We start from the raw sequence: 87,999 nt of genomic DNA, 5'->3' as shown, positions 1-87,999 counted from the left end.
CCTCCCTAGGCAAGGCCGCATAGGCCCCCCAAAGACACAACCCCAAGAGCCCGAAAGGGCAGCCCGCCCCGGCGGACAACGGGCCCCTGCGCCCAGGCGCGCCCGGTGGCCGGTGTCCCCGCACGGGCGCCGGGCGCGACCCGGCAGCGCCGGGGCACCACCCCTGCCCTCCGGTATGCCTGGTACGCGCCGCCAGAACCACCCCCTCAGCGATGATCTCGACGAAAGTGCTGCCGAATCCGCCGGAATGACAGCACCTCTGTCGAGATCATCGCCGAGGGGGCACCGGCCCGGCGGCCGCCACGAACGCGGACGACCACCCGCCCTCCTAGCCGCGCCGCCCTCCCGGACCGCCAGGGGCCTGCCGCCCGGCAGGCGGGGCCGGGGAACCGCCCCGCTTGCTCCGTCGCTGCCCTTCACGGTGACCATGCACGCGCCGGACGGCCGACGACGCTGCCGCAAGGGCCGCTGACCTGTCCTCGTCGCCGCCCTCCTACCTGACACTCCGACCACCCGCCGCCCGGCCCAGGCCCTGAAGCGGGGGACCTGCAGATCCGCCCGGCTGAATACGGCCGAACACGTCGAGGCAGGCGCCCTCGCGCTTCATCTCATGTGGATCAGGTCGATGTACGGCCGGTCGTAGGCCGGGGGCTCGAACATGGCCAGCGCGTGGTCGAGCGCTTCGAGGGTGCTGGCCGCCAGTTCGATATCGGGCTCCACCCTGTTGGTCGCGCGGTACGGCGTGGAAGCCCCTTCGGTGTACGTCAGCCGCCAGTGGTTGCAATGCGTCTGGTGCACGCGCAGGAAGGCGTCGTAGTCCGGAGGCACGTGCGCCTTCCTAGAGGCACGTCGCACCGCCGCCTTAGCGGGCGCGAGCGACGCGTCCTCTGGTGGTGGTGCGGGCGAGGCCGGACGTGCATGCCGGGGTACGTGGTCCGTAGGCGCCGGGAGCACCATAAGGACGGGGCAGCAGAGCAGAAGCAGAATGGAAAGGAGATTGAGCAGCCCGGAAAAGCGCTGAGAGTCTCGGTGGTGCATTCCCTGAGACACGGAGCCACCTCACCTATGAAACCCGCCTTCCAACGGTGGCGGGTGATGAAAACAACTGACTCCACCATCTAGGGCTCCGGCCAACATGGCCAGCGATGACACATGGCCGGGGAAAACTTGGAAAGCCTGTGGAATCCGTGTCGCGCTTGTGTCATTCTCAAGACATGCCGCAGAAGCCAGACCCCCTCTGGGCGCGATGGGGTGCCGAGCTGGCGCTTCTACGCTCACGAGCAGGGATGACGCAGACCGACCTCGGCAGAAGGGCCCTGCTCTCCAAGTCCGCGATCAGCTCCTTCGAGCTAGGCACAAGAACACCAAAGGTGCATCACGCGGAGAAATTGGACAACGCGCTTTCCACAGACGGGACGCTGGTGCGTCTCTGGCGCAACCTGCACAAGCAACGCCAGGTGCCCGACTGGTTCCTGGACGCCTTGATGCTGGAGCGGAGCAGCCGCGAGATCCGCCAATACCAGTCCATACTCGTTCCCGGACTCCTTCAGACCCCCGACTATGCACGGACTCTGATCAGGTTGCGCGAGCCCCAGGCGACCGACGAGCACGTCGCACAGCTCGTCAAAGGCCGAATCGGGCGCCTTCCGGAGATCACACCGAGGAAGCCGCTGTTGTGGTTCGTGGTCGACGAGATCGTCATCAAACGCGTGGTCGGCACCCCTAAGACCATGGCGGAACAGGCCCGACATATCGCGTCTCTCGTCGATGACGGTACGATCCGTTTCCAGGTCCTCCGTGAGACCGGCCTCCACCCGGGCATCTGCGCGCCGTTCAGGATCATGACCCTTCACGAGTCCAAGGCGGTGCTCTGCCAGGAGAAGGCCATCGGTGATGAGGTCGTCGATGACCCGGTGAAGGTAAACAAGATCGCCACGCTCTTCGGCGCCATGCAGGCCGAGGCACTGTCGGTCGGTGAGTCCTTGGCGCTCCTCCGGGAACAGCAGAAGGAATTCGAGCAATGACCAGATGGCACAAGTCCACCTACAGCGACGGCCAAGGCGGCGACTGCGTCGAGGTCGCCGAAGGCCCTCTCACCGCTGTTCGGGACACCAAGCACCGCGACCTCGGCTCGCTCGCCTTCCCCTCACGTGAGTGGGCCGCGTTCCTCAGAGGGATCGCGCGGCAGCCCCTCGAGGGTTAGCTTTCGGCGGCTACCTGTTCCACCGTGGAACCGGGCGGGAGGTGGTCCAGGATCTCCGCCCGCAACGTCTCCAGGTCCGCCCACCGCGCGGATACCAGGGCCGCGTTCGTCCGGCCCGCGTCGGACTCGTCCGCCGCCTCTGCGGGGACGACGGCGTCCAGGTCGGGGAAGGGCGGCCTGGCGGGCTCGGCCACGTCGAAGGTGCCGAAGCGGCCCACGCGCGCGTTCTCGCCCGGGAACGCCTCCTCCGACCCCGGCGCCGGGACGAGGGCCCCCTCCCCCAGGTCGCCCCACGCCCCCTGGGCGCGCTCCTCCCCGAACACGCGCTGGAACCCGGCCAGCTCGTCCGGGTCGGCGGCCAGGACGCGGACCCGCTCCCGCCCTGCGGACACGTCGCGCACCTCGGCCACCACGATCTCCTCGATGTCCGGGTGCCCGACCATGAACCCCTTCGCCCCGCCGGGCAGCCGGTCCGGCGCCACCACGACCAGGTCCGCCCATGGTTCGCCGAAAGTTCGCTCGGCGCCCGGCTCCGCTGTTGCGGGTGGGGCGATTGTGACGGCGACGGCCAAGGCGGTGACCGTGGCGGCGGCGGTGGTCCCGGCCCTGGCGGCGAGAGCGAGGACCCTGGTCTGTCGGCTGCGCATGGGCCGATTGGAACACGAGATCCCGCCCGCCGGGAGGAAGGACACGGACGCACCGCCCCAGCGCACCGGTCCCACCGCATCAGTACCGCACGCCGGCGCGCCGGCTCAGCACTCCACCCCGCGCTCCCGGAACGCCGCCCGGTACTCCGTCGGGGTCACCCCCAGCGTCCTGCCGAACGACCGGCGCATCGCCGCCGACGACCCGAACCCCGCCTTGTGCGCGATCGCCTCCACCGGGTGGTCGGTGCCCTCCAGCAGCCGCTGGGCCACCTGCACCCGCTGGTCGTGCAGCCACCGCAGCGGGGTCGCCCCCGTCGCCTGGACGAACCGGCGGGCCAGCGTCCGCTCCGACATGCCCGCGCGCGCCGCCAGCTGCCGCACCGTCAGCGGCACGTGCAGGTTCTCCCTGGCCCAGGCCAGCGTCTCGGCGAAGGGGTCGCTCCCCGACACCGGCGCCTCGATGTACTGCCGCTGCGCCCCCGACCGGTGCGGCGGGGTCACCATCCGGCGCCCGATCTCCGCCGCCGCGTCCGCCCCGTGCGCGCCGCGCACCAGGTGCAGGCACAGGTCGATCCCGGCCGCGGTCCCCGCCGAGGTCCACAGGCTGCCGTCGTTGACGAACAGCGCCTCCTCCTCGACCACCGCGTCCGGGAAGGTCTTGCGCAGCTCCTCGATCCACATCCAGTGGGTGGTGGCCCGCCGCCCGTGCAGCAGCCCCGCCCGCCCCAGTGCGAACGCCGCCCCGCACAGCGCCGCGACCGGGGTCCCCTCCCGGTCCGCCCTGCGCAGGGCCGCCAGCAGCTCGGGCGGGTAGTCGAGCAGCGGGTCCGGCCCACCCGGCACCACCACCAGGTCGGACCCGGCCACCGCGTCCATGCCGTGGGTGGCGCGCACGCCCGCCCCGGGGTGGGCCGCGGCCGTCGCGCCCGCGACCCCGCAGCGCCGCAGCTCGAACCGGGGGACCCCGGCTCCGGTGCGGTCGATCCCCCACACCTCTGCCGACACTGCGTAGTCGAAGACACTCATACCGTTATAGATCAGTACGGATACGACACGCATGGCATGAATTGAAGCATGCCCGCCGTTTTTCCACTTTCCCGGCGCGCCCGCAAAAGCGGAGCATCGATTCGGCCCCCGCCCGAACACCACCCCGTTCGTCCCGCCCCTGACCCTGGCTCGAGGAGCGACATTCCCATCATGAGTGGCTCCATGTCGGCCCCCGTCCCACCGAGAGCGCCCGGCGACTGGAAACGCCGCGCCGAGGAGCTGTTCACCGAACGGCTGCTCGACGAGCGCTCCCCCTTCCCGTGCGTCTTCGGAGTGGACGCCCTCCGGCGCGGGACGCTGCGCTTCGCCTTCGTGGACGACACCGCCGACGACCCGGACGGCGCCGACGACGGACTGGACGCCGCGGCCCGCGGCACCGCCCGCGCCCTGGGCGAATACACCGCCGAGGCCCCGGAGATCGGCCGCCGCACCTCCCTGGTGGTCGTCTACCGCGGTGCTCTGGGCCCCCACCCCGGGGCGGGCCCCGACGCGGTGAAGGCCTACCGGGACCGGTTCTGGGACCTGCTCCAACGGGTGCACGCGCTCGACACGCACCCCTGGCCGGACGGGATCCCCCACGACCCCGAGTCCCCGACCTGGGAGTTCTGCTTCGCCGGGACGCCCATGTTCGTGGTCGTCAACACCCCCGCCCACGAGCGCCGCCGCAGCCGCGGCTTCCCCTACTTCTGCATCACCTTCCAGCCCCGGTTCGTGTTCGAGGGACTGGAGGGCACCAGCCCCCGGGGCCGGAACGCGCGCCGCATCATCCGCGGCCGGCTGGACGCCTACGACGAGGTCCCTCCCGCCCCCGTGCTCGGCGACTACGGAACCGCGGGCAACCGCGAGTGGACCCAGTACTTCCTCGAAGAGGAGGAGGGGGCCGCCGTGCCCCCGCGTTGCCCCTTCTCCGTCCGTGCACCCCGGGCGCCCGGCGCCCAGAGAGCAGGTGAAGGATGAGCGTCCGTTTCTCCGACCGCGTTCCCCCGACCATCCCCGGCGAGATTTCCGACCTCCTTCCCATGCAAGGCAGCATCGAACTCCAGAACGACGGCCCCGGAAAAGTCCACTCCTGGCATTTCCACAGTTTGAAAGAGGAACTGTTCGTCGTCTCCGGAAAGGTTCTCCTGTTCTGGATCGACGGCGAGGGCTACCACCAGCGGGCCTGCCGGTCCGGCACGCACATCGCGCTGCCCGCCGAGACCGTGCACGGCTCGGTGGCCGGGGCCGACGGCGCCGTGTACATCATCAGCCCCGAGGGCGGCCGGACCGCCGTGACCACCTTCCTCGACAGCTCCGACCACCCCCGGCCGGTTCCCGAGTTCGAATAGCCGGGCCCACACAGCCGGGCCTTCACGACCCGGCCCTCACGGACCGGCGGGTCCGCGCGGAACACCCCGGCCCGGCGCACGGCGGGCGGCCCCCGTGCCCGCTGTGCGCCGCCCGCGCGGACCCGCCTCTTCTCCTTCCACGGACGCCCCACGGAAAGGACCCACGTGAGCAGCACCCAGGACCCGCCGGCCGAGGCCGGCCGGCTCCGCGGCCACCTCCGCCTGCCCGGTGCGGTGGCGCTGGCCATCACCGTCGTGGTCGGCAGCGGCGCCCTGGTGCTGCCCGGCATCGTCTACGGCCGGGTGGGCGAGGCGGCGCTGTACACCTGGATCGCGGCCTCGGCCGCCGCCGTCCCGCTGCTCATCGTCTTCGCCCGGCTCGGCGCCGCCCACCCGGGCGCCGGCGGGGTGGCCGGGTTCGCCCAGGCCGCGTTCGGGCGGCACGCGGCGGCCGGGATGGAGGTGCTGGCGCTGGGCACCTTCGGGCTGGGCATCCCGGCGATCGCGCTGACCGGGGCGAACTACCTGACGGCGCTGCCCGGCCTGCAGGCGGTCCCGGCGACGGCCGCGGCGGCGGCGCTGCTGGCCGGCGCGGCCGGGGTGGTGGCCGCCGGGGTGAGCCTGTCCACCCGGGTGCAGGTGGTCCTGGCCCTGGTGCTGACGGTGATGCTGCTGGTCATCGGGGTGCTGGCGGTCGGCTCCGGGGAGCCGGTGCGGCACCTGCCGCCGCTGGAGCCGGGGGCGGTGGTCACCGGGGTCCTGGTGATCGGCGCCGTCTTCTTCGCCTTCACCGGCTGGGAGATGCTCTCCTTCACCACCGAGGAGTACGCCGACCCCGAGCGCGACTTCCCGCGCGTGGTGGTGATCAGCTTCGTCATCGTCGTCGTGATGTACCTGCTGCTCGCGCTGGGCGTGCAGACCCTGCTGGCGCGGGACGACGCCGACGCGCTGGCGGCGCCGGTGGGCGCCCTGGTCGCCGAGGCGGTCTCGCCCGGCGCGGCCGGGGTGGTGGCGGTGCTGGGCGTGGTGATCATCGCGGCCAACCTGATCGGCGCGGTGTGGGGCGCCTCCCGCCTGGTCATGTCGAGCGCCCGGGAGGGGCTGCTGCCGCGCCCGCTCGCGCACCTGGGCGGCTCGGCCCAGCCGCGCCGCGCGGTGGCCGCCGCGCTGGCCGGGTTCCTGGCCGTGCTGGCCGCGAACGGGACGGGCCTGCTGTCTCTGGCCGAGCTGCTCACCATCGCCGGGCAGAACTTCTTCCTGATGTACCTGGTGTGCGCCGCGGCCTACGCCCGCCTGTTCCGGGGCGGGCACCGGGTGTTCGGGATCGCGGTCACGGCGGTGCTGGGCGGGGTGGCGGTGTTCTCCTTCGGCCCCTGGCAGCTGGCCTACTGCGCCGCGCTGCTGTCCGCCGGGGCGGGGGTGTGGGCGCTGCGCTCGCGCCGGGTCAGCCGCACCCCACGAACTGGGGGACGCTCGTGACCAGGTCCAGTCCGGTCTCGCCGAACCAGCGGTCGAGCAGCTCCTCGGCGGTGCCGTCCTGGTACATCAGGGTGAGCGCCCGGTTGACCTCCTCGCACCCGGCGACGTCCTCCAGGGCGATGCCCACCCCGTACTGCTCGTCGGTGAAGGGGGCGTTCACCAGGCGCAGCCCCTCGGGCTCCTGGGCCAGGTACCCGGCGAGGATGAGGTCGTCGGTGGTGACGGCGTCCACCTCCCCGTCCAGCAGCGGGGCGATGCAGTCGCCGTAGGCGGGCTCCTCGTGCAGCCGCGCGTCGATCCCCTTCTCCTCGATGACCCGGTCGGCCGAGTTCGACCCCTCGCCCTGGCACAGGGTGCGCCCTTCGAGGTCGCGCACGCCCTCCACGTCCTCCTCGTCCGCGCGCACCAGGATGTCCTGGTGGGCGACGTAGTAGGGCCCACCGAACCCGACAACGCTCTTGCGCTCCTCGGTGATGGAGTAGGTGGCGAACACCAGGTCCACGTCCCCGGACTCGAGCACGTCCTCGCGCTGGGCCGAGGTGACGGCCTTGAACTCCACGTCCTCCTCGGCCACGCCCAGGTGCTCGGCGACGTACAGCGCCACGTCCACGTCGAAGCCCTCGAACCGGCCCTCGCCGGTGCGCAGCCCCAGGCCGGGCTGGTCCGGTTTGACCCCGATCACCAGGGTGTCGGCGCCGGTGACCGACTCCGGAGCGCCCAGGGCCGCCGAGCACCCGGCGGCGGCGGGCGCGGTCGCGAGGGCGAGCAGCAGCGCGGCCGTCCTCTTCATCGGTGCCTCCTCATCGGTACTCCGCCAGGCGGGGGTAGATCCCGACGACGACCAGCACCGCCAGGGCCAGGGCCGCCGCGGGAAGGCCCCGGTCCCATCCGGTGAGCCCGCGGTCCCCGGCCCGGACGGCCTCTTCGTAGTTGCGCCCGTGGGTGTCCTTGAGCTCCACGACGGCCGCGTCGAACTCCTCATAGGCGCTCTGCACCTCGCCCACGCGCACCTCGACGGCGTCGCCCGGCCCCTCTTCGGCGGCGGTGCGGCGCAGCTCCCAGTCGGCCCGGGTGAACGCGCGGTAGGCCCGCAGCACCTCGTCGACCTCGCCGGAGCGCCCCTGTTCGGCGAGTTCGCCGGCCTCCCGGCCGAGGATGCCGAGCATGCCGTCGCCCTTGGGGTACTCGCCGACCGCCCGGTCCACGCCGTCGTAGTAGTCCCCCAGGTCGTCGCCCTCCACGTACAGCAGGGAGCGCGCGTTCTGCAGGTACACCTGCTCGTAGGTGTCGGCGCCCTCGCGGTCCAGCAGGAAGCGGCTCTGGTCGCCGTTCATGCCGGTGCACACGGCCCTCACCCGCGACAGGGCGAGCAGCGGGTCCAGGCCCTCCTCCTTGGCCTGGCGCATGCGCTCGGCCTGGAGGACCAGCATCCCCGCGGCGGCGGCGGTGAGCACCAGCGCGCCGACCACCGCGGCGGCGACGGCGGGGTTGAGGATGCGTCTGAAGCGCGCGGCCGCCTCGTGGTGGGTCCACAGCAGTGCGGCGACGGCGAGCAGGCCGGCGCCGCCGGTGAGCCCGGCCCACAGCAGCACCGACGCGCGCTTGTCCTCGTAGGTGGCGCGCACGGTGGCCCCGCTGTCCAGGGTGAGGTTGTAGGCCTTGGGGAGCAGCTCCAGCCGCATGAGGTCGGTGGCCTCGCGGTAGAGCTCCACGGCCTCCTCGGGCGGGTCGGGGTCGTCGTCCTGCTCGGCCAGCACCCGGGCCTCGGTGACGAGGCGCTGGTAGGCCACCAGGCCGCGGACGACCTCGCGGACGTTGCGCTCCTCGGCGCGGTCGCCCTCGGCGAGCTGGGCGGCCTGGACGACGGCGCGCCCGGCGTCGTCGCGCCGCGCGTCGTAGGCCCGCTGGGCGCGGTCGGCGTCCTCCTCGCTGCGCTGCCAGACCAGCAGCATGTTGGCGGTCTGGGCGTCCATGTCGCTGAGCGCGTAGTACAGGTCGCCGGAGGCCGCGACCTTGGCCCCGGCGCCGTGCCCGATGACGGCGAAGCCCTCGCGGGCGTGCGCCGTGCCGACCGCCGCCGCGGCGAACAGCAGCCCGACGGCGGCCAGGGAGGCGGCCGCCGACCGGCGCAGCCGCCCCGGGGTGGTGGCGGGCCGGAGCCGCCGGAGGCCGGGCAGGCGCATTCCCGATCACCCTTTCTGGAGCGTGATGACGGTCCACGCGCCCACGTAGACCCGGTCCCCGTCCCGGACCTCGTACTCGTGGTGCGGGGTGATGGGGTCGTCGGTGCCGTTGATGGTCGTGCCGTTGGTGGCCCCGAGGTCGACGATGACCCAGGCGCCCCCGGGACGGGCCAGCAGGACGGCGTGCCGGTGCGAGACCGCCACGTCCTCCGGCGGCCCGCCCAGGTCGATCTCGGGCAGGATGCCCCGGCGCTGGCTCCGCCGCCCGATGTGCACCTCGGGCTTGTTGAGCGGCACCCGCCGCACCTGGGTGCGCGCGGGGAAGGGGAAGGCGAGCTCCTCGGGGTCGAGCATCCCCCGGTCGGCCATGGCCTGGTAGACGGCCGGGTCTGCGGTGACGACGGCCCGCCACAGCCCCGGCATGGAGGTGGGCGCCGAGGGCGCGGACGCGGGGCCGGTGCGGCGCCCGCGCGGGGGTACGGACGTGCGCAGGCTCCCGGGCTGGGTGGTGTCGCCGAGGGCGAAGTCGTGGCCGCACTCCTCGCAGAAGCGGCCGGTGCGCGGCGTGGCGCAGTTCGGGCAGGGCTGGGGGACCCGCCCGGGTCCGCGCGCGTCCATGCGGACGCCGCACACGTCGCAGTAGTCCTGCGCCGCCGAGTCGTGCCCGGCGGGGCATCTGGCCATGGGGCGGTCCTTCCTCGGTCAGTCGCCGCCGGTGCCGGGGGCGGCGCCGCCCCCGCGCCCGCGGGTCCGGACGGTCCTGGTCGAGTAGGTGTCCAGGGTCATCTCGTCGGCCTTGTCCACGGCCGGTCGGAGGTGGACGGTGCCGGTCGCCGGGTCGACGACGTCGACGACCCGGCGCAGCAGCTCGGCGGTGACCTCGTTGCCGCCCTCGTGGGCGAGGGCCACCGCCCGGCCCAGGCGCGCGGTGGCGGTCTCGGTGTCGCCGTCGCGGCGCGCCCGCAGCCCGTCCTGGATGGCGCGGGACAGCTCGGCCTGGCCGGTGTAGTGGGCCACCCGCGCGTTGATCTCGGTGGCGCGCGCCTCGTCCTCGGTCCATTCGGCGAGGACGTTGCCGGCGGCCAGCACCTCCGTGTCCGCGGCGGGGGCGACGAGTTTGACCCAGCCCGCGCGCATCTGCCGCCCGGGCTCGCCGGCGGGGACGCGCACGCACAGGTGGTACTCACGACTCTCCTGTCCCCACGAGCCGAGGGGGTAGTCGCGGCTCTGCGGCCCGCTCTCGGTGCCGCGCGCGGTCAGGTCCTCCACCGAGGGGGCGACCTGCTTGAGGAAGCGCACCTCGGCCGCCTTGGGCGTCCACAGCCGCAGCGCCACGTCGGCCGTGGACTTGCCCATGGCGCGCGCGGTCATGCGGCGGAAGTCCTCGGCCATCCTGTCGGGGCTGCGGATGATGCCGACGTCGCCCAGGAGGGCCGAGGACAGCCGCCGCATCTCCTCGACCTGCCAGTCGGTGCCCACCCCGCGGCAGTCGCACACGAACCTGCCGGCGCACCGCTGGAGCACGGCCTCGAAGTGCTCGGGGGTCTCGTTGTTCTGCCCGTCGGTGAGGAGGATGGCGTGCCTGAGGGCGCCCTCCTCGAAGGGGTCGAACAGCTCCGAGGCCAGGGCGAGCCAGGTGCCCATGCGGGTGCCGCCGTCGGCGTCCAGGCCCCCGATGGCGGCGCGCGCCTCGGCGCGCGTGCGGTCGTCGGCGGGCACGAGCGCCTTGCCGGGCGGGTAGACCATGCGCGCGATCCCGGTCCCGCTCACGATGCCGAAGTACACCCCGTCCCGGAGGGTGTCCACGGCGGCGCGGGCCGCGCGCTTGGCCGCGACGATCTTCTCCCCGTACATGGACCCCGAGGTGTCGACGATGACGACCTCCGCCGCGGCGGGGGCGGAGGCGGGGGCCACGGACGCGGCACCGGCCTTCGAGGCGATCGTGATCACGGCGTGGACCTCCGTCCCGCCCAGCGGCAGGTAGGGGTTCTGGTCCACGTCGACCCGGAATCCTGTGCTCATACGGCCATCACCACCACCGTCACGTTGTCGCGCCCGCCCGCCTCCAGTGCCGCCTCCACCGCCGTCCGCGCCGCCGCGGCCGGGTCCCGCTCGGCGCCCGGCAGGAGCGCGGCGAGGTCCTCGGCGGCGGAGGCGTAGTTCCACAGCCCGTCGGTGCACAGCACGACGGCCCCGGGGCCCTGGAGGGCGACGGTGGCCACGTGCCCCTCCACCTCGCCCGAGTCGGCGCCCAGCCAGGCGGTGATGGCGTGCGCGTACAGGGAGTTCTCGGCCTCCTCCTCGCTGAGCACCCCGCCCTCGACCATGGCCGCGCTCCAGGAGTCGTCCCGGGTGAGCAGCCGTGCCGGCCCGGGCGCCCCGGCGCCGGGGATCCAGTAGGCGCGGCTGTCGCCGATCCAGGCGACGGTGACCGGCCCACCGCCTTCGGGCATGCACGCCGCCACGTAGGTGCAGGCCGGGGCCCCGGCGGCGTCGGCGAGCGCGGCCACCGCGCCGGCGGCCCGCGTCATCCCGGTGGCCGCCGCCTCGTTGGCGGGGGCGCCCTCGCGCAGCGCGCGGGCGGTCTCGGCGGCGCCGGTCTCCGCGGCGACGAGGGCGGCGTCGTCGGAGCGCGGTGCGGAGGACACCCCGTCGCACACCACGCCGACCAGGGCGGGCGAGCGGGCGCCGGGGGTCAGCAGCGCCATGGCGTCCTCGTTGCGGTGGTGGCGCAGGCCGATGTCGCTGATCCCGGCGAGCGGGCCGAGATCGGCCTCGACCCGGTCGCGCCCGCCGCCGGTGTCCTCGCTGGGCACCGGTGTCAGGCGCAGCCCGCAGTTCTCGCAGTAGTCGTCGCCCCCGCCGATCGGATCGGCGCAGGCCGGACAGGTCGTCAGCACCGCCCACCCCCCGTCATGTCCACGTCCTCACCCGGCGCGCGTTGGCCCGGTCGACGAAGGCGCGCCGCCGGTCCGGGTCGAGCGCGGTGCGGGCCAGCGCCCGGTAGGTGCGCTCGAGGTTGCCGCGCAGCCCCTGCTCGTCCATGGGGGCGCCCAGCAGCTCGGTGCCGGGCTCGGGCGCGCCGCCGTCCAGCAGCCGTTCGAGGGCGGCCTCCAGCACCCGGGCGCGCAGCCGGTGGGTGGCCGCCCCCTGCCCGGCGGCCCGTTCCAGCCGCGCCCCGGCCGCGACCAGCTCTGCGGCGGACAGGTCGGCGGGGCGGCCGCCGATCTGGGCGCCGACGGCCGCGGTCTGCGCGGCGACGTGCAGGCTGGACAGCTCGGGGACGCTGTCGAGGACGTCCACCGCGGCGCCGCGCTCACCGCGCCCCAGGCGGATGCGGGCCAGCGCGAAGGCGGCGCTGACGTAGGTGCGGTCGGTCCTCCACACGGCCTCCAGGCGCTCCTCGGCCTCCCCGGGGCGGCCGGCGGCCTCCAGGGCGGCGGCCAGGCCGAGCTTGGGGGCGGCCTCGCCGGGCAGGTGGGAGTAGAGCTCGTCGAAGCGCTCCCGGGCGCCGTCGACGTCCCCGGCGCCCAGCGCCCTGAGGGCGAGGTACCAGTAGGTGCGCCAGTCCCCCGGCATCTGGGACTCGAACTCCTCCAGAACGGTCCCGGCCTCCTCGCCGCGCCCGGCGAGGATGAGGGCGCGGGCGAGCATCAGGCGGGTCTCCGGGCTGGGGGACGGCGCCGCCCGCAGGGTCGCGGCGAGCTCCTCGGGGCGGACCGCGGACAGGCCGCCGAGCAGGCCGGCCGCCGGGTCGGCGGGGTCGACCAGGGGCGTGGGCAGGACGGCGACGGTCTCGGCCGGCTCGGGGCGGCGCAGCAGCAGGTCGGGGTCGGCGGAGGCGGCGGCGCCCGCGGCGCGGGCGAGGAACCGCTCGGGGCCGAAGAGCGCGGAGGGGCCGGGGTGGGGCCCGCCCTCGTCCTTGGACAGCACCTCCCGCAGCACGCCGGTGAGCTGCTCGGACATGTCGGCGGCGTCGTGGAAGCGCGCGTCGGGCTCGATGTGGGTGGCCCGCTCCAGGAACCGGCGGTAGGACTCGTACTCGGCCAGGACCGGCGCCTCGGCGGGGTCGGGCAGGGTGTGCGGGTGCCGCTTGCCGAAGCTGAACCGGCAGCTGAGCACCGCCATGGTCCGGCCCACCGTGTACAGGTCGGAGCTGACGGTGGGGCCCAGCTCGCGCAGCTCCCGCTCGGGCACCCGGTAGCCGGGGGTGGTGTAGACGGGGGTGAGGGCGTCCTCGGCGCGGCGCACCCCGCCCAGGTCGATGAGCTTGATCTGCTCCTCGCTCTGGATGACGTTGTCGGGTTTGAAGTCGCAGTAGAGCAGGCCCTTGCCGTGCAGGTAGCCCAGCGCCCGCAGCACCTCCAGGGCGTAGGCGATGACCTGGGACACGGGCAGGCCGGAGGCCTCGCCGTCGCGCCGCCGCCGCTCGGCGATCAGGTCGCGCAGGGACTTGCCGCCGACGTACTCCATGACGATGTGCCCGGCGGGGACGCCCGTGCCCGGGTCGGGGTGCTGCACGAAGTTGTAGATCTTGACGATGTTGGGGTGCTCGACCTCGGCGAGGAAGGAGCGCTCGGCGGCGGCGGTCTTGTGCGCCTCGGCGTCGCCGCTGTTGAGCAGGCCCTTGAGCACCACCCAGCGGTCGCTGACGTTGTGGTCGCGGGCCAGGTAGATCCACCCCAGCCCGCCGTGGGCCAGGCAGCCCAGCACCTCGTACTGCCCGGCCACCAGGTCGCCCTTGCGGAGCTTGGGGACGAAGGAGTACTCGGTGCCGCAGGAGGGGCAGTAGCCCTCGGTGCGGCCGGGGCGGCCGTTGCGGGAGCGCCCCACCTTCTCCCCGCAGCCGCCGCAGAACCGGTTCTTCTCCGCGACGGCGGGGTCGGCCATGACGGCGGTGGCGGGGTCGCGGTAGGGCACCGGCGGCACCTGGACCATGCCCAGGCCGAGCATGCCGCGGCGGCTGGATCCGGAGCGGCGGCTCACCCGGCCGGAGGGGGCCGAGACGCCGCGCGGGGAGGGGTGCGAGGGCGAGGGGGTGGGCGAGGGCGTCGGCGACCGGGCGGGCTCGGGCGTCGGCGCGGGCGCGAGGCCGCACACCGAGCAGAACCCGTCCTCGACGGCTCCGCCGCACGCGGGGTCGGTGCACTGGTTCATGGTCCCGTTCCGCCGCTCCTCTCGTGTTCGGCCAGGGCCGCGCGGTAGCGGTCCAGGGCCGCGGTCGCGGTGCGCAGGTCGCAGGGCGCGGTCCACAGCTCCTCGCGGGCGGCGCGCCGCAGCCGGGCCAGGCGCGGGTCCTCGCCGCCGCCGAGCCGGGCCGCCTTCATCCGGTAGGCCTCCAGGCGGCCGCGCAGCTCGGCGCGGCGCTCCAGGAGGTCCTCGGCGCCGCGCGCGGCGGCGTGCGCGCGCCGCCGGGACTCGGCGGCGCGGGCGCGCAGGTCGGCGGCGGCCTCGGCGGCCCCGGTCCAGGCGCCCCGGGCGCACCGCTCGTCGAAGCGGCGCAGCAGCTCCCGCAGGGCGCCGGGATCGGGGACGGTGCCCAGGGGCGGGCCGCCGACCTTGGCCCTGGCGTCGTCGCAGGCCCGCCGCGCGTCGGCGGCCGCCTCCTCGGCGCGCACCACCTCCGCCTCCAGGCCGGCGCGGGCGGCTTCGGCGCCGCGGCTGAGCGGTTCGGCCTCGCGCAGGGCCGCCAGCAGCCGTTCGGCCTCGGCGCGCAGCCGGGCGAGGCGGCCGGGGTCGGCGCCGAGCGGGTCGGTGCGCACCGCGTCGGCGGCGGCGGTGGCCTCGGCGTCGAGGCGGTTCCAGGCCCCGCGGGCGCCCAGGCGCTCGGCGGCCTCGGCCGCCGCGCCGCGGGCGGCCTCCAGGGCGCGCAGTTCGGGCAGCAGGCGGGACCAGGCGGCGTCGGCCTCCTTGACGGTGGCGGCGGCGCGGTCGAAGCCGTCGGACATGCGGCGCACCGCCGCGTCGACGGTGATCCGCTCGGGGGCGGGCCCCAGGAGGCCGCCCGCGCCGGTCCCGGTGCGGACGGGTTCGACCTCCACGGAGGGGCCGTTGAGCAGGGGGGCGAGGGCGGCGGCGTCGCCGCGTGCGGCCTCGGCGCGGTCGAGGGTCCTGCGGTAGGCGTCGAAGACCCGCCACACGTCGGCGAGGTCCTCGCGGGCGCGCTCCCAGCGCGCGCGGGTGGTCCCGGTCAGGCGGGCGCCTTGGAGGATGCGGTGGGCGACGCTCTGGTCGAGTTCGATGAGCGCTGCCGAGACGCGTTCGCGCACGCGGAGGACGGCGTCCAGACCGCGGGTGTCCGCCACCGTATGCCCCACCCCCTAGGGTGCGCCGCGTCCCCCGTTTCCGAGTCTCGGGCAGCCGTGCGCGGCGGGACAAGGGAGATCGGGACCTTCGGCCGTGTCCGGCCAGGAAGGGTTCAGGCGAGCCAGCCGGGGCGCACCACGCCCGCCTCGTAGGCGATCACCACGAGCTGGGCGCGGTCGCGCGCGCCGAGCTTGGCCAGCACCCGGCTCACGTGGGTCTTGGCGGTGGCGGGGCTGACCACCAGGCGCGCGGCCAGCTCCTCGTTGGTCAGCCCGGCGGCGACGGCGGCCAGCACCTCGCGCTCGCGCTCGGTGAGCCCGTTGAGCCGGGGCTCGGGCGGGGGCTCCTTGATGCGCCCGGCGAACTCGGAGATGAGCCGCCGGGTCACCGAGGGGGCGAGCAGGGCGTCGCCGCGGGCGGCCACCCGCACGCCGTGGATGAGCTCCATCGGCTCGGTGTCCTTGACCAGGAACCCCGACGCGCCCGCCTTGAGCGCGCCGTAGACGTACTCGTCGAGGTCGAAGGTGGTGAGGATGACGACCCTGGTGCCGCCCAGCCGCTCATCGGCGGCGATCCGGCGGGTGGCCTCCAGGCCGTCGGTGCCGGGCATGCGGATGTCCATGAGGACGACGTCGGGCCGCTCGCGCACCGCCACGGCGTGGGCCTCGGCGCCGTCCCCGGCCTCGGCCACCACCTCGATGTCGTCCTCGCCCTCGAGCATGGACCGGAACCCGGCGCGCACCAGGGTCTGGTCGTCGGCGATCGCGACCCGGATCATGGGCGCCCCCTCGTCGTCGTCGGTCCCATTATGGTGCGGCCGGGCCGTGCGGGACGCGCGCCCTGACCGCGAATCCGCCGCCGGGGCGGGGGCCGGCCGTGAAGGACCCGCCGAGCGCGGCGGCGCGCTCGCGCATGCCGCGCAGGCCGTTGCCCTCGTGCGGGTCCTCCCCGCCGCCGCTGCCGTCGTCGTCGACCTCCACCTCGAGGGCGTCGCCGTCGTCGGACACGCGCACGCGCACCTTCTGCGCCCCGGAGTGCCGCAGGGTGTTGGTGAGCGCCTCCTGGACGATCCTGTAGACGGCCAGGGCGGTGGGGGCGGGCACGTCCGCGGTGCCGCGGGCCGCGAGCCCGGCGGTGTCCAGCTCGACGTCGAGGCCGGAGGCGCGGGTGTGCCCGACCAGCTCGGGGAGGCGGTCGAGGGTGGGCGCGGGGGCGGCCGGGGCCCCGCCGGGCCCGGTGTGCTCCTCGTCGACCTGCCGGAGGGCGCCCAGCGTCGCCCGCAGCTCGCGCAGGGTCTCCTTGCTGGCGCCGCGGATGGCCTCCAGCGCGCGGAAGGCCTCCTCGGGGTCGCGGCGGTGCGCGGCGGCCCCGGCCTGCACGTTGATCAGCGAGATGTTGTGCGCGACGACGTCGTGCAGCTCGCGGGCGATGCGCAGGCGCTCCTCGGTGGCCCGGCGCCGCGCCTCCTCCTCGCGGCCGCGCTCGGCCTCGGCGGCGCGCTCCTCGACCTCGCGCAGGTAGGCGTTGCGGTTGCGGACGCTCTCGCCCACGGCGAAGATCACGATCAGCCAGGCGATGACGGCGAGCGCCCGCCACAGGTCGAACGACAGGCCCTCTCCGATGAGGACCGCGCCCAGGGCCACCAGGACCGCGGTGGCCACCCCGGCGCGGTTGCCCACCGCCGCCAGCCGGACGACGGTGACCAGCAGCAGCATCCAGGCCATCCAGCCGTCGGAGGCGCTGACCATGTAGTACAGCACCATGGCGGCCGGGGCGACGGTGGCGGCGAGGTAGGGCAGGCGGCTGACGGCGGCCAGGGACGCCGCGCCGACCGCCAGCAGCACCAGAGCGGGCGCCGAGACGGCGACGCCGCGCTCGGCGGCGAACAGCGGCTCGGAGGCGAGCAGCACGGCCCCGGTGAACAGGGCGAGCGCGGCGTCCAGCCGCCACCCCTCGAGCCGGGGCAGGTGGATCCTCATGGGTGCATCCTGCCCGCTCGGAGGCGGTCCGGTCATGCCCCCGGGGTCGACACCCGGCGTACGACTCCGGGAGGACGCGTCCTCACGCCGGCGTCTGCGAGCGCAGCCGCAGCGACAGCACGATGAACACGATGCCGAACAGGATCGCGTAGACGCCGATGATCAGGGCGATGGCGACGGCGCCCTGCAGCGGCCAGAACCAGATGAGCAGGCCGAAGCAGACCGAGAGCGCGCCGCCGAGGATGTACAGCCACTCGCCGGAGACCTCCTTGCGCAGGCGCACGGCGGTGGCGATCTCGACGATGCCGGTGAACACCGCCCAGGCGCCGATCAGGACGGTGAGCACGATGACCGTGGCCAGCGGCCAGACCAGCGCCACCACGCCGAGCAGCACCCCCAGGACGGCCTCCACCACCAGCGGGGTGCGGTCGCTCCCGGTGGTGCGGAAGGCGAGCACCCCGGCGACGACCCCGTCCACCAGCGCGTAGGCGCCGAACAGGATGGCCAGCGCCACCGCGGTGATGCCGGGCCAGAACACCGCGAGCACGCCGAACAGGACGGCCAGCGCGCCGCGCACGGTCAGCACCCACCAGTGCCGGGTCATGTAGTCGAGCATGCCCTCGGCATTCCCCGCCGCACCGGGGGACATCACCGAACGCAGGGCAATTTTCACGCAAAGTGACCACACTGGGGACGAAAGAGGCGGGCCCGGCGGTCCCGGGCCCGCCGCGGGGAGCGGACGCCTCACCCCTGCGCCGGGTAGGGGCGCTCCGCGGGGCCGACGTAGAGCTGCCGCGGCCGCGCGATGCGCGTGGCCGGGTCCTTGCGCTGCTCCCGCCAGTGCGCGATCCAGCCGGGGAGCCGGCCGATGGCGAACAGGACGGTGAACATGTTGGTCGGGAAGCCCATCGCCCGGTAGATGACGCCGCTGTAGAAGTCGACGTTGGGGTAGAGCTTGCGCTCGGTGAAGTAGGGGTCGGCCAGCGCCTTCTGCTCCAGCTCCAGGGCGAGCTGGAAGAGCTCGTCGGGGCGCTCCTGGCGGGCCAGGATGTCGGCGGCCAGGCCCTTGATCTCCCGGCTGCGCGGGTCGAAGTTCTTGTAGACCCGGTGCCCGAAGCCCATGAGCCGGGTCTCCTTGGCCTTGACCTTCTCCAGGAAGGCGTCGACGTCGCCGCCCATGCCCCGGATCTCCTCCAGCATCTCCAGGACGGCCTGGTTGGCGCCGCCGTGCAGCGGGCCGAACAGGGCGTTGACGCCGGCCGAGACCGAGCCGTAGATGTCGGCGTCGGAGGAGCCCACCACGCGCACGGTGGCGGTGGAGCAGTTGAGCTCGTGGTCGGCGTGCAGGAGAAGGAGGAGGTCGAGCGCCTTGGTGTACAGGGCGTCCAGCTCGGCGTCCCCGGTGCCCTCGCCGAAGAGCATGGCCAGGAAGTTCTCGACGTAGTCGCGCGCCGGGTCCGGGGCGATGGGCTCGGAGCCGGAGGTACGCCGGTGGATGTGCGCCGCGATCGTCGGCAGCTTGGCCAACAGCCGGATCGTGGCGGTCTCGACCTGCTCGTCGTCGGTGGGGTCGGCGCTGTCGTCGTAGTAGGCCGCCAGCGTGTTGACCGCCGCCGCGAGCAGGGTCATGGGGTGCCCGTTGCGCGGCAGCGCGTCGAGCAGTGTGCGCATCTCATCGGGGATCTGGGCGTTCGTCCGCAGCAGGTCGGCGAAGTCCTTCAGCTCCCCGGCGGAGGGCAGCGCGCCGCGGATCACCAGGTAGGCGACCTCCAGGAACGAGCTGTGCTTGGCCAGGTCCTGGATGGGGTAGCCGCGGTAGCGGAGGATGCCCGCGGCGCCGTCGATGTAGGTGATCTCCGAGCGGCAGGAGGCGGTGTTGCCGAAACCGGGGTCGAGCGTGGTCATCCCGGTGCCCGAGAGCAGCGCCTTGACATCGATGGCCTGTTCGCCCTCGGTGCCGGTCAGCAGCGGGAAGGTCTGGTCCCCGCCGTCGTACCGCAGCTCCACCGTGCGCCCTTTGCCGTCTTCACTCATGCCCGAGCCAACCTTTCAAGCCTTCCAGGCGGGGTGCGGGGGCGTGTGCCGGGGTGCCGGCCCACGCGTGTGGGGTACTGACTTTGTTCGGTTTTATTAAACTCCAGTGAAGTAAAATCATACAATTCTCACGCATTAACGAACAGGTGACCTGGGACACACGAGAAGAGGTCCGCAACTTCGCCCGAGCGTCAAAAAACGCGCTTTTTCACGAGCGCAGAGCCTCGACCCCGTCACCGCCCGGGAACAGGGATGTTCCCCGAACGGCGCCGCACCCGACCCGGCCGCCCCTGTGAAACTTCCCACGACCGGCCTATTCGACGATGGCCGTTCGGAATCGTGATGATTCCGTACGCCATTCGTCTCCGTTCACACCGGCGTCATTCGCCGGTGTCGACGCCTCCCGCCAGCAGCGGCTCCATCACCAGGCCCGGGTGCTCGCGCTCGATCACCCGCAGCCGCCACTTGTTGTGCACCAGCACCAGCAGCTCGCCGTCCGAGCGCCGACGCAGCACCTCGCAGCCCGACAGGGCGTGCAGCCTCTCACCGTCCTCGGCCGTGGTGCGCCGCGCCAGCGTGTAGTCCAGGTTGGCCAGCTCGATCGGGGCCTTGAACTCCTCGGCCATGCGGTGCTGCACCACCTCGAACTGCAGCGGCCCCACCGCCGCCAGCACCGGCGCCTGCTCACCGCGCACGTCCGAGGACAGCACCTGCACCACGCCCTCGGCGTCCAGCTGGGCGATGCCGCGCTGGAACTGCTTGTACCGCCCGGCGTCCTTGGCCCTGGCCACCGCGAAGTGCTCGGGCGCGAAGCTGGGAATCGGCGGGAACACCACCTTGGGCCCCTCGTACAGCGTGTCGCCCACGCTCAGCGCGGCGGCGTTGACCAGCGCGATCACATCACCCGGGTAGGCGGTCTCCACGGTGGTGCGCTCGGAGCCGAACACCTGCTGGGTGTACTTGGTGGCGAAGGGGCGCCCGGTGGCCGCGTGGGTGAGCACCATGCCGCGCTCGAACCGGCCCGAGGAGACCCGCACGAACGCCATCCGGTCCCGGTGCGCCTTGTCCATCCCGGCCTGCATCTTGAACACCTGGCCGGAGAACGGCGCCTCCACCGGCCGCTCCCCGCCCTTCTCGTCGGCCTTGGGCCCAGGGGACGGGGCCAGGTCGACCAGCGTGCCCAGCAGCTCGCCGACGCCGAAGTTGGGCAGCGCCGCCCCGAACAGCACCGGCGAGGACTCCCCCGCCAGGAAGGACTCCTCGTCGTACTGCGCGCCGATCTCGCCCAGCAGCTCGATCTCCTCAAGCGCCTGGTCCCAGGCCCCGCCCTCGGTCTTGGCCGCGGCCTCGGCGTCCATGCGCTCCTCCTCGGCCTTGGTCGCGCCGCCGGGCGTGCGGTGGTACTTGACGTACTCCCGGCCCTCACCGCCCGTGCCCAGCTCCACCACGCCGCGGAAGTCCCCGGCGATGCCCACCGGCCAGTTCACCGGGGTGGGGCGCAGCCCGATCCGCTGCTCGATCTCGTCCAGCAGCTCCAGGGGCTCGCGCCCGGGCCGGTCCCACTTGTTCACGAACGTGATCACCGGGACCTTGCGCGCCCGGCACACGTCGAACAGCTTGAGGGTCTGGGCCTCCAGGCCCTTGGCCGAGTCCAGCAGCATGATCGCCGCGTCCACCGCGGAGAGCACCCGGTAGGTGTCCTCGGAGAAGTCGGCGTGGCCGGGGGTGTCCAGCAGGTTCAGCACCCGGCCCGAATAGTCGATGCGCAGCGCGGCCGAGGTGATCGAGATCCCCCGGGCCTGCTCCATGTCCATCCAGTCCGAGGTGACCCCGCGCCGGTCGCCCTTGCCGTGCACCGCCCCGGCCGACGTGATGGCCGCCGCGTGCAGCGCCAGGGCCTCGGTCAGGGTCGACTTGCCGGCGTCCGGGTGCGAGATCACCGCGAAGGTCCTCCGACGCCCCGCCTCGGCCAGAACCTCTGTCGCCGTCACCGCGTCCGCCTCTCCTCCGCTGGTCAGGTGGGCCCACGCGAATCTACCGCAGGGGTAGGGTTCCCCGGCTCAAGCGCCCTGCGGACCCGGCGGGCGACCTCCTCCGGGTCGGTCCCGGGCGGGTAGACCGCGACCACGACCCCGCCGCCCGCACCACCGCCGGAACCGCCTCCGCCGGACGTGCCGCGCAGCACGTCGCCCAGGCCCTCGGTGACGAACGCCATGGCGCGGTCGAACCGGTCCCAGGGCACCGGCCGGTCCGGTTCGCGCAGCCACGACCGCAGCACGTGGTTGTGCGCGGCGATGACCGAGGCCGCCACCGCCTCGGCCGCCAGCGCGCGCTCGGTGTCGCGCTCCCCGCCCGCCAGGTAGCGGCGGAACGCCGACTGGTAGCGCGCGGTCATCGCGATCTCCCGGTCCCGCAGGCGGGGCACCGCCCGCACGAGGCGGAACCGGCGCACGGAGGTGTCCGGCTCGCCCGCGTAGCCCTGGAAGACCATGCGGGCGGCGGCGGTGACCGTCGCGACCGGGTCGTCGCCGGGGGCGGCGTCCAGGAAGCGCCGCACCGTCTCGTACAGGTCCTCATGCTCGGCGAAGAGGATGTCCTCCTTGGTGCCGAAGCGCCGGAAGAGGCTGCGGCGGCTCAGCCCCGCCTCCTCGGCGACGTCCCCCATGGTGGTGGCGTCGTAGCCGCGGCGCTCGAAGAGCCGCACCGCGGCCGCGACCACCGCGTGCCTCTCGTCCGCTCTACCGGTCATGCCCCTCCTTGACCCGTCCCCGATAACGTACGCTGTCACGTGATGCCAGTATCGGGCACTCAGTGCCAGACATGCCGCGCGCGCCGCCAGGAGGGCCGATGAGCTTCGATCTGTTCACCACCACCGAGGAGCACGAGGAGCTGCGCGCCGCCGTGCGCGCGGTGGCCGAGGACAAGATCGCCCCGCACGCGGCGGCGGTCGACGAGAAGAGCGCGTTCCCGCAGGAGGCCTACGACGCGCTGCGGGCGACCGACTTCCACGCCCCGCACATCGGCGAGGACTACGAGGGCGTCGGCGCCGACGCGCTGGCCACCTGCATCGTGATCGAGGAGGTGGCGCGGGCCTGCGGCTCGTCCTCGCTGATCCCGGCGGTGAACAAGCTCGGCACGATGCCGCTGGTCCTGGGCGCCTCGGAGGAGGTCAAGCAGCGCTACCTGCCGCCGGTGGCGCGCGGCGAGGCGATGTTCTCCTACGGCCTGTCCGAGCGCGAGGCGGGGTCGGACACCGCGAGCATGCGCACCCAGGCGGTCCGCGACGGCGACGGCTGGGTGGTCAACGGCCAGAAGTCGTGGATCACCAACGCCGGGGTGAGCTCGTACTACACGGTCATGGCGGTGACCGACCCGGACGGCAAGCGCGGCGGCAACGTGACCGCGTTCGTGCTGCACGCCGACGACCCCGGGTTCACCCTGGGCGAGCCGGAGCGCAAGCTCGGCATCAAGGGCTCGCCCACGCGCGAGCTGTTCTTCGACGACGTGCGCATCGGGGACGACCGCCGGGTGGGCGGGGTCGGCGAGGGCCTGAAGATCGCGCTGCGCACCCTGGACCACACCCGGGTGACCATCGGCGCCCAGGCGGTGGGCATCGCCCAGGGGGCGCTGGACGCGGCCGTGGAGTACGTCAAGGAGCGCAAGCAGTTCGGCAAGGCGGTGGCCGACTTCCAGGGCGTGCAGTTCATGCTGGCCGACATGGCGATGAAGCTGGAGACGGCCCGCCAGATGGTCTACACGGCGGCGGCCAAGTCCGAGCGGGGCGACGCCGACCTGTCCTTCTTCGGGGCGGCGGCCAAGTGCTACGCCTCCGACGCGGCCATGGAGATCACCACCGACGCCGTCCAGCTCCTGGGAGGCGCCGGCTACGTGAAGGACTTCCCGGTCGAGCGCATGATGCGCGATGCGAAGATCACTCAAATCTACGAGGGCACCAACCAGATCCAGCGCATGGTGATGGCCCGCCAGCTCCTCAAGTAGGCACTGAGACACGAAAAAGCCCTGGTCGCACCGGGAACCCCGGGTGGGGCTCCTAGGGCGACCAGGGCTTGCTTGGCGCTCGCTCTGATGAGTGCCACGAGGCGTGTTCCGTCTATGTTCCGTCAGGAACGAGCCCCGACCCTTCGAAGCGGTTGTCGATCGCGCTGCGGGAGCGCTCGTCCGCGCTCGGGAGCATGTGGCCGTAGATGGAGAGAGTCACCTTCGGATCGTGCCCAAGGTACGACGCCAACGCGACGACGGAGACCATCGCGTCGAGCTGAACCGAGGCATACCAGTGACGCAGCTGATGCATGCCCTCCCTCCTGGTCGTCTCGTACCGCTTCCGTCCACGGCTGTCGGCCGCGGGCGGCGGAATGATGCCCGCAGCAGTGATGGCCGGCTTCCAGACGGTCTCGCTGTAGTTACGCGCGCGAACATGCTGGTCGTCTGTGGGCCACCGGAAGAGCAGCCGCACCGTGTGCGACTCACCGTCGGTCTTCTCCCACGGCAGCGTGTAGTCACGCGGCGGGGACTCCTCAATGTGCTGCCTGAGGACTATCGCGACATTGGCCGGCATCGGCACCGTCCGGGTCTTGTCGTTCTTGGGCAGCGCGAAGACGTAGTTCTCCCCCAGCTTCTTGATCTGGCGATTCACCCGGATGACCGATTCCCGGAAGTCCAGATCCTCGAGGGCGAGGCCGAAGATCTCTGCCTGCCGCATGCCGCAGCCCGCGGCGATCACCGGCAGCGGCAGGAGCGGCGCCGGGTGGGCGCCGATGATGTCCGAGATCTGAGCATCGCTCCACACCTTGACGTCACGGCCTTGCCACTTCGGCTGCCGGACGATCTTCGACTTGACCGGGTTCTTCTTGATCGCCTCATCGGCTTCCGCGAGCTCCAAGACCCCGCGGATCACCAGCAGCGCCGTAGCAGCCAGTGAGGCACTGAAGGCTTCCTCGAGCTCTTTGAGGCATGCCTGAATCTCGGAGGGCCGGATCGCCTTGACCTTCCGCTTGTCGAAGCGTGGCCCCACGTGCAACCGGTAGACGCTCTCGTATCGGATCTCGCTCGCCGGGTCCACGGTGACCGTGTTGAACCAGCTCTTCGCGAAGTCCCCGAAGAGCTTGTCTCCGGCCTTCGGGTCGATGTACTCGCCCCGCGCCACGTCCGTCTCCATGGCGTTGGCGTGCTTGCTGGCCGGGTCCTTCGTCTTGAAGGCCTTGCTCTTCTCGCTCCCGTACTGGTCGTGCCATACAGCCAGCCATCGCTTCCCCTTGCCGAAGCGGGCGGTCTTCACCTGAGTTGGTTCGCCGTCCGGCCCCTTGACCGTCTTCCACCACAGGTCCTTGACGTGTGCCATCAGCCCTGTGCCTCCACCCAGCTGCGAACCTCTTCGGGGAAGTAGCGGACGTGCTTGCCCACCCTGTGGGAACGCGGGCCATAGCCCTTGTGCCGCCACTGGTAGAGCGTCTTCTTCGGAAGCCCGAGGAAGGCGGACACCTGCTCGATGGTCCAAAGCGCCTCGAAGTCGCCTGCCTTGGAGAGCTGCTTGTGCCGGGTAGCCGTGCTCATTCGGGGCTGACCTCCAGGTACACGCGGACGGTGGCCGGGTCGCGGCGATTTGGGTAGGGCTTGGAAGGCTCGTCCGCTGGGAGAAGCGAACGGCTCAGGCCGACGACCCTGTCGACGTCCTCCTGGGCGCCCGACGGGCGGATCTTGACCAGCCGCAGACGGCGTGGCGCAGAGTGCTCCATAGTGGGAGGTGCCTCCTCCATCTCGGGGGTGGTTCGGTGGCCTCGGGCTGGGCTTTGGCGAGTTGGGCCCGGGGCCGCTTCATTGCGGTGTTCATGCTGTTCAGGCAGAGCTCTCCTCCTTCTGTCGGAGCTTTGGATGGACCAGGTAGGTCTTGCTGGGGCGGCCGCGCTTCTTCTCGGCAGGTGGCGGGGCCAGTCGAAGCCATCCCAGGTCGATGAGCATGCCGACCGGCGCATCCAGGTCGGAGGACTTGGGGATGTCGCGGCAGCGCACGCCGTTGTAGAGGTCGCGGTGAGTGACCTGGCGGCGCGGGTGCGCTTCGAGCCAGTCCAGGACCTTGCGGGCCGCGTTGTGCACGGGATCGGCGCCCATCAGTCCGAAGACCGCCAAGGCGTGCTCGGTGTAGTACTCGCCGAGCTTCTCGGCCGCGGTGAGGGTCTCCAGAGTGATCGGGGCTCCCCACCCGTCGGCGAGGTGCTCGGCAACATGGAGCAGGGCGGCGATCCGGACGACGGCTCCGACGAGCTTGCCGCCCCAGTCGCGCATCTGCCCCATGCGCCCGTCGCTGCGGAGCTGCGGCTCGACGACCTCGTCCATGAGCACCATCAGCCGCTCGCGTGCCTGATCGGTGAAGGTCAACGTCATCGGTTCGGGCAGGTTGCGCAGGCTGAAGAGCATCGCCTTCAGCTGGTGCCGGTACTCCTCTTCGACTTCGGCCGGGATAGGGGCCGCGTTCTTGGAGGAGCGGTGGCCAATGTTGTCGGGCGGTAGCGAGTAGAGGATCCGTGCGAACACCCCGCGGCCGCGGCCGCCTGGCGTGGAGAAGATCTCGTTGAGTGCCTCGGGCTGCAGCGCGATACCGATCGTGAGCGCGGGAGCGTCGATGTAGTCGGGCTCGCGTCCCTGCCTGTCGACACGGATCTGCTCTCCGGCATGGGCGTTGAGGAAGGTGTCCAGGTTCGGCATGCCGGAGTAGCGGCCGGCCAGGTTGCCGAAGAACCCGCCCTCGGGCGCCAGCAGTGCAAGACGACCGTCCTGCTCGGCCAAGCGGTGCGCGAGGTTCTCCGGTGTGATGTCGGAGGCGATCAGCTTGGGGACCGCGGGCACCTCGAGTTCGGCTGCACGGTCGGCCGCATCGCGGGCTTCGGCCATGGACTGTGGGCTGCCTCCTTCCTTCTCGGCCTTCTGCGCGGCGTCCTCGGCCTGGGCTTGCGCCACGCGCCGCTGCAGTAGCGCGTCGCGGATCTCGGGCTCGGCCTGTTCCACGAGCTTCTGCTCGGCATGGAACAGCGGGCTGTTGATGTGGGCGAACACCGCCGACTTCCGGGATGCCGGTGGCAGGGCGGTCACGGTGTACACGCAGGCCGGTTCGGTCCATGTGCCGGTGTCCACGTGGATCCGGCCCGAGGCGGCCGTGGACAGCGCCGCAAGGGACAGGCACCCGGCCAGGTCCGGCGGCGTCTGAGTCAGGTCCGAGACCGCCGCCGCGTACAGCCCCACCCAGGACGGAAGCGCCTCGACGGGGAACTCGGGAAGCTGGCCGGAGACCGCGTCCAGCGGAGTCGGCTCACTCCAGGCTCCTCCGGCCTCGCGCGCTTGGCGCAGTGCCTCATCGGCTTGGGCCGCCACCTCGCCCGCATCGCCTTCGGCGGCGTAGCCGAGCTGGGCGATGTGGGTGCCGGCCTCCACGAGGCGCCGGTAGACGGCGGCCTCAGCGACGATGCGCGCGTAGTAGCCCGCATTGGCCGCAGCCGGGATGGCCTCGGTAAGGGTGTGCAGGTAGGCCGCACCGCCGACCTGCTTGGCCTGCCCGCGCTTGGCCAGCTCCTTGTTGACCGCGATCGCGTCCGTCGGGGCACCGTCGCCATGAAGTTTGACCACGGCGTCGAAGACCACCTGGTGAGCTGGCCGATAGAAGTCGCCGGAGCCGGTGATCTCGACGACTTCGGCGATCGCGTCCTTGGAGAGCATCATCCCGCCGAGCGTGTTCTGCTCGGCGCGGATGTCGTGCGGGGGTTCCTGGGCGGCCCCGCTCTGGGGATGCTGCTCTTCAGGCTCGGGGACGAGCGCGAGAGACACGGGTTGGTCCTTCCTATCCGCGGGGCGGGCCGCGGGTGTGGTGGTCACCGCCAGGCGGATCGGCGGGTGGGCATTCGAGCGGCCGCCCCGGTTGTCGGGGCGGCCGTCTCGGGTGCCGTTGGGTGCCATCGCAAGAAGAAAGCCCTTCCGAGGGGAAGGGCGTGACAACGGGCCTGGCAGTGATTTGTCGGCGGGTCAGGTGCTGGTGGCCGGGATGATCGGCCACGCGCGTTCGACGACCTCGCGCGGGTTCTTGCGCCGCAGGTATTCCTCCAGCGAGGCGGCCTGCTGGGCCCTCCAGGTCCGCTGGGCATCGTGGAGCTCTTCGATGCCCATGGCCGCCAGGCGGGACTGGGTGGAGCCGAGCCGCCAGGCCAGCCGCGCGGCGGCCAAAGCGTCGGCCTCGCACCCGTGCGCGGCATCCTGTGCGAGCGGGATGTTGTAGTGGGCGCACACGTCCACCAGCCGCCGCGATCCGCGGCGGTAGCGGTCGACCTCCTTGTCCAGGACATGGGGGTCGACCACTCGGAGCTTGCCGCCGAAGTCCACCCCGATCCGGTACCGCGCCAGCTCCCTGTCGAGCAACGTGCAGTCGTAGGCCGCGTTGAACGCGACCAGAGGCACCCCGTCGGCGACCGCCGCGCCGATCTGCTGGGCGACCTCGTCGACGACCTCGCGGGCCGGGCGGCCGTGCTGGCGGGCGAACTCGGTGGTGATGCCGTGGACGTCGGTGGCGCCCTGGGGGATCTCGATCCCCGGATCGGCCAGCCACGTCTGCGGCTCGGCCGTGCCGGCCGCAGGATCGATGCGGATCAGGGCACAGGAGACGATGCGGTCGGTGTCGAAGTCCACGCCCGTGCTCTCGATATCGAAGGCGAGCATGGGATTCAGGTGCCAGTCGGACACGCGGGTTCCTCTTCGTTTCGGGGGGCGGTTCAGGCCGTCTGCGCGGCGTCGGCGCAGAGCTGGCATTTTCCCGCAGCCGGAGCCAGGACCACGGCCGTGGCGTCATCGCGGTAGCCGTCCTCGTCGGGCCGCGCCGCGTCGACGAGCGCCTGGGCCAGGTCCTGCGGGGAGTCCTGGAGGGCGGCCGCCATCTCCTCCAGCTCCTCGTGGGCGACGTAGTCGTGGACGCCGTCGCTCGTGAGCACCACCAGCTCACCGACGGGGACCTCCACGTCGTAGACCGTGGCCACGGCCGCCTCCGACAGCGGGGTTTGCACCCAGTTGTCGTGGTCAGCCGCTAGCTCCCATGGCGCCCCATTGCGCCTGAGCTGCTCGCCCACGGTGTGGTCGGAGGTGAAGCGGCGCAGCCGCTGGCGCTGGTGGTCAAAGCCGTGGCCACGGCAGTCCCCGGACCACCAGACCCATGTCGGCGAGCCGGGAGAGGCCAGGGCCGCCACGCCGACCGCGTCACCCGCCTGGTCCACCTGCAGCAGTTGGGTTCCGGACAGCAGCCCGGCCAGGCCGCCGCGGTGGGCGGTCACGCGGGCCACGGTCTCGGCCAGCAGGCGGGCGGTGGTGGCGGTGGCCTCGTCGTTACCGATGCCGTCGATCAGCGCAGCAGCGGTCGCACTATCGCGGGTGTGAATGGAGGCGGCGTCGCAGTTGAAGGCGCGCGAGCCGCGGCGGGTCGCGAGTGCGGTGGTGATCACTGAACCTCCTGGTTGTAGTCGTGGTCCGGGGCGGACCAGCGCTGGTCCGCCCCGGACCACCAGGGCACGTCGGAGTTGTGGGCTAGAACGGTGGGTCGGAGGGCTCGTGCAAGGTCGCGGTGACCGTTGCGGCCTCGGGGGCGGGAACCTCGGCGGGCATCAGCAGGGCGTGGAACCAGGTGCCGAGGGTCACCACCACGGGCCTCTTCGGGGCGTCGGGGGCGAACCAGGCCAGGGTGTGCTCCGGCGCCATCTGCGTGGCGGGCTGCAGGCGTGCCAGGAACTCCGGCCTGATCGCCAGCGCGGGGCACCCCTGGCCGGTGGGCATGCACTCGGTCAGCGCCTTGCGCCAGAGCGGCGGCTTGACCGAACCGGTCGCTCCCGCCGAGACCGAGAGGAGGCCCTGGTCGGTGAGCAGGGCCAGCTCCGGGTCCTCGTGGAACTGGGTGGCGGACGTGAAGTCGACGTCGGAGCCGGGGTGGGCCATCAGGGTGCGGCGCAGCTGGGAGACCTCGTCCGGGTCCAGGGAGACGGGGGCGAAGCGGACCCTGTCGATGCGGTCGCGGGCCACGCCCAGGGTGTAGCGGTCCGTCGCGTACGCGGTCACCCGGTGGCCGTCGGCCTCGATGTGAACCGCGTCCAAGCGGAGGTCGGCCGGACCGGTGAAGGGCGCGACGGCGGTGATCAGCCTCATCAGTCGCTCGCCGGTGATGGTCGCGGTGGTGGCGGTGATCGTTGTGGTCATGGGCTGGCCCTTTCTGCTCGTTGGAACGGAGAGCGGCCGGTCAGAGGCGCATGCCGATGACGGTCTCGCCGGGGCCCACCTCGTCGATCTTCTGGTGGACGTTCACCGTCCGGCCGTCGCGGGCGCGGTGGACGGTCTCGGTGCTACCGCGGGCCGTGCTGGTCGTGGTGGTGGAGCCGTCGTGGTGGGTGACCGTCCCCGCTCGGGCCGCGGCAGCGATGTCCTCCAGGTCGGCGGGGTCGGTACGGAGCCAGCCCAGTCCGTTCAACAGGACCACCCACACGGGCTCGAGCCCGGGGTCGGCCTGCCATTCCTCCTCGGGCACGAGGCCGACGGCGTAGTTCGCGGTGCGCTCGGCGAGCTGCATCACCTGGTCGCGGTCATACCAGTCGGCGCCCTTGGTCTCGCGCTCGTCCGGCGTGAGGACTCCCGTGGTGGCCGCGGTGTACACGGTCCAGGCGTGGCCTGGCTCGGCGGCACCGGCGGGGAGGCGCCGCCTGCACCAGGTCGGCACCCACAGGTCGCGGATGCCGGTGTCGTGCAGGGCGGTGACCTCGAGGCCGACCTCCTCGCGCACCTCAGCGCGCGCGACGTCCTCCGGGGTGCGCAGTGTGCCGTGGTCGGCGCCCTGGTCGAGGTCCCAGTGGCCGGCCACGGGGGCCCTTCCGACCGGGGCGGTGCCGCGCTCGATCATGAGCAGGCGGCCGCGGGTGTCGCCGATGAGCACGCCTACGGTGCGCTGGTCGCAGACCTTCACCATGACGGTTCTCCTTCGCAGGTCGGGGGCGGACCGCTCTGGTCCCCCCGCCCCACCGACCGGGCGGCGGGGCAGAGGCACCGGGCGGGCTCAGACCGCCGAGGCGGCCTGGTTCCGGAACTGCTCGGCGCGGCGCGCCCGCCAGGAGGCGATGTCGCAGACCGCCAGCACGGCGGCCGCGGCGATCGCCAGGGCGAGGGCGAGCGGGACGGGGGAGGCCGCGACCAGCGCGGCGGGCACGATCCAGACCTTGTGCCAGGCCTGATCGACCCGTTCCGCCCCTCCGCCGTCGAAGAAACCGATCTTCGAGGACCGCCGCTCGTCCGCCAGGACCAGGCCGCGCAGCGTGGCGCGGCGGTCGGCCCAGTAGTGGGACACGGCGTTGACGCCCAGGCCCAGGGCCACGGCGACGGGATCCATCGCGGTGCCGGTCACCACGGCCACCAGGGCGAGCATCACGAGCTGGGCCAGGGTGAGCGAGGCGACGTGCCCCGCGCAGGCCTTCCGGCCCTCATGGGTGCAGGCGCCCTTGCCCCTGGCCTGCTCGTCGGTCTGGAGTCCGTAGTCCCCCAGGTAGTGCCCGGGGACCAGCGCGGCGGCGGTGAGGAGGAAGACGATGGGGTCGGCGTGCATCACGGGCGTGATCCCTTCGAGCGCAGGTTCGACTGGGGCCAGGGGCCGCCCGGCGCGGACAGGTATGGCGGCCCCCGTTCGCGAGCGGTCAGGTCAGACGGACGACGAGAGCACCCACGGCGACCAGGGACGAGAGCGCGAGCAGGGCCCCGAGCGCCTGGAGGCCGGCCTCGCGCAGCGCCCGGCGCAGGGGGACCGGCTTGCGGCGGGGCACGGTGGTGGCGGCCAGGAAGGCGGCGGTAAGTTCAGCGGCGACCTCGTGGGGCTCGGCCGGGCGTACGCGGTAGCGGCGGCGGTGCGGCATGGGTCCTCTTTCAGTCGAGTAGGGCGATCAGGGCCATGGCGGCGGCGATCCCGGCCAGCCCGCCCACCAATGGGGCGGGTCCGGAGTAGGCGTCGGTCTCGGGGTCTGTGGCTCGGTAGTCGGCCGCGGCGGCCGCTAGCAGGAACGCCAGGGCCACCCCGCCCGAGCCGAGAAGGCGCATGGTCTCGGGGGCGATGACAGGTCCTTCGGTCACGGTGTGTGGTCAGCGAGCGGGGGGTGTTCCGGCGGAACAGGAGCGCCACGCATAGTGCGGTCAGCCCGCCCCCACGGGGCTCCCGCTGGGGGTCCGGTGGAACGAGGGGAGCGCGTTCCGCCGGAACGCGGCAGGTCAGAAGGTGGAACACAGGTTGTTCCGCCCCGGAACGCGTTCCGCCCCCGGAACAGTGCTCGTTCCGGGGGCGGAACGGGGTCTCGTTCCGGCCGTTTGGTTACAGTGCGTCGCGGAGTTCGGGCGGGACGTCCAGCTCTCCGCGGCGGATCTTGGCGACGGCCTCCTCCAGCTGGTCCCGGAAGTAGCCGCGCGCCTTGGTGCCGTTCCACCGGAAGGAGTTGTCGCCGGGCTCGACATGGATGAGCCGCAGCAGCCGCCGCACCTCCTCGGCCTCCAGGCCGACTTCGTCGGCCACGGCGCTGTAGTGGACACGGTCGCCCTCCCCGCACAACCGCAGCGCCGTCTTCAGTAGCGCGGGCACCTCCTCGTGGTCCTCGGCGGGCAGCGGGTCGGGGTCGGCGTCGAAGGAGGCGGCGATGATGGCGTCGAACTCGTCCTTCTCCGGCTCACCGCGTCGGGCGCGGTTGCGCTGCTCGAGTTCTTCGCGCTTGGCGCGGGCCTGCTCGGCCGCGCCCTTGAGGTCCAGGGAGTCCAAGTCGACGCGTTCGCGCTCCATGACCACGGTTGTCCCGCCGTCCTCGGCCGACTGGACGGGAGCGGGGGCCGATCGAATGGCCGGGACCTCGGAGACCCCGAGCCAGCCCTTGTCCTTGGCGCGCTGCCACCGCTGCTCGTAGACCTGCCGGTTGACGTTCACGGTGATCTCGTCCAGCAGGGGGCGCCGGTCGTCGGTGGCCAGTGCCGCCTGATAGGAGTCGTCCGGCTTGACCAGCAGGCCCTTCATGATCCGGGGCAGCTGGGCCGGGTCGGGCTGCAGCAGCCCGTACCCGGCGGCGGGCATCTCGTCGGCCTTGGGCAGGCCCTTGGAGTAGCCGTAGAGCCGCTGCAACTCCCCGTCCTCGTTCACCTTCATGGCGATGCGCACGGCGGCCTGGGCGATCAGCTCCTTGGGCAGCTGGTCCCCGCCCGCCGACACCGCCCGCAGCGCGCAGGTCAGTTGGCGGATGGAGACCCCGCGGGAACGGTTGGACAGCTCGACGAGCCGCGACTTGACCTCGCGGGGCAGGTCGGCGGCCTCGTCGGTGATGACCTGGATGTGCGGCACGGACGGGCTGGCGGGGACCTTGTCGTCGTTGGCCTGGGCCATCAGGTCCGCGTAGCCCGACGAGCGGGCGGGGATCGCGTCGATGAGGAAGTCGAGCATCAGCTTGGCCTCGGCCGGGTCGGTGGCCACCCAGTCGATGGCCGGCCGGGAGGCCCTGCCCTCCAGCCACGGGCGGAGGAAGGGCTTGAAGGCTTTTCCTCCGTTGAAGTCGATCCCGACGACCAGGACGTCGCGGCACCGCAGGAGCTGGCGCATGATCAGCGACAGGTGGGCGGACTTGCCCGACCCGGTGGCGCCGATCAACACCGAGGCTTGCCACTTGAAGTTCACACCGCCGTAGGAGCCGTCGCGGTGCATGCACGTGGGCAGGTCGTCGTAGATCGACAGAGGGCTGTAGTCGTCCCCGGCGGGGATGTCCTCGGCCAGAGCGTCGACGGTGGAGGCCAGTAGCAGGACCCGGCGGCGGGACCCGTGGGAGGCGACCTCGATGCCGCACCCGTCGGGAAGGTCGGCATCGGCGGCCAGCGCCTCGGCCTTCTGCGCGATGGTGCGCCAGCTCGACGACCCGGCCGGGAGCTCGACCACGATGCTCATGCCGGTCTTGCGTGTGCCACCGGGGTTGTGGGGGTCGGGAACCTCCCATTCGACCAGGTCGGTCACCTGCACCCCGGGCTTGTTGATGTTGCAGATGCGGTTGATGCGGGCCTCCCACTCACCGGCGATCCCGGCCCGCCGCTTGATCTCGCCCTCCTTGCTCGCGCGGTCCTCGGCGGCGATCTCGAAGGAGCGGGTGACCGGCTGCATCACTCCGGCCGCCACGGTCCCCAGCCCCAGCGCCGACAGGGTCGACACGTCCCAGGGGCCGCCGTTGGCCAGTGCGTAGGCGCTCCATCCGGCGAACCCGGCCCACCGCGCTCCCCGGAACAGCCGGGAGACCAGGGGGCGCTCCCCGGCGCGGGCCACCGAGGCGGCGGCGCCCACGGCCCCGGCCACGGCCGGGACCCACCAGTCCATGCCCACCTCGGGCAGCGAGCCGACCGCCGCGGTCGCCATGGCCGCCGAGGCGGCGTTGGCCGCGCCGAGCAGCGGCCCCTGCTCGTGCGACCAGTTGACCCGGCCCTTTTTCACTGACTTCTTCTTGCCGCTCTTCTGGGGCTGCTCTGCCACGCTCTCCTCCTGGTCGTGCCGACACCCGGCATGAAGGAGCGGGGCGGGGTCGGACCCCGCCCCGCTGAAACCGGGGTGCTAGTCCTGCTGGGTCACGTCCCACTTCTCCTCGTTGGGGCGCGGGTTCTCCAGCCGCTCGAGCTCGGTCTCGTGGGCGGCCCGGAACAGGCCGGGCATCTCCGAGGCCACCCCGGACGCACCGCGGCTGGCCTGCGAGATCACGCTGAAGAAGTTCAATACGGAGGCGTCGACGGGCTCCTCGTCCTCAGCCCGATTGGCCATGTTGTCCAGGCCCTGGGCAAGCTGCTCGAAAAGCTCCGGAAGCTCCTTGAGCCCCCGCTCGTAGTCGAGCATCCCCATGCCCCCGAAGTCGGACAGAGCGCTCTTGAGCTCCTCGGCCGCGTCTCTGACGCGCTGGACGGGTGCTGCCACGGATTCCTCCTCGGTGGGTGTTCCTACGGTGATGGCCATCAGCCCTCGGCCGATGGCGGCGATGGGCCCGTCCTGTGGGGACGGGGCGTTGGTGCCGATGACGCGCCCGGTGAGCACGCGCGGCTCGGAGCGGCGGGGCCGGGCCCCGAACCCGGCGACCGCGGCGGCGGCCAGGGCCAGCTGCGCGCCGCGGACGTTGCCGTAGCGCGCGTCGTCGCTCACCCGACCTGTCCAGCGTTCCCAGAGCCGGGCCAGCCAGGACTTGGCCCGGTAGCCCCAGGCGCGGGCCTGCATCGCCCACACGCGCTTGCGCATGTAGTTGGCGATGCGCTGGCGGCGTGGGCGGGTCAGGTTCCAGGCGCGACGCGCGCCTCGGCGGGCCGCCGCGACGGGACGCGAGCGCCAGGTGCGCCCGGCGGTGCGGCCGAGCGCCCGGCCCACCCGTCCGCCGGAGAAGCCGCGCGGGCGGAACTTGGTGAAGCGGCCCTTGCCGGAGGTGAACCGGCCCGAGCCCGTCCCTGGCCCCAGCAGGCGTCCGGGCCCCTTGCCCGCGGCGCCCGGTCCGCGAGAGCCGCCGGAACCGCGGAGCCCAAGGCCTCCTCGTTGCCCGCCGAAGGCCCCGCCGCGTCCGGATGCTCCGCCACGGCTGCCTGCCCTCCCGAACAAGCCTTTCCCGGACCTGGCGCCGGGGCCGCCTGCTGTGCGGCCGCGCCCGGCCCGCGAACCCGTGCCGGACAACAGCCCGCCACGTCCGCCGGCCGATCCGGTACCGCCGCCCGCTCGGGAACCCGAGCCGCCCCGGCCAAGCCCGCCGAGCAGTCCCGCGCGGGCCCCCGGCCTTCGGTGGGCGCCCGGCGAACGCCCACCAGCACCACCTCCGGTCCGGGCGCCATGGCCGCCGGGACCAGAGCCCGCCCCCGCGGCGCGGGAACCGGACAGCCCGCCCCGGCCTCCCGCGCGGCCGAGCGTCCCGGCCGCTTTCGAGCCGCCCCGGCCACTCCGGGCCCCCAGAAGCCCACCGGCGCCGCGGCCTGCACCGCGCCCGCCGAGCGAGCCTGACCCGCCACGGGCACGGTGCAGGACTCCCTTGCCCGCGGCCGCCTGGCCGCCCTGCTGGGCTGCGGCGGCCTTCGCAGCACGCCGCCGCCGAGCCAGGTACGCGGCGGTCCCGGCCCCGGCGGCTCCCACGGCGACCGCCAGACCCGCCGGACCGCCCACCGCCCAGGCGCCCGCCCCGATGGTGGCGGCGTTGGACGCTCCGATCTCCAGAAGCGGCGGGAGCGGGGGAGGATCGGCGAACTCGGTAGCGGCCGGAGTCGCGGCGGCCCCAGGAACGGCAGGCGGAGCGGGCGTGGTGTCGGTTCCCGGAGGCCCAGGCGGCGCCTCGGGCACGATCTCGGTGTCCATGTGCACCTCCGTGTGAAGAGGCCCGGACGCCAGGACGGGGCGCCGGGCCGGATCCGGAGTAGTCGCAGAGGGGTCAGAGCAGGCCCTCGAGAGCCGGGGTGAGCGCGCTGGCGAACCGGCCGAGGGCGTCGGCGCCCTCGGTCACGACGCCGACAGCGGCGACGAGCACGCCCGCCACGGACTCCGGGGCGCGGAACAGCCACAGCAGCAGGACCGCGGCGATGACGATGGGGATGAGCCGGGCGAAGAATCCACGGATCATGACGTCGTCTCCTTCTGGACGAAGCGATGGCCGGGTCGTTGAAGCCCGGCGGGGTGAGCGCGAAGGCGCGCAGTTCAGAAGAGGGGCTGGGGCTCGGGGCAGGAACGCGAGCGCTTGTGGCGGCGCAGGTCCTCGTCGGCCCCGTAGTAGCCCACGCGCCACTCGCCGGTGGCGCCGCAGGCGCAGACCAGGCGGGCGAAGTAGGACTCCTCGCCGCGTTCGGTGAAGCCGCCGGCGCGTTCAATGCCCGGGGTGCAGCGCGTGGTCATGCCGCCCACCCCTCGGCGGTGAGCACGCGGGCGGTCTCGTCGGCGTCGCACGGCGGGCACAACCCGCCGGTGCTGGTGGGCAGGCAGTACTCGAACACCCACCTGCAGACTTTGCAGGTGTGGCGGGCCAGAAGCGCGCGGGCCAGCGCCCGCTCGCGGGCGGGGGTCATCGGCCGCACCGCTGCGGCGCGGGTCCGGTCGTAGAGCCAGGCGCGGCGGTAGCCGCCGCGGGCACGTCGCGAGCGCCAGAGAAGTTCGGCGACGGGGTCCTGACCGCCGGGGCGCAGGCCCTCGGCGCGCAGTTGGGCCCGGGTGGCCAGCTCCGGCGGGGCGAAGCCCCACCGGTAGGCCGGGATCACCGCCGCCGGCGGGGCTGGACTTCGACCAGCGCCCGCACAGGGTCCGGCACGTCCTCCGGCAGGCCGGGCTCGTCGTGGCCCGCCCCGCAGTTGGCGAGCACGAGCGCCATCGAGGCGGGGGTCGCCCAGTTGGGGTCGTGCCAGGTGGCGCCGCACCCGCAGGAGATCAGCGAACGGTCCTCCTCGCCCTGGACCCAGTGCAGCCGGAGGTTCCGGAAGCTCGTGCACTCGGGGCAGGTGGCGAACTCGTCACGCTTGGGCCAGGAGGTGATCCAGGTGTCGGCCTGGCGGGTGTACAGGCGGCGGACGGGGGCCTCGGTGATGGTCGTCATGCGGTTCCTTCCAGCTCTGGGGGTGGTGGACGGGGCCGCCCCGGCCCGTGGCGGGTCGGGGCGGCGGTGTTGGTGGCCGGTCGGTGGTGGTCAGGGCGGATCCATAGGCCTCCTGCGAGGTGCGCGGGCGGGTGGGGAACAGCGGGTCGGGCGGGTTCGCGGGCAGCCCCATCCGGGGTTGCCGCGCGTCGCCTGCTCGACGCCGCTCCGGGCGGCGGGGACACCGCCCCGACCACAGGGGCCGGGGCGGTGTGCTCGCCCTCGGAGCACGGCCGGGGCGCCCGCTGACCGGCAGGCACCCCGGATAGGGGTGTTGTCAGTTGTCGTAGACCTGGTGGCCGTCCTGGTGGAGGCGGTCGCGGTGCTCGCGCACCGTCGAGCGGGCCTTGCCCAGGTCGGCGGCGATCTGGTTGGTCGACACCCCGGGGCCGTGGGTCTGGATGTAGTCCAGGACGGCCTGGCGGGTGGAGGCGCCCTGCGCGGCGCGGGCCTGCAGGTGCGGCGGACGAGTCTGCTGGTCAGCGCCAGTTCCGCCAGTCCCGCCACCCTCGGCAGGCTCATCCGCCGTGTTGTCGGGGTGTTCGTGCAGGTCAGCGGGCACAGGGCCGGTTCCGCCACCCGGGGCGGCGACCGGGGTCGCGGCAGGCTGTTCGCCCTGATCGGGGCCAGTTCCGCCAGTGGCGCCACCCCACGCGGCCGGGGACTCGGGCACCCGGGCGATGGCGGCCATCACCTTGTCCAGCAGCGCCTCGTCGTCGGCGATGAGGCCCGCCAGCTGCTCGCGGTCGCCCTCGGCGAGGCTGCCCAGCAGGGCGGTGCCCACCAGCTCGGCGTCCGAAGGAGCGGGGCTGGTGTTCTCCAGCGCCTCGGCTGGCAGCGTCGGGGGCTCGACGAGCCGGTCCAGGGCGGCGGTGTCGGTGGCCACCCGAAGCAGGTCGGCGGCGTCCTGCTCGCCGATCTGGTCGGCGCGCTCGGTGCGGGCCTCGGAGGTCATGACCGTGATGGCGTGGGCGGCCAGCGCGGTGCCGGCCGCCCCGACCGCGCACAGCGCGGAGATCACGCTGGCCATGGAGAAACCGAAGGCCAGACCGAGCAGGTTCAGCACGATGCTCATCAGCAACGGACCGACGATCAGACTTCCGACCAGCAGCTTGCGGCCCCGAGTGCGGGTGGCGATCGCATACCCGGAGGCGCTGTAGCGGGCCACAAGGCCGATGGTGGTGATGGTGGCCGTGGAAATGACCGATCCGCCCAGCTCGACGATGAAGCCGGTGGCCGCGGCGCCCCCGGCCACGGTGGCCACCATCGCGATGCCGTAGCCCGAGCCACCGGACAGCAGCAAGCTCATAGCCAGCATCGCCACCGGCCCCCACAGCCCCACGCGGGACAGGACGGTGACCGCCCTGGGGGCGGCTTCGGCCGAGCGCGCGCGAAGGGCGTAGGCCAGGTCGGTGCCGGCCGAGGCGGCCCGGTCGGCCAGAGCGGTGTAGGCGGTGTTGCTCAGGCGGGCGCGGGTGTTCACGCGGGTGCGGGCGGCGCGGGTGGCGCTGCGGCGGGCCGCGGCCACCACGGCCGGGTCGCGCTCGGCCTGGGTGAGCAGGGCGCGCTGCTCGCCGGTGAGGGCCTGGGCGTCGGCGGCGGCCGCGGCCAGGCGCCGCACCCGGCGCGACGGCTTGGGCGTTGCCGCCTCCTGGCGGTGGGTGGGACCATCGTTCATGGTTGGCGCCTTTCAGGTGTCACGAGGCGCCCCGCCGGTCACAGCGGCGGGGCGCCCTTCTGCGTGAGAGGCCAGGAGAGTTCAGGCCAGGGTGATCTCATCCAGGGAGCGGCGGGCGGCCTCCAGCCGGTTGATCTCGGCGTCCAGGAGGCAGGCACGGTCGGCCACGCCGCTGACGAGGATGTGGCCCGTGCGGATCAGCGTCGCGGTGTAGCCGCACCCGTTCAGGACATCCACGGCCACGTGGGTGTAGTCGCAGTGGATGCGCAGATAGACACCGGTGGGCACCAGAACCGCCGAGATGATCCGCTGGGGGTGGTCCACCGCGGCGGCGGCCGTGCGCTCGATGTTGTGCAGGTCGTCCTGAGTGGTGGGCAGGGCGCGCGGTGGGACAGAGGTCATCGCTGTTCTCCTTGGGAGTGCGAACGCCCTGCTCGCGGGCAGGGCATCAGGTCAGGGCGGTGTGTGCGGGCGCTGATTCAGAAGGAAGCGTCATAGGGGTGCCGGCGGCGGGCGGCCTCCTCGTGCTCGCGGAGCAGCTTGTCGGCGTCGGCCGAGGTAAGACCGTGGCGCCGCGTGAGGAACGCCTTGGCGTCGCACCGGAAATGGAGGGGCTGGATGGAGCAGTCGGCGGTCAGAACGCCGTAGGCGAAGCCGTTGGGCTTGTCGGTGTCCGGGTCGCAGAACACCTGGGGGTCGGTGAAGCACCTGGGGTCCAGGGCCATCAGGGCCTGGGACCGCTGGGCCGCGGCCGCGGCGGCCTGTGGGGAGTCAGCGATGAAAGCCTCTTCGAGGGCCGCTGCCGCGGCGCGGGCCTGGCGCTCGTGCTGCAGCGAAAAGTCCCGCTCCTGGCTGTTGAGCCATTCGATCTCCTTGCGGGCGGCGTCCAGGTTGTGGTCGGTGTGCCGCAGCTCGCAGCGCAGGCTGGTCGCCGTGTTCTCGGCGGCCGTGCGGGCCGTGCGCTCGTGGGCCAGCTCTTCCTCCAGGGCCTGGATCCGCTGCTTGAGCGACGCGGTGCGCAGCATTCAGCTCGCCTCCTGCAGGGTCTTCTCGAGGTCGCGGGTGCGGGCGGCGGCATCGACTGCGATTCCGGTGCCCTGCCAGTCGTCCAGATGCACGGAAGCGATGGTGTGGGGGCCGGACGGGTGCCGCACGGTGGTGCCCAGGGCTTCAGCGAGGTGCTCCAGCCAGGCGGCCCTATCCTCGTCGGTGGTGCCGTCGCGGTGCAGGGTCAGGTTGATCTGGGGGTGACCGCCGATTTCCACCCAGGCCTGGACGGCGAAGGAAGGGTGCGAGGTCCAGTGCTCGTCGAGCTGGCCGGTGATGACCGAGGCGATCACCAACAGCTCGGGCGTGGACAGGTTGCGCGTGGGCATGTCAGTGCTCCTGGTCGTCGGCTCGGTGTCGCTGGTCGATGGCTTCACGTAGGGCGCTGATCAGGTCGCTGTCGAGGAAGGCCAAGCTCAGCCCGCCCAAGGCGACAACGAGGATGGTCAGCTGCGCGGCGGTGGAGGCAAGGGTGTCCATCAGGCGGCTCGCTTGTAACCGCGGTCGCCCTGAGCATCAGGGCCGCCCTCCTCGCCTTTGCTGCTGCGCTGCGGGGCGATGCTCGGGCGCAGGAGTTTCCAGATGTCGAAGACGACGGCGCACATGTCGCCGAGCATCGCCAGCATCGCCACGAGTGCGTAGAGAGCGAAGACAGCGGCCAACCATGCGGGAACGGTGACCGTGATCGGGTCGGTCAGGGCGTGCATGGACGTGGTCCTCTCTGCGGATTCTTCGGGGGGAAGAAGAAGCACGAGCACGCTGGGCGGCATCGCGTGTGCTGCTGGACTGATCACCGCTCGTTGTCGGTGTCGGTCTCGGGCCGCCTGACGTGCTGGACTAGCACGTGCGGCCCGACCAGGTACCGGACGACGCCCGCCGCCGCGAGCAGTCCGAGAATCACGAACACAGCGGTCATGGGGGCCTCCTTCAGGCGGCAGTAGGGGTCCGGACGCGGCCGCTAGACGAGGTGGCATCGACCAGCGGGCGGGCACCCCGGGCGTGGGACACGGTGGCGGCGAAGCTGCAGGGGGCGGTCTTGGGCATGGTGAACTCCCGTCGAGACGGTGGACTGGTGGACGCCTGTCAGGGCGCGGTGTCGTCGAGCGCGATGGGCTCGGCGGGATCGACGGCCAGGTAGTCGACCCAATAGGCGCGGTGGCTCCAGAACACGAGGCACAGCTGGAGGCGTCCGCGGACGGCCTGGTCCCGGTCGGGGTGCGGGCGTGTGCCGATCACCTGGGCCGGGTGGCCGCCGATGAGAACGCTCTGGCCGAGCTCCAGGGCGGATGCGGGCAGGTGGCGGGTCAGGCGGCCTCCGTCCGGAAGCTGGGAAGGTCGGCCGGGTCCGTCTCCCAGAACTCGTCGCCTCCGGCGGCGATGGCCTCGGAGCGGTCGGCCTGGCGCCACGCGGCCGGGTCCAAGCGGTGGACGGCGGCCTCCAGCTCGGCCTCCTCGGGGTTGGGGCGGATTGCGTCCCACCCGCAGGGGCACGACGCGCGGCAGGCGATGCGGCCGTGGACCGCTTCCGCGGCCACCCGGGTGCGGTGGTCGGGGCTGGCGATCAGGGCGGCGGCCGCCAGGGCGCGCGTCCGGTCGGTGGCGGTGGCGATCGGGCTGTTCACGGCACACTTCTCCTGTCGTATCGGCGGTACTGGGTGTTCGTGCTGGTCAGGCAGCCAGTTCGGTGACCAGCTGCAGGCGGGCCCACTCGGAGCCGTGGGCCAGGAGGAAGGCGACAATGCCGGGGCGGGAAGCGGTGCCCCAGCCGCGGACGATGGCCTCGGCCTCGTCCATGTCGGTGTCGAGCAGCTCGGCGACGTCGGAGGCGTAGGCGGCGACCATGCTCTGGGTCTCCAGCTCCTCGACGTCCTCGGCCAGCTCGTCGAACTCCTCCTGGGAGGGCTCGCGCGGCTCGGTGCGCTCCGGCTCGGCGGGCTCGGGGGCCGTGGCGGCCGGGCGGTGGGTGCGCGGGTCGTGGCCGGGCTCCCCGCTGGCCGGAAGCACGTCCTCCAGGCGGACCCCGGCGGCGTCGGCCAGCTCGGCGAGCTTGGCGCGGTCCTGCTCGTTGGTGATCGGGCCGTAGACGAGGCGGACGAGCTCCTCGCGAGCGATCTCGGCGAGAACGGCCTTGCGCTTGTGGTTCGCGGTGGCGGTCATCGCGTCCTCCTCGGGTTCTACGGCGCCCGGCCGTGTCCAACTGATGCTCAACATACGCAGTCATGTTGAGCATGTCAAGCATGAAGGGGTTGGTTGCTTGGGTGACTTAATGAAGGTGAGCCAGTAGCCTTAGGTCATGGCTACACGCGCGGCGAGCAGTACTCCCTATATTCGAATCGCTGATGACCTGCGGAAACGAATCGCCTCGGGTGAGTATCCGGTGGGAGGCCCACTGCCCTCGGGGAAAGTCCTCGCCGAGGAGTACAAGGCGGCGCGCAATACGGTCGCCTCTGCGATCCGGGTCCTTCGGGAGGAAGGGCTCGTTGCCTCCGAGCAGGGACGAGGCAGCTATGTGCTGGCGCGTCCCGAAGAAGACCGCGACGAACAAGGCCTCGAGGGGGTCGTGAAGAGGCTCGGGGAGCTCCAGGGGCAGGTCGAACAGCTCTCAAAGCGGGTCGCTGAGCTGGAAGCGCGATAGCCGTAGAGGAGCGGTGGGCCCTCTTCTCCGGGGAGATCTGGAACGCGCCCTCGTGGCGGACACCCTCGACGCGATCGCCCCGGGGGAGAACGGCCTGCTGCTTCCCGGCGCTGCTGTTCGGCATGGTCACCTCCTCGTGTGCACTGGTGCCTGGTGCTGCTCGGAACTGCTCGGTGAGACGGTCCTAGGATGTGCTGCGAAACAGTCGGACCGAAAGCCAACAGGGGTTAACCGGCGACAGTTAACCCGCTTTCACCTGCAATAACGTCCAAGCGGTGGTCGGGGCGCGAGCGACGGAGGGCTGTGTGGAGTGAGCGAGCGGATTCGGAACGCGCGCAAAGCCCGAGGGTGGTCCCAGGAACGCCTGATCAAGGAGATCCAACAGCGCGCCGCGTCGAAGGCGCTGGCTGTGGCCTCGAAGAGCAGCCTCAAGGTCTACGTCTCCGAGTGGGAGAACGGACGTCGCTCAGTCTCCTCCCCGTACAAGGAGATCCTTCGCGCCGTTCTCGGGATGACCGACGATGAGCTGTTCCCCGAGTCGGCGCCGAGGAGGGCCGCGGTCGACGGCTACGACGAACTGGTCGAACGCCTCGAAAGCGCTCAGACCGTCGGGAAGACGGTGGTGGAGACGCTCAACAGCCAGACCGAGCTGCTGAGGACCGTCGACCGGCAGATGGGTGCCGCCCAGCTGGTCGACCAAATGGGAGCGCACATCAAGACGCTCAATGAGGCGCTGACCTTCGCCGTGCTTCCTCAGGATCGCCGCCCGATCGCTGAAGCCCTGGCCGGGGCCTCTTCGCTTGCTGCCTGGCAGGCGCTCGACGTCGGGGCCATCGAACGGGCGTGGCGGCACTATGAGCTCGCCAAGACCTCCGCCCGCGAGGCCGAACAGCCGAAGTTCCTCGTGCACGCAATGGGGGAGCAGGCCTACGTCCTCGCGGACTCGGGGAAGCCGGAAGTCGCCCTCCAGCTCGTACAGGAGGCGGTGCGCCAGGCCGAGGGCAGGGTGTCACCGCGGCTCATGGCGTGGTTGCTCGCGGCGGAAGCCGAGTTCCAAGCGCTGAACGGTGACGTCGCCGCATGTCACGAACGACTCGCGCAGGCGGACGGCGTGATGCCAACGGACGACCTGCTGCGCGACCCCGATATGCCGAGCATCTTCCTGACCTCGGACCACCTGACGCGCTGGCGGGGGAACTCGCTCGCGCTGCTCGGGGACGACCAGGCGGTCACGGACCTCTACGGCGTTTTGGAGAGCATGGACCCGACCTTCACGCGAGCGGAGGCGGGCGTGAGGAGCAACCTCGCTCACGCCCACCTCGTGCGGAAGGAGTATGCGGAGGCCATGACGCAGCTGCAGAAGGCCCGGCTGCTGGCCAACCGCACGGGATCGGTCCGCCACCGCAGGCGGATCGACCAGCTCAACGGCCTTCTGTGACCGCCTCGCCAGGGATTCCCATGGCCATGATCTGGAGGAGACCGACGAGGGTGCCGGAGCCGAGCACCTGGTCCCGTTCGATCAGGCCGGGGACGTCGTCGAGCGGGATCCACGCGACGGTCCCGGCCTCCTCGCCGTCGGTGGGAGCGTCGGAGACGCGTTCGGCTCCGCGCCCGACCAGGACGTCGTGAGGGGAGTCGACCATGCCGACCATCGGCTGAAAGGTCGTGAGGTGCTTGAGGCCCGCGGTCGGCCGCCAGCCGGTCTCCTCCTCGACCTCGCGGGCGGCGGCGCCGGCCGGGTCCTCGCCGGGATCGATGATGCCGCCGGGAAGCTCCCAGCCCCACTTGTCCGGGACGAAGCGGTACCGCCGGAGCATGAGGACGCGGTCCTGGTCGTCGACCACCGCCGCGATCGCCACATGGTGCAGACGCACGACGTGGTGCTCGAAGCGCGGGGTGCCCGGCGGCTCGATGTCCATCAGCGTGAGCTGGACCCACTTGTTGTCGTAGATGACCCGCTCGCCGTGGATCTTCCACTGGGGAAGGTCCTTGTCGGGTTCGGTCACTCGGTCTCACCGCTCTCGGAGTTCACGAAGTATCCGCGGCCGTGCTCGCTGCGGATGACTCCTTCAGTCGTCAGGCGCATCAGGACCAGGCGGATGGTCGTGCGCCCCGCTTCGAGGTCCTGGGCCAGGGCCCGCTCGGACGGGAGCCGGCCTCCCGGCCCCAGGTCGCCCGAGGTGATCAGGTTCCGGATCGAACGCTCGACTCGGTCGGTCTTCTCGCCCATCCACCGCCCTCTGGCTCACGCTTCAAGTGGTGCGCACCAGTCTAGGTTCGGAGACGTTGTCGAGAAGGGCCCCGGTCCTAGTGACGTGGCGTGCCTCGCGGACTACATTTCTGGAGGATCGCAGGGAGAGGGAGGGGCAGTGCGCTTTCACCGTCAGGTCGACTTCTCTGGCTTCTCGGTGGAGGTCCCGCCGCTGGTCGTCACCCTCGACTCCGAGCTGGAGGACACCGACAAGGCGTTCTGCGAACGCATCGCCGAGTACGTCGAGTGGCACCTCGGTGAGGTGGTCCCGACCGGCGTCAGCGTCTCCGGCCACCCGGCGCGCGAGTCCGGGACCGTGCGGACGAAGACGCAGGGCAATCGGCTTGGGCGATACCTCGGTGGTTTTAGCGTCAGCGAAGGTCAGCCTCCGTTCCTCGACTACGTGCGCATCGGAGTGGGGTGGCCCTTGACCGTGGCATTCGCGGTGGGCGGCCTGTTCCTCTGGTTGGGATGGACAGGGCGGACTGATCTGGAGCTCTCCTTCGCCTCGGTCGGCCAGGTGCTGGGGTACATGGCGCTTGGTGCGGTCGGAGCCGCGGTCTTCTCGCTGGTCACTCAGTACGCGGCCTGGCGGGAGTGGGAGCCCGGCGAGGAGTTGTCCGAGTACTAGACGACGGAGTCCGGGCGTTCCCGGAGCGCTGCTTCGGCCATCCGTTCTCCGAGTCCCTCGGGCGACGGGGCACGGACCACGTTCCAGGCACCAGGACGAGATATCCGGGTGCGGCGGTGAGCCCACGCCCAGCGCGGGACTCCTTCGTCGCGGAGCTCGCAACTCACCTCCCAGACGTCGCCGTGGGACTCGCGGACCAGGTCGAGCGCCGTGTGGAAACGAAGCGCCTCTGCCAGCTCGTCCACGGTCTTCGCACGGACGGTCTGCGCTCCGGATTGGCCGGCGCGCTCGGCGATCCAGCGGCGCCGTTGTTCACGGCCGGTCAGCTCGGTGGACAGGGTCCAGGCGTGTCCGTGTACGGCCTTCAGCTCGTCCAGGCGCGCGAACGCCTCGGCCGGCCCCATCATTCGTGCACCCCGCCGAGGCCGGAGAAGCGGCGCGCGCATCGCGCCGGGGGAGACTCGAGCTCGGCTTGGAGTCGTTCCGGGGTGGTGGCGTGAAGGGTCGGGGCGGCGTCGGTGACGCCGATGTTCGTGGCCACCCAGGCGGCCGGCGCCCCGTCCTCGCCGACCGAACGCCAGATCCGCCACCGGCCGTGGTAGGCCGCATTGAGCTGGTTCAGCAGTTCCTGATCGCGGGCGTCCTTTGCGTCCCGGAGGTTGTCGTCGCAGGTCGTCGTGTCCATAACGGGAGGCTAGAAACGTCTGAAGCTCTCCCGGGAGACGACTGGTGGTGCCTGCCGAACAAGCACCAGTCACCACTCGAGCGAGAGCCGCTCGCGGTAGTCGGTCACGCGCCGCTCGCTGGGGTATCGGGCCGCCAGTTCGTCGAGAAGGAAGCGCGCCCAGGAGGGCAGGGCGCCGGAGCGGCGTTCGCCTTCCAGAGCCGCCGAACCCAAGGCGACAGCTTCGTCCAGGTCGCCGCGGCGGGCCGCGAGGACGCCGAGGTTGATGTTGGCGGTGGCCAGGCGCATCGGCCGGTACTCGGCGCCGCCGGGGCCGTAGCGCTCGGCCATCTCGCGGGCGAACTCCTCGGCGGTGTCGTTCCAGCCGAGCCAGGTGTAGGCGGTGGCGCCGTGGCTGGTGAGCTTGTCGGGGTCGATGCGGAAGTGGTGCTCGGGCCGCTCGACGGCCGGTAGGTCCCGCAGCATCGCCTCGGCCTGCTGCAGCACCGTGTGGGAGGCGGAGTCGCCCATGCGAGCGCGGGCCTTGGCCTCCTGGATGGTCAGCTGAACGCCCGCGTGCGAGGCACCCGCGCGGGCGCGGCCCGCCTCGGCCTCGTCGACGACGGCCTGGAAGCGGCCACAGCTCAGTGCGCTCCAGGCCGAGAGCTCATGTGTCCAGCCGATGATCTCGCCGTGGTCGGCCTGCTCGCCGAACTGGCGGGCCAGGCGCCGGGCGGCCTCGGAGGCGGTGTTGTCGCCGCAGTCGAAGTAGACCGAGCCGAGCAGGGTGGCCAGCCATCCGCCGGCCACGAGCAGGGCGCGGTGTTCGGCGAGCGTGCTGCGGCGCTCCAGCAGGTCCAGCACTTCGCGCATGAGGCCCTTGGCCTGGTCGCGCAGGACCGGCCCGGGTGTGGTGGGGTAGGCGCAGCACAGCTCGTCGACGGCCGCGGCCACCATCTCCACGGTGCCTGAACCGACGTCGCTGGCGCCTGCGGCTCGGGCGAAGGCGAGCATGTCGCCGACCTCGCCCCCGGGGCGGGGCGGGGGCGCGCTGGCTCGGGCGGCAAGGGCGCCGTCGGCATGAAGCGCGTGGTCGATCTGCTCGGCCATCGCCCGGGTGACGGGCTGTTTGCCGGACAGGACGCGCGAGAGGTAGCCGTGGTCGAAGTTGGTGCGGCGAGCGAGCTCGCGCACGGACATGCGGCGTTCTTTGAGTAGTGCGCGGACGGCTTGGCCGAACGGGGGCGGGGTAGGATCGGACATGGCTCCGCTCTCCTGATCAGGTCGCACTGTTCAGCCTAGAGCGGAGCTTCTTCATGTCGGGGCGGATCGGCCCGACGACAGGGAGCGGGCAACGGCCGGGGCACATGCCTCCACTGCATCCCCTGCGCCGCAGGCGATCCCGCACTCACTCGACCCCGGATGCTCTCACCTGGGCATACGGTCGCAAGCTGGGCACTCCAACATTCCTGACCACCAAGGAGTGCCCCATGCCCGAGTCTGACGTCGTCCGCCTGTCAGCGCTGATGCTGGCCCACCGCGACCTGCTCCAGGTCCGCAACATCACCGGAACCCTGCCGCTGGTCGCCAACGCCGCGTCCCTGCGCGGGGCAATCACGCCGATCGTGTCCGCCGACGCGGTGCTGCCGACGGCCGCGGTCGTGCCGCTCCCGCCGCGCGGCCCCCTCGGCGCCGAAGCCCTGAGCGGGGCGCCCCGCCTACGGGCGTCCGACGCCGAGGAAGACCCCCAGGGGCTGCTGGAGCGCCTGGAGGCCGGGCCTGTGGTGCTGTGCGGCCTGCGCTGGGACGAGCGGGCGGTGCTGGTCAAAGCCCTGGCCGTGGCGCCGTCGGCGGTCGAGGCGGCCCGGATCGTGCAGGCCGCCGCTGGCCGCAGACGCGTGTGAGGCCAGCATCCCTCAGAGCAGGCTCGTGCCCTGCTGCCCGGGGGCGGCGAACGCGCGCTGCTTGTTCGGCCGGCGGCTTCAACAAACGTTGGTCTTCTGACGGCGTCGGGCGGGCGCCTCGACGCCCACCCCGCGTCGGTGTAACAGCTCCACCCCGCAGAATGTGTCGATCTCCATGTCGGGGCGGATTGGCCCGACGACGGGGGCAACGGCCACAACCGTCCCCACCCGCAGAAACCGCAGAAGGCGCAGAATCCGCCGTGCGGGTCTGTTAGCAGCGCAGACGCCACCCCTTGGCAGGAAGCGCAGAAGTCCGCAAAATCCCCGGGCGACCACGCAAAAAGGCCCCCAGGGGGGCGGGGCTACGGCGAGGAGGCGGAGCGGCTCTAGTGATCGGGGGTGCTGGGGCCGGTGTCCGGCTGGTCCTCCCGCACGGCGCTGGTGCCAGTCACTCCCCGAGAGCTGAGCATGGCTTGGGCTGCGGCCCAAGCCAGGTCGCCATTACCCGTGCGGGCCGTGGCCCGCCACCCGGTCGCCGGGTGGTGAGACGCGTAGGCGTCGTCCAGGCCTGCCTGGCCGAGCCACTCGACCAGTGCCACCGCGCTCGCCTCGGTACTGGTGTGCGCGATCACGCGGTGGGTGTCGTGGGTGTCCATGTCCTCATCCTCTCCGTTCGTCGCTGCCACAAGGGAGGGCCCAGGGGCGCGCGAGCGCCCAGCCGCCGCTTTTTGCGCGAGCACGCTGGCTTTCTGCGGCGTTTCTGCGCGCTCCGGCTTGAGGGCACCTGAACAGCGGCAACGTGGCTATTGCGGGTTCTGCGGTTTGTGCGGGCACCCTCGAGGGAGTGGCCGCCCTCGGCTTCCGTTTGCCACGAACGCATAACGCCACAAGGTGGGCGAGGGTGCATCCCGTTCGTGCCAGGCGGCACACACTGCCAGCAGAGGGCGATTCGAGCCCCGCTGTCACATGCCGACGGTGCACCGGCGTTATTCAAGGAGCAGCCGAAGGGACGTCAGGGCTGGCCGAAGAGAGGTCTACGCGCCATGTTGCGCAGACCGGCGCGCACAGGGGCGCGCAGCAACGTGCGCATGGTGGCGCGTTGCGATCGGATGGGTAGGGAACGGGATCGCCGCCAGGGCAGCGCAAGCGCCCGCCGCGGCGGGCGCCGACATCTCTTCTTCTCTCATAGAGAGAAGAAGAGATGATCCCCTGTCCTCCTCGCTCCCGCTGAGGCACTTCGCCGTCCTCGCCCCGGCTGGCCGCTGCATCAGACCAGTACTGGTAACCGGAGAGACCCCATGGCATCCCGATCGCGCTCGGCCTCCACAGCCCCCTCGTTCCGCCTGACGCCCCTCCAACAGAGTGCCCTCCTCGCTCTGTCCCACCACCGACTGGTTCTCACCTCCCAGCTCCAGCGCATGCTCCGGCCCGCCACTTCTACGCAGCAGTACCTCCGCAAGGCTCTTGCAGGACTGCGTGACGCCGGGCTCGCCGACCGCGTGCACCGACCCAGCGGTGGGGACTCGGTCTGGTTCGCCACCGCGGCCGGCACCGACATTGCCCAGCAGCACGGCGGAGTCCAGGAACGTCCCTACCGGATGGACCTCAAGCGTGCCCAAGGGCCGCTCCAGCGCCACACCCTGGACGTCGTCGAAGCGGGCCTCTGCTTCTTGGAGCACGCCCGCAGTAACCGGATCGCGATGACCCCGTGGGACTGGACCCCGGAAGTCGCCCACCGCATCAGGGACGGGCAGCGCCCCAGGCGCAGCTTCAACGAGACCCACATCATCAGCGACGCCGTCATCGACGCGGTCCTGCCCCAGAAGCACAAGAACAGCAACTGGCACTTCCACGCCTTCTTGGAGATCGACCGCGGTACCGAGTCGGTCCAGCGCCTGGCAAGCAAGGTCACGGCCTACGGGCGCTACTACCGCTATCGGCCCGGCGCCGACCACAAGGACCTCAAGAAGCTCCGGACCACGACCCGTGAGCTACCGGAGCTGGCGTGGTCGGAACGCTACACCTGGTTTCCCGCTCTGCTGGTGATCCTGGCCGGCCAGCCGGAGGAGAAACTGCGCTCCCGCATCCGACAGCTCCAGGTGCGCACGGCCCCAGTGCCGGTCTCCTTCGACCACAACTCCTTCAGAGCAGGAGTCACCACGCTGGAAGAGCTGCGTACCCACGGACCGGGGGCGGAGATCTTCAAGCCGCTCGGTGCGGGCTGGAGGAAGCGGGGGCGGTTCAACGCCCGCCTTGTGGATGAGCCTGCCCCTGAACCCGATCCCGGCCCGAAGCCGGACCCGGTAGAGGAGCACAAAGCCACCCAGGCCGCCATGCAACACACGATCACTGAACAGAACCGTGAGCTGGCCGAGCTGCGGAAGGAGAAGGATCTGGCCAAGACCATGTTGGCCGCCGCGCACGAGGACAACGCCGAGCTCCACCGCAAGCTCCAGGCCCAGCAGCGGGAGGCCGAGAAGCGGGCGCTGGCAGAGCACGCGCCATATGCCAGAAAACGGCTGTTCCGCAAGCGGCGGTGAGCACTCAAGGAAGGGTGTCGACGTCCAAGGCCGCGTCCAAGCGCAGCAGCGTCTGCGGGCTACTGGTCAACACCGGCCATAGCCGCACCCGGGCGACGAAGGCCACGTGAGCCGTCACCAGGTCGAGGTCGGGCGTGTGGGACCGCGCGTTCGCCAGCCTGCCCGACCCGCCTGGTGGTCTCCAGGTTCAGCTCGTCCAGGACCACGCCCCGTTCTGAGACAGCAGCCGGTGCAGCTGCTCCCGGCCCGCCAAGGGCAGTCGACCGAGAGCTTCCCCGAGCGCGGCGGCCGGCACCGACAGGCGGGCCTCGGGCGAGCGCAGCGCGACGGCCACTCGGGCACGGGCGTACTCCCGACCGCGGGCAAATTCGTGTAGGGCGCTGGGATCGAGAATGCGGCCCTGGGGCATCAGGAGAAGGGTTCCATGCCGAAAGGGATCTTCCCTCCTGCTGAACGGGCTGTAGTTAACCATGCCCGCGTGAACGCAGGTTCCCCCACCAAGTGCTCGCTGCCAGAGGATCCGAAGGACAGCTCGTGCAGTGTCAGACCCAACCTGCTCGTCCTCGTAATCGCTGGGGATGATCACCGTTCGATCGGGATCGAGATCAGCCATCTCCGACAGCGCGACAAAAATCGCCTCGACAGCCGGTGGCCACTCCAAGTGGCCTAACCCTTCCCCTTTTCAGGCGCTTGGAGCCTCTGGTGTCTGGTTGCGCCAGGGCGCTTTCTCGTCAGCGAGGGTGTCGAGCATGAGCTGGCACCAGGTGGTCGCCGCGTTCACTGCCAGGTGGGCATGACGGGCGCCGAGCCCCGCCCGGCCACTTACGGGCCCGTGGCCGGTGCCGTAGCGGTTGCGCAGCTCTCCTACGGCGTTGGCCATGTTGGAGGCCGCCCCCAGAATCTGCTTCACGGCGTTGTGCCCGTCTGGCCCTGGAACGTGTGCTGACGGATGCAGCCTCAGAGCCTGCTGTGCGGATTTAACCAGAGCGGGGAAGTCCGCTCGATCGTCCACGGGGAGGCCGCGCGCGTCGAGCACGATCTTGGCCGTGCTTTCGATCAGCTCCTTGGCGCTCCCGAGGACCTGTGCCGGGTCATCTGCGATGGCGCGTTGGATCCGCCGCAGGTGTTCGTGGATCGCGGCTGGATCCTTCAGATTCGCCAGCGACCGCTCAGGCAGGATCGGGGTGAGGCGGGCGTCGTCGAGTGCGATGAGCCGTTCACGGGGCGGCTCGAACAGCTCGTCCAGGATCTGCCGCCGTGCCTCCCATGAGCCGTACCCATCGTTGCGAAGCCAGTAAGTGCGAAACTTGGCGAAGTCGCGGAATGGCACCTTGAGATCCACGCCCACGCGGCGCGTCATCGCTTCCAGAGTCCGGATCGCGTTCTCGATCTCTGGGTTGGTCAGGACCTCCTCACTGTTGGTGCTGAAGGCCTCCAACTCGCTGCGGACCAGATCCAGTAGCGCCAGCGCTGCACGGATGTCATCGGTGCCCTCGATCGGGCCGTGGCGAAGCGAGATGAGGAGGTCTTCGTTGAGCTCGGGGAGGGTCCCACGGATCGGCGAACGGGTTGTCAGCGGCCGCCTCAACGGGTCGCGTCACGAAGAAGTCGCTCGACTTCACGGTCACTCCACTCGGGTCGGTGGTTCCATCGGGAACCGGATGCTGGTCCGATAGTGCCTGATCGGTAGGTCCTGGTGTGCCTGCATTTCAGTTCTTTCGGGGCCGGGTCCTTGTGAAGGATGCCGGTTCAGGGCAGCGGGCGGGGTGGGAGTTCGACCACCATGTGCGCGCTGGTGATCAGTTTCTCCGCGACGTCCTCTCCCAGGCAGATGGCCAGTGCCTCCTTGCCCGACGCACAGGCGATCCAGGAAGCGTCGGAACGGGAGACGAGCCGGTCGACAGCGTCGATCAGCGCGCCCTGGCCCGCGGCCATCACCGACTGGACCATGGGATCGTCCACGGCGAGTTCCCTAGTGATTCCGACTCTGTTGTCGACGCGGTCGGTGAGGTCGTCCATGAAGGTGACCGGGGTGCCAGCCTCGAAGTCCCTCGGCTTGTAACTGTTCTTGTAGACGAGGTCGTAGGACTCGTGCACGCTGATGTCCTTGGTCGGGTATCCGGCATCCAGAATCCGCTTGATCATGGCGTAGGCGTGGTGGGTCTTACCGCTCCAGATCGGCCCCAAGAGCAACAGCCGTGTCGTGGCACCGTTGAGCACCGAATCGCACCACTGATCCGCCTCGGCCAGCGTGGTGGTGGCGTCGGCGAAGCGTGGGGGGATGATCGTCATCGGGGTCTCCTCAGAGGTTGGAATCGACGTGGTGCGGCGGCCACCGGACAGCTCCGGCACGTGCTTGTACAAGGTCGAACGGGACACCCCGAGCAGACGGGCGATGGAGGCCACGGAGTTGTCGGGGCGGCTCAGCAGGTCGCGGGCGTGGCGGACCTGCTCCGGGGTCATGGCTGGGGGTCGGCCCAGGCGCTTGCCGGAGGCGCGGGCGGCGTCCAGGCCCTCCTTGGTGCCCTCGACGATGACTTCGCGGATGAACTCGGCCAGGGCGGCGAAGACGTGGAACACGAGCCTGCCACCGGGTGTGGTGGTGTCCAGGGCTTCGTGCAAGGAGCGGAAGCCCACCCCGGCGCGACGCAGATCGCCTACGAGGGTGATGAGGTCCTGGAGTGAGCGGGCGAGCCGGTCCAGGGCGGGGACGACGAGGGTGTCCCCGGGGCGCAGGTAGGCCAGACACGCTTTCAGCTCGGGGCGCTGGGCGTTCTTCCCCGACTTCTTGTCGGCGAAGACCTTGGCGCACCCGGCCGTTTCAAGGGCGCGAAGCTGGCGGTCGAGCTTCTGTTCGCGGGTGGAGACGCGGGCGTAGCCGATCAGCGCCCCGCCGCCGGACGCCGGCGCGGGAGCGAGGGGGTCGTCAGGGAGCGCGAGGGCGGTGTCCACCCCCAGAGTGTACGAAAAACGGTGCTGTCGGATTAGATGAACACCAGAAGTTTCCAACACGTTTTGCGGGCGCAGCGGTCGGCGTCTTGGCGCTTGCGATCGGGTGACCGACGCACGAAGTCGTAGCCCACCGCTGTTCCGTCCCTGTTCCGTCCGGGACTGGGAACCAACGAGAAACGACGGGTACTCGTGAGCGAGGTTCATGCAGGTGAAGCACCCTCTACGGAGGTCCGCCGCTGGTGGCGAAACACCACCTCGTTGAACACTCAAATCTACGAGGGCACCAACCAGATCCAGCGCATGGTGATGGCCCGCCAGCTGCTGAAGTAGGCCCCGCGGGGCACCGGAGGGCCCCGGCCGCCACGAGCGGCCGGGGCCTTCTCTATGTCCAGGGTCGACTTAAGAAAATTAAGGTTTCCGCCTTGTAGACTCAATAAAATCAAGATAGACATGACGTTGTCGAAGACGGCGAGAGCGAGGAGGCCCGGGGTGGACTGGCAGGCGTTGACGGACCTGACGCGCGGGGAGCCGTTCACGGTGGAGCGGGTGCGGCTCACCGGAAGCGGGATCGCGGTCGAGGGCGACTTCGAGCCCCCTCAGCTCGCCCGGCTCGCCGCCGAGGACCAGGTGTTCGTCGCGGCGTTCCTGCGGGCGCACGGGTCGATCAAGGAGATGGAGCGGACCTTCGGGATCAGCTATCCGACGGTCAAGGCGCGGCTGAACCGGATCGCCGGGCAGCTGGAGTTCGTCGACACCGACCCGGGGCCCAGCCGCGCCGACGTGGTCGACCGCCTGCGGCGGGGGGAGATCACCGCCGAGGAGGCGCTCGCCGAACTGGAGGGCGGGCGATGATCCCCCAGCTGGTGACCGTGCGGCGGCGGCGCTCCGACGGGCGCTGGCGGACACTGCACGTCCCCGTCGTACCGGTGGCCGTCGTGCTCGCACCGCTCCTGCTGATCGGGGTCCTCGCGGGGGCGGCCGTCTGCCTGGCCCACCGTGTCGGCCCGGCGCGCGCGCTGGCCGCCGCGGGGAGGGTGCTGTGGGCGCTGCCCGGGACCCGGTTCGAGGTCGAGGAGGGCGGCGGCGCCTTCCACGTGAGCATCAGATGAGTGAGGCGAAGGGACACGACATGAGCGAAGAACGACGGCAGATCCTCGAAATGGTCGCCGAGCAGAAGATCGGCGCGGACGAGGCCGAACGGCTGATCGCCGCCCTCGACGACGGCCGCCCCGCCGCGCGGCCGAAGTACCTGCGGGTGCTGGTGGACGCCTCCGACGGCGGCGAGGGGAACAGCCGGATCAACGTCCGCGTCCCCCTCGAGCTCCTGCGCGCCGGGGTCCGGCTGGCGGCCCTGGTCCCCCCGCACGCCCTCGCCCGGGCCAACGCCGAGCTGGACAGGGCCGGGGTGCCGATCGACCTCACCGAGCTCAAGCCGCAGGACCTGGAGGCGCTGATCGACCACCTCGGCGACGTCACCGTCGACGTCGACGACCCCGACGCGAAGGTGCAGGTGTACTGCGAATGACGGGGGACGCATGGAGCGGCATGGTGCCGGTCGACGACACCGCCCTGGCCGTCACCGACACCGGCCGCGCCGGGCCCCCGGTGCTCTACCTCAACGGCCAGTTCGCCACCCAGGGCTACTGGCGGCGCACCATCGCCGAACTCGGCACCGGCTGGCGCCACATCACCTATGACGAGCGCGCGCGGGGCAAGAAGTCCGGGCTCTCGGCCGACTACTCCTTCGAGGCCGCCGTGCGCGACGTCGACGCCGTTCTCGACGCCCGGGGCGTTGAGCGCGCCCTCCTCGTCGGCTGGTCCTACGGGGCGTTCGTCGCGGCGCACCGCGCCTCGCGGTACCCGGAGCGGACCCTGGGCGCGGTCCTGGTCGACGGGGCCCAGCCCTACGACTGGCTCACCGACGAGCTGAAGGAGCGCATCCGCACCTCGTTCCGGCGATTGGGCCGCTTCGCCTTCCTGCTGCGCCCCACAGGCCTGGTCCCCCGGATGACCCCCGAGGAGATGGCGGCCAGCAACATCGAGCTCGGTGAGATCGCCCGCGCGAGCGAGCTTGGCCCGGTGCTGGACGCCATCACCGTCCCCACCCGGTACGTCGTGGCCTCCGGGGCGTCCCTGGGCAGCCACGGCGACGAGCAGGAGATCATCCGCAGCAGCCTGCCGGGGGTGACCGAGCGCAACGCCAACATCGGCATCAGCGCCAAGGTGCCCAGCACCCACGGCTCGATCCTCAGGAAGGACGCCCCCGCCATCGCCCGGGCCGTCCGCGAGGTCGCCGCCGCGGCCCGCGACGGAGCCTGAAGGCGGCGCCGCGTCACCGTGCCACCCCGTTCTTGTAGGCCCAGACCACCGTCTGCACCCGGTCCCGGGTACCGATCTTGGACATGGCCCGGCCCAGGTGCGACTTGACCGTGGTGGTCTCGATGAACAGCGCCTCACCGATCTCGGCGTTGGACATGCCCTGGGCGAGCAGGCGCACGATCTCGGTCTCCCGGGCGGTGAGCGCGGCCGCCGCCCCCGCGTCCGGGGCCGCGGGGGCGCGGCGGCGGGCGAACTCGGCCATCACCCGGCGGGTGACCGCCTGGTCCACCAGGCCGTAGCCGCCGGCCAGCCGGCGCACCGCCCCGACCAGGTCGTCGGGGTCGGTGTCCTTGAGGACGAACCCGGCGGCGCCCGCCTCCAGCGCGCCGAACACGTACTCGTCCAGGTCGAACGTGGTGACGATGAGGATCTCGGGGGGATCCTCCGGAGCGGCGGCGAGGATCTCGCGGGTGGCCGCCAGGCCGTCCCCGCCCGGCATCCGCACGTCCATGCAGACCACGTCCGGCCGGAGCAGCGCGGCCTGCCGGACGGCCTCCGGACCGTCGCCGCACTCGCCGACCACCTCGATGCCCTCGGCCAGGTCCAGGATCACACGGAACCCGGCACGGACCACCTTCTGATCGTCCACCAGCAGCACCCTGATCACCGCGGCACCTCCAGCCGGACCCGCCAGCCTCCGCCGGGCGCCGGCCCGGCCTCCAGCACGCCCCCGACCACCTGCGCCCGCTCCCTCATTCCGATCAGCCCCATTCCGCGCGGGACGCCCTCCGGCACCTCGGATCCCCGGCCGCCACCGTGCGGCCCCGGCTCCGGCTCCGCGTTCTCCACCTGGACCGCGACCCGCGCCTCGGTGTAGTGCAGCAGGACGTCCACACGCGCCCCGGGCGCGTGGTCCCGCGCGTTGGCGAGCGCCTCCTGGGCCACCCGGTAGACGGTCACGTCGGCGACCGGAGGCAGTTCGCGGCGTTCACCCTCGACGGCGAAGCCGACCTGCGCCCCCAGGGCGCGCTCGGCCCGGACGAGCCGCTCGACGGCGTCCGCCCCGGGGACGGGCGCCCCCGCCTCCGACGGCGCCTCCTCCCCCGGGTCGCGCAGCGCACCCACGGCCAGGCGCAGGCCGTCCAGCGTCTCCTTGCCCTGCGTCCGGATCCAGCACACCGCCTCCCGCGCCGCCTGGTCGTCGCGGCCCACCAGGCGTTCGGCCGCTCCGGCCTGCACCACCATCCCCGACAGGTGGTGGGCGGCGATGTCGTGCAGTTCCCTGGCCATGCGCGCGCGTTCGGCCATGACCGCGTTCGCCGCCTTCTCCTCCTGCCGCTGGACGGCCTCGGCCGCCCGGAGGCGTACCAGCTCGGTGTAGTCGCGCCGGGTCGCCACGACGTAGCCGATGAACGCCGATCCCCCGTACATGGCGACGGCCACGGCGAGCAGGCCGGCCGCCACGACCGGGAGGCCCTCCGGGGTCCTGGGAAAGGCGACGGGGACGGCCCGGTCCCCGATCAGGGCCTCCAGGAGGCGTCCTGTGACGAGGGTTCCGGCCAGTGCCGTGGCCGCGGTCACGGTGGCAACGACCCTGACCGCCCGGCGGGCGGGCAGGTGGGCACCGCAGGTGTAGGCGGCGATGAACGGGGCGAGCCCCTGGGCGGTCACGTGCGGGGGCATCAGGGACATGACCCCCACGTGCGTGAACGCCACCACGCCCACGCACAGGACCGGGCGCGTGCGCCGCAGGCACAGCATGAGGGACTGCCCGTACACCAGGAGCGCGAGCAGGGCCGTGGCCGCCGGGGACAGGTGGACGCCCTCCCGGTTCTCCAGCACGCCGGAGAAGACCCAGAGCAGTCCGGTGGAGACGGCCGCCATCGCCACGGCCAGGGCGCAGTCGCGGGAGAAGGGCGTCCTGAGCCCGAGGCGGTCGAGTCCGTCGTCCAGGAGGACGAAGGCGCGGGGGCGGGGCGCGGGGGGCGCATCGGTCACGGAAGGCATCATGCCGTGTCGCCGTCGCATTCCTGTCAGTAGGTCAGGTCGAAGGAGAGCATGCTGTGGGCGGCCGCGAAGAAGGCGGTCCCGGCCAGGGCGAGCAGCACGAGGGCGCTGCCCAGGCACCGCTTCCACCCGGCCCTGCGGCGGACGTCGCCGACGAGCACGACCGCCGCGGGGACGACGCCGGCGACGCCGATGAGCTGCGCCACGAGGACCGCCCTCAGCGTGTCCTGCGCCATCGGGGCGAACGTCATGACCTGGAGGAAGGCCGCCGTCCACCCGCCGAGGGCGACCAGTGCGCTCCCGGCGCCGATCCGGGTCAGCACCCGGGCCGTGCGCCCGGCGCGGTCCCGGGCGGGCCGCCCGGAGCGGCGCCGCAGCACTGCCCCGACCGGCCAGGACACTGCGGCGGCGAGGAGGACGGCCGCCGAGGCCGCCAGCACCGGGAGGGTCAGCGCGGAGTCCCGGTGGGCCGCGACCGGCAGCAGTGTGAAGGCGCTGTTGTAGCCGATCGCCTCCACACGGCCGTCCTCTACGCGCATGGCGATCCTGCGCTGACCGTCGACCTCCTGCCACACCCACGGGGCGACCTCCTCGTAGGCCACAGGGGTCATGGTGTCCGGGCTCGGGGTGAGCAGGATGGTGCCGTCCTCGCGGGCGGTGATGCGCGTCTGGGCGCCCAGCGGGCTCATGGCGTTCATGAAGGTGCTGTGCGGGACCTGCGACGTCTCATAGGTACCCGCCGCCATCTGTGCGTGCTCGGCGGCGGTCGGCTCGACGGCGGCCTCCTGCGCGTCCTCGGCCGGGAGGTAGCGGTCGGCGAAGCCGGACCGGAGCGCGTCGCGCACCTCCATGGAGGTGAGGGCGTCCCCGCCGTTGAGGGCGACGAAGATGCCGACTCCGTCGTCGGGGTAGAGCGTCAGGTGCGAATGGAAGACGGCGGTGTCGCCGCCGTGCCCGAGGACGCGGCGGCCGTTGCGGTCCTCCTCGAAGAGGCCCAGCGTCATGCGCGGCCCTTCGGCCAGGGCGCCCAGGGACGACTCGTCCAGGGCCGGCGATTGCATGAGCTCCAGCGTCCGCGGCTCCAGAACGTTGCGGCCCGGCTCCAGCGCGTCCAGCTGCGCGAGCATGAACCGCGCCATGTCGGTCGCCGAGGTGGTCATCCCGCCCGCGGGCACGTCGGCGATGGTCTCGAAGGGCTCCGCCGGAGCCGAGGCGTCGGCGTATCCGCCCGCCATGCGCTCTTCGAGCGCGCCCGGGAGGGGCTGCTCGAAGGTGGAGGAGTCCATGCCCAGCGGTTCCAGGACCTCCCGGGCGACGTAGTCCTCGAAGGCGGTGCCGCTGACGTTCTCCACGACGTACCCGGCCAGGGCGTTGCCGTAGTTGGAGTAGGAGGGCACCGTGCCGGGCTCGTAGACCTGCTCGGGCGGGTCGGTGGACAGGTGGGCGCGCAGGTCGGGCTCCTGGCCCTCGGGGAGCATCATCCCGGCGAACCGGTCCTCGAAGCCGGCGGTGTGCGAGAGCAGGTGGCGCAGGGTGACCGGTTCATCGAAGCGGGTGGGCAGGTCGAAGTCCAGGTACTCCCGCACGTCGGTGTCCAGGTCCACCTCTCCCTCCTCGACCAGCCGCATCACGGCGGTCGCGGTGAACAGCTTGGAGACCGACCCCGGCCGGAAGAGCGTCTCCTCGGGGTCGACGGGGACCACGCGTCCGCCGTCGGCCCCGGTGCGGGCCTCGCCGTAGCCGCGGGCGGTGAGGAGCTCGCCGTCGGCGACGACGCTGACCGCCGCGCCGGGGACCCCGGCCCCCTGCAGCGACTCCGGCACCACGTCGTCGAGCCAGGCGTCGACGTCGGCGGCGGTGAGCTCGGGGGCGGCGGTCGTGGCGGTGCCGGCGTCCGCGGCGGCGGGGACGGGCCCAGCCGCGAGAAGGGCCGCGGCGGCGAGGGCGGCCAGGCCCTTCGCCGCCGGGCGTGTACGGGGGGTCGGTACGGGGGGCATCGCTTCTCTCCTGCTCCGCTCCGGTTCGTCGATGGCCGTGACGAGCCTCGCGGAGCAGGGGGTCCGGGCACATCGTGCGCGGGTGCCCAACCGGTCTGCTACCTGAGGAGCAAGCGCCTCACCTCCCCCGCAGGGCGAGGGCCGCGAACACCGCGACCGCCGCCATCACCCCCGCCCCCGTCAGGGCCGCGGCGTTCATGCCCTCGGTGAACGCCGCGAAGGCGGTGTCGAGCAGGGCGGTGCCTTCCCCGCCCATCGCCGCCGCCTGCTCGGCGGCCGCGGCGACCGTCTGACCGGCCGCCCCGTCCGCGGCCGCCGAGGCCTCGTCGCGCATCGTCTCCCGGTACACCGTGGCCGCGATGGTGCCCAGGACCGCGATGCCCAGTGCGTTGCCCAGCTCGACGGCGGTCTCCGCCACCCCGGACGCCGCCCCCGCCCGCTCGCGCGGCGCCGATCCCAGCACCAGGTCGTTGGCCAGCGAGCCCACCGCCCCCACGCCCAGGGTGACCACGATGTAGGCGCCGATGAACAGCGGTACCGGCGAGGTGGGCCCCACCGTCCCGATCGCGGCGAACCCGAGCGCGCTGACGGCCAGGCCCGTGGCGATCACCGCCCCGCGCGGCACCCGCCGGACCAGCGCCCCCGCCACGGCCACGCCGACGACGGTGCCGAGGAAGGTGGGCAGCGCCCACAGCGCCGCCTGGAAGGGGCTCAGGCCGTGCACCACTTGCAGGTAGGTGAAGGCCAGGAAGCCCATCCCGGCGGCGGCCAGCGCGACCGACGCGTTGGCGGCGACGGCCGCGCTGAACGCGGGGTTGCCGAACAGGCCCAGGTCGATCAGCGGGTGCGCGGCCCGCCGCTGGCGCAGCACGAACAGCGCCCCGCCGGCCAGGCCGACGGCCAGGGCGAGCCAGGCGGGGGCGTCCATTCCGTATTCGGCGGCGTGCTTGACCGCGAAGACCAGGCCCAGCAGCGCCGCCAGCGACAGCAGCGCCCCCGGCAGGTCGAAGGCCCCGCCCTCGGGCGCCCGGGACTCGGGGACCAGCAGCGGCGCCGCGACCAGCAGCAGCACCATCACCGGCACGTTGATCAGGAAGACCGACCCCCACCAGAAGTGCTCCAGCAGCAGGCCGCCGCTGACGGGCCCGGCCACGGCGCCGCCGCTGAAGGCGGCCGTCCAGGCGCCCACCGCCGCGCGGCGCTGTCCGGGGTGCGCGAAGAGCCCGCAGATCAGGGCCAGCGTGGAGGGGGCGAGGGTGGCCGCGCCGATCCCCAGCAGCACGCGCCCGGCGATGAGCAGCTCGGCGGTGGGGGCGAAGGCGACCAGCGCGGAGGCCGCGCCGAAGGCGGCGCCCCCGGCCAGCAGCAGACGGCGGCGGCCGAACCGGTCGCCCAGCCCGCCCATGGCGATCAGCAGGGACGCCATGACGAACCCGTAGACGTCCATCATCCACAGCCATTGCGCGGCGGTGGGGTCGAGCGCGGCGGCCAGCGCGGGCGCCGCCACGAACAGCACCGTGATGTCCATCGACACCAGCAGGGCGGGCAGCAGCAGGACGGCCAGCCCGGCCCAGGCGCGGGCGCCGGCGCGGGGCGGGTCCTCTTCGGCGGTCGGGGTGGCGCGTGTCGTCTCCATGGCTCGGATCGTACGTACGTCAAAGACGCCCGTCAATATGTACGTACGTCAAAGGAGCGCGGTAGGATGCCCGCCATGAACCACCGCGACGACCTGCTCGAAGGCGCCAAGAAATGCCTGGTGGAGAAGGGATACGCGCACACCACGGCGCGCGACATCGCCGCCGCCTCCGGCGCGCACCTGGCCTCCATCGGCTACCACTACGGCTCGAAGGACGCGCTGATGCACGCCGCGGTCATCTCGGCGGCCAGCGAGTGGGGCGACACCGTCGCCGAGGCGCTGGAGGCGGTGCGGGCGCCCGACCCCCAGACGCGGCTGGCCGCGCTGCTGAACCGGCTGCGCGCGAGCCTGCCCGAGGACCGGGACCTGCTGCTCGCGACCGTCCAGGCCTACGCCGAGGCGCAGTTCTCCGACGACCTGCGCTCGGCGCTCGCCGCGGCCTACAAGGAGGCCCACCGGGAGTTCGCGCGGCTGCTCGACCCCGGCTCCGAGGACACCCCCCAGGGCCGCGCGCTGGGCAGCGCCGCCTACGCGCTGTTCTCCGGCGTCATCCTCCAGGCCCTGATCGACCCGGACGCCCTGCCCGACACCGACGCCCTGATGGCGGCCCTGCGCCGCCTCACCGGGGCGGAGTAGGCCCCCGGAAGGTCCGGCGGTACTCGGTGGGCGGCACCCCGGCGTCGGCGTTCATGTGCGCCCGCAGCGAGGCCGCCGTGCCCAGCCCCGCCTTCTCGGCCACCCGGTCCACCGGCAGGTCGCTCTGCTCCAGCAGCTCGCGCGCGTAGGCCAGGCGCTGCCGGTGCAGCCAGCGCGCGGGCGACTCGCCGGTCTCCGCGCGGAAGCGCCGGGTGAAGGTGCGCACGCTCATCGACGCCCGCTCGGCCATCTCGGCCAGCCGTATGGGCCGGGACAGGTCGGCCTCGGCCCAGGCCCGCGCCGCCGCCGTCGCCCCGCCCCGGGCGGGGCGCGGCACCGGCCGCTCGATGTACTGCGCCTGGCCGCCGTCGCGGTGCGGGGGGACGACCGTGCGGCGGGCGACCTCGGCCGCGACCGCCGCCCCGTGGTCGCGGCGGACCATGTGCAGGCACAGGTCGATCCCCGCGGCCACGCCCGCCGCGGTGAGCACGTCGCCCTCGTCGGTGTAGAGCACGTCCGGGTCCACGCGCACGGCCGGGTAGAGCCGCCTCATCAGCCCCGCCGAAGCCCAGTGCGTGGTGGCCCGCCGCCCGTCCAGCAGGCCGGCGGCGGCGAGCACGAAGGAGCCGGTGCAGATCGAGGCGTACCGCGCCCCCGGCGGGATGCGCGCGAACGCCTCGGCCAGCTCCCCCTCCAGCGGCCCACCGCGCGGTTCGTAGTCCACGTCGGAGGCGGGCACCACGACGGTGTCGGCCTCGGCCAGGACCTCGGGACCGTGGTCGACGTTGAAGGTGAAGTCGGCGTCGGTGCGGACCACGCCGGGGCGCACGGCGCAGGTGGTGACGGAGTACAGCGGAGTGCCGTCGGCGGAGCGCGCCTCACCGAAGACGCGGTGCACGATCCCGGTCTCCATGGGAAGCGCGCCGTCACGGACGAGCAGGGCCACACGGTGCATGGCCCGATTCTTGCGCATGTCGGCCGACGGGCCACTCGCCGGGGTGCGCCCCGGGGCCGGAGGATCGGTGTGTTCCCGAGACACGGCTTCGAGACACGGCCAGGAGAGCACCGAGATGAACGTCCTCTGGGTCTTCGCCCACCCCGACGCCCGCTCCCTCAACGGGGCCCTGCGCGACACCGCACTGCGCGCGCTCGCCGAGGAGGGGCATGCGGTCCGCGAGTCCGACCTGTACGCGATGGAGTGGAACCCCGTCGTGGGCCCCAGCGACTTCGGCCACGACCCCGCCGAACGCCTACGGGTGGCCGCGGCCTCCAGGGACGCCAAGGAGTCCGGCACCCTCGCGCCGGACATCGTCGCCGAGCAGGAGAAGCTGCTGTGGGCCGACACGGTCATCGTCCAGTTCCCCCTGTGGTGGTACGGCGTCCCGGCGATCCTCAAGGGATGGTTCGACCGCGTCCTCACCCTGGGGTTCGGGTACGGGGTGTACGACCCCGGCACGGGGCGCGCCCTGCGCTACGGCGAGGGCCCGCTGTCGGGCAGGCGCGCGCTCGCGGTGACCACCGTCGGCGCCCGGGAGACCTCGATCGGGCCGCGCGGCGTCAACGGGGCCATCGAGGACATCCTCTTCCCGCTGAACCACGGCACCTTCTGGTACACGGGCATGGACGTGCTGCCGCCGGTGGTCGTGCACAGTGCCGACCGCTCCACGGCCGAGGACGCCGAGCGCGCGGGCAAGCACTTGGCCGAGCGCGTCCTGGCGGCCTGGCGGACCGACCCGATCCCCTTCCGCTCCCAGAACGGCGGCGACTACGACGACGACCTGGTCCTGCGCCCGGAGCTGGCCCCCGGCGAGAACGGGAACGCCGCCCACCTGGTGCGCTAGCCGATCCACCGGCCCGAACCCGTATTGATCTCGGGGAAGTCGGGCTAAAGAGGCCCGTCTTAAGCCCGACTCCCCCGAGATCATCGGCGGCGGCCGTCCTCGCGGCTGACCGCATCAGCGACGGAGACGGAGTGAGGGGGAGGCACGGGGGTTAGAAGGCGTCCCGCTTGGCGGCGTCGACGAAGGCGCGCCACTCGGGGGAGCCGAAGAGCAGTGCGCCGAGGTCACGGTGCTTGGTGTCACGCACGGCGCTCGCGCCCGGGGCGTCAGCGACCTCGACGCAGTTGTTGGCGTCAGGAGAGGTGTAGCTGGACGTGCGGAAACGAGAACCAGAGGCCATGTAGGCGACCTCGACGCATTCACCGTGCGAGCCGCTGTAACTCGAGGTGAACCACTCTCTCCAGTACCCCTGGCTCATGAGGATCTCCCTTCGTACCGCTTCATCAGGTCGTTCAGAAGGTCGCGCGTCTGGGGCGTGTTGGCCCCCGCCGCACGCAGGTGATCGAGGAGCCGACGATGCGCAGTGACCTCCTTGTGGTCGTCCAGCAGAAGGTTCCTGGTGTGCGCCTCGATGTAGATGACCTGCATCGACGGCTTCTCAAGCTCCAGTAGCACGAATGATCCTGTCTGTAGTGCAGCGTGGGCTCCCGCCGAATTGGGGAGTACCTGCAGGTCGATCCGTGGGTGCTTTGTCATGGAGATCAGGTGCTGGACCTGTGCGTGCATCACGGCGGGACCACCGATGTGCTTCTCCAAGGCCGCCTGATCGATGATCGCCCACAGCAGTGACTCGCCGGCCTCCCAGTTGTCCTGGCGCCTCATCCGCACTTGCTGTAGGCCGTCAAGCTCCTCCTCGGTCGCTCGCGGATGCCCCGCAGCGAGGATGGCACGCGCATAGTCGGCCGTCTGAAGCAGCCCCGGCACCAGGCGGTCCTGGTATGTCGAAATCTGCGATGCCGAGTTCTCCAGGTCGATGTACTGGCCATACGCCCTGGCGACGTCGGTCTCCTGCCACCAGACAGGGACGGCGGCCTCGGCGCGAAGGGCGACCAGGCGTTCGGCCTCGGCTTCGGGAACCTCGAAGTAGGTCAGAACCTTGCGCAGCTGGCGCTCTCGGGGAACGGTCTCCCCCTTCTCCCAACGGACGAGCGTGCTCGCATCGACATCGAGGTCCTTCGCAAGCCGCCGCTGTGCGATGCGTCCGCGCAGGTCCGTCAATGCGCGAGCGAGCTGCCATTGCGCAATGGTCGGGTTCTCGTCTGCGGCCATGGCCCAAGACTGCCTCTCTCCAGGGGTTCCCTACAAGTCAAGTATGCAATGCGTGCTTGCAAAGCAAATCTTCAAAGCGTGTTGCAATGCATGCACGCATTGTGCTTCAGTGTAGACCCGATCACAAACGGTGACCGCACGACCCCGTGGTCGATCACTCCTGGAGGCCCCATGTCCGCCTCGTCCCGCACGCCGCGCCCGCCCAGCTTCCGGTCGGTGCGGTGGGAACCGCGCATCTACCCCGGCACCCTCGCCCAGGCTTCGCGGGTGCGCACCCACGTGCGCACCGACCTGAAGGGGTTCCCCGACGACGCCGTCGACAGCGTCGAGCTGTGCTGCTCCGAACTCTTCGCCAACGCCGTGGCCTACACCGCCTCCGGGCACGAGGGCGGGGAGGTGGTCCGCCGCCTGTGCCTGCACCGGCCCGACATCCTGCGCCTGCAGGTCACCGACTCCGGGTGGACCGCCACCCGGCCCGCTGTGCCGGTCGACCGGACCGCACGCGACTGGGCCGAGGCCGAAGGCCAGCGCGGCCTTCTGCTCATCGATTCCCTCGCCCGCCGGTGGGGCTACTTCCCCGTCCTGCCGCACCCGAGCCTGAACCTGGGGCTGTGCGTGTGGGCGGACCTGCCCGTCGACCCCGACCAGGTCCCCCGGGGCCTGGAGCCCTTCATCTTCACCGCCTGAAACGAAGAAGCCCCCAAGACCGCTGCGGCCGCCCCGGGAGGGGAACCCGGTCCGGACGGCCTCCTGGGGCCCGGTGCCGCGAAACGAGGGGGCGGCACCGCACCCCACGGCCCCGGTCCACAGAGGGCGGCCGCAGCACCCCCACCCCACCTCACCACCGGAGGGCGGCCACGACCACGCCGCCCGCGCTTCCCCACGTCCGCTCACACCGAACGCAAGGAACCACCGGTGCCATGAACACCGACCAGGCCCCCGCCCCCGCGGCCACCGGGCCCACCACCCAGCCCAACCCGCGCATCCGCTCCGTCCTGGACGCCCCCAAGGGGCGACGGTTCAACCGCGCCCGCCCCTACGCCGAACTCCCCCGGCCCGCTGGGCCCCGCCCAGCGGCCAACCTGCGCCTCCCGGCTCACGACCAGGGCCAGGACCGGGCACTCCCGCCCTGGCTGGCCCGCCTGCACACCGAACTCGCCCCTCAGGAGCAGAACGCGGCCCCGCCCGAGACCAGACACCGCAGGCCCCTCGCCCCGACGAACGCACCCGCTGGCCCGTCCCCCATGGCCAAGAAGCGGAAGAGACTCTTCCCGAGAGGGCGCCTCCGGCGCCCCCGCGCCCTGACCGAGTCCGCCCGCCGCTGGGAGGGCACCCGCCACGCGTGCACGGTCCTGGGCATGCTCCTGACCGCCTACGCCATCGGCCTCCTGGGCTGAGACGACAGGAACGGGCCCGCACACCCCGACACCGCGAAGCGGGGGGCGGGTGGGCCCGCCAACCAGCGAGGACCACAAGCAACGGACGGTGGGGATGCCTCCCCATGCCCGAAGCACTGGCTCCTGTCCGGTGTTCCCCACCCCTCTCTCGTTGATCTCGGGGAAATGGCCCCCAAATCGGCGGCTGTAGGGGCCATTTTCCCGAGATCAACGGGGATCCGGGGCCGGTGGGGCCGGCCCCGGTGCTAGGCGGCGGGTTCGAAGGACGCGGTGATCGCGTCCAGCAGCTCCCGGTTCTCCTCCCAGGTGTCCGGCGGGGAGACGAGGAACAGCGCGTACCCCTTCTCCTCGGTGTGGAAGGCCCGGTTCACCGCGTGCCGCCCGTCGAAGGTGAACTCCCAGTCGGCCGCGCTGATGTAGCGGTCGACGAAGGGCTCGTCCAGCGCCTCGATGCTCTGCTTCTCGTACCCGGAGAAGTTGCTGGAGATGGCCCCCTCCTGCTGCTCCCAGTCCGCCTTGGCGTCGTCGCCGGGGCTGTCGGTCTGGTCGATCTGGAGGTAGCCGCCGCCGGGGATGTCGAAGAAGACGCTGCTGCCCTGCCGCTCGCGGAACTCCCACCCCTCGGGCAGGTCCACGGAGAATCCGGTCTCGTCCTCGTAGGCGGCCATCTCGGCCTCGGGCGAGGGGGACGCGGAGGGCGACGGGGACGCGGAGGGCTCGGAACCGCCGTCGGACGCGTCGTCCGAGGGGGTCGCGGCCGCCTGCGGGGGCGTCCGCGAGGCCGGGTCGGCCCCGTCCAGGGCGCCGTTGCCCAGCCAGAAGGCCAGGCCGACGGCGGCGGCCACCAGCACGGACGCGGCACCGCCCAGGACGAGCAGCCTGCGGCCGCGCCCGTCCCCGCCGGAGGCCCCGTCCCCGGCGCCGGGCGGCAGGTACGGGGGCGGGGCGGCAGGGGTGGTGGCCGCGGGGGCGGCGGGGGCCGCGGACCGCGCCTTCCTCCCCTTCGTCTTCGCCTTGTCCGCCGCCTCGGTCAGCAGCCGGTGCACCTCGCCGATGTCCGGGCGCCGCTCCGGGTCCTTCTCCAGCAGGGCCGCCAGCACCGGGGCCAGCACGCCCGCGTTCCGCGGCGGCGGCACCTCCTCGGTGACGATGGCGGTCAGGGTCCCCACCGCCGCCTCCCGGGCGAACGGCACCCGCCCCTCCACCGCCTGGTAGAGGGTCACCCCCAGGGACCAGATGTCGGAGGCCGGGGTGGCCGGGCCGCCCTGGGCCTGCTCGGGCGAGAGGTAGCCGGGCGAGCCCACGAGCAGCCCGGTGCGGGTGAGCCCGGAGGTGCCCTCCAGCCGGGCGATGCCGAAGTCGGTGAGCACCGCCCGGTCCCCCGGCGCGATCAGCACGTTGCCGGGCTTGATGTCGCGGTGCACGATGCCCCGGTCGTGCGCGATTGACAGCGCGGTGGCCGTCTGCACCCCGATGGCGGCCGCCCGCCCGGGGTCCAGGACGCCGTCCTCCTTGATGACCGTGCCCAGCGAGCGCCCGCGCACCAGCTCCATCACGATCCACGGCCGCTCGTCGCTGTCCACCACGTCGAAGACGGTGATGATGGAGGGGTGGCCCAGCCGCGCGGCGCTGCGCGCCTCCCGCAGCATCCGGGTGCGCAGCACCTCGACCTCGGCGTCGGGCAGGTGCGGCGGGATGGTCAGCTCCTTGACCGCGACGGGGCGGTCCAGCAGCTCGTCGGTGCCGCGCCAGACGCGGCCCATGCCGCCCGCACCGATCAGCTCGGTGAGCCGGTAGCGCCCGGCCAGCAGGTGGCCGGGCGCGGTCTGCTCTGTACTCATGGGTGGGGCTTCCTCGGGTCCTCGGGCAGCCCGGCCGCCGCGGCCGCGCCGTCACCTAGGCGAGTCTAAATGCCCGCCGACGCACCGAATCTGAGGGCGTGTCCGGAATCGGACACGCCCTCACCGGTCCGGGTTCAGCCCTTGCGCTCCTCCCCCAGGCGCACCCGCAGGGAGACCACGCCGTTGGAGACGATGGAGGGCACCTGCTCGGGCTCGGTGTCCAGCAGTTCCATGTCCGGGAAGCGCTCGAAGACCGCGGGCAGCGCGGTGTTCAGCTCCATCCGGGCCAGGTTGGCGCCCAGGCAGTAGTGCGGCCCGTGCGAGAAGGACACGTGCGACTTGTCCTCGCGCGTGATGTCGAAGCGGTCGGCGGTGTCCCCGTGCACCCGGGGGTCGCGCCCGGCCGAGCCGTAGGAGACCAGCAGCGCGTCGCCCGCGGGGATGGTGGTGCCGTCGACCACCAGGTCCTTGGCGGCGAACCGCAGCGGCACGTTCTGGATCGAGGTGTTCCAGCGCAGCGTCTCCTCGACCGCGTCGCTCCAGGGGCGCTCGCCGCGCACCAGCAGGCCAAGCTGGTCGGGGTGGGTCAGCAGCGCCTGCACCGCGTTGGTCAGCAGGTTCATGGTGGTCTCGAACCCGGCGCCGATGATCAGGATCAGCGTCCAGACCAGCTCCGACTCGCTGAGCCGGTCGTTGTCCTCGTCCCGCGCGGTGATGAGCGCGCTGGTCATGTCGTCGGCGGGGGCCGCCCGCTTGCGCTCGATCAGCTCGGCGAGGAAGCGCTGGGTGCCCTCGTGGTTCTCCAGCGCCTGCTCGGGGGTGATGGTCTGGTCGAACATCATCCCGATGCGCCGGTGCAGCTCGTCCCGGGAGCCGTCGTCGTCCACCCCGAACAGGTCGCTGATCACCGTCATCGGCAGCGGATAGGCGTAGTCGGCCTTGACATCGGCGACCGGCCCGCCGGCGGCCATCCGGTCCAGCAGGCCGTGCACCAGCTCCTCGATGCGGGCGCGCATCCCCTCCACCCGCCGCGGGGTGAACGCCTTGGAGACCAGCTTGCGCAGCCGGGTGTGGTCGTCGTCGTCGCGGGCCAGCATGTTCTCGGCGGCGACCCACGAGATGAGCTGCCAGTCGGGGCGGATGCGCCCCTCCCGCCAGGCCCGCCAGTGCACCGGGTTCTTCTTGACGTCGGGGTGGGTGACCACCTCGCGCACGGTCTCATAGCGGGTCACCGACCACGCAGCAACCTCACCAGGAAGCTCGACAGGGACGACTGCGCCGGCTTCTCGGAGCTCTGCCGCCTGGGGGTGGAGGTCTCCGGTACCGAGTCGGACGGGGTCCACGGCGTTCCTTCCTCTTCCGGGGTCTGGGGGGTGAACGCGACCGGCAGCCGCGTGAGGGCGTGGGCGAACGGCGAGATGCGCCAGGAGAGCTCCTCGGGGGCGACCCCCAGCCGCAGCCCGGGCAGGCGCCGGATCAGCACCTCGATCCCGGCGACGGCGATGGCGGTCGCGATGTCCTTGGCCGGGCAGCGGTGCGCGCCCACGCCCCAGGCCAGGTGGGCCCGGTTGGGCGCGTCGTCCATCCGGTCGGCGTACTCCTCGGCGAGGAAGCGGTTGGCCGCGGCGAAGCCCAGCAGCACCGGCGTGCCCTCGGGCACCACGGACCCGCCGGGCACCTCCACGTCCCGCACCGGGTACATCACCGGGTAGTTGGTGACCGGCGGCGCGCTCCACATGACCCGCTCGATCGCCTCGTCGATGCCGGTGCGCGCCCCGGCCAGGTCGTCGCCGAGCGCGCGGTCGGTGAGCAGCACCCGGACCGAGTTGGACAGCAGGGCGGCGCTGGGCTCGTGCCCGGCCCCGACCATGAGCACCAGGTGCTGCAGGACCTCCTCGTCGGAGAGCCCGGCCCGGTGCCGCATGAGCGTGCTGGTGATGTCGTCGCCGGGGTGGGCGCGCTTGCGGTCGATGTGGGCCGAGAGCACCCGCTCCAGTTCGGCGTTGGCGCGCTCGGCGTCCACGCCGTCCCACATGTCGCGCAGGGCGGTGAAGAAGCGGCGGCCGGACTCGTGGTCCATGCCGAACATGCCGTTCATGACCAGCAGCGGCAGCGGGCGCGCGAACTCCTCCATGAGCTCGGCCTCGCCGCGCGCGCAGAAGCCGTCGACGAGCCGCTCGGCGACGGACCGCGCCTCGGCGCCGACCCGCCCGGGCTCGAAGGGGCTGAGGGAGTCGACCATGGCGCGGCGCACCCGGCGGTGCTCCTCGCCGTCGGAGAACAGGGCGTTGGGGCGGTGCCCCATCATCCCCAGCAGGGAGGAGTCGTCGGGGATGCGCCCCTCGCGCCAGTCCTTCCACCGCCGCGCGTCCCGGCTGAAGGTGCGCTCGTCCCGGCACCAGGCGGTGATCAGGGCGTAGTCGACCACCAGCCGCCCCTCCACGCCGGGCTCCAGCATCACGGGGACGACGGGCCCGTGCTCCTTTCGCATCCGCGCGTAGGCGGCGTGGTGGTCGGCGTGGAAGCCGGGGTCGTACAGCTCCAGAGGGGGGTGGCCGGTCGCCAATGCCGATTCCGTTCTCGTCGCTCGCCGGGACGTTCGGGAATGCCCCGGATCCGGGGGGTACGCCGGGTAACGGTAGCGGTCCGGGGCCCACGGCGACAGGGGCGCCCCCACGGTCCGTGACCGCGGGGGCGCGCTGTGCTGGGGATTCGGTTTTCCGGACCGACCGCAATCAGGAGGGGTCGGCCGCCCGGAAGCGGCGCAGCCGCAGGCTGTTGCCGACCACGAAGACGCTGGAGAAGGCCATCGCCGCACCGGCGATCATCGGGTTCAGCAGCCCGGCGGCGGCCAGCGGCAGGGCGGCGGTGTTGTAGGCGAAGGCCCAGAACAGGTTGCCCTTGATGGTGCGCAGCGTGCGGCGGGAGAGCCGGATGGCGTCGGCGGCGGCCCGCAGGTCGCCGCGGACCAGCGTCAGGTCCCCGGCCTCGATGGCCACGTCGGTTCCGGTCCCCATGGCCAGGCCCAGGTCGGCCTGGGCCAGGGCGGCCGCGTCGTTGACGCCGTCGCCGACCATGGCCACCGCGCGGCCCTCCGCCTGGAGCCCGCGCACCTTGGCGACCTTGTCCTGGGGCAGCACCTCGGCGATCACCCGGTCGATGCCGACCTCGGCGGCCACGGCCTCGGCCACCGCGGTGTTGTCGCCGGTGAGCAGCACCGGGCTCAGCCCCAGCTCCCGGAAGCGGCGCACCGCCTCGGCGCTGGTGGGCTTGACGGTGTCGGAGACGACCAGCACGCCGCGGGCGGCGCCGTCCCAGCCGACCGCGACGGCGGTGCGGCCCTTGGACTCGGCCTCCTCCTTGGCCCGGCGCAGCCCTTCGGGCAGCCGCTGGGACCACTCCTCCAGCAGCGCGGTGCGGCCGACCAGGACCAGGTGGCCCTCGACGACGCCCTGGACGCCCAGGCCCTCCTGGTTGGCGAAGTCCTCGGCGGCGGGCAGCTCCCCGGCCCGCTGGGCGGCGCCCTTGGCGATCGCCCGGGCGATGGGGTGCTCGGAGGCGTCCTCCAGCGCCCCGGCCAGGCGCAGCAGCTCTCGCTCGTCCTGCCCCTCGGCCGTGTGCACCTCGGACAGGACCATGGTGCCGGTGGTGACGGTGCCGGTCTTGTCCAGCACGACGGTGTCGATGCGGCGGGTGGACTCCAGCACCTCCGGGCCCTTGATCAGGATGCCCATCTGGGCGCCGCGGCCGGTGCCGACCATGAGCGCGGTCGGGGTGGCCAGGCCCAGGGCGCAGGGGCAGGCGATGATGAGCACCGCGACGGCGGCGGTGAAGGCCGCGGCGGCCCCGGCACCGGTGATCAGCCAGAACGCCAGGGTTCCGGCGGCCAGCAGGATGACGATGGGCACGAACACCCCGGAGACCCGGTCGGCCAGGCGCTGGATCTGCGCCTTGCCGTTCTGCGCCTCCTCGACCATGCGGGCCATCTGCGCGAGCTGGGTGTCGGAGCCGACCCGGGTGGCGCGCACGGTGATCCGGCCGCCGGAGTTGACGGTGGCCCCGGCCACCTGCGCCCCGGGGGCGACCTCGACCGGCACCGACTCGCCGGTGAGCATGCTCATGTCGACCGCGGAGGTGCCCTCCTCGACGACGCCGTCGGTGGCGATCTTCTCGCCGGGGCGGACGACGAACACGTCGCCCACGGCCAGCTCCTCGACGGGGACGCGCACCTCGGTGCCGCCGCGCAGCACCGCCACGTCCTTGGCGCCCATCTCCAGCAGCGCCTTGAGCGCGGCGCCCGCGCGGCGCTTGGAGCGGGCCTCGAAGTAGCGGCCCAGCAGGATGAAGGAGGTGACGCCCGCGGCGACCTCCAGGTAGATGTTGCTCGCGCCGTCGCCGCGGGCCACGGTCAGCTCGAAGGGGTGGACCATGCCGGGCATGCCGGCGGTGCCGAAGAACAGGGCGTACAGCGACCAGAGGAAGGCCGCGAGCGTCCCCATGGACACCAGGGTGTCCATGGTGGCGGTGCCCTGCTTGAGGTTCTTCCAGGCGGCCGTGTGGAACGGCAGCGCGCCCCAGACCAGGACGGGGGCCGCAAGCGTCAGCGAGAGCCACTGCCAGTAGGTGAACTGCAGGGCCGGGACCATCGCCATGGCGATGACCGGGACGGACAGCACGAGGCTGATGACGGTGCGGTCGCGCAGGGGCTTGACCGGGTCGCTCTCCGGCCGCTCCTCGTCGGCGTCCCCGGCGGCGCGGGAGGGCGGCGCGGGCAGGGCGGCGCCGTAGCCGGCCTTCTCGACCTGGGCGACCAGGTCCTCGGGGGCGACCCCGTCGGCGAAGTCGACCTGGGCCTTCTCCGTCGCGTAGTTGACGGTGGCGGTGACGCCGTCCATCTTGTTCAGCTTGCGTTCGATGCGGTTCGCGCAGGAGGCGCAGGTCATGCCGGTGATGGCCAGCTCCACCCGTCCGGTGGGCGCCTGGGGCGCCTGCGGACGCGCCTGATCGGTTCCGCTCATGCCGCGTTCCTCTCGTCTGCCGTGTACCACTCTACAGGTACCATACCCCCCTAGGGTATGCAAGAGGCGGCGAGGGGCCCACTCCCCCCGCGTCCGGGGTCCGGCTACATTCCCTGCATGTACTCCATTGAGGACCGCACCGTTGAGGTGGAGACGCGCATCGGGGCCGCGCCCGCGCGCGTGTGGACCCTGGCCTCGGACATCTCCGTACCGCCGCGCTTCAGCGGCGAGCTGCTGGAGACCGGGTGGCTCGACGGCGCCGACGGCCCCCGCGTCGGGGCGCGCTTCGCCGGCCGCAACCGGAACGGGTACATGGGCGAGTGGACCACCACGAGCGAAGTGGTGGAGGTCGACGAGCCGCGCACGTTCGCCTGGGACGTCCTGCTCCCCGACGGGCGCCGCGTCGCCGCCTGGCGCTTCGACCTGCGCGCGGAGGACGGCGGGACCGTGCTGCGCCTGTCGATGCGCGTCGGCCCCGACCGCAGCCCGGTCGACGACACCTACGAGAGCGACCCGGAGAAGGGGCCGCGGCTCGTGGGCAAGCGCCTGCGGATGCTGGAGGGGGGTATGCGGGCCACCGTCGAGGGGATCCGCGGCCTCGCCGAGGCCTGAGGGCCCTCAGGCCTCCTTGAGGTCCAGCCGGGCGACGGGGCGCCCGCTCACCGGGTGGGCCCCGCAGGTGAAGCCCGCCTTGCGGAACATGCGGACGGTCCCGGTGTAGACCTCCGCGCTGGGCGCGCGGCCCCCCGCCGTGTCCACGGGGTAGGCCTCCAGGACGCGTCCGCCCTCGGCGCGCGCGTACTCGATCGCGGCGTCGAGCAGGCGGGTGCCCAGCCCCTTGCGGCGGCCGCGCGGGGGGAGCCAGAAGCACACCACCGACCACACCCCGGTCTCGTCGGGGTCGACGGGGCGCAGCGCGCGCGAGCGGGTGAGGCGGACGAACTCCTCGCGGGGCGAGACGGCGACCCAACCGCACGGCTCCCCGCCCTCGTAGGCGATCAGGCCGGGGATCCTGCCTTCGAGGGTGATCCGGCGCAGGGCCTCCTTGTTGGTCCGGCCGCGTTCGGGGGGCGGGCAGGAGACGCTCTCGGAGTAGTCCTTGGCCCGGCGCCGGAAGTAGGCGCACCAGCAGTGCCCGTAGGCGCCTGTGGGGCCGAACATCCGCTCCAGGTCGTTCCAGCGGTCCGGGGTGGCGGGCTCGATCGAGACGATGGTCATCCAGTCCCCCTGGGAACAGGCACACAGATGTGATGTAGAACACTAGCGAGTCGGGACGGTTCCGGCATCATCCCGTCGTCCGCATTGCGGTGGTTCATCGCTCTATCCGCGCTTTGCCTGATTCACTTCGGGACGCGCGTCCCCGGAACGGAAGCGAGGCGCCCCGCACATGCGGGGCGCCCCGTGGCGGCTCGGACCGGCCGGCCCGACCGGATCAGTCGGCGGCGTGCGCCTTGTCGCCGACCTCGCCCTCCCAGCACTGGACCCCGGCGACCCCCGGGAGCCGGTCCCGGGTGAACACCGGGTCCGCACCCGTGCGGGCCTGGTCGCGGTAGTCGCGCAGCAGGTGCACGGCCACCCCGCCCAGCGGCGCGATGGCCACCAGGTTGACCATCGCCATCAGGCCCATCGTGGTGTCGGCCAGGCTCCACACCAGCGCCACCTGGCCGATGGAGCCCAGGAAGGTGGCGATCAGGAAGACGACCTGGAAGCCGCCCATCACGCCCTTGTTGCCGCTGAGGAAGCGGACGTTGGCCTCGCCGTAGTAGTAGTTGCCCAGCACGGAGCTGAAGCACAGCAGCAGCAGGACGAAGGTCAGCGCGTGCACCGACCAGTCGCCCAGGCCAGCCTGCAGGGCGTCCTGCGTCATGGACGGCCCGCGCTCCTCCCCGTAGACCGGGTTGGAGACCAGGATCAGGAAGGCGGTCATGCTGCAGATGACGAGGGTGTCGAAGTAGACGCCGAGGGTCTGCACCAGGCCCTGCTTGACCGGATGGCTCACCGAGGCGGTGGCCCCGGCGTTGGGCGCCGAGCCCAGCCCGGCCTCGTTGGAGAACATGCCCCGCCGCACACCCTGCACGATGACGGTGCCCAGGGCGGCCCCGGCCACCTCGCGCAGGCCGAAGGCGCTCTCGAAGATCAGCGCGAACACCGGGCCGATCTGGTCGGCGTTGAGCACCACGACGACCAGCGCCATCAGGATGTAGAGCAGCGCCATGAACGGCACGAGCGCCTGGGTGACGTGCGCGATGCGGCGCACGCCGCCGAAGACGACGAGCGCGGTGACCGCGACCAGCACCAGCCCGACGGCCGGGGCCAGCCAGCCGGGGACGGACGCTCCGGCCGCCTCGACCGAGTTCGCCACGGCACCGGAGATGGTGTTGGACTGCACCGCGTTGAAGACGAAGCCGAAGGTCACCGTGATGAGCACGGCGAAGACCACGCCCAGCCAGCGGGCGCCCAGCCCGTGCTGCATGTAGTAGGCGGGGCCGCCGCGGAACCCTGTCGCGTCGCGCACCTTGTACAGCTGCGCGAGGGTCGACTCCACGAAGCTCGCGGCGCCCACGAGCAGCGCCATGATCCACATCCAGAACACGGCGCCGGGCCCGCCGACGGCGATCGCCCCGGCGACGCCGACGATGTTGCCGGTGCCCACGCGCGCCGCGGCCGAGATCGAGAACGCCTGGAACGGCGAGATGGCCTTCTTGCCGTCGGGCGCGGTCTCGGGCGTGCCGCGCAGCTGGCGCACCATGTCGGGGACCATGCGGATCTGCACCCCGGCGAGCCGCACGGTGAAGTACAGGCTCAGGACGGCCAGCACCGGGATGAGCAGGAACTGCCAGAACGCGTCCGTTGAGGTGACCAGTAGGTCGTTGAAGGTCTCCAAGACCCTGGTGCTCCTTTGCTTCAGGGGGAGGAATGAGGGCAACTGCCCTCACTACCCCCGCATCCGCCCGGGACACCGGATTCCGCCACCCGTTGCCGGATGACAACCGTTCTGTGACCTGCGCCCTTCCGCTCCGCCGGCCCGCCCCCTCAGTCCGTGGCCGTGCTCGGCGGGCGCTGGTAGACCAGGTCCGTGTACTCGGGGTGGCGCTGGATCCACCCCTTGTAGAACGGGCACAGCGGCAGCACGACCATGCCGCGCGAGCGCACGTCGTCCAGGGACGCGCGGACGAGCGCGCTGCCGACCCCCTTGCCCTCGTAGGACGGGTCGACCTCGGTGTGGGTGAAGACCACCATCTCCCCCGCCAGCATGTACTCGGCGAACCCGGCGACCGTCCCGTCCGCCCCGCCGGCTCCGGCATCGCGCGCCTCGTACCGCCGCCGGGACGGCACGTCGGTCACCGTCAGGCTCACATCCGCCACCAGTCGCTCCTCGGCTTGTCGTGCGGGTCGGTCACCCCGTCGGGGCAGGCCAGCCGGTCGGTGTCCCACCCGAGCAGCGGGGCCCCGGCCTCGTAGGCGGCCTGGTAGAAGGCGAGCACCGCCGCCCGCGGGTCATCGGCCCCGCGCGCCCGGCCGTAGGGCAGCAGCGCCAGGTGGCCGTGCCCGCTCTCGGCCCACTGGGCCCCCTCCGGGAGCGGCGCCGTGTCCAGCCCCTCGGGCTCGGGGGCGGTGTAGGAGTAGAACGCGGGCTCGGGGACCCGTTCGTCGCCGAACCAGAAGCCGAAGCTGACCACCTCCTCGGAGTAGGCCTCGCGGATGAGCGGACCCGCCTCCTCGGGCTGGTGGACGGGGACGCCGCCGAAGCGCGTCACCGCGATGTCGAAGGTGTGCCAGAAGTGGTGCACCGGGCTGGTCTTCCCCGAGTACCCGGCGGCGAACTCCTCCAGGATGCCGCCCACCCGGCCCAGCACCCTCCAGTACCGGTTCGCCCAGAACGGGTCGTAGGCCGCGTGTTCGGTGTCCTCGGCGAAGGGGCGGCCGGAGTCGGGCAGGTCGTAGGGGTGGGGGTGGGGGATCTCCACGTACACGCCCAGCCCGTCCAGGACGCTGAGCAGCTCCCGGTAGAACGAGGCGACGCTGTGCCCGGCCAGCGGGAAGGCGGCGGAGCGCCCCTCCTCGGTGGAGGCGACCAGCCGGTGCCGCACGAAGTCGAAGTCGACCGTGAACAGCGGGTTGCCGTCCACCATCCCCATCGGGCGCGTGGTCAGGCCCGTCCCGGTGAGGTGGAACGGCACGTTCCACCAGTGGTTGCGCCGCGGACTGCAGGCGAGCCGCACCTTGCCCACGACCTGTTCGAACCGGTGCAGCGTCTCCTTGGTGCCGGACCACTCCTCCAGCGGCATCGACGGCAGTTCCATCGGCATGACGACCCCGTTCATCGGCTCCATCCCCTTTGCGCCGGCCGGGTCGCCGGCGGCGTTCGACCGCTCCGGGACCGGTAGACGACGTAGGGCCGGAACAAATAGAACCACGGCGCACTGAATGCGTGCACCAGCCGGGTGAAGGGGAAGACGGCGAACAGCGCCATGCCCACCAGGGCGTGGACCTTGAACGCCGCCCCCGCGGCCGCCATGGCCGCCACGTCCGGGGAGAGCACCCAGATGCTCCGCCACCACACCGAGACGGTCGTGCGGTAGTCCGGCTCGTGCGCCCCGGTGAACTCGGCGGCGGTGGAGACCAGGGTGGTGGCCAGCCCGGCGGCGATCGCGAGCACCAGCACCGCGTACATGAGCTTGTCGTTGCCGGTGGTGGCGCTGAACACCGGGCCGGTGGTGCGGCGCCGCCAGACCAGCAGCGCCACCCCGGCCAGCGTGCACACCCCCGCGACCGCGCCCAGGCCCAGGGCCAGGGCGTGGTAGGCGGCGTCGGAGACGCCCGCCGCGCGCGTCCAGTCCCGCGGCACGACCAGCCCCACCCCGTGGCCGATGATCACGACCAGCAGCCCGAAGTGGAACAGCGGGCTGCCGATCCGCAGCAGCCGCGACTCGTACAGCTCGGAGGAGCGGGTCGTCCAGCCGAACTGGTCGTAGCGGTACCGCCAGACGGCCCCGCCGATGAAGAGCACCAGCACCACATAGGGCAGGACGCCCCACAGCATCAGGTCGGCCACGGAAGCGCCTCCTTGCCGGGGGCCCTGCCGCCGTAGCCTTCGAGGCCCACGTCCTCGGCGGGCGGCCCCTGTGCGGCCAGGCGGCGCGCCGCGTCGCGCTGGGCGGCGGCCGGGGGCGGCAGGGTCGCCGCGACCGCGTCGAGCACCCCGGCGTAGGGGGTGCCGTGCCGGTGCAGCGCCGACCGGAGCAGCTCCAGGCCGGGCTGGAAGCGGCGGAGCAGCGCCTCCCCCTGCGCGGCGTCGCCGCGGGAGGCGAACTCCAGCAGCACGCACAGGTGGTCGGGCAGCTCGTGGGGGCCAAGGCGCCAGCCGTGCGCCGCGTACACCTCCTTCAGGCGGGCCAGGGCGTGGCCGCGCCTGCGGGTGTCGCCGTCGGTGTAGAAGGTCAGGTGCAGCGCCCGGCGGCGGCGCATGTCGAAGGTCTCCACGTAGTGGGCGCCCAACTCCAGCGCTTCCGCTCCGACGGCGTAGTCGCAGAACGCGGCGAGGCCGTCGCGGGCGGGGCCGCGGGGCAGCTCGTCCACGGCGGCGCGTACCGCCGGAAGGCGCTCCAGCATGGCCCGGTCGGGGTAGTCGAGCAGCAGCGCCGCGGCGCGGCGCACCACCGCGGTGTCCCGCGCGCGCTTCACGGCTCCTCCTTCGGCGGGAAGAGGCCTTCCGGCCGGCCGTTGCCGTCCCAGTTCAACAGGTTCACCCGCCCTTTCAGGTCGGCGCGGTCGGCGGGGGCGTCGCTGGTCTGGCGTGTGCGCAGGGCGTGGAAGGTCTCCACGCTCGCCGGGTCGGGCCGCCCCGAGGCCTCCCCGAACGGCGGCGCGGGGGTGCGGCCGTGCGCCGCTCCCATGCCGCCCATGCCCGGCCCGGACTCGAAGTCCAGGCTGCAGCCGATCTCCTCGATCACCCCGCGGTCGGCGTCGTCGACGCCGTAGGCGGTGGGGATGACGTAGCGGTCGTCGTACTTGGCGAGCGCGAGCAGCCGGTACAGCTCCTCCAGGCCCTCGCCGGTGGTCCCCGCGGCCTCGGCGATGGACGGGTCGCGCTCCTGGCCGAGGTTGACGCGGCGCATGTGGGAGCGCAGGGCGGCCAGGGTGCGCAGGGAGCGCTCCACCGGTGCGGGGTCCCCGGCGGTGAAGAGCTCGGCGAGGTATTCGACGGGAATGCGCAGGGTGTCGATGGCGCCGAAGAGGTTGTCGGCGTCCTCGCCGTCGTGGCCGGTCCCGCTGACGGCCTCGACCACCGGCGACAGCGGTGGGATGTACCAGACCATGGGCATGGTGCGGTACTCCGGGTGCAGCGGCAGGGCCACGCGGTGGCGCTTGATCAGCGTGTAGACGGGTGAGCGGCGGGCCGAGGCCAGCCAGGTGTCGGGGATGCCGTCGCGGCGGGCGGCCTCCTGCACGTCGGGGTCGTCCGGGTCGAGGAGGAGGTCGAGCTGGGCCGGATAGAGGTCCTTCTCGTCCTCCACGGCGGCGGCTTCGCCCACCCGCTCGGCGTCGTAGAGGACGACGCCGAGGTAGCGCAGGCGCCCGACGCAGGTCTCCGAGCAGATGGTGGGCATGCCCACCTCGATCCTCGGATAGCACAGGGTGCACTTCTCGGCCTTGCCGGTCTTGTGGTTGAAGTAGACCTTCTTGTACGGGCAGCCGGTGACGCACATCCGCCAGCCGCGGCACTTGTCCTGGTCGACCAGGACGATGCCGTCCTCGGCGCGCTTGTACATCGCCCCGCTGGGGCAGGAGGCCACGCACGACGGGTTGAGGCAGTGCTCGCAGATGCGCGGCAGGTAGAACATGAAGGTCTGCTCGAATTCGAGCCTGACGCGGTCCCCCACCTGCTGCACGATGGGGTCCTGCGCGGCCAGCTCGGGGCCGCCGGCGAGGTCGTCGTCCCAGTTGGCGCTCCAGGTGACCTGCATCGGCTCGCCGGTGAGCAGGGACCGCGGCCGCGCCACCGGGATGTCGTCGCCCAGCGGCGCGGTGATCAGGTGCCCGTAGTCGTAGGTCCAGGGCTCGTAGTAGTCGTGGATGGAGGGCATGAGCGGGTTGGCGAAGAGCGTGGCCAGCTTCTTCAGGCGGCCCCCGGCCCGCAGCGTGAGGCGGCCCCCGCGGGTGCGGGTCCACCCGCCCCTCCACCGCTCCTGGTCCTCCCACCGGCGCGGGTACCCCTGCCCCGGCCGGGTCTCCACGTTGTTGAACCAGGCGTACTCGACCCCGCTGCGGTTGGTCCAGGCCTGCTTGCAGGTGACCGAGCAGGTGTGGCAGCCGATGCACTTGTCCAGGTTCATCACCATGGCCACCTGGGCCATCACGCGCCCCATCAGTACCGCACCTCCCCGGTGCGCTTGCGCACGACGGTGACCTCGTCGCGCTGGTTCCCGGTCGGGCCGATGTAGTTGAAGGCGTAGCTGAACTGGGCGTAACCGCCGATCAGGTGGGTGGGCTTGACCAGCAGGCGGGTGAGCGAGTTGTGGATGCCGCCGCGCCGCCCGGTCGTCTCGGTCTTGGGCATGTCCACCACCCGCTCCTGGGCGTGGTAGATGTACACGGTCCCGGCGGGCATGCGGTGCGAGACCACCAGCCGGGCGGCGATCACCCCGTTGCGGTTGACCGCCTCGACCCAGTCGTTGTCGTGCGCCCCGATGGCCTCGGCGTCGGCGGGGCTCATCCACAGGGCCGGCCCGCCGCGGGAGAGCGTGAGCATCAGCAGGTTGTCCTGGTACTCGGAGTGGATGGACCACTTGGAGTGCGGGGTCAGGTAGCGCACCGCCACCGCCCTCTCCCCGTCCGGGCCGAGCCGCGGCTCCCCGAAGAGCCGGTGCATGTCCAGCGGCGGCCGGTAGACCGGCAGGGCCTCGCCGAACTCCAGCATCCAGTCGTGGTCGACGTAGAAGTGCTGGCGGCCGGTGAGGGTGTGCCAGGGCTTGTGGTTCTCCACGTTCACCGTGAACGGCGAGTAGCGGCGGTCCGGGGCCTCCTTGCCCGACCACTCGGGGCTGGCGCCCACCGGGGTGGGGCGGACCTGGGTATCGGAGAAGACGACCCGGCGCTCGGCCCCGTCGTGGATCAGGTCGGAGAAGTCGGTACCGGTGCGCTCGGCGAGCCGCTCGAACCCCTGGGCGGCCAGGCGCCCGTTGGAGGTGCCGGACAGCGCCAGGATCATCTCGCAGGCCTTGACGTCGCTGTCCAGCAGCGGACGGCCGTCGGCGACGCCGCCGCGCACCGCCCCGTTGCGCTCGCGCAGCCACTCCACCTCCCGGTCGGGGGTGAAGGACACGCCCTTGACGGGCAGCCCCAGCCGCTCGGCGAGTGGGCCCAGCGCCGCCATGCGCTCGGCCACGGCCGGGTAGTCGCGCTCGACCACCACCAGGTTGGGCATGGTGCGCCCGGGGACCGGGCGCTCGCCGGTGCGCCGGAAGTCCGGTGCGGTGCCGCCGGGCTGGGCCATCTCCCCGGGGGTGTCGTGGGCGTGCGGCACGGCCACGACGTCCTCGGCGGCGCCCAGGCGGTCCTCGGCCAGTTCACTGAACACCCGCGCCAGGCCGTGGAAGGCGTCGAAGTCGGTGCGCGCCTCCCACGGCGGGTCGATGGCGGGGGTGAAGGCGTGCACGAACGGGTGCATGTCCGTGGTGGACAGGTCGTGCTTCTCGTACCAGGTGGCGGCCGGGAGCACGATGTCGGACATCAGCGTGGTGCTGGTCATCCGGAAGTCCAGGCTGAGCAGGAGGTCGAGCTTGCCCACCGGGGCGTCCTCGCGCCACTCCACCTCCTTGGGGCGGTGGCCGTTGCGCGCCTCCTCCCCCTGCACCGAGGAGTCGGTGCCCAGCAGGTGGCGGGAGAAGTACTCGCTGCCCTTGGCCGAGGAGCCGAGCAGGTTGGACCGCCACACGGTGAGCACGCGCGGCCAGTTCTCCGGCGCGTCGGGATCCTCGGCGGCGAAGCGCAGGCGCCCGGCCTCCAGCTCGTCGACGACGTATTCGGCGGGGTCCTTCCCGGCCTCCCGGGCCTGCCGGGCCAGGCGCAGCGGGTTGCGGTCGAAGGTCGGGTAGGAGGGCATCCACCCCATCCGGGCCGACGCGGCGACCAGGTCGGCGGTGTGCCGCCCGGCCACCGCCCCCCGCCCCGTCGGCGAGGCCAGGGCGTCGGCGCCGTAGGTGTCGTAGCGCCACTGGTCGGTGTGGGTGTACCAGTAGGCGGTCCCGGCCATGAAGCGGGCGGGCCGGGTCCAGTCCATCGCCGAGGCGTAGGCGGCCCACCCGGCGCTGGTCCGGCACTTCTCCTGGCCCACGTAGTGCGCCCAGCCGCCGCCGTTCACCCCCTGGCAGCCGGTGAGCAGCAGCAGGCCCAGGAAGGCGCGGTACATGGTGTCGCCGTGGAACCACTGGTTGGTCCCGGCGCCCAGCACGATCATCGCCCGGCCCCCGCTGGCCTCGGCGGTGGCGGCGAACTCGCGGGCGATGCGCACCGCCCGGTCGGCGGGGACCCCGGTGGCGGTCTCCTGCCAGGCGGGGGTGGCCGGCTGGGTGGGGTCGTTGTAGCCGACCGGCCAGATGCCCGGCAGCCCCTCCCGCTCCACCCCGTACTGGGCCATCATCAGGTCGAACACCGTGGTGACCGTGTGCCCGCCGACGGTGCGCACCGGGACGCCGCGGCGCAGCTCGCGCCCGTGCCCGTCGGGGGTGTCGAACCGGGGCAGCACCACCTCGGCGGCGGGTCCGTCCGGCTCGTGGAAGGTGAGCAGCGGGGTGCGGCCCCCGCGCTCCAGGTTCCACCGCCCGGCCCCGGACCCGCCCCACCGGTGGCCGAGGGTGCCGTCGGGGACGTAGGCCCCACCGGTCCCCTCGTCCACCAGCAGCGGCTTGAAGGCGGCGTTCTCCTCGTCCGCGGTGGCCTCCAGGTCGGCGGCGGTGAGGAACTTGCCGGGGACGCGGGCGCCGTCCCGCTCCTCCAGCCGGACCAGGAACGGCAGGTCGGTGTAGGTGCGCACGTAGGAGTCGAAGGCGGGGGTGCGCCGCTCGGCGAAGTGCTCGCGCAGCACCACGTGGCCCATGGCCATGGCCAGCGCACCGTCGGTCCCGGGGTGGGGCGCCACCCACTCGTCGGCGAACTTGGCGGCGTCGTTGTAGTCGGGCGCGACCACCACGACCTTCTGGCCGCGGTAGCGGGCCTCGGCCATCCAGTGGGCGTCGGGGGTGCGGGTCACCGGCACGTTGGAGCCCCACAGCACCAGGTAGGCGGCGTCCCACCAGTCGCCCGACTCGGGCACGTCGGTCTGGTCGCCGAACACGTGCGGGGAGGCGACCGGCAGGTCGGCGTACCAGTCGTAGAAGGAGAGCATGGAGCCGCCGAGCAGGTTCACGAAGCGGGCCCCGACCCCGTGGGAGACCTGCGACATGGCGGGGATGGGCGAGAACCCGGCGATGCGGTCCGGCCCGTGGGCGGCGATGGTGTGCACGTGCGCGGCGGCGGCGATCTCCAGGGCCTCGTCCCAGGTGACGCGGACCAGGCCGCCCTTGCCGCGCGCGGACTGGTAGCGGCGCCGCTTCTCGGGGTCGCCGGTGATCTCGGCCCAGGCGGCGACGGGGTCGCCCAGGCGCTCGCGGGCCTCCCGGTACATGCCGACGAGCACGGCGCGGGCGTAGGGGTGGCGCACCCGGGTGGGCGAGTAGGTGTACCAGGAGAACGCGGCGCCGCGGGGGCAGCCGCGCGGCTCGTACTCGGGGCGGTCGGGACCCACCGACGGGTAGTCGGTGGCCTGGGTCTCCCAGGTGATGATCCCGTCCTTGACGTAGACGTTCCACGAGCACGACCCGGTGCAATTCACGCCGTGGGTCGAGCGGACCACTTTGTCGTGGCTCCACCGGTCCCGGTAGAAGACGTCCGCATCACGGCCGCCCGCTTTGAACTCGGCCCTCAGGTCCGCGGTGGTCGGCGTGCGCGTCAGATGGGCGCCCAGGCGCAGCAGAAAATCTCCGGCCGAACCGCTGCCACCAGCGGATTTACCATTATTGGACACGAATACCACCCGCCGTTTACTTCACTCCGGATTCCCGGGAGAACGCCCACGGAGAATGCAATCACCTCGAGTGAAGATCTCAAAGCATTTGCGCGACACACCAGGGGCGCAGGTCCCGTTCCTCACCGGAATCGCCGGGGAGGAGTCCTAGTCTGATTGCATTCTCATGCGCGTCGGGGGAGGCGTTCGGATGGGCGGGACCGTGAGGAGCACCGAGGGGCGGGCCGTGGCACGCGGAACGGCGGGCGGCAACCTGGCCCTGGCCACGGCGGCGTTCGCGCTCACCTTCTGGGCCTGGAACCTGGTGGGGCCGCTGTCCAAGACCTACTCCGAGCGGCTGTCGCTCTCCCCGGCGGAGACGTCGCTGCTGGTGGCGGTGCCGGTGCTGGTGGGGTCGCTGGGCCGGATCCCGGTCGGCGCGCTGACCGACCGCTTGGGCGGGCGGGTCATGTTCACCGCGATCTGCTTCATCAGCATCGTCCCGACGTTCCTGGTCGGCCTCTCCGGCGGCTCCTACCCGATGCTGCTGCTGTGGGGGTTCTTCCTGGGCATCGCCGGTACCTCGTTCGCGGTGGGCATCCCGTTCGTCAACGCCTGGCACACGCCCGCCCGGCGGGGGTTCGCCACCGGGGTGTTCGGGGCCGGGATGGGCGGCACCGCGCTGTCGGCGTTCCTCACCCCGCTGCTGGTGCAGGCCTGGGGGCTGTTCGCGACCCACCTGGCGATGTGCGCCGCCCTGGCGGTGATGGGCGCGGTCATGTGGCTGTTCAGCCGGAACGCGCCCGACTGGGCGCCGAGCTCCGAGCCGGCGCTGCCCCGCCTGCGCGACGCGATGAGGCTCAAGGCCACCTGGCAGATGTCGCTGCTCTACGCGCTGGCCTTCGGCGGGTTCGTGGCCTTCTCCACCTACCTGCCGACGCTGCTGACCACCGCCTACGCCTTCGCCCAGACCGACGCCGGGCTGCGCACCGCCGGGTTCGCGCTGGTGGCGGTCATCGCCCGGCCGGTCGGCGGCACGCTGTCCGACCGCGTCGGGCCGGTGCGGGTCTGCCTGGCCTCGTTCATCGGGACCTGCGTGTTCGCGGTGGTGCTGGCGTTCCACCCGCCGGCCGAGTTCCCGGCGGGGCTGTCCTTCGTGCTCATCGCCCTGGCGCTGGGGCTGGGCACGGGCGGGGTGTTCGCGCTGGTCGCCAAGGTGGTCGAGCCCTCCCGGGTGGGCACGGTGACCGGGCTGGTCGGCGCGGCCGGCGGCCTGGGCGGCTACTTCCCGCCGCTGGTGATGGGCGGCGTCTACCAGGCCACGGGGGCGTACACGATCGGGTTCGTGCTGCTGGCGGCCGTGGCGCTGGCGGTGGCGCTGTACACGTCCCGGGCGTTCCGCACCGCCGCCGAGTAGGGCCCCGCACACGACGAAGGCCCGGAACCGTTCCGGTTCCGGGCCCCACCTGCGGTCCTGACGGGATTTGAACCCGCGGCCTCCACCTTGACAGGGTGGCGAGCACTCCTAACTGCTCCACAGGACCTTCACCGCGTTCCGCCCGTCGGGGCGTCCCGCTACCCCACTACTCTAGCGGGGTTTTGCAGTGCTCTGTCCCACTGCTCAGGTCCGGGCCCGGCGGACGCGCCCCTCGTCCCACACGGGATCGTCGGAGGCGTAGACGCCGCCGTCCTCGCCGAACACCAGGAAGCGGTCGAAGGAGCGGGCGAACCAGCGGTCGTGCGTGACGGCCAGCACGGTCCCCTCGAACCCTTCGAGGGCCGCCTCCAGCGCCTCGGCGGACTCGACGTCCAGGTTGTCGGTGGGCTCGTCCAGCAGCAGCATGGTGGCGCCGGACAGCTCCAGCAGGAGCACCTGGAAGCGCGCCTGCTGGCCGCCGGACAGGGAGTCGAACCGGGTATCGCGCCGGTGCACCAGCTCGTAGCGCTGCAGGGCCGGTGCGGCCAGGTCCAGCGGCATGGCGTGGTCCTCTTCGAGGATCGCCGCGAGCGTGCGCCCGTTCCACTCCGGGTGGTGGTGGGTCTGGGCGAAGTGGCCGGGCACCACGCGCGCGCCCAGCTTGGCGGTGCCGGTGTGCGCCACCGAGTCCGGGTCGCCCAGCAGCCTCAGGAAGTGCGACTTGCCCGAGCCGTTGGAGCCGAGCACGCCGACCCGCTCGCCGTAGAACACCTCGGCCGAGAACGGCCGCATCAGGCCGGTCAGCTCAAGGTCCGTGCAGGTGAGCGCGCGCACTCCGGTGCGGCCGCCGCGCAGGCGCATGTCGATGCGCTGCGCCTTGGGCGGCTCGGGCGGCGGCCCCTCCTCCTCGAACCGGGCCAGCCGGGTCAGTGCGGCCCGGTAGCGGCTGGCCATGTCGTCGTTGTTGGCGGCCTTCTGGCGGAGCCGCTTGACCAGCTCGCGCAGCTGGGTGTGGCGTTCGTCCCAGCGGCGGCGCAGCTCGGCGAAGCGGGCGTGGCGGTCCTCGCGGGCGCGGTGGTAGCTCTCGAAGCCGCCGCCGTGCACCCACGCCGACGCCCCGGCGCCCTTGCCGCCCTCCAGCGTGACGACGTGCGTGGCAGTGGCGGCCAGCAGTTCGCGGTCGTGGCTGATGAACAGGACGGTCTTCGCGGTGCTCTGGAGCCGCTCCTCAAGCCATCGCTTGCCGTTGACGTCCAGGTAGTTGTCCGGCTCGTCCAGCAGCAGCACGTCGTCCGGGCCGCGCAGCAGCGCCTCCAGCACCAGGCGCTTCTGCTCGCCGCCGGAGAGGGTGCCCAGCTCGCGGAAGTGGGCGCGGGCATAGGGGACGCCGATCGCCTCCACGGTGCACACGTCCCACAGCACCTCGGCGTCGTAGCCCCCGGCGTCGGACCAGTCGGACAGGGCCTGGGCGTAGCGGAGCTGCACCGCCTCGGAGTCGTCCTCCATCATGGCGAGCTCGGCGGCGTCCAGCTCCTGCCCGGCGCGCCGCACCCGGGACGCGGACACCGACAGCAGCAGGTCGCGCACGGTCGCGTCGGCGGGCAGCGCACCGGCCGCCTGGGAGCCGATGAACTGGCGCATCACGCCGATGCGCCCGCTGCGGGTGACGGCGCCCTCGTGGGCGTCCTCGTCCCCGGCGATGATGCGCAGCAGAGTGGTCTTCCCGCTGCCGTTGGCGCCGACGAGCACCGCCTTCATGCCGTCGCCCACGCGGAAGGAGACCTCGTCCAGCAGCGTCCCCCCGTCGGGGAGCCGGTAGGACACGCCCGCGACATCGATATGGCCCATGGCGGCCAGCCTGCCACCGGGCCCGCGGAGCGTCGAAGGGTTTTCCGGACGCCGCGCCGCGGGGGGAGGGGCGGCTGGGCTGGTACCCCGCTTGAGGGCCCCGGCCGGGCGGCGGGCCGTCCGGGTGTGGCGTGGAGGGCAGCGACGAGAAGAGGCCAGCGGTCCTGGCGGCAGCGCTGTCGAGCGCGGCGCGTGCGGATGGTCACCGAGGTTGGCGGCGACGGAGACAGCCGGGCGGTCCCCAACCCTGCCTGCCGGGCGGCAGGCCCCTCAGGCTCTGGGCGGACGGCTGGGCAGGTACCCCGCTCAAGGGCCCCGGCCGTGCGGCGGGCCACCGGAGTGTGAGCGGGATGGCGGCGACGAGGAGAGGCCGGCGGCCCGCGGTGCAGCGTCGTCGGCTGCCAGGCGTGCGGGTGGTCGCCGTTGATGGCGGCGACGGTCAGAGCCGGGCGGTTCCCCGGCCCCGCCTGCCGGGCGCGAGGCCCCTACCCCCTCTTCGTTGATCTCGGGGAAATCGCCCCTACCGGGCCGGTTTTAGCGTCCATTCTCCCGAGATCAACGAGGGGGCAG

The 87,999-nt window shown here is 72.3% G+C and carries 94 protein-coding genes, 1 tRNA gene and 1 pseudogene; 22 read left to right on the top strand and 74 right to left on the bottom strand.

Annotated elements, in window-relative coordinates; translation table 11 throughout:
* Positions 1-603: 603 nt before the first annotated feature.
* Positions 604-855, bottom strand: coding sequence for a hypothetical protein (locus O4J56_RS07070; RefSeq protein ID WP_270684497.1), 252 nt, complete (start codon positions 853-855; stop codon positions 604-606).
* A 290-nt stretch (positions 856-1,145) separates the two neighbouring features.
* Between O4J56_RS07070 and O4J56_RS07065 the strand changes: the two genes are divergently transcribed.
* Together O4J56_RS07065 and O4J56_RS07060 are read left to right on the top strand one after the other, a co-directional pair.
* Positions 1,146-2,024, top strand: coding sequence for a helix-turn-helix domain-containing protein (locus O4J56_RS07065; protein WP_333563786.1), 879 nt, complete (start codon positions 1,146-1,148; stop codon positions 2,022-2,024).
* The gene (locus tag O4J56_RS07060; RefSeq protein WP_270684494.1) at positions 2,021-2,203 is read left to right on the top strand and encodes a DUF397 domain-containing protein; all 183 of its coding nucleotides are present in this window, start codon (positions 2,021-2,023) and stop codon (positions 2,201-2,203) included. Before O4J56_RS07065 ends, O4J56_RS07060 begins: the two co-directional genes overlap by 4 nt.
* On the opposite strand, the gene O4J56_RS07055 is transcribed toward O4J56_RS07060, so the two are convergent.
* Complete coding sequence (locus O4J56_RS07055; RefSeq protein ID WP_270684492.1) at positions 2,200-2,850, bottom strand: hypothetical protein; 651 nt, start codon at positions 2,848-2,850, stop codon at positions 2,200-2,202. The genes O4J56_RS07060 and O4J56_RS07055 overlap by 4 nt on opposite strands.
* A gap of 105 nt (positions 2,851-2,955) precedes the next feature.
* Positions 2,956-3,876: a GlxA family transcriptional regulator gene (locus O4J56_RS07050; RefSeq protein ID WP_270684491.1), complete on the bottom strand. Its 921-nt coding sequence runs from the start codon at positions 3,874-3,876 to the stop codon at positions 2,956-2,958.
* A 171-nt stretch (positions 3,877-4,047) separates the two neighbouring features.
* On the opposite strand from O4J56_RS07050, the gene O4J56_RS07045 reads away from it, so the two are divergent.
* The 3 genes from O4J56_RS07045 (at position 4,048) to O4J56_RS07035 (ending at position 6,704) form a co-directional block, all read left to right on the top strand.
* Entirely contained in the window at positions 4,048-4,854 is an 807-nt protein-coding gene (locus O4J56_RS07045) for a YqcI/YcgG family protein (RefSeq protein WP_270684489.1), read from the top strand.
* A gap of 62 nt (positions 4,855-4,916) precedes the next feature.
* Positions 4,917-5,225 (top strand): cupin domain-containing protein, encoded by a 309-nt coding sequence (locus O4J56_RS07040; RefSeq protein WP_270684487.1) that lies wholly within the window; start codon positions 4,917-4,919, stop codon positions 5,223-5,225.
* Between the two features lie 165 nt (positions 5,226-5,390).
* Entirely contained in the window at positions 5,391-6,704 is a 1,314-nt protein-coding gene (locus O4J56_RS07035) for an APC family permease (RefSeq protein ID WP_270684486.1), read from the top strand.
* Here the strand turns inward: O4J56_RS07035 and O4J56_RS07030 are convergent.
* The 13 genes from O4J56_RS07030 to O4J56_RS06970 form a co-directional block, all read right to left on the bottom strand.
* Positions 6,670-7,494: a glutamate ABC transporter substrate-binding protein gene (locus O4J56_RS07030; RefSeq protein ID WP_270684484.1), complete on the bottom strand. Its 825-nt coding sequence runs from the start codon at positions 7,492-7,494 to the stop codon at positions 6,670-6,672. The two genes, O4J56_RS07035 and O4J56_RS07030, sit on opposite strands and share 35 nt — an antisense overlap.
* A gap of 10 nt (positions 7,495-7,504) precedes the next feature.
* Positions 7,505-8,887 carry a hypothetical protein gene (locus O4J56_RS07025; RefSeq protein ID WP_270684483.1) on the bottom strand — a complete coding sequence of 461 codons (1,383 nt, stop codon included), beginning with the start codon at positions 8,885-8,887 and terminating at the stop codon, positions 7,505-7,507.
* A gap of 6 nt (positions 8,888-8,893) precedes the next feature.
* A complete protein-coding gene (locus O4J56_RS07020; protein WP_270684482.1) occupies positions 8,894-9,571 on the bottom strand; it encodes an FHA domain-containing protein in 678 nt (225 codons plus the stop codon).
* Between the two features lie 18 nt (positions 9,572-9,589).
* Entirely contained in the window at positions 9,590-10,909 is a 1,320-nt protein-coding gene (locus O4J56_RS07015; RefSeq protein WP_270684481.1) for a vWA domain-containing protein, read from the bottom strand.
* Positions 10,906-11,787, bottom strand: a complete 882-nt coding sequence (locus O4J56_RS07010; RefSeq protein WP_270684479.1) for a PP2C family protein-serine/threonine phosphatase — start codon at positions 11,785-11,787, stop codon at positions 10,906-10,908. Before O4J56_RS07010 ends, O4J56_RS07015 begins: the two co-directional genes overlap by 4 nt.
* A gap of 13 nt (positions 11,788-11,800) precedes the next feature.
* Positions 11,801-14,044: a serine/threonine-protein kinase gene (locus O4J56_RS07005; RefSeq protein ID WP_270684478.1), complete on the bottom strand. Its 2,244-nt coding sequence runs from the start codon at positions 14,042-14,044 to the stop codon at positions 11,801-11,803.
* Positions 14,041-15,192 (bottom strand): hypothetical protein, encoded by a 1,152-nt coding sequence (locus O4J56_RS07000; RefSeq protein WP_270684476.1) that lies wholly within the window; start codon positions 15,190-15,192, stop codon positions 14,041-14,043. Before O4J56_RS07000 ends, O4J56_RS07005 begins: the two co-directional genes overlap by 4 nt.
* Before the next feature lie 113 nt (positions 15,193-15,305).
* Positions 15,306-15,971 carry a response regulator gene (locus tag O4J56_RS06995; RefSeq protein WP_270684475.1) on the bottom strand — a complete coding sequence of 222 codons (666 nt, stop codon included), beginning with the start codon at positions 15,969-15,971 and terminating at the stop codon, positions 15,306-15,308.
* 28 nt (positions 15,972-15,999) lie between these two features.
* Positions 16,000-17,172: a sensor histidine kinase gene (locus tag O4J56_RS06990; protein WP_270684473.1), complete on the bottom strand. Its 1,173-nt coding sequence runs from the start codon at positions 17,170-17,172 to the stop codon at positions 16,000-16,002.
* 82 nt (positions 17,173-17,254) lie between these two features.
* Positions 17,255-17,788, bottom strand: coding sequence for an HdeD family acid-resistance protein (locus tag O4J56_RS06985; RefSeq protein WP_270684472.1), 534 nt, complete (start codon positions 17,786-17,788; stop codon positions 17,255-17,257).
* A gap of 128 nt (positions 17,789-17,916) precedes the next feature.
* A complete protein-coding gene (locus O4J56_RS06980) occupies positions 17,917-19,206 on the bottom strand; it encodes a citrate synthase (RefSeq protein WP_270684471.1) in 1,290 nt (429 codons plus the stop codon).
* 380 nt (positions 19,207-19,586) lie between these two features.
* A complete protein-coding gene (locus tag O4J56_RS06975) occupies positions 19,587-21,197 on the bottom strand; it encodes a peptide chain release factor 3 (protein ID WP_270684470.1) in 1,611 nt (536 codons plus the stop codon).
* Between the two features lie 23 nt (positions 21,198-21,220).
* Positions 21,221-21,955: a TetR/AcrR family transcriptional regulator gene (locus tag O4J56_RS06970; protein WP_270684469.1), complete on the bottom strand. Its 735-nt coding sequence runs from the start codon at positions 21,953-21,955 to the stop codon at positions 21,221-21,223.
* A 98-nt stretch (positions 21,956-22,053) separates the two neighbouring features.
* On the opposite strand from O4J56_RS06970, the gene O4J56_RS06965 reads away from it, so the two are divergent.
* Positions 22,054-23,205 carry an acyl-CoA dehydrogenase family protein gene (locus O4J56_RS06965; protein ID WP_270684468.1) on the top strand — a complete coding sequence of 384 codons (1,152 nt, stop codon included), beginning with the start codon at positions 22,054-22,056 and terminating at the stop codon, positions 23,203-23,205.
* A 112-nt stretch (positions 23,206-23,317) separates the two neighbouring features.
* On the opposite strand, the gene O4J56_RS06960 is transcribed toward O4J56_RS06965, so the two are convergent.
* The 27 genes from O4J56_RS06960 to O4J56_RS06830 form a co-directional block, all read right to left on the bottom strand.
* Positions 23,318-24,565: a tyrosine-type recombinase/integrase gene (locus O4J56_RS06960; RefSeq protein WP_270684467.1), complete on the bottom strand. Its 1,248-nt coding sequence runs from the start codon at positions 24,563-24,565 to the stop codon at positions 23,318-23,320.
* On the bottom strand, positions 24,565-24,777 hold the full coding sequence (locus O4J56_RS06955) for a helix-turn-helix transcriptional regulator (RefSeq protein ID WP_270684466.1): 213 nt from the start codon (positions 24,775-24,777) through the stop codon (positions 24,565-24,567). The genes O4J56_RS06960 and O4J56_RS06955 overlap by 1 nt, the downstream gene beginning before the upstream one ends.
* Positions 24,774-24,959 (bottom strand): hypothetical protein, encoded by a 186-nt coding sequence (locus tag O4J56_RS06950; RefSeq protein WP_270684465.1) that lies wholly within the window; start codon positions 24,957-24,959, stop codon positions 24,774-24,776. Before O4J56_RS06950 ends, O4J56_RS06955 begins: the two co-directional genes overlap by 4 nt.
* 100 nt (positions 24,960-25,059) lie before the next feature.
* A complete protein-coding gene (locus O4J56_RS06945) occupies positions 25,060-27,039 on the bottom strand; it encodes a YfjI family protein (protein ID WP_270684463.1) in 1,980 nt (659 codons plus the stop codon).
* A gap of 195 nt (positions 27,040-27,234) precedes the next feature.
* The gene (locus O4J56_RS06940) at positions 27,235-27,945 is read right to left on the bottom strand and encodes an exonuclease domain-containing protein (RefSeq protein WP_270684462.1); all 711 of its coding nucleotides are present in this window, start codon (positions 27,943-27,945) and stop codon (positions 27,235-27,237) included.
* A gap of 29 nt (positions 27,946-27,974) precedes the next feature.
* A complete protein-coding gene (locus O4J56_RS06935; protein ID WP_270684461.1) occupies positions 27,975-28,694 on the bottom strand; it encodes a PP2C family protein-serine/threonine phosphatase in 720 nt (239 codons plus the stop codon).
* An 82-nt stretch (positions 28,695-28,776) separates the two neighbouring features.
* A complete protein-coding gene (locus tag O4J56_RS06930) occupies positions 28,777-29,439 on the bottom strand; it encodes a hypothetical protein (protein ID WP_270684460.1) in 663 nt (220 codons plus the stop codon).
* Between the two features lie 40 nt (positions 29,440-29,479).
* A complete protein-coding gene (locus O4J56_RS06925; RefSeq protein ID WP_270684459.1) occupies positions 29,480-30,199 on the bottom strand; it encodes an NUDIX hydrolase in 720 nt (239 codons plus the stop codon).
* Between the two features lie 87 nt (positions 30,200-30,286).
* Entirely contained in the window at positions 30,287-30,829 is a 543-nt protein-coding gene (locus tag O4J56_RS06920; protein WP_270684458.1) for a hypothetical protein, read from the bottom strand.
* Positions 30,830-30,917: 88 nt separating this feature from the next.
* Entirely contained in the window at positions 30,918-31,133 is a 216-nt protein-coding gene (locus tag O4J56_RS06915; RefSeq protein ID WP_270684457.1) for a hypothetical protein, read from the bottom strand.
* Between the two features lie 10 nt (positions 31,134-31,143).
* Positions 31,144-31,347: a hypothetical protein gene (locus O4J56_RS06910; protein WP_270684455.1), complete on the bottom strand. Its 204-nt coding sequence runs from the start codon at positions 31,345-31,347 to the stop codon at positions 31,144-31,146.
* 235 nt (positions 31,348-31,582) lie between these two features.
* Positions 31,583-33,757: a hypothetical protein gene (locus tag O4J56_RS06905; protein WP_270684454.1), complete on the bottom strand. Its 2,175-nt coding sequence runs from the start codon at positions 33,755-33,757 to the stop codon at positions 31,583-31,585.
* A 78-nt stretch (positions 33,758-33,835) separates the two neighbouring features.
* A complete protein-coding gene (locus O4J56_RS06900; RefSeq protein WP_270684453.1) occupies positions 33,836-34,504 on the bottom strand; it encodes a hypothetical protein in 669 nt (222 codons plus the stop codon).
* Between the two features lie 1,165 nt (positions 34,505-35,669).
* Positions 35,670-35,858, bottom strand: coding sequence for a hypothetical protein (locus tag O4J56_RS06895; protein WP_270684452.1), 189 nt, complete (start codon positions 35,856-35,858; stop codon positions 35,670-35,672).
* Between the two features lie 74 nt (positions 35,859-35,932).
* Entirely contained in the window at positions 35,933-36,127 is a 195-nt protein-coding gene (locus O4J56_RS06890; RefSeq protein ID WP_270684450.1) for a hypothetical protein, read from the bottom strand.
* Complete coding sequence (locus tag O4J56_RS06885) at positions 36,124-36,486, bottom strand: RRQRL motif-containing zinc-binding protein (protein WP_270684449.1); 363 nt, start codon at positions 36,484-36,486, stop codon at positions 36,124-36,126. Before O4J56_RS06885 ends, O4J56_RS06890 begins: the two co-directional genes overlap by 4 nt.
* The gene (locus O4J56_RS06880) at positions 36,483-36,818 is read right to left on the bottom strand and encodes a hypothetical protein (RefSeq protein ID WP_270684448.1); all 336 of its coding nucleotides are present in this window, start codon (positions 36,816-36,818) and stop codon (positions 36,483-36,485) included. Before O4J56_RS06880 ends, O4J56_RS06885 begins: the two co-directional genes overlap by 4 nt.
* A 316-nt stretch (positions 36,819-37,134) precedes the next feature.
* Positions 37,135-38,535, bottom strand: coding sequence for a hypothetical protein (locus O4J56_RS06875; protein ID WP_270684446.1), 1,401 nt, complete (start codon positions 38,533-38,535; stop codon positions 37,135-37,137).
* A gap of 81 nt (positions 38,536-38,616) precedes the next feature.
* Positions 38,617-38,937, bottom strand: a complete 321-nt coding sequence (locus O4J56_RS06870; RefSeq protein WP_270684444.1) for a hypothetical protein — start codon at positions 38,935-38,937, stop codon at positions 38,617-38,619.
* Between the two features lie 77 nt (positions 38,938-39,014).
* On the bottom strand, positions 39,015-39,560 hold the full coding sequence (locus O4J56_RS06865; RefSeq protein ID WP_270684442.1) for a hypothetical protein: 546 nt from the start codon (positions 39,558-39,560) through the stop codon (positions 39,015-39,017).
* Positions 39,561-39,911, bottom strand: coding sequence for a hypothetical protein (locus tag O4J56_RS06860; protein WP_270684440.1), 351 nt, complete (start codon positions 39,909-39,911; stop codon positions 39,561-39,563).
* Between the two features lies 1 nt (position 39,912).
* Complete coding sequence (locus O4J56_RS06855; protein ID WP_270684438.1) at positions 39,913-40,062, bottom strand: hypothetical protein; 150 nt, start codon at positions 40,060-40,062, stop codon at positions 39,913-39,915.
* The gene (locus O4J56_RS06850) at positions 40,062-40,289 is read right to left on the bottom strand and encodes a hypothetical protein (protein ID WP_270684437.1); all 228 of its coding nucleotides are present in this window, start codon (positions 40,287-40,289) and stop codon (positions 40,062-40,064) included. The genes O4J56_RS06855 and O4J56_RS06850 overlap by 1 nt, the downstream gene beginning before the upstream one ends.
* An 83-nt stretch (positions 40,290-40,372) precedes the next feature.
* Positions 40,373-40,498: a hypothetical protein gene (locus tag O4J56_RS06845; protein WP_270684436.1), complete on the bottom strand. Its 126-nt coding sequence runs from the start codon at positions 40,496-40,498 to the stop codon at positions 40,373-40,375.
* Positions 40,499-40,665: 167 nt separating this feature from the next.
* Positions 40,666-40,818 carry a hypothetical protein gene (locus tag O4J56_RS06840; protein WP_270684434.1) on the bottom strand — a complete coding sequence of 51 codons (153 nt, stop codon included), beginning with the start codon at positions 40,816-40,818 and terminating at the stop codon, positions 40,666-40,668.
* Between the two features lie 68 nt (positions 40,819-40,886).
* On the bottom strand, positions 40,887-41,204 hold the full coding sequence (locus tag O4J56_RS06835; RefSeq protein ID WP_270684432.1) for a hypothetical protein: 318 nt from the start codon (positions 41,202-41,204) through the stop codon (positions 40,887-40,889).
* Between the two features lie 46 nt (positions 41,205-41,250).
* Positions 41,251-41,739 carry a hypothetical protein gene (locus O4J56_RS06830; RefSeq protein WP_270684430.1) on the bottom strand — a complete coding sequence of 163 codons (489 nt, stop codon included), beginning with the start codon at positions 41,737-41,739 and terminating at the stop codon, positions 41,251-41,253.
* Positions 41,740-41,875: 136 nt separating this feature from the next.
* On the opposite strand from O4J56_RS06830, the gene O4J56_RS06825 reads away from it, so the two are divergent.
* Together O4J56_RS06825 and O4J56_RS06820 are read left to right on the top strand one after the other, a co-directional pair.
* Positions 41,876-42,217, top strand: a complete 342-nt coding sequence (locus tag O4J56_RS06825) for a GntR family transcriptional regulator (RefSeq protein ID WP_270684429.1) — start codon at positions 41,876-41,878, stop codon at positions 42,215-42,217.
* A gap of 310 nt (positions 42,218-42,527) precedes the next feature.
* Positions 42,528-43,655 (top strand): helix-turn-helix domain-containing protein, encoded by a 1,128-nt coding sequence (locus O4J56_RS06820; protein ID WP_270684428.1) that lies wholly within the window; start codon positions 42,528-42,530, stop codon positions 43,653-43,655.
* Here the strand turns inward: O4J56_RS06820 and O4J56_RS06815 are convergent.
* A complete protein-coding gene (locus O4J56_RS06815) occupies positions 43,639-44,223 on the bottom strand; it encodes an NUDIX hydrolase (protein WP_270684426.1) in 585 nt (194 codons plus the stop codon). The two genes, O4J56_RS06820 and O4J56_RS06815, sit on opposite strands and share 17 nt — an antisense overlap.
* Positions 44,220-44,447, bottom strand: coding sequence for a winged helix-turn-helix domain-containing protein (locus O4J56_RS06810; RefSeq protein ID WP_270684425.1), 228 nt, complete (start codon positions 44,445-44,447; stop codon positions 44,220-44,222). The genes O4J56_RS06815 and O4J56_RS06810 overlap by 4 nt, the downstream gene beginning before the upstream one ends.
* Before the next feature lie 139 nt (positions 44,448-44,586).
* On the opposite strand from O4J56_RS06810, the gene O4J56_RS06805 reads away from it, so the two are divergent.
* A complete protein-coding gene (locus O4J56_RS06805; RefSeq protein ID WP_270684424.1) occupies positions 44,587-45,099 on the top strand; it encodes a hypothetical protein in 513 nt (170 codons plus the stop codon).
* On the opposite strand, the gene O4J56_RS06800 is transcribed toward O4J56_RS06805, so the two are convergent.
* From O4J56_RS06800 to O4J56_RS06790, 3 genes are all read right to left on the bottom strand, one after another.
* On the bottom strand, positions 45,096-45,506 hold the full coding sequence (locus O4J56_RS06800) for a hypothetical protein (protein ID WP_270684422.1): 411 nt from the start codon (positions 45,504-45,506) through the stop codon (positions 45,096-45,098). The two genes, O4J56_RS06805 and O4J56_RS06800, sit on opposite strands and share 4 nt — an antisense overlap.
* Complete coding sequence (locus O4J56_RS06795) at positions 45,503-45,784, bottom strand: hypothetical protein (protein WP_270684421.1); 282 nt, start codon at positions 45,782-45,784, stop codon at positions 45,503-45,505. Before O4J56_RS06795 ends, O4J56_RS06800 begins: the two co-directional genes overlap by 4 nt.
* Positions 45,785-45,853: 69 nt before the next feature.
* Complete coding sequence (locus O4J56_RS06790) at positions 45,854-47,026, bottom strand: helix-turn-helix domain-containing protein (RefSeq protein ID WP_270684420.1); 1,173 nt, start codon at positions 47,024-47,026, stop codon at positions 45,854-45,856.
* 227 nt (positions 47,027-47,253) lie between these two features.
* On the opposite strand from O4J56_RS06790, the gene O4J56_RS06785 reads away from it, so the two are divergent.
* Positions 47,254-47,667 carry a hypothetical protein gene (locus O4J56_RS06785; protein WP_270684418.1) on the top strand — a complete coding sequence of 138 codons (414 nt, stop codon included), beginning with the start codon at positions 47,254-47,256 and terminating at the stop codon, positions 47,665-47,667.
* 386 nt (positions 47,668-48,053) lie between these two features.
* Here the strand turns inward: O4J56_RS06785 and O4J56_RS06780 are convergent, their stop codons facing one another.
* On the bottom strand, positions 48,054-48,323 hold the full coding sequence (locus O4J56_RS06780; RefSeq protein ID WP_270684416.1) for a hypothetical protein: 270 nt from the start codon (positions 48,321-48,323) through the stop codon (positions 48,054-48,056).
* 642 nt (positions 48,324-48,965) lie between these two features.
* On the opposite strand from O4J56_RS06780, the gene O4J56_RS06775 reads away from it, so the two are divergent.
* The gene (locus tag O4J56_RS06775; RefSeq protein ID WP_270684415.1) at positions 48,966-50,207 is read left to right on the top strand and encodes a replication-relaxation family protein; all 1,242 of its coding nucleotides are present in this window, start codon (positions 48,966-48,968) and stop codon (positions 50,205-50,207) included.
* Positions 50,208-50,394: 187 nt separating this feature from the next.
* Here the strand turns inward: O4J56_RS06775 and O4J56_RS06770 are convergent, their stop codons facing one another.
* The 3 genes from O4J56_RS06770 to O4J56_RS32200 form a co-directional block, all read right to left on the bottom strand.
* The gene (locus tag O4J56_RS06770) at positions 50,395-50,868 is read right to left on the bottom strand and encodes a hypothetical protein (RefSeq protein ID WP_270684414.1); all 474 of its coding nucleotides are present in this window, start codon (positions 50,866-50,868) and stop codon (positions 50,395-50,397) included.
* Positions 50,869-50,889: 21 nt separating this feature from the next.
* Positions 50,890-51,795 carry an abortive infection family protein gene (locus tag O4J56_RS06765; protein ID WP_270684411.1) on the bottom strand — a complete coding sequence of 302 codons (906 nt, stop codon included), beginning with the start codon at positions 51,793-51,795 and terminating at the stop codon, positions 50,890-50,892.
* 161 nt (positions 51,796-51,956) lie between these two features.
* On the bottom strand, positions 51,957-53,159 hold the full coding sequence (locus O4J56_RS32200) for a recombinase family protein (protein ID WP_270684410.1): 1,203 nt from the start codon (positions 53,157-53,159) through the stop codon (positions 51,957-51,959).
* 189 nt (positions 53,160-53,348) lie between these two features.
* Here O4J56_RS32200 and O4J56_RS06755 point away from each other — a divergent pair, with 189 nt between their 5' ends.
* The 5 genes from O4J56_RS06755 to O4J56_RS06735 all read left to right on the top strand — a co-directional run bounded on the left by O4J56_RS06755 (position 53,349) and on the right by O4J56_RS06735 (position 55,478).
* Positions 53,349-53,489, top strand: a complete 141-nt coding sequence (locus tag O4J56_RS06755; protein ID WP_270684409.1) for an acyl-CoA dehydrogenase family protein — start codon at positions 53,349-53,351, stop codon at positions 53,487-53,489.
* A gap of 120 nt (positions 53,490-53,609) precedes the next feature.
* Positions 53,610-54,011: a DUF2089 domain-containing protein gene (locus tag O4J56_RS06750; RefSeq protein WP_270684408.1), complete on the top strand. Its 402-nt coding sequence runs from the start codon at positions 53,610-53,612 to the stop codon at positions 54,009-54,011.
* Positions 54,008-54,268 carry a hypothetical protein gene (locus tag O4J56_RS06745; RefSeq protein WP_270684407.1) on the top strand — a complete coding sequence of 87 codons (261 nt, stop codon included), beginning with the start codon at positions 54,008-54,010 and terminating at the stop codon, positions 54,266-54,268. The genes O4J56_RS06750 and O4J56_RS06745 overlap by 4 nt, the downstream gene beginning before the upstream one ends.
* 20 nt (positions 54,269-54,288) lie before the next feature.
* On the top strand, positions 54,289-54,684 hold the full coding sequence (locus tag O4J56_RS06740; RefSeq protein WP_270684406.1) for an SHOCT-like domain-containing protein: 396 nt from the start codon (positions 54,289-54,291) through the stop codon (positions 54,682-54,684).
* Positions 54,681-55,478, top strand: coding sequence for an alpha/beta fold hydrolase (locus O4J56_RS06735; protein ID WP_270684405.1), 798 nt, complete (start codon positions 54,681-54,683; stop codon positions 55,476-55,478). Before O4J56_RS06740 ends, O4J56_RS06735 begins: the two co-directional genes overlap by 4 nt.
* A 13-nt stretch (positions 55,479-55,491) precedes the next feature.
* On the opposite strand, the gene O4J56_RS06730 is transcribed toward O4J56_RS06735, so the two are convergent.
* The 4 genes from O4J56_RS06730 to O4J56_RS06715 all read right to left on the bottom strand — a co-directional run bounded on the left by O4J56_RS06730 (position 55,492) and on the right by O4J56_RS06715 (position 61,118).
* Positions 55,492-56,145, bottom strand: a complete 654-nt coding sequence (locus tag O4J56_RS06730) for a response regulator transcription factor (protein WP_270684404.1) — start codon at positions 56,143-56,145, stop codon at positions 55,492-55,494.
* Positions 56,142-57,485 (bottom strand): sensor histidine kinase, encoded by a 1,344-nt coding sequence (locus O4J56_RS06725; RefSeq protein ID WP_408639092.1) that lies wholly within the window; start codon positions 57,483-57,485, stop codon positions 56,142-56,144. The genes O4J56_RS06730 and O4J56_RS06725 overlap by 4 nt, the downstream gene beginning before the upstream one ends.
* Positions 57,486-57,511: 26 nt before the next feature.
* The gene (locus tag O4J56_RS06720; RefSeq protein ID WP_270684400.1) at positions 57,512-59,482 is read right to left on the bottom strand and encodes a serine hydrolase domain-containing protein; all 1,971 of its coding nucleotides are present in this window, start codon (positions 59,480-59,482) and stop codon (positions 57,512-57,514) included.
* Between the two features lie 118 nt (positions 59,483-59,600).
* A complete protein-coding gene (locus O4J56_RS06715; protein ID WP_270684399.1) occupies positions 59,601-61,118 on the bottom strand; it encodes an MFS transporter in 1,518 nt (505 codons plus the stop codon).
* A 75-nt stretch (positions 61,119-61,193) separates the two neighbouring features.
* On the opposite strand from O4J56_RS06715, the gene O4J56_RS06710 reads away from it, so the two are divergent.
* Positions 61,194-61,754 (top strand): TetR/AcrR family transcriptional regulator, encoded by a 561-nt coding sequence (locus O4J56_RS06710; RefSeq protein ID WP_270684398.1) that lies wholly within the window; start codon positions 61,194-61,196, stop codon positions 61,752-61,754.
* On the opposite strand, the gene O4J56_RS06705 is transcribed toward O4J56_RS06710, so the two are convergent.
* Complete coding sequence (locus tag O4J56_RS06705; protein ID WP_270684396.1) at positions 61,738-62,709, bottom strand: GlxA family transcriptional regulator; 972 nt, start codon at positions 62,707-62,709, stop codon at positions 61,738-61,740. The two genes, O4J56_RS06710 and O4J56_RS06705, sit on opposite strands and share 17 nt — an antisense overlap.
* 115 nt (positions 62,710-62,824) lie before the next feature.
* Here O4J56_RS06705 and O4J56_RS06700 point away from each other — a divergent pair, with 115 nt between their 5' ends.
* Entirely contained in the window at positions 62,825-63,595 is a 771-nt protein-coding gene (locus O4J56_RS06700; RefSeq protein WP_270684395.1) for an NAD(P)H-dependent oxidoreductase, read from the top strand.
* A gap of 151 nt (positions 63,596-63,746) precedes the next feature.
* Here the strand turns inward: O4J56_RS06700 and O4J56_RS06695 are convergent, their stop codons facing one another.
* The 3 genes and pseudogenes from O4J56_RS06695 to O4J56_RS06690 all read right to left on the bottom strand — a co-directional run bounded on the left by O4J56_RS06695 (position 63,747) and on the right by O4J56_RS06690 (position 64,864).
* Entirely contained in the window at positions 63,747-63,935 is a 189-nt protein-coding gene (locus O4J56_RS06695; RefSeq protein ID WP_408639091.1) for a DUF397 domain-containing protein, read from the bottom strand.
* Positions 63,936-64,013: pseudogene (locus O4J56_RS32100) on the bottom strand (DUF397 domain-containing protein); the annotation flags it as partial. It lies immediately after the preceding gene.
* Positions 64,010-64,864: a helix-turn-helix domain-containing protein gene (locus tag O4J56_RS06690; protein WP_270684392.1), complete on the bottom strand. Its 855-nt coding sequence runs from the start codon at positions 64,862-64,864 to the stop codon at positions 64,010-64,012. The gene O4J56_RS06690 and the pseudogene O4J56_RS32100, both read right to left, overlap by 4 nt.
* 171 nt (positions 64,865-65,035) lie before the next feature.
* Between O4J56_RS06690 and O4J56_RS06685 the strand changes: the two genes are divergently transcribed.
* Complete coding sequence (locus O4J56_RS06685; RefSeq protein ID WP_270684390.1) at positions 65,036-65,551, top strand: ATP-binding protein; 516 nt, start codon at positions 65,036-65,038, stop codon at positions 65,549-65,551.
* Positions 65,552-65,784: 233 nt separating this feature from the next.
* The gene (locus O4J56_RS06680; protein ID WP_270684389.1) at positions 65,785-66,261 is read left to right on the top strand and encodes a hypothetical protein; all 477 of its coding nucleotides are present in this window, start codon (positions 65,785-65,787) and stop codon (positions 66,259-66,261) included.
* A gap of 245 nt (positions 66,262-66,506) precedes the next feature.
* Here the strand turns inward: O4J56_RS06680 and O4J56_RS06675 are convergent, their stop codons facing one another.
* The 4 genes from O4J56_RS06675 to O4J56_RS06660 form a co-directional block, all read right to left on the bottom strand.
* Positions 66,507-68,102, bottom strand: coding sequence for a serine/threonine-protein kinase (locus O4J56_RS06675; RefSeq protein ID WP_270684388.1), 1,596 nt, complete (start codon positions 68,100-68,102; stop codon positions 66,507-66,509).
* Between the two features lie 134 nt (positions 68,103-68,236).
* Positions 68,237-69,334, bottom strand: a complete 1,098-nt coding sequence (locus O4J56_RS06670; RefSeq protein WP_270684386.1) for a cytochrome P450 family protein — start codon at positions 69,332-69,334, stop codon at positions 68,237-68,239.
* Positions 69,331-70,668: a cytochrome P450 family protein gene (locus O4J56_RS06665; protein WP_270684384.1), complete on the bottom strand. Its 1,338-nt coding sequence runs from the start codon at positions 70,666-70,668 to the stop codon at positions 69,331-69,333. Before O4J56_RS06665 ends, O4J56_RS06670 begins: the two co-directional genes overlap by 4 nt.
* A gap of 169 nt (positions 70,669-70,837) precedes the next feature.
* A complete protein-coding gene (locus O4J56_RS06660; RefSeq protein WP_270684383.1) occupies positions 70,838-73,120 on the bottom strand; it encodes a heavy metal translocating P-type ATPase in 2,283 nt (760 codons plus the stop codon).
* A 117-nt stretch (positions 73,121-73,237) separates the two neighbouring features.
* Between O4J56_RS06660 and O4J56_RS06655 the strand changes: the two genes are divergently transcribed.
* Complete coding sequence (locus tag O4J56_RS06655; protein ID WP_270684382.1) at positions 73,238-73,732, top strand: SRPBCC family protein; 495 nt, start codon at positions 73,238-73,240, stop codon at positions 73,730-73,732.
* A gap of 6 nt (positions 73,733-73,738) precedes the next feature.
* Here the strand turns inward: O4J56_RS06655 and O4J56_RS06650 are convergent, their stop codons facing one another.
* The 8 genes from O4J56_RS06650 to O4J56_RS06615 form a co-directional block, all read right to left on the bottom strand.
* Complete coding sequence (locus tag O4J56_RS06650; protein WP_270684380.1) at positions 73,739-74,338, bottom strand: GNAT family N-acetyltransferase; 600 nt, start codon at positions 74,336-74,338, stop codon at positions 73,739-73,741.
* Between the two features lie 214 nt (positions 74,339-74,552).
* A complete protein-coding gene (locus O4J56_RS06645) occupies positions 74,553-76,004 on the bottom strand; it encodes an alanine/glycine:cation symporter family protein (RefSeq protein WP_270684379.1) in 1,452 nt (483 codons plus the stop codon).
* A 149-nt stretch (positions 76,005-76,153) separates the two neighbouring features.
* Complete coding sequence (locus O4J56_RS06640) at positions 76,154-76,486, bottom strand: GNAT family N-acetyltransferase (protein ID WP_270684377.1); 333 nt, start codon at positions 76,484-76,486, stop codon at positions 76,154-76,156.
* The gene (locus tag O4J56_RS06635; RefSeq protein ID WP_270684501.1) at positions 76,474-77,424 is read right to left on the bottom strand and encodes a DUF5996 family protein; all 951 of its coding nucleotides are present in this window, start codon (positions 77,422-77,424) and stop codon (positions 76,474-76,476) included. Before O4J56_RS06635 ends, O4J56_RS06640 begins: the two co-directional genes overlap by 13 nt.
* Before the next feature lie 17 nt (positions 77,425-77,441).
* On the bottom strand, positions 77,442-78,164 hold the full coding sequence (gene narI, locus O4J56_RS06630; RefSeq protein ID WP_270684500.1) for a respiratory nitrate reductase subunit gamma: 723 nt from the start codon (positions 78,162-78,164) through the stop codon (positions 77,442-77,444).
* Positions 78,164-78,805 carry a nitrate reductase molybdenum cofactor assembly chaperone gene (gene narJ, locus O4J56_RS06625; protein WP_270684375.1) on the bottom strand — a complete coding sequence of 214 codons (642 nt, stop codon included), beginning with the start codon at positions 78,803-78,805 and terminating at the stop codon, positions 78,164-78,166. Before narJ ends, narI begins: the two co-directional genes overlap by 1 nt.
* The gene (gene narH / locus O4J56_RS06620) at positions 78,802-80,490 is read right to left on the bottom strand and encodes a nitrate reductase subunit beta (protein WP_270684374.1); all 1,689 of its coding nucleotides are present in this window, start codon (positions 80,488-80,490) and stop codon (positions 78,802-78,804) included. Before narH ends, narJ begins: the two co-directional genes overlap by 4 nt.
* Positions 80,490-84,185 (bottom strand): nitrate reductase subunit alpha, encoded by a 3,696-nt coding sequence (locus O4J56_RS06615; RefSeq protein WP_270684499.1) that lies wholly within the window; start codon positions 84,183-84,185, stop codon positions 80,490-80,492. The genes narH and O4J56_RS06615 overlap by 1 nt, the downstream gene beginning before the upstream one ends.
* Before the next feature lie 190 nt (positions 84,186-84,375).
* Here O4J56_RS06615 and O4J56_RS06610 point away from each other — a divergent pair, with 190 nt between their 5' ends.
* Positions 84,376-85,581: an MFS transporter gene (locus O4J56_RS06610; protein WP_270684372.1), complete on the top strand. Its 1,206-nt coding sequence runs from the start codon at positions 84,376-84,378 to the stop codon at positions 85,579-85,581.
* Positions 85,582-85,633: 52 nt separating this feature from the next.
* On the opposite strand, the gene O4J56_RS06605 is transcribed toward O4J56_RS06610, so the two are convergent.
* Positions 85,634-85,708, bottom strand: a tRNA-Asp gene (locus O4J56_RS06605).
* A gap of 77 nt (positions 85,709-85,785) precedes the next feature.
* Positions 85,786-87,429: an ABC-F family ATP-binding cassette domain-containing protein gene (locus O4J56_RS06600; protein ID WP_270684370.1), complete on the bottom strand. Its 1,644-nt coding sequence runs from the start codon at positions 87,427-87,429 to the stop codon at positions 85,786-85,788.
* Between the last annotated feature and the right edge of the window lie 570 nt (positions 87,430-87,999).

The organism is Nocardiopsis endophytica (assembly GCF_027706725.1).
GTDB lineage: Bacteria > Actinomycetota > Actinomycetes > Streptosporangiales > Streptosporangiaceae > Nocardiopsis_A > Nocardiopsis_A endophytica.
The sequence above is the reverse complement of the archived record's forward strand: the minus strand, read 5'-3'. Positions and strand labels throughout refer to the sequence as shown.

Bases quoted from the DNA above. Each gene is read 5' to 3' on its own strand.
- O4J56_RS06855 (WP_270684438.1), bottom strand. From the start codon at position 40,062: ATGGACACCCTTGCCTCCACCGCCGCGCAGCTGACCATCCTCGTTGTC.
- O4J56_RS06695 (WP_408639091.1), bottom strand. From the start codon at position 63,935: ATGGCCTCTGGTTCTCGTTTCCGCACGTCCAGCTACACCTCTCCTGAC.
- O4J56_RS06845 (WP_270684436.1), bottom strand. From the start codon at position 40,498: ATGACCGCTGTGTTCGTGATTCTCGGACTGCTCGCGGCGGCGGGCGTC.
- O4J56_RS07050 (WP_270684491.1), bottom strand. From the start codon at position 3,876: ATGAGTGTCTTCGACTACGCAGTGTCGGCAGAGGTGTGGGGGATCGAC.
- O4J56_RS06970 (WP_270684469.1), bottom strand. From the start codon at position 21,955: ATGACCGGTAGAGCGGACGAGAGGCACGCGGTGGTCGCGGCCGCGGTG.
- O4J56_RS06930 (WP_270684460.1), bottom strand. From the start codon at position 29,439: ATGACCACAACGATCACCGCCACCACCGCGACCATCACCGGCGAGCGA.
- O4J56_RS06690 (WP_270684392.1), bottom strand. From the start codon at position 64,864: ATGGCCGCAGACGAGAACCCGACCATTGCGCAATGGCAGCTCGCTCGC.
- O4J56_RS06960 (WP_270684467.1), bottom strand. From the start codon at position 24,565: ATGGCACACGTCAAGGACCTGTGGTGGAAGACGGTCAAGGGGCCGGAC.
- O4J56_RS06600 (WP_270684370.1), bottom strand. From the start codon at position 87,429: ATGGGCCATATCGATGTCGCGGGCGTGTCCTACCGGCTCCCCGACGGG.
- O4J56_RS06725 (WP_408639092.1), bottom strand. From the start codon at position 57,485: ATGCCTTCCGTGACCGATGCGCCCCCCGCGCCCCGCCCCCGCGCCTTC.
- O4J56_RS06955 (WP_270684466.1), bottom strand. From the start codon at position 24,777: ATGAGCACGGCTACCCGGCACAAGCAGCTCTCCAAGGCAGGCGACTTC.
- O4J56_RS06895 (WP_270684452.1), bottom strand. From the start codon at position 35,858: ATGATCCGTGGATTCTTCGCCCGGCTCATCCCCATCGTCATCGCCGCG.
- O4J56_RS06685 (WP_270684390.1), top strand. From the start codon at position 65,036: ATGTCCGCCTCGTCCCGCACGCCGCGCCCGCCCAGCTTCCGGTCGGTG.
- narI (WP_270684500.1), bottom strand. From the start codon at position 78,164: ATGCTGTGGGGCGTCCTGCCCTATGTGGTGCTGGTGCTCTTCATCGGC.
- O4J56_RS06860 (WP_270684440.1), bottom strand. From the start codon at position 39,911: ATGCCCACGCGCAACCTGTCCACGCCCGAGCTGTTGGTGATCGCCTCG.
- O4J56_RS07065 (WP_333563786.1), top strand. From the start codon at position 1,146: ATGACACATGGCCGGGGAAAACTTGGAAAGCCTGTGGAATCCGTGTCG.
- O4J56_RS07045 (WP_270684489.1), top strand. From the start codon at position 4,048: ATGAGTGGCTCCATGTCGGCCCCCGTCCCACCGAGAGCGCCCGGCGAC.
- O4J56_RS06785 (WP_270684418.1), top strand. From the start codon at position 47,254: ATGCCCGAGTCTGACGTCGTCCGCCTGTCAGCGCTGATGCTGGCCCAC.
- O4J56_RS06650 (WP_270684380.1), bottom strand. From the start codon at position 74,338: ATGACCATCGTCTCGATCGAGCCCGCCACCCCGGACCGCTGGAACGAC.
- O4J56_RS06660 (WP_270684383.1), bottom strand. From the start codon at position 73,120: ATGAGCGGAACCGATCAGGCGCGTCCGCAGGCGCCCCAGGCGCCCACC.
- O4J56_RS06675 (WP_270684388.1), bottom strand. From the start codon at position 68,102: ATGAGTACAGAGCAGACCGCGCCCGGCCACCTGCTGGCCGGGCGCTAC.
- O4J56_RS07030 (WP_270684484.1), bottom strand. From the start codon at position 7,494: ATGAAGAGGACGGCCGCGCTGCTGCTCGCCCTCGCGACCGCGCCCGCC.
- O4J56_RS06735 (WP_270684405.1), top strand. From the start codon at position 54,681: ATGACGGGGGACGCATGGAGCGGCATGGTGCCGGTCGACGACACCGCC.
- O4J56_RS07005 (WP_270684478.1), bottom strand. From the start codon at position 14,044: ATGAACCAGTGCACCGACCCCGCGTGCGGCGGAGCCGTCGAGGACGGG.
- O4J56_RS07015 (WP_270684481.1), bottom strand. From the start codon at position 10,909: ATGAGCACAGGATTCCGGGTCGACGTGGACCAGAACCCCTACCTGCCG.
- O4J56_RS06745 (WP_270684407.1), top strand. From the start codon at position 54,008: ATGATCCCCCAGCTGGTGACCGTGCGGCGGCGGCGCTCCGACGGGCGC.
- O4J56_RS06610 (WP_270684372.1), top strand. From the start codon at position 84,376: ATGGGCGGGACCGTGAGGAGCACCGAGGGGCGGGCCGTGGCACGCGGA.
- O4J56_RS06715 (WP_270684399.1), bottom strand. From the start codon at position 61,118: ATGGAGACGACACGCGCCACCCCGACCGCCGAAGAGGACCCGCCCCGC.
- O4J56_RS07055 (WP_270684492.1), bottom strand. From the start codon at position 2,850: ATGCGCAGCCGACAGACCAGGGTCCTCGCTCTCGCCGCCAGGGCCGGG.
- O4J56_RS06790 (WP_270684420.1), bottom strand. From the start codon at position 47,026: ATGTCCGATCCTACCCCGCCCCCGTTCGGCCAAGCCGTCCGCGCACTA.
- O4J56_RS06965 (WP_270684468.1), top strand. From the start codon at position 22,054: ATGAGCTTCGATCTGTTCACCACCACCGAGGAGCACGAGGAGCTGCGC.
- O4J56_RS06705 (WP_270684396.1), bottom strand. From the start codon at position 62,709: ATGCACCGTGTGGCCCTGCTCGTCCGTGACGGCGCGCTTCCCATGGAG.
- narH (WP_270684374.1), bottom strand. From the start codon at position 80,490: ATGGGGCGCGTGATGGCCCAGGTGGCCATGGTGATGAACCTGGACAAG.
- O4J56_RS06780 (WP_270684416.1), bottom strand. From the start codon at position 48,323: ATGGACACCCACGACACCCACCGCGTGATCGCGCACACCAGTACCGAG.
- O4J56_RS07020 (WP_270684482.1), bottom strand. From the start codon at position 9,571: ATGGCCAGATGCCCCGCCGGGCACGACTCGGCGGCGCAGGACTACTGC.
- O4J56_RS06750 (WP_270684408.1), top strand. From the start codon at position 53,610: ATGACGTTGTCGAAGACGGCGAGAGCGAGGAGGCCCGGGGTGGACTGG.
- O4J56_RS06655 (WP_270684382.1), top strand. From the start codon at position 73,238: ATGTACTCCATTGAGGACCGCACCGTTGAGGTGGAGACGCGCATCGGG.
- O4J56_RS06980 (WP_270684471.1), bottom strand. From the start codon at position 19,206: ATGAGTGAAGACGGCAAAGGGCGCACGGTGGAGCTGCGGTACGACGGC.
- O4J56_RS06710 (WP_270684398.1), top strand. From the start codon at position 61,194: ATGAACCACCGCGACGACCTGCTCGAAGGCGCCAAGAAATGCCTGGTG.
- O4J56_RS06995 (WP_270684475.1), bottom strand. From the start codon at position 15,971: ATGATCCGGGTCGCGATCGCCGACGACCAGACCCTGGTGCGCGCCGGG.
- O4J56_RS06720 (WP_270684400.1), bottom strand. From the start codon at position 59,482: ATGCCCCCCGTACCGACCCCCCGTACACGCCCGGCGGCGAAGGGCCTG.
- O4J56_RS06990 (WP_270684473.1), bottom strand. From the start codon at position 17,172: ATGAGGATCCACCTGCCCCGGCTCGAGGGGTGGCGGCTGGACGCCGCG.
- O4J56_RS07025 (WP_270684483.1), bottom strand. From the start codon at position 8,887: ATGCGCCTGCCCGGCCTCCGGCGGCTCCGGCCCGCCACCACCCCGGGG.
- O4J56_RS06890 (WP_270684450.1), bottom strand. From the start codon at position 36,127: ATGACCACGCGCTGCACCCCGGGCATTGAACGCGCCGGCGGCTTCACC.
- O4J56_RS06775 (WP_270684415.1), top strand. From the start codon at position 48,966: ATGGCATCCCGATCGCGCTCGGCCTCCACAGCCCCCTCGTTCCGCCTG.
- O4J56_RS06900 (WP_270684453.1), bottom strand. From the start codon at position 34,504: ATGCGCAAGCGCGTGTGGGCGATGCAGGCCCGCGCCTGGGGCTACCGG.
- O4J56_RS06880 (WP_270684448.1), bottom strand. From the start codon at position 36,818: ATGACGACCATCACCGAGGCCCCCGTCCGCCGCCTGTACACCCGCCAG.
- O4J56_RS06915 (WP_270684457.1), bottom strand. From the start codon at position 31,133: ATGCCGCACCGCCGCCGCTACCGCGTACGCCCGGCCGAGCCCCACGAG.
- O4J56_RS06830 (WP_270684430.1), bottom strand. From the start codon at position 41,739: ATGACCGCCACCGCGAACCACAAGCGCAAGGCCGTTCTCGCCGAGATC.
- O4J56_RS06795 (WP_270684421.1), bottom strand. From the start codon at position 45,784: ATGGACACGACGACCTGCGACGACAACCTCCGGGACGCAAAGGACGCC.
- O4J56_RS06865 (WP_270684442.1), bottom strand. From the start codon at position 39,560: ATGCTGCGCACCGCGTCGCTCAAGCAGCGGATCCAGGCCCTGGAGGAA.
- O4J56_RS06810 (WP_270684425.1), bottom strand. From the start codon at position 44,447: ATGGGCGAGAAGACCGACCGAGTCGAGCGTTCGATCCGGAACCTGATC.
- O4J56_RS06920 (WP_270684458.1), bottom strand. From the start codon at position 30,829: ATGCACGCCGACCCCATCGTCTTCCTCCTCACCGCCGCCGCGCTGGTC.
- O4J56_RS06740 (WP_270684406.1), top strand. From the start codon at position 54,289: ATGAGCGAAGAACGACGGCAGATCCTCGAAATGGTCGCCGAGCAGAAG.
- O4J56_RS06985 (WP_270684472.1), bottom strand. From the start codon at position 17,788: ATGCTCGACTACATGACCCGGCACTGGTGGGTGCTGACCGTGCGCGGC.
- O4J56_RS06680 (WP_270684389.1), top strand. From the start codon at position 65,785: ATGAACACCGACCAGGCCCCCGCCCCCGCGGCCACCGGGCCCACCACC.
- O4J56_RS06875 (WP_270684446.1), bottom strand. From the start codon at position 38,535: ATGAACGATGGTCCCACCCACCGCCAGGAGGCGGCAACGCCCAAGCCG.
- O4J56_RS06700 (WP_270684395.1), top strand. From the start codon at position 62,825: ATGAACGTCCTCTGGGTCTTCGCCCACCCCGACGCCCGCTCCCTCAAC.
- O4J56_RS06870 (WP_270684444.1), bottom strand. From the start codon at position 38,937: ATGACCTCTGTCCCACCGCGCGCCCTGCCCACCACTCAGGACGACCTG.
- O4J56_RS06635 (WP_270684501.1), bottom strand. From the start codon at position 77,424: ATGGAACTGCCGTCGATGCCGCTGGAGGAGTGGTCCGGCACCAAGGAG.
- O4J56_RS06800 (WP_270684422.1), bottom strand. From the start codon at position 45,506: ATGATGGGGCCGGCCGAGGCGTTCGCGCGCCTGGACGAGCTGAAGGCC.
- O4J56_RS06950 (WP_270684465.1), bottom strand. From the start codon at position 24,959: ATGGAGCACTCTGCGCCACGCCGTCTGCGGCTGGTCAAGATCCGCCCG.
- O4J56_RS07040 (WP_270684487.1), top strand. From the start codon at position 4,917: ATGCAAGGCAGCATCGAACTCCAGAACGACGGCCCCGGAAAAGTCCAC.
- O4J56_RS07060 (WP_270684494.1), top strand. From the start codon at position 2,021: ATGACCAGATGGCACAAGTCCACCTACAGCGACGGCCAAGGCGGCGAC.
- O4J56_RS06850 (WP_270684437.1), bottom strand. From the start codon at position 40,289: ATGCACGCCCTGACCGACCCGATCACGGTCACCGTTCCCGCATGGTTG.
- O4J56_RS06925 (WP_270684459.1), bottom strand. From the start codon at position 30,199: ATGGTGAAGGTCTGCGACCAGCGCACCGTAGGCGTGCTCATCGGCGAC.
- O4J56_RS06825 (WP_270684429.1), top strand. From the start codon at position 41,876: ATGGCTACACGCGCGGCGAGCAGTACTCCCTATATTCGAATCGCTGAT.